Annotated in this window: 91 protein-coding genes and 8 pseudogenes (2 of these 99 cut by a window edge); 15 read left to right on the top strand and 84 right to left on the bottom strand. The window is 51.5% G+C overall.

The window, feature by feature from the left end; genetic code table 11:
- The 21 genes and pseudogenes from D3H35_RS29010 to D3H35_RS28925 all read right to left on the bottom strand — a co-directional run.
- A protein-coding gene (locus D3H35_RS29010) for a glycoside hydrolase family 3 protein (protein WP_119152562.1) crosses the window boundary here: on the bottom strand, positions 1–372 show its beginning. It extends 1,884 nt beyond the left edge of the window; the window shows 372 of its 2,256 coding nt (coding positions 1–372); it begins with the start codon at positions 370–372; the stop codon falls past the left edge of the window.
- A 136-nt stretch (positions 373–508) separates the two neighbouring features.
- Positions 509–3,404, bottom strand: a pseudogene (locus D3H35_RS29005) (family 78 glycoside hydrolase catalytic domain).
- 247 nt (positions 3,405–3,651) lie between these two features.
- Positions 3,652–3,945, bottom strand: a complete 294-nt coding sequence (locus tag D3H35_RS33215) for a substrate-binding domain-containing protein (RefSeq protein WP_233568229.1) — start codon at positions 3,943–3,945, stop codon at positions 3,652–3,654.
- A gap of 59 nt (positions 3,946–4,004) precedes the next feature.
- Positions 4,005–4,181 (bottom strand): annotated as a pseudogene (locus D3H35_RS35220) (aliphatic sulfonate ABC transporter substrate-binding protein); the annotation flags it as partial.
- Positions 4,160–4,702, bottom strand: coding sequence for a PhnD/SsuA/transferrin family substrate-binding protein (locus D3H35_RS28995; RefSeq protein ID WP_119152560.1), 543 nt, complete (start codon positions 4,700–4,702; stop codon positions 4,160–4,162). The gene D3H35_RS28995 and the pseudogene D3H35_RS35220, both read right to left, overlap by 22 nt.
- Before the next feature lie 58 nt (positions 4,703–4,760).
- The gene (locus tag D3H35_RS28990) at positions 4,761–5,564 is read right to left on the bottom strand and encodes an ABC transporter permease (RefSeq protein ID WP_119152559.1); all 804 of its coding nucleotides are present in this window, start codon (positions 5,562–5,564) and stop codon (positions 4,761–4,763) included.
- Positions 5,548–6,318: an ABC transporter ATP-binding protein gene (locus D3H35_RS28985; protein WP_119152558.1), complete on the bottom strand. Its 771-nt coding sequence runs from the start codon at positions 6,316–6,318 to the stop codon at positions 5,548–5,550. Before D3H35_RS28985 ends, D3H35_RS28990 begins: the two co-directional genes overlap by 17 nt.
- Before the next feature lie 447 nt (positions 6,319–6,765).
- On the bottom strand, positions 6,766–7,188 hold the full coding sequence (locus D3H35_RS28980; protein WP_119152557.1) for a hypothetical protein: 423 nt from the start codon (positions 7,186–7,188) through the stop codon (positions 6,766–6,768).
- Between the two features lie 406 nt (positions 7,189–7,594).
- Positions 7,595–8,422, bottom strand: coding sequence for an extracellular solute-binding protein (locus D3H35_RS28975; RefSeq protein WP_325050185.1), 828 nt, complete (start codon positions 8,420–8,422; stop codon positions 7,595–7,597).
- Positions 8,423–8,463: 41 nt separating this feature from the next.
- The gene (locus tag D3H35_RS33210; RefSeq protein WP_233568228.1) at positions 8,464–8,679 is read right to left on the bottom strand and encodes a hypothetical protein; all 216 of its coding nucleotides are present in this window, start codon (positions 8,677–8,679) and stop codon (positions 8,464–8,466) included.
- A gap of 18 nt (positions 8,680–8,697) precedes the next feature.
- Entirely contained in the window at positions 8,698–10,113 is a 1,416-nt protein-coding gene (locus D3H35_RS28970; protein WP_119152556.1) for a sensor histidine kinase, read from the bottom strand.
- Between the two features lie 2 nt (positions 10,114–10,115).
- Positions 10,116–10,793: a response regulator transcription factor gene (locus D3H35_RS28965; RefSeq protein WP_119152555.1), complete on the bottom strand. Its 678-nt coding sequence runs from the start codon at positions 10,791–10,793 to the stop codon at positions 10,116–10,118.
- 62 nt (positions 10,794–10,855) lie between these two features.
- Positions 10,856–11,002, bottom strand: coding sequence for a hypothetical protein (locus D3H35_RS31060; RefSeq protein WP_158594346.1), 147 nt, complete (start codon positions 11,000–11,002; stop codon positions 10,856–10,858).
- Positions 11,003–11,008: 6 nt separating this feature from the next.
- Entirely contained in the window at positions 11,009–11,923 is a 915-nt protein-coding gene (locus D3H35_RS28960; protein WP_119152554.1) for an FTR1 family iron permease, read from the bottom strand.
- A 92-nt stretch (positions 11,924–12,015) separates the two neighbouring features.
- On the bottom strand, positions 12,016–13,497 hold the full coding sequence (locus tag D3H35_RS28955) for a stalk domain-containing protein (protein ID WP_119152553.1): 1,482 nt from the start codon (positions 13,495–13,497) through the stop codon (positions 12,016–12,018).
- Between the two features lie 36 nt (positions 13,498–13,533).
- Positions 13,534–14,580, bottom strand: coding sequence for a hypothetical protein (locus tag D3H35_RS28950; RefSeq protein WP_119152552.1), 1,047 nt, complete (start codon positions 14,578–14,580; stop codon positions 13,534–13,536).
- A 42-nt stretch (positions 14,581–14,622) separates the two neighbouring features.
- The gene (locus D3H35_RS28945; protein WP_119152551.1) at positions 14,623–16,164 is read right to left on the bottom strand and encodes a nucleoporin-interacting protein; all 1,542 of its coding nucleotides are present in this window, start codon (positions 16,162–16,164) and stop codon (positions 14,623–14,625) included.
- Positions 16,165–16,206: 42 nt separating this feature from the next.
- Positions 16,207–16,965 carry a glycosyltransferase family 2 protein gene (locus D3H35_RS28940; protein WP_119152550.1) on the bottom strand — a complete coding sequence of 253 codons (759 nt, stop codon included), beginning with the start codon at positions 16,963–16,965 and terminating at the stop codon, positions 16,207–16,209.
- Entirely contained in the window at positions 16,916–18,472 is a 1,557-nt protein-coding gene (locus D3H35_RS28935) for an alkaline phosphatase family protein (RefSeq protein ID WP_119152549.1), read from the bottom strand. The genes D3H35_RS28940 and D3H35_RS28935 overlap by 50 nt, the downstream gene beginning before the upstream one ends.
- A complete protein-coding gene (locus tag D3H35_RS28930; protein ID WP_119152548.1) occupies positions 18,469–19,425 on the bottom strand; it encodes a lysylphosphatidylglycerol synthase transmembrane domain-containing protein in 957 nt (318 codons plus the stop codon). The genes D3H35_RS28935 and D3H35_RS28930 overlap by 4 nt, the downstream gene beginning before the upstream one ends.
- Entirely contained in the window at positions 19,422–19,793 is a 372-nt protein-coding gene (locus tag D3H35_RS28925) for a hypothetical protein (RefSeq protein ID WP_119152547.1), read from the bottom strand. The genes D3H35_RS28930 and D3H35_RS28925 overlap by 4 nt, the downstream gene beginning before the upstream one ends.
- A 465-nt stretch (positions 19,794–20,258) precedes the next feature.
- Between D3H35_RS28925 and D3H35_RS28920 the strand changes: the two genes are divergently transcribed.
- The gene (locus D3H35_RS28920) at positions 20,259–21,386 is read left to right on the top strand and encodes a hypothetical protein (RefSeq protein WP_119152546.1); all 1,128 of its coding nucleotides are present in this window, start codon (positions 20,259–20,261) and stop codon (positions 21,384–21,386) included.
- A 197-nt stretch (positions 21,387–21,583) separates the two neighbouring features.
- Here D3H35_RS28920 and araA read toward each other — a convergent pair whose 3' ends face one another.
- The 3 genes from araA to D3H35_RS28905 are packed head-to-tail and all read right to left on the bottom strand — an operon-like array spanning position 21,584 to position 25,362.
- Complete coding sequence (gene araA, locus D3H35_RS28915; RefSeq protein ID WP_119152545.1) at positions 21,584–23,008, bottom strand: L-arabinose isomerase; 1,425 nt, start codon at positions 23,006–23,008, stop codon at positions 21,584–21,586.
- Positions 23,009–23,047: 39 nt separating this feature from the next.
- Entirely contained in the window at positions 23,048–23,743 is a 696-nt protein-coding gene (locus D3H35_RS28910) for an L-ribulose-5-phosphate 4-epimerase (RefSeq protein WP_119152544.1), read from the bottom strand.
- Between the two features lie 2 nt (positions 23,744–23,745).
- Complete coding sequence (locus D3H35_RS28905) at positions 23,746–25,362, bottom strand: xylulokinase (protein ID WP_119152581.1); 1,617 nt, start codon at positions 25,360–25,362, stop codon at positions 23,746–23,748.
- 287 nt (positions 25,363–25,649) lie between these two features.
- Here D3H35_RS28905 and D3H35_RS28900 point away from each other — a divergent pair.
- Positions 25,650–26,512: pseudogene (locus D3H35_RS28900) on the top strand (GntR family transcriptional regulator).
- Between the two features lie 143 nt (positions 26,513–26,655).
- On the opposite strand, the gene D3H35_RS28895 reads toward D3H35_RS28900, so the two are convergent.
- From D3H35_RS28895 to D3H35_RS28880, 4 genes are all read right to left on the bottom strand, one after another.
- A complete protein-coding gene (locus D3H35_RS28895) occupies positions 26,656–29,241 on the bottom strand; it encodes an FtsX-like permease family protein (protein WP_147355980.1) in 2,586 nt (861 codons plus the stop codon).
- 62 nt (positions 29,242–29,303) lie between these two features.
- Positions 29,304–29,984, bottom strand: a complete 681-nt coding sequence (locus D3H35_RS28890; protein WP_119152542.1) for an ABC transporter ATP-binding protein — start codon at positions 29,982–29,984, stop codon at positions 29,304–29,306.
- A gap of 165 nt (positions 29,985–30,149) precedes the next feature.
- Positions 30,150–31,325, bottom strand: coding sequence for a HAMP domain-containing sensor histidine kinase (locus D3H35_RS28885; protein ID WP_119152541.1), 1,176 nt, complete (start codon positions 31,323–31,325; stop codon positions 30,150–30,152).
- Positions 31,326–31,328: 3 nt separating this feature from the next.
- Positions 31,329–32,024: a response regulator transcription factor gene (locus D3H35_RS28880; RefSeq protein ID WP_119152540.1), complete on the bottom strand. Its 696-nt coding sequence runs from the start codon at positions 32,022–32,024 to the stop codon at positions 31,329–31,331.
- A gap of 495 nt (positions 32,025–32,519) precedes the next feature.
- On the opposite strand from D3H35_RS28880, the gene D3H35_RS28875 reads away from it, so the two are divergent.
- Genes D3H35_RS28875 through D3H35_RS28860 form a run of 4 tightly spaced genes read left to right on the top strand, consistent with a single transcriptional unit; the run spans position 32,520 to position 36,360 of the window.
- Entirely contained in the window at positions 32,520–33,776 is a 1,257-nt protein-coding gene (locus D3H35_RS28875) for a spore germination protein (RefSeq protein WP_233568227.1), read from the top strand.
- A gap of 3 nt (positions 33,777–33,779) precedes the next feature.
- Complete coding sequence (locus tag D3H35_RS28870) at positions 33,780–34,955, top strand: Ger(x)C family spore germination protein (protein WP_119152539.1); 1,176 nt, start codon at positions 33,780–33,782, stop codon at positions 34,953–34,955.
- A gap of 27 nt (positions 34,956–34,982) precedes the next feature.
- Entirely contained in the window at positions 34,983–35,225 is a 243-nt protein-coding gene (locus tag D3H35_RS31055; protein WP_158594345.1) for a hypothetical protein, read from the top strand.
- A 25-nt stretch (positions 35,226–35,250) separates the two neighbouring features.
- Positions 35,251–36,360 carry a GerAB/ArcD/ProY family transporter gene (locus D3H35_RS28860; protein WP_158594344.1) on the top strand — a complete coding sequence of 370 codons (1,110 nt, stop codon included), beginning with the start codon at positions 35,251–35,253 and terminating at the stop codon, positions 36,358–36,360.
- Positions 36,361–36,364: 4 nt separating this feature from the next.
- On the opposite strand, the gene D3H35_RS34390 is transcribed toward D3H35_RS28860, so the two are convergent.
- The 32 genes and pseudogenes from D3H35_RS34390 to D3H35_RS31050 form a co-directional block, all read right to left on the bottom strand.
- Complete coding sequence (locus D3H35_RS34390; protein ID WP_119152536.1) at positions 36,365–36,865, bottom strand: HAD-IIB family hydrolase; 501 nt, start codon at positions 36,863–36,865, stop codon at positions 36,365–36,367.
- Between the two features lie 64 nt (positions 36,866–36,929).
- Complete coding sequence (locus D3H35_RS28850; RefSeq protein ID WP_119152535.1) at positions 36,930–37,811, bottom strand: creatininase family protein; 882 nt, start codon at positions 37,809–37,811, stop codon at positions 36,930–36,932.
- Positions 37,789–38,769 (bottom strand): aldo/keto reductase, encoded by a 981-nt coding sequence (locus D3H35_RS28845; RefSeq protein WP_119152534.1) that lies wholly within the window; start codon positions 38,767–38,769, stop codon positions 37,789–37,791. The genes D3H35_RS28850 and D3H35_RS28845 overlap by 23 nt, the downstream gene beginning before the upstream one ends.
- A gap of 20 nt (positions 38,770–38,789) precedes the next feature.
- On the bottom strand, positions 38,790–40,031 hold the full coding sequence (locus tag D3H35_RS28840; protein WP_199728643.1) for an NAD(P)/FAD-dependent oxidoreductase: 1,242 nt from the start codon (positions 40,029–40,031) through the stop codon (positions 38,790–38,792).
- Positions 40,032–40,049: 18 nt separating this feature from the next.
- Complete coding sequence (locus D3H35_RS28835; protein ID WP_119152532.1) at positions 40,050–40,370, bottom strand: MocE family 2Fe-2S type ferredoxin; 321 nt, start codon at positions 40,368–40,370, stop codon at positions 40,050–40,052.
- Positions 40,367–41,461 carry a fatty acid desaturase family protein gene (locus D3H35_RS28830; RefSeq protein WP_119152531.1) on the bottom strand — a complete coding sequence of 365 codons (1,095 nt, stop codon included), beginning with the start codon at positions 41,459–41,461 and terminating at the stop codon, positions 40,367–40,369. The genes D3H35_RS28835 and D3H35_RS28830 overlap by 4 nt, the downstream gene beginning before the upstream one ends.
- A 175-nt stretch (positions 41,462–41,636) precedes the next feature.
- Positions 41,637–42,665 carry a LacI family DNA-binding transcriptional regulator gene (locus D3H35_RS28825; protein WP_158594343.1) on the bottom strand — a complete coding sequence of 343 codons (1,029 nt, stop codon included), beginning with the start codon at positions 42,663–42,665 and terminating at the stop codon, positions 41,637–41,639.
- 63 nt (positions 42,666–42,728) lie between these two features.
- On the bottom strand, positions 42,729–43,541 hold the full coding sequence (locus D3H35_RS28820) for a sugar phosphate isomerase/epimerase family protein (protein WP_119152529.1): 813 nt from the start codon (positions 43,539–43,541) through the stop codon (positions 42,729–42,731).
- A gap of 19 nt (positions 43,542–43,560) precedes the next feature.
- Positions 43,561–44,664, bottom strand: coding sequence for a Gfo/Idh/MocA family protein (locus D3H35_RS28815; protein WP_147355978.1), 1,104 nt, complete (start codon positions 44,662–44,664; stop codon positions 43,561–43,563).
- 43 nt (positions 44,665–44,707) lie between these two features.
- Positions 44,708–45,610 (bottom strand): sugar phosphate isomerase/epimerase family protein, encoded by a 903-nt coding sequence (locus tag D3H35_RS28810; RefSeq protein WP_119152527.1) that lies wholly within the window; start codon positions 45,608–45,610, stop codon positions 44,708–44,710.
- Between the two features lie 38 nt (positions 45,611–45,648).
- On the bottom strand, positions 45,649–46,755 hold the full coding sequence (locus tag D3H35_RS28805; protein ID WP_119152526.1) for a Gfo/Idh/MocA family protein: 1,107 nt from the start codon (positions 46,753–46,755) through the stop codon (positions 45,649–45,651).
- A gap of 33 nt (positions 46,756–46,788) precedes the next feature.
- Positions 46,789–47,769, bottom strand: a complete 981-nt coding sequence (locus tag D3H35_RS28800) for an aldose 1-epimerase (RefSeq protein ID WP_119152525.1) — start codon at positions 47,767–47,769, stop codon at positions 46,789–46,791.
- A 42-nt stretch (positions 47,770–47,811) separates the two neighbouring features.
- Positions 47,812–48,702 (bottom strand): carbohydrate ABC transporter permease, encoded by an 891-nt coding sequence (locus tag D3H35_RS28795; protein ID WP_119152524.1) that lies wholly within the window; start codon positions 48,700–48,702, stop codon positions 47,812–47,814.
- Positions 48,703–48,722: 20 nt separating this feature from the next.
- On the bottom strand, positions 48,723–49,652 hold the full coding sequence (locus D3H35_RS28790) for an ABC transporter permease (RefSeq protein ID WP_119152523.1): 930 nt from the start codon (positions 49,650–49,652) through the stop codon (positions 48,723–48,725).
- Positions 49,653–49,736: 84 nt separating this feature from the next.
- Positions 49,737–51,233, bottom strand: coding sequence for an ABC transporter substrate-binding protein (locus D3H35_RS28785; protein ID WP_199728642.1), 1,497 nt, complete (start codon positions 51,231–51,233; stop codon positions 49,737–49,739).
- A 145-nt stretch (positions 51,234–51,378) separates the two neighbouring features.
- Positions 51,379–52,971, bottom strand: coding sequence for a helix-turn-helix domain-containing protein (locus D3H35_RS28780; protein WP_119152521.1), 1,593 nt, complete (start codon positions 52,969–52,971; stop codon positions 51,379–51,381).
- Positions 52,972–52,975: 4 nt separating this feature from the next.
- A complete protein-coding gene (locus D3H35_RS28775) occupies positions 52,976–54,730 on the bottom strand; it encodes a sensor histidine kinase (RefSeq protein WP_119152520.1) in 1,755 nt (584 codons plus the stop codon).
- Positions 54,731–55,090: 360 nt separating this feature from the next.
- Entirely contained in the window at positions 55,091–58,711 is a 3,621-nt protein-coding gene (locus tag D3H35_RS28770) for a starch-binding protein (RefSeq protein ID WP_119152519.1), read from the bottom strand.
- Positions 58,712–59,056: 345 nt separating this feature from the next.
- Positions 59,057–59,989 (bottom strand): shikimate dehydrogenase, encoded by a 933-nt coding sequence (locus D3H35_RS28765; protein WP_119152518.1) that lies wholly within the window; start codon positions 59,987–59,989, stop codon positions 59,057–59,059.
- Between the two features lie 105 nt (positions 59,990–60,094).
- Positions 60,095–60,946, bottom strand: coding sequence for a phosphotriesterase family protein (locus D3H35_RS28760; protein WP_119152517.1), 852 nt, complete (start codon positions 60,944–60,946; stop codon positions 60,095–60,097).
- Positions 60,943–62,469: a xylulokinase gene (locus D3H35_RS28755; protein WP_119152516.1), complete on the bottom strand. Its 1,527-nt coding sequence runs from the start codon at positions 62,467–62,469 to the stop codon at positions 60,943–60,945. The genes D3H35_RS28760 and D3H35_RS28755 overlap by 4 nt, the downstream gene beginning before the upstream one ends.
- Before the next feature lie 27 nt (positions 62,470–62,496).
- Positions 62,497–63,456, bottom strand: a complete 960-nt coding sequence (locus tag D3H35_RS28750) for an ABC transporter permease (RefSeq protein WP_119152515.1) — start codon at positions 63,454–63,456, stop codon at positions 62,497–62,499.
- Positions 63,457–63,474: 18 nt separating this feature from the next.
- Positions 63,475–64,404 carry an ABC transporter permease gene (locus D3H35_RS28745; RefSeq protein ID WP_158594342.1) on the bottom strand — a complete coding sequence of 310 codons (930 nt, stop codon included), beginning with the start codon at positions 64,402–64,404 and terminating at the stop codon, positions 63,475–63,477.
- Positions 64,391–65,932, bottom strand: coding sequence for a sugar ABC transporter ATP-binding protein (locus tag D3H35_RS28740; protein WP_147355977.1), 1,542 nt, complete (start codon positions 65,930–65,932; stop codon positions 64,391–64,393). Before D3H35_RS28740 ends, D3H35_RS28745 begins: the two co-directional genes overlap by 14 nt.
- Positions 65,933–66,018: 86 nt before the next feature.
- The gene (locus D3H35_RS28735; protein WP_158594341.1) at positions 66,019–67,074 is read right to left on the bottom strand and encodes an ABC transporter substrate-binding protein; all 1,056 of its coding nucleotides are present in this window, start codon (positions 67,072–67,074) and stop codon (positions 66,019–66,021) included.
- 22 nt (positions 67,075–67,096) lie between these two features.
- Positions 67,097–68,380 carry an FAD-dependent oxidoreductase gene (locus D3H35_RS28730; protein WP_119152511.1) on the bottom strand — a complete coding sequence of 428 codons (1,284 nt, stop codon included), beginning with the start codon at positions 68,378–68,380 and terminating at the stop codon, positions 67,097–67,099.
- Positions 68,381–68,503: 123 nt separating this feature from the next.
- Complete coding sequence (locus tag D3H35_RS28725) at positions 68,504–69,211, bottom strand: YhfZ family protein (protein ID WP_158594340.1); 708 nt, start codon at positions 69,209–69,211, stop codon at positions 68,504–68,506.
- Positions 69,212–69,598: 387 nt separating this feature from the next.
- A pseudogene (locus tag D3H35_RS28720) lies at positions 69,599–70,569 on the bottom strand (sugar ABC transporter permease).
- Between the two features lie 196 nt (positions 70,570–70,765).
- Positions 70,766–72,291: pseudogene (locus D3H35_RS28715) on the bottom strand (xylose ABC transporter ATP-binding protein).
- 81 nt (positions 72,292–72,372) lie between these two features.
- Positions 72,373–73,430: pseudogene (xylF, locus tag D3H35_RS28710) on the bottom strand (D-xylose ABC transporter substrate-binding protein).
- Positions 73,431–74,162: 732 nt separating this feature from the next.
- Positions 74,163–74,615 (bottom strand): alpha-L-arabinofuranosidase C-terminal domain-containing protein, encoded by a 453-nt coding sequence (locus tag D3H35_RS28705; RefSeq protein ID WP_158594339.1) that lies wholly within the window; start codon positions 74,613–74,615, stop codon positions 74,163–74,165.
- Positions 74,555–76,108 carry an alpha-L-arabinofuranosidase gene (locus tag D3H35_RS31050; RefSeq protein ID WP_158594338.1) on the bottom strand — a complete coding sequence of 518 codons (1,554 nt, stop codon included), beginning with the start codon at positions 76,106–76,108 and terminating at the stop codon, positions 74,555–74,557. Before D3H35_RS31050 ends, D3H35_RS28705 begins: the two co-directional genes overlap by 61 nt.
- A gap of 315 nt (positions 76,109–76,423) precedes the next feature.
- Between D3H35_RS31050 and D3H35_RS28700 the strand changes: the two genes are divergently transcribed.
- Positions 76,424–77,089 (top strand): helix-turn-helix transcriptional regulator, encoded by a 666-nt coding sequence (locus D3H35_RS28700; RefSeq protein WP_119152508.1) that lies wholly within the window; start codon positions 76,424–76,426, stop codon positions 77,087–77,089.
- Between the two features lie 257 nt (positions 77,090–77,346).
- Here the strand turns inward: D3H35_RS28700 and D3H35_RS28695 are convergent, their stop codons facing one another.
- A complete protein-coding gene (locus D3H35_RS28695; RefSeq protein ID WP_378125474.1) occupies positions 77,347–79,971 on the bottom strand; it encodes an adenosylcobalamin-dependent ribonucleoside-diphosphate reductase in 2,625 nt (874 codons plus the stop codon).
- A 295-nt stretch (positions 79,972–80,266) separates the two neighbouring features.
- Between D3H35_RS28695 and D3H35_RS28690 the strand changes: the two genes are divergently transcribed.
- The 4 genes from D3H35_RS28690 (at position 80,267) to D3H35_RS28680 (ending at position 84,095) form a co-directional block, all read left to right on the top strand.
- Positions 80,267–82,150 carry a DEAD/DEAH box helicase gene (locus tag D3H35_RS28690; RefSeq protein WP_233568226.1) on the top strand — a complete coding sequence of 628 codons (1,884 nt, stop codon included), beginning with the start codon at positions 80,267–80,269 and terminating at the stop codon, positions 82,148–82,150.
- Positions 82,147–82,269: a hypothetical protein gene (locus D3H35_RS33845; RefSeq protein ID WP_267901477.1), complete on the top strand. Its 123-nt coding sequence runs from the start codon at positions 82,147–82,149 to the stop codon at positions 82,267–82,269. The genes D3H35_RS28690 and D3H35_RS33845 overlap by 4 nt, the downstream gene beginning before the upstream one ends.
- Positions 82,266–83,030, top strand: a complete 765-nt coding sequence (locus D3H35_RS28685; RefSeq protein WP_233568225.1) for a YqhG family protein — start codon at positions 82,266–82,268, stop codon at positions 83,028–83,030. The genes D3H35_RS33845 and D3H35_RS28685 overlap by 4 nt, the downstream gene beginning before the upstream one ends.
- A gap of 177 nt (positions 83,031–83,207) precedes the next feature.
- Positions 83,208–84,095, top strand: coding sequence for a hypothetical protein (locus D3H35_RS28680; RefSeq protein ID WP_119152506.1), 888 nt, complete (start codon positions 83,208–83,210; stop codon positions 84,093–84,095).
- A 7-nt stretch (positions 84,096–84,102) separates the two neighbouring features.
- Here D3H35_RS28680 and D3H35_RS28675 read toward each other — a convergent pair whose 3' ends face one another.
- The gene (locus tag D3H35_RS28675) at positions 84,103–84,330 is read right to left on the bottom strand and encodes a YqzE family protein (protein WP_119152505.1); all 228 of its coding nucleotides are present in this window, start codon (positions 84,328–84,330) and stop codon (positions 84,103–84,105) included.
- A 142-nt stretch (positions 84,331–84,472) separates the two neighbouring features.
- Here D3H35_RS28675 and D3H35_RS28670 point away from each other — a divergent pair, with 142 nt between their 5' ends.
- Positions 84,473–85,267, top strand: a complete 795-nt coding sequence (locus D3H35_RS28670) for an N-acetylmuramoyl-L-alanine amidase family protein (RefSeq protein WP_233568224.1) — start codon at positions 84,473–84,475, stop codon at positions 85,265–85,267.
- Here D3H35_RS28670 and D3H35_RS28665 read toward each other — a convergent pair.
- A complete protein-coding gene (locus D3H35_RS28665; protein WP_119152578.1) occupies positions 85,239–86,063 on the bottom strand; it encodes a divergent polysaccharide deacetylase family protein in 825 nt (274 codons plus the stop codon). The two genes, D3H35_RS28670 and D3H35_RS28665, sit on opposite strands and share 29 nt — an antisense overlap.
- Before the next feature lie 195 nt (positions 86,064–86,258).
- Here D3H35_RS28665 and D3H35_RS28660 point away from each other — a divergent pair, with 195 nt between their 5' ends.
- Positions 86,259–86,792 carry a type 1 glutamine amidotransferase domain-containing protein gene (locus tag D3H35_RS28660; RefSeq protein WP_119152577.1) on the top strand — a complete coding sequence of 178 codons (534 nt, stop codon included), beginning with the start codon at positions 86,259–86,261 and terminating at the stop codon, positions 86,790–86,792.
- A 1,159-nt stretch (positions 86,793–87,951) separates the two neighbouring features.
- On the opposite strand, the gene D3H35_RS28650 is transcribed toward D3H35_RS28660, so the two are convergent.
- The 15 genes and pseudogenes from D3H35_RS28650 to D3H35_RS28580 all read right to left on the bottom strand — a co-directional run bounded on the left by D3H35_RS28650 (position 87,952) and on the right by D3H35_RS28580 (position 107,435).
- The gene (locus D3H35_RS28650; RefSeq protein WP_119152503.1) at positions 87,952–89,400 is read right to left on the bottom strand and encodes a M14 family metallopeptidase; all 1,449 of its coding nucleotides are present in this window, start codon (positions 89,398–89,400) and stop codon (positions 87,952–87,954) included.
- 112 nt (positions 89,401–89,512) lie between these two features.
- A pseudogene (locus D3H35_RS35215) lies at positions 89,513–92,011 on the bottom strand (glycoside hydrolase family 2 TIM barrel-domain containing protein); the annotation flags it as partial.
- Between the two features lie 11 nt (positions 92,012–92,022).
- Positions 92,023–92,607: pseudogene (locus D3H35_RS35210) on the bottom strand (sugar-binding domain-containing protein); the annotation flags it as partial.
- A 79-nt stretch (positions 92,608–92,686) separates the two neighbouring features.
- Positions 92,687–94,135: a four-carbon acid sugar kinase family protein gene (locus tag D3H35_RS28635; RefSeq protein WP_119152500.1), complete on the bottom strand. Its 1,449-nt coding sequence runs from the start codon at positions 94,133–94,135 to the stop codon at positions 92,687–92,689.
- A gap of 6 nt (positions 94,136–94,141) precedes the next feature.
- Positions 94,142–95,407, bottom strand: coding sequence for a ribulose-bisphosphate carboxylase large subunit family protein (locus tag D3H35_RS28630; protein ID WP_119152499.1), 1,266 nt, complete (start codon positions 95,405–95,407; stop codon positions 94,142–94,144).
- Between the two features lie 15 nt (positions 95,408–95,422).
- Positions 95,423–96,112 (bottom strand): aspartate/glutamate racemase family protein, encoded by a 690-nt coding sequence (locus D3H35_RS28625; RefSeq protein WP_119152498.1) that lies wholly within the window; start codon positions 96,110–96,112, stop codon positions 95,423–95,425.
- A 33-nt stretch (positions 96,113–96,145) separates the two neighbouring features.
- Positions 96,146–97,870 carry a glycoside hydrolase family protein gene (locus tag D3H35_RS28620; protein WP_119152497.1) on the bottom strand — a complete coding sequence of 575 codons (1,725 nt, stop codon included), beginning with the start codon at positions 97,868–97,870 and terminating at the stop codon, positions 96,146–96,148.
- Between the two features lie 18 nt (positions 97,871–97,888).
- The gene (locus tag D3H35_RS28615) at positions 97,889–99,481 is read right to left on the bottom strand and encodes a response regulator (protein WP_119152496.1); all 1,593 of its coding nucleotides are present in this window, start codon (positions 99,479–99,481) and stop codon (positions 97,889–97,891) included.
- A gap of 37 nt (positions 99,482–99,518) precedes the next feature.
- Positions 99,519–100,337 carry a carbohydrate ABC transporter permease gene (locus D3H35_RS28610; protein WP_119152495.1) on the bottom strand — a complete coding sequence of 273 codons (819 nt, stop codon included), beginning with the start codon at positions 100,335–100,337 and terminating at the stop codon, positions 99,519–99,521.
- The gene (locus D3H35_RS28605) at positions 100,337–100,783 is read right to left on the bottom strand and encodes a carbohydrate ABC transporter permease (protein ID WP_158594336.1); all 447 of its coding nucleotides are present in this window, start codon (positions 100,781–100,783) and stop codon (positions 100,337–100,339) included. The genes D3H35_RS28610 and D3H35_RS28605 overlap by 1 nt, the downstream gene beginning before the upstream one ends.
- Positions 100,780–101,205 carry a carbohydrate ABC transporter permease gene (locus D3H35_RS28600; protein ID WP_119152493.1) on the bottom strand — a complete coding sequence of 142 codons (426 nt, stop codon included), beginning with the start codon at positions 101,203–101,205 and terminating at the stop codon, positions 100,780–100,782. Before D3H35_RS28600 ends, D3H35_RS28605 begins: the two co-directional genes overlap by 4 nt.
- 98 nt (positions 101,206–101,303) lie before the next feature.
- A complete protein-coding gene (locus tag D3H35_RS28595) occupies positions 101,304–102,668 on the bottom strand; it encodes an ABC transporter substrate-binding protein (RefSeq protein ID WP_119152492.1) in 1,365 nt (454 codons plus the stop codon).
- A gap of 84 nt (positions 102,669–102,752) precedes the next feature.
- Positions 102,753–104,534, bottom strand: a complete 1,782-nt coding sequence (locus D3H35_RS28590) for a sensor histidine kinase (protein ID WP_119152491.1) — start codon at positions 104,532–104,534, stop codon at positions 102,753–102,755.
- A gap of 152 nt (positions 104,535–104,686) precedes the next feature.
- On the bottom strand, positions 104,687–106,006 hold the full coding sequence (locus tag D3H35_RS28585) for a (Fe-S)-binding protein (protein WP_119152576.1): 1,320 nt from the start codon (positions 106,004–106,006) through the stop codon (positions 104,687–104,689).
- A gap of 13 nt (positions 106,007–106,019) precedes the next feature.
- Entirely contained in the window at positions 106,020–107,435 is a 1,416-nt protein-coding gene (locus D3H35_RS28580; protein WP_119152490.1) for an FAD-linked oxidase C-terminal domain-containing protein, read from the bottom strand.
- 121 nt (positions 107,436–107,556) lie between these two features.
- On the opposite strand from D3H35_RS28580, the gene D3H35_RS28575 reads away from it, so the two are divergent.
- Entirely contained in the window at positions 107,557–108,267 is a 711-nt protein-coding gene (locus tag D3H35_RS28575) for a FadR/GntR family transcriptional regulator (RefSeq protein ID WP_233568223.1), read from the top strand.
- 9 nt (positions 108,268–108,276) lie between these two features.
- On the opposite strand, the gene D3H35_RS28570 is transcribed toward D3H35_RS28575, so the two are convergent.
- Positions 108,277–108,999 (bottom strand): adenosylcobinamide amidohydrolase, encoded by a 723-nt coding sequence (locus D3H35_RS28570; protein WP_119152489.1) that lies wholly within the window; start codon positions 108,997–108,999, stop codon positions 108,277–108,279.
- Between the two features lie 323 nt (positions 109,000–109,322).
- On the opposite strand from D3H35_RS28570, the gene D3H35_RS28565 reads away from it, so the two are divergent.
- Complete coding sequence (locus D3H35_RS28565) at positions 109,323–109,436, top strand: sporulation protein YjcZ (RefSeq protein ID WP_119152488.1); 114 nt, start codon at positions 109,323–109,325, stop codon at positions 109,434–109,436.
- Between the two features lie 100 nt (positions 109,437–109,536).
- On the opposite strand, the gene D3H35_RS28560 is transcribed toward D3H35_RS28565, so the two are convergent.
- From D3H35_RS28560 to D3H35_RS28540, 5 genes are all read right to left on the bottom strand, one after another.
- Positions 109,537–110,292 carry an SDR family NAD(P)-dependent oxidoreductase gene (locus D3H35_RS28560; protein WP_119152487.1) on the bottom strand — a complete coding sequence of 252 codons (756 nt, stop codon included), beginning with the start codon at positions 110,290–110,292 and terminating at the stop codon, positions 109,537–109,539.
- Positions 110,293–110,312: 20 nt separating this feature from the next.
- The gene (locus D3H35_RS28555; protein WP_158594335.1) at positions 110,313–112,316 is read right to left on the bottom strand and encodes a GNAT family N-acetyltransferase; all 2,004 of its coding nucleotides are present in this window, start codon (positions 112,314–112,316) and stop codon (positions 110,313–110,315) included.
- Positions 112,317–112,338: 22 nt separating this feature from the next.
- The gene (locus D3H35_RS28550) at positions 112,339–114,099 is read right to left on the bottom strand and encodes an IlvD/Edd family dehydratase (protein ID WP_233568222.1); all 1,761 of its coding nucleotides are present in this window, start codon (positions 114,097–114,099) and stop codon (positions 112,339–112,341) included.
- A gap of 12 nt (positions 114,100–114,111) precedes the next feature.
- Positions 114,112–114,768 carry an RraA family protein gene (locus tag D3H35_RS28545; RefSeq protein WP_119152485.1) on the bottom strand — a complete coding sequence of 219 codons (657 nt, stop codon included), beginning with the start codon at positions 114,766–114,768 and terminating at the stop codon, positions 114,112–114,114.
- Positions 114,769–114,850: 82 nt separating this feature from the next.
- On the bottom strand, positions 114,851–115,343 hold the 3' portion of the coding sequence (locus tag D3H35_RS28540) for a Gfo/Idh/MocA family protein (protein WP_119152484.1). 512 nt of this gene lie beyond the right edge of the window; only the last 493 of its 1,005 coding nucleotides appear in the window; its start codon lies beyond the right edge, outside the window; its stop codon occupies positions 114,851–114,853.

The following is a 115,343-nucleotide window of genomic DNA, read 5'->3' as shown; positions in this document are numbered from 1 at the left end:
ATGGTCGTTCGCCACGAATGACAGCTGCTGGTCGGACAAGTCGCCCGGCGCCGCGCCGCTAGCCTCGAAAAACTGACCGCCGTAAGTGGCCGGAAACCAATTCAAATTGCCGGGAATCGCTTGGTGGCTGCTGTACAGCATCAGACCGGCGATCTGCTCGATCGTCATTTTGGACGCGAGATCCTTGGCCCTCTCCTCCGGAGACAATCGCCAATCCTCGTAACGATCAAGCTTGCCGTCCTTGTTCAAATCCTTGAATGCCAAGCCGTCTTCGTATAGAAGGCGAACGCCCGACGCTTCGGAATACCCCAGCGTCGGCCCTCGCTCGTTGCGTGCGTATCGAATGGCCGCTTTTTTGCCCATTGTCTTCATCCGTTTCCCCTCCGCAAGTCATGAAGGGAGACCGTCTCGAACGGCTCCCCGCAGCTCTTTTAATGCCAGACCGTTCAGAACGCGAAGATGCCTTCCGCACAGCGCCGATTTACGCTGTGGCGGTCGAACAATTCGGCTATTCGCGAAGAGAAGAGAGCTCTCCGGCAATCGCCTCGTATTGCTCCTTCGAGAGAGCGCTGCCCATCGGGCCGTTCGCAGCCATGCCGAGCGGCATATTGCGCAGGTGGCCCAATTGCTCCGAGAAGCCGGGAGCATGGCGATCCAATACCCGCTTGGCCGCGTCCCACTGCACGAGCTCGCCCAGACGCATGTCGGCCGAGTACGTGCGATAGGACGACTTCGGTCGGGCGAACGCGAAAACGTAATGCCCCGATCCCACCTCGATCAGGACTCCTTCCGGCTGTTGCCGATAAGACAAAATGCCTTGCGCGCCCGCGAGATCGATTCCGTCGACCGCAACTCCGTCTATAACCGCCCCTCGCAGAAGAATGGTGGCCGAAGCGTTCGCTGGCACTGTCGCATAAACCTCCGCCTGTCCGTCTTTGAATCCCCATCCGGCTTCAACCTTGCCGTACATCGATTCATAGGCTGCGCGGGCATAGCTCAATCGTCCTCCCGTGAAGTCAGGCTCTATCCGAATTCGCTTATAGCCCGGCTTCGCGCCGTCCGGAGACAGTCCCGCTATTCGGCGGTACATCCATTCTCCTACAGCGCCGTAAGCGTAATGATTGAACGAATTCATATCGTCGCTCCAGAACGAGCCGTCCGGCTTGATGCCGTCCCAATGCTCCCAGATCGTCGTCGCGCCCTTGGACACCGAATACAGCCAGGACGGATACGTCTTCTGCAGCAGCAGCTTGACGGCCGTCTCGTGATAGCCGTTGTCCGACAGCGCGAAGCAAAGGTACGGCGTACCTACGAACCCGGTCGTCAGGTGGTAATCGTTGTCGACGATGAGCTCGTTCAAATCCTTCGCTATTCTAGCGCGATCTTTCGTGTCGACCAAGTCGAACACAAGTGCGAGAATGTGCGCGGTTTGCGTCTGGGCGGCCACCCGGCCGTTCGGCGTAATGAATTCGTCGCGGAACGCCGCCGCTACTCGCTCGGCAAGCTCTCCGTAATATGCCTCATCGTCCGCATAGCCGAGCACACCCGCCGTATCCCTTACGATCCGGGAGGAAAGCGCGAAGTAAGCCGCCGTCACCATATGGTTAGGCGTCGCGCCCATATAGCTGCCTTCCTTCGCATCCAAAGCGAGCCAATCGCCAAAATGAAAGCCGGTGTTCCAAATATGCTCGCGCTCGCCCTGAGAACGAATATAGTCGACCCAGCCCTTCATGCTGCCGTATTGCTCGGCCAGCAGGCGCTTGTCCCCGAGGCTGGCGTACACCGCCCACGGAATGACCGTCGCCGCGTCGCCCCAGGCTGCGGAGGAATAGCCTTGAATGATGTTCGGAACGACGAACGGCACACCGCCGTCTGGGAGTTGATCGGCTTGCAGGTCGCGCAGCCACTTGGTAAAGAAAGCTCCGCCGTTATAGTTGAACAAGGCCGTACCCGCGAACACCTGGGCATCCCCCGTCCAGCCGAGACGCTCATCCCGTTGCGGGCAGTCGGTTGGCACGTCGAGGAAATTGCCTCTCTGTCCCCAGACGATGTTCCGTTGCAGACGGTTGACCATTTCGTCGGAGCATTCGAACGCTCCGGTCGGCTCCATGTCCGAATGAAGAACTTCGCCGACAAACGCGTCCAGCGGCAATTCGCCCGGCTGTTCAGGGAACCCTTCCACCTTCACGTACCGGAAGCCCTGAAAAGTAAAATGCGGGCATACGTTTCCGTTCCTTCACCTTTGGCTATATAGACAACCGTCTGTTTGGCCGTCCGAATGTTGCCTCTGTAGAAATTTCCATCTTTGTCGAGCACTTCGGCATGCGTCAGCTTGATCTCGGTACCTGCCGGCGCCGTGACCGAAAAAACGAATGCGCCCGACCATATTTTGCCCCATATCGAGAACCGCGTCCCCTTCGGGAGTTGCGATGGCGGCGATCGGCTTCACGAGCTCCGTCACCCGCGTCGGCACGTTCTCTTGGGCGACCAGATTGGCGAATGGAAGCTCGATCGCGACTGCCGGAATCCAAGACGAGTCGTCAAAACCCGCGTCGCTCCAGCCGCGCTGCTCAAGACGGGCGTCGTAAATTTCTCCGTCGTAAATTTCAGATAACCGAATAGGTCCCGTCGAAGCCTTCCAGGACGAATCGCTTGCGATGACCGTCTCCGTTCCATCGCCGCAGCGAATATGCAATTGAACAAGAACGGCTCTTCGGTCGCCGTAGTGATTGGATTTGTTTTCCCAGCCCAGCCGTCCCTTGTACCAGCCGTTCGCCACCGAGACCGCCAGCGCGTTTTCCCCTTCTCGAAGCTGCTCGGTCACGTCGTATGTTTGATATTGAAGCCGCTTGCGGTAGCTGGTCCAGCCCGGGGCCATTTCCTCATCGCCGACTTTTCTCCCGTTCAAGTAAAGCTCGTACACGCCAGCCGCCGTGGCGTATACTCGCGCGAAACGATATCCCCTCGGCTCAGATCGAACGGCTTGCGCAGCAGGAACGCCGGCTCCGAATCGGGGGCGATCGCCTCCGGGTCCGGTGAGATCCATTCGGCCTTCCACTCGTCCGACTCCAGAAAAGCGGTCTCCCACCACGCCGACTCGCTCCACTCGGACTCGCGTCCGAAGCCGTCCCAAGCTTTGATTCGATAATAATAGCGCGTCCGGACGCCAGCGCAGGCCCGCCATAAGGGATATGCAAGCTTTCGTCCGACGTTACGCGCCTGCTGTCCCACACCGGATTTGCAAAATCCTCCCGGCCTTCGGCCACTTGAATGCGATACGATTCTTGAACCGTCGAACGAAAGTCCGATTCAAGCTTCCAGCTCATTCTTGGACATGGGACGTCCGTCCCGAGCAAGTCCTTCCGATATTCCGCAGTCAAGCTATAGATGCGCAGTGCCGCCATGCGTGCGTCCCCTCCAAGTTGCGATAATAACCTCTACCCTCATTTTAGCGAAGCTCTCCGAGCGCCACTTCCACTATGACGACCTCTTTTTTTCGTTTTGCCGACTATATTGAATGTGCAGGCGATGATGGACCCACGGCTGATCTGCATAGTTTACGCAAAAAAATCCACCCTTCCGCCCGAATGGCGAAAGGATGGATCGGCACCGCATTATGCAAATCGTTACTAACGGGCTCAAGTTAGACGGCTACTTGCCGCTTCCTATGCCGCTTTTCTCAAAATACGAGTTGTCCACGATTTTCGAGACATCGACCTTCTGCTTGATGACCTGATGCTCGAACAGGAAATCGGCAATCGTCTGATGGGCTTGAATATATTTGGCGTCCACCGGCTGATTGATCCGATTGATATGATTCATTACTTCGCTGACAAACGGCTTTTCCATTTTTTTGAATGTGGCCAAAATGTCGGCAGCTTCGTCATGATGATCGTAGTACCACTTCCGGCCCTTCTCGTACGTCTGCAAGAAAGCGACGACCAATTCGGATGCTTCTCCGCAAATTCCGATCTGGCCAGCGCAAAAATCGGACTGATCGCATTGACCTGCTTGTTGTCGATCAGCACGCGGGCTTCCTTCTGCTGAATCTCGCTCGTCAGAAGGGGGTCCCATATGGCCCAAGCGTCGACAGAGCCGCCATCGAAGGCGGGCTGAGCTTCGTTCGGCTCCAAATAGACGATTTCCAGATCGGACGGCTTTAAGGAAGCCGCATCGAGCACTTTATATAGAAAATACCAGGCGCTGCTTCCCGGGCTACCGCCACTTTTTTCCCTTTCAAATCCTGCAAGCTCTTGATGCTGCTATTTTTGGATACAAGGAGCGAGCTGTCGTTCAAGCCGTCCGTCGTCAATGCGATGATCTTGAAATCGATATTTGCCGCTTGTCCGACAACGACGGGCGCGCTCGCCGCCAGCCCCAAATCAAGCCGCTTGGCTGCCATCGCCTCAAAATAGAGAGCGCCGCTTTGAAATTCCAGCCAGTTGACCTTGGCTCCCAGCTTAGCGAACTCCTCCTCGAAAAACCGTTTCTCTTTCGTTACGCGCATCGGATCGAGCGATTGCTGGAGACCGATGTTGACCGTTACTTTGTCGGCTTGCTGAGGGGTTTGGGAAGATTGGGCGGTATTGGTATTAGTATTTTTTGCGCTATTTGCGCTATTCGACTCTTTCTCGGAGCATGCGGCCAGAAAAACCGTTATTGCCAGCATTACGCTCACTATCCATCCGATTCTGCTTTTCATTCTTGTTTGGCCTCCATTAGATTAGCTTCCGTTGCTTTTTGCTTCCGTTCGGCAAGCTCTAGCCTTTATAGCTGTCCTGCCATTTCAACAGCCAATGCTCCAGCATGCGCACCAGCGAATCCGTGAGCTTGCCCGCTGCCGCAAATAAGAAAATACCGATAAATACGACATCCGTCCTAACGAAGGTCCGGGCATCTTGAATCAAAAAACCGACGCCGCGGCTCGCACCCATTAATTCCGCCACGACCAGCAAGAGCCATGACACGCTGAGCGACAATCGCAGCCCAAGCAGCACGTTCGGCATGGCGGCCGGCAGCACAAGACGGGTTATTTGCCGAAACCGGTTGAACTCCAGCACCTTGGCGACGTCGAACAGCTTGGCGTCCACGTTGCGGACTCCGAGAAACGCGTTCACGTATAACGGGAAAAAAGCGCCGAACGCTATCAACAGCACTTTGGACGTTTCCCCCAAGCCGAACCATAGGATGAACAGCGGAGTAAGCGCCAGCAGCGGGATCGTCCGAAGCATTTGCATCGTCGGGTCAAGCAGCTCCTCGGCCCGGACGAACATCCCGACGACAAGACCGGCCAGCAGCCCGAGGCTTCCGCCAAGCAAAAACCCGAGCATCGCTCGAACGACGCTGATTTTCAAATGGTCGATCAATTCACCGGACACGATCATCTCGTAAAAGCTGTTCAATATCGTCGACGGGGCGGGAAACAGAATCGCGTCAACGATGCCGTTCGAGCTGAGATATTGCCAGACAGACACAATCAGTATCGGAATGACGCTTCCCAGCACTACCTTTTTGCCGACTGACGAACGCTTGCCGGATGCGAAAAGATTAAATTTCCCAATCATCTTCTTCCGGCTCCTTATGCTCCAAAGTTCGCAAAACATGCGTTCGCAGGTGTTGGAATGCGACGCTCGAACGGTCGCGCGGAATCAACAGCTCAACCGGAACGATTTGCTTGATGCGTCCGGGGCGCGAATCCATAATGACGACTCTGTTGGACAGAAACAGCGCTTCGTCAATATCGTGGGTAACGAACAGCATCGTCGTGCGATGCTCGCGCCAAATGTCCAGAAGAGCCTCCTGCAAATGGCTTCTTGTGAACGCATCCAGCGCGCCGAAAGGCTCGTCGAGAAGCAGCACCTTTGGGTTGCGCAGAAGAGCCCGGGCGATGGCTACTCGTTGCGACATCCCTCCGGACAGCTGCCTGGGGTACGCTTTCTCGAAGCCTTTTAGTTTCACTAGCTCGATCAATTCATTCACCCGCAAGCGGACATCCGGGTCCCGCAAAGACAGATCGGCCGCGATGTTGCCTTCCACCGTCAGCCAAGGGAACAATCGATGCTCCTGAAAAATAAACCCTTTTTCCCGGGACGCTCTCGTGATCCTCGTTCCTTCCAAAAGCACTTCCCCTTCGAAGTCGACGTCCAAGCCCGCGACTATTTTGAGCAGGGTGCTTTTGCCGCATCCGCTCGGTCCGATGACGGATACGATTTCTCCCCGGTTCACCGTCAATTGCAGACGCTCCAATACCGGCGCAGCTTTTCCCGCGGAACGAAACGATTTGCTTACGTTGTTTACTTGCAGCAAAGCTGTGGACATGTCGGTACATCCGCCGTGAATGAAGAGCTTGCGCCCATTCTCACGTTTTCGATTGTGACGGCATACGACGAGCGATCTTCTTTCATTTCAATGCACTTGTGCGCAAATGCTTCTCATCCTCCTGACATGACAATGAAGTCTGGAACAAAATAAAAGAGGCCTCTTCCTTGGCAGGAAAGAAGACCTCCATTCATCTGGTCGGCACGCTCTCTTTTATTCTTGGGATTTATAATACTATTCAAGTATACATGAGTCAACAAATATATTTGTTATTCGATTTAATTAGACTAATCCAATAGTTTAATCGAAGTCTTAATAAACTATATCCGCTATTTATTATGAAATTACGACGAAGATCGACAACTACATCCTAAATAATTAATCTAATAAAATAGTACTTTAGTTCACTAAAAATTCGAGTTGTTATTGCCCCTTTAAGCGACTAAGCTACTGTTTCTGAATTTCAAATACGAATTTCCAATTTGCCGTATTCCCCGAATAACGCCCCCTATTTTCGGTGACGGTAACGGTTAACGCTTTGCTTATCTTTTTTGAAATGGACGATGCCTTTATCGAAGAGTCGGACGACCCCGAATCGGGTATTTTGTCCTGTTCTTCGGCATAGGCCCTCAACTTGACGCTTTCAGCAGGCTTTAACTTTAGAATCACCGAAGAGCCTTCCACAATTTCTTTTCCATTGACAGAGCCGCTTGTATACCACTCGTTGCCGACATGATTATTCTCAATCAGTTCGACGCTTACAAGACTGACCTTTACCTTAATCGTCTTAACGGCAGCCGTTGCAGGCTGATTTACAAAAGAAAATACGAGCGTAAGAATTGCAAAAATCTTCAATAGCCCCTTGTTCATAGAGAGTGCCTCCCTCTTAAATATGGTTTCATGCACGCTTGATATATTCTATTAAATCCTTTTTTTCCTTTTTTATCTACAGATTTTAGCGATCCTCTAGCTAAAAAGATAGGACTTGCTAGCCACGCCTTCAATGAAGGTAATGGATAACAAGCCCTGATTTTAAGGATTTACACTTGCATCTGTTGCATACCAAAGAAGATCCTGACGAGTCATCTCTCAGCCATTCGTGCCGCTTTCGACGAAGATGAGGATGGTTTGTACGATTATTCATACAAAATGTCCGCTCGCGGAGTCAAATCTGTCCCTTTTGTATGATTTTTCATACAAACGTTCGCTTCTCAAGCCGTTCATGCGAGTGGAGTTCCATAATCTCGTCACGAACATAATGAAAACTCCCCAACAATCACTTCCACCCGGCCTGCCCAAATAAAGCAATCGCCTTCTCCCGATTGTTGGCAAGCTTGGCAAAATCGAGCGACTGAGCCTTGAATGTCCCCCACGAACGAAGCAGGTCGGGAATGGCGGCCTTCGGGTTGACCGGGTATTCGAAGCTTTCGCTCGACAGTAACGTCTGTCCTTCGGTGCCGGTCATGAACTCCACGAGCTTGCGCGCGTTGTCTTCGTTCTTTGCGTGAAGCGCCAGGCCGATTCCGCTAATATTGACGTGCGTCCCGCCGGTCTCCTGATCGGGAAAAAAGACGCCCAAGCCATCCGGAATGCGCGCTTCTTGCGAATCTTCGGATACGGACAGCTGCCCGACATAATAGGTATTCATAATGGCGATGTCTCCAATCCCTTCCGCAATCGCCATCGCTTGCTCCCGGTCGCCGCCCTTGGGAGCCCGAGCCATGTTTTCTGCAATGCCCCGCGCCCAGCTTGCCGCACGCCCCTCTCCGTTCAAGGCGATGAAGGAAGCGAGCAAAGATTGGTTGTACAGGCTTGACGAGGAACGAACGAGAATTCGGCCCTTCCATTTCGCGTCCGTCAAGCTTTCGTAAGTCGAAAGCTCCTCGCGCTTCACCCGATCCTTGGCGTAGACGATGACTCGCGCGCGGGTCGCCACGCCGATCCAGTAATGCTCCGGATCGCGCCACCTGGCGGGGACGTTGTCATCCAATACGGCCGATTGCATAGGCTTCAATACCTGTTGCCGCTTCGCCTCGTTCAGAACGCCTCCGTCCACCGTAAAGAACAAATCCGCTTCCGAAACCGCGCCTTCCCGCTTCATCAATCCGATCAGTTCCTCCGCCGTCCCTTTTACCTCGTTGACCTTTATCCCGGTTTTTTCGTGAATGCTTCGAATACCGCTTCATCCGCCGTGTAATGACGTGCCGTAAATACCGTTACCGATTTGCCTGCGGCCGCTATTTCCCGCTCTGCGATCGCGCGGCTCTCAGGCGCATTCCGCTGCGGTTCGCGTTCGGACCCGCCGCTATCGCAACCTGCTAAGATTAGCAATATTGCGGCGATCAACATCATCCGTCTCAAAACAAATCCCTCCCGGTATTAAGCGTCATTAGGCAACAAAGGCAGTATAATAGTTACCGTCGTTCCAACCGATTCCTGACTTCGGATAGCAAGCGTCCCTTGATAGCGTTCGACCAGCCGCATCGCAATCGCGAGACCGAGCCCATTGCCGCCCAACTCTCTGCTTCTTGCTTTGTCCACCCGATAGAACCGATTCGTTACCAAGGGCAAATCCTTGGCCGGAATGCCGATGCCGTAATCCGTCACATGAATATGAACCCGATCGTCCCGCAGGTCCGCCCCGATTAGAATTTCGTTGCTCCGATAAGAATATTTCACGGCGTTATCGAGCACGATGAGCAATATTTGCTCCAAATGCGCGCCGGACATCGCAAGTCTCGCATTCGAGACCGCCTCCAGATCCGTCAACAGCTTGAATGCCGGAAAAATAAGAGCGACCCTCTTCACGATAGCCTGAATTTCGTCCTTCGGCCTCATCGGCGCCGAATCTTGAACGAGCGTCATCTTCTCGGCGCGGGAAAGGGCAAGCAGCTCCTGAACAAGTCCCTTCAGTCTTGCGAACTCCTGCTGCGAAGCCTCAAGCGATTCTTCCAATACTTCAGGGTTTTCTTTACCCCAACGTTGCAGCAGGCCTAGATGGCCTTCAATGATGGCGATAGGAGTTCGCAGCTCATGGGAAGCGTCTTCCACGAACCGGCTTTGTTGGCGGAACGACTCTTCCACCTTGTCCATCATTTCATTGAATAAGTGCATGAGCGTTGCGATTTCATCGCCGTTGGAGGCCGGAACCATCCGCTCTTGCAGCCCTTTGTCTCTCACTCCGCGCAGCGTGAGGGCCATCGCTTGCAGCGGCTTCAGCAGTCTCCAGGATAACAGCCACCCGACCAGAACGCTCAGGCCGACGGCAGCTATTGCGAACAAGTACATAACCTTGGATATCGCCGCCGTCAGTTCCTCGAACTCATCCATGCTTTTCACGATTTCGACGGTGCCTTCGAATTCGAATATCGTTAGCGGGCTTCTCAGTATTAACGCGGAATGCTCGTTGTCCCGGGCGATCGCCAACTGCTCGTGAGCGGAGGATACGGGTTCCAGCCATGTCTCGGACAACTGATCGGTAACGGTTAGAATCGGAACGCCGCTTGCGTCGATAATCCGAATCCGTTGATCGTCGCGGTTCACTTTCTCCAAGTAGTGCCGGATGTCGGGAAGCTCGTCGGCCGTGAAGCCCGATTCCCGTTCGAGAAAATAATTGAGAATGCCGTTCATGCTCCGATGAGCCGCGTCCTTCTCGCGATTTATGATCCATTTCTCCATGATCAAATATTGAAGCGCATTGTAGCCCGCGAACAGAAGCGCCAGCAATACCGCCGACCCCAGCGTCAGCTTGATTTTAATGGGCATTCGCGAGAAGACGCTCGTCCATCGCCGCATTCTCATTTTCTCATCACGTATCCAATGCCCCTTAACGTCTGAATGTAGCTAGGCTGACCCGCCAAATCGATCTTCCGTCGCAAATACCGGACGTACGTATCCACGACGTTCGTGTCGACGGCCGTCTCGAAGCCCCATACTTTATCGAGCAGCGTCTCGCGATCGAGCACCCGGTTAACGTTGCCAAGGAAAACCTCCAGCAGGTGGTATTCTCGTTTGGTCAAATCGATAGACTCCCCTTCACGGAGGACGAGACGGGTGTTCGGGTCCAGACTCAGTCCCTGGAACGAAAGGACGGGCAGTCGCTCGCCTTGAATTTCGCGCTGTCTTCGGAATACGACTCTCATGCGCGCCAGCAGCTCGCCGATGGCGAAGGGCTTGGGCAAGTAGTCGTCCGCTCCGCAGTCGAGTCCCGTTATCCGGTCGGTTACGCTGTCTTTGGCGCTAAGCATAATGATCGGAGTGTATTTGATCGAGCGAACTCTGCGGCATATTTCAAGACCGTCGATTCCGGGAAGCATGAGATCGAGAAGGATGATGTCCCAATCTTCCGCCAGCGCGAACTGAAGCCCTGCGTTTCCTTCGGATGCGGTCGTTACCGCGAAGGATTCGTAGCGAAGCTCTAGCTCGATGAACCGCGACATATTTTTTTCATCTTCGATGAGCAGTATCTTTTTCATCGGAACCCTCAATATTGAGAATGATTATCATTTTTAAGTTCATTTTAATCGAGAATGACGCCCTATTCAATACTTGTTTTCGACAAAACGATCGTTGTGTTGCGAAACGGCGTTAAGCAGCCCGACGGTTCGTCGCAGATCGCCGCCTCCGGGAACAATTGGTTCATCGCTTTTCCGACATGGCCGAAGCCTACAATTCCAACCTTCATCGTTGCTCACGCTCCTCGTGATGTTTGCCGTTTCTCATCCTTTTTCTTTTGCACGCCCAGCAAAATAAAGAGAACCAGATAAAAACCCCAATAAAGGGCAAATTCCTCCACCGACGGATTCTGAGTATAGCCGAGGAACGCCTTGAAAAAGATGCCGACCTGACCGTTAATAAGCGGATGCTCGCCGGTATCCCGAATATATTGCGTCTCGTCCAGCGGATGCTCGGGCATAAACGCCGTTATATTGTATAGTTCCCCGATCTCGCCGCCCGGAGTCCGGTACAACGTGCCCATCATTCCGATATCCTGCATAATGCCGACCGCCTGAACGATCAAGCCTCCGGCAATCATTAACAGGAAAACGCTTGTGATCCGAAAGAACGCTTTTAACGGAATTCTTCTCGTCCCCTTGAAGAAAAAATAGCCTATGATCAACGCAAGCAGGAGCCCGTACAACGCCCCCTTGCTTTGCAGCGCCCGCTGGATATCCCCTCCCGTTATGGCCGCGAAAAAAAACACGGTCTCGACGCCTTCCCGCACAACGACGAGAAACGAATGGAGGATCATGTTAAGCGCGCCGCCAACGGTCAAAATCGCCGCGACCTTGTTCTCGACCTCCCCTTGCATATCGCGGCTCTGCCGGCTCATGAACAGCACCATATGCGAAAGCAGAACGCTGGATACGAGCATGATTCCGATCTTCAAGTAGTTCTGGCTGCCCATCGTCGAGAAGCCGGTCAATACCGTTTGGAACAGCAAAGCGACGCCGTAGCTGGCCACGATTGCGAGCAGGACGCCGACCCACACCCATTTGTTCCATTTCGTTTGGCCGATTTTCTTTAAGTAAGTCAAGATGACGCCCACGATCAGAATTGCTTCGAACGCCTCGCGGAACGTAATAAGAAAGGATTGCAAGCCCATGCGATTTTCTCATCCTTCACTTGGAAAATAAGGGCGGAAAACACCTGCGCGGTTAGGCGCAGGCGTCCCCTGTGGCTTCGTTATGCGTTGCGTTATCGAAGAATGATAATCGACTGCTTGTCGTTGAACACGCCTTTGCCGAACAGCTCGGCGACAGCGCGCAGCGGGATGAACGAGCTGCCTTTTTCCAGCACGACCGGCTGATCCAGCTTAACCGTCTCATTAACTTTGCCGTCCTGTACGATCGTATCGGAACCGACCTTCAGTTCGGTCGTTTTTCCGTCCTTGACGATTTTGACCGTTTTCGTTGTGTTGTCGTAGGAAACTTCAGCGTTGATTGCATCGGCTATCAAGCGTACCGGAACGAGCGTGCGATACGTCTTTTTATTGATGTATGGCGCGCTTGCAGCCGTGCGGGTTTGACCGTCGACCGTATAGTTTTTGTCGCCGAGCGTAAGCTGAATGCCGTCTTTTGGAGCGAGATATTTCAGCATTTGGAACGAAGCGGCTTTTGCGGCATTCAAGTCCGAACGGTCGACCGCGTCCGCGAATTGCTGCGCGAAGCCGGAAGCCGCCGCATACTCATCTTTAGTCATGAATGCTTCTTGCGTAGACAAGAACATGTTCCCTTCCATCGCATAGCCGCGGGCTCCTTGCAAGTCTCCTGCAGCCAATTTGACGTATGCGTTCGTTACGTATTCGGACACTTTGCCGATCATCGTGCGTTGCAGAGCGGCTTTGATTTTGGCCGTATCGACTTTGGAAGCGTCGCCGGAAGCGAACGCGTTCAGCACATAGTTCGCGTCTTCCACGCTGCCGCCTCTCAAGTACGTATAGACGGGCAGGAAGAGGAAGTAGCCTTCTGTGACGGCAGCCGGCTGATCCGCGGCAGGCTTCGTCGGAATGTTCGTCGCGTAAGTGAACGTAGCAAGCGCATACGTCTTGATAATCGTTTTGTCCAGTACTTGGCGATGTACGTTGAAGTCGTTCACGTTCTTATCGTCGATATCCTTGAGCAGCTGCTCGATCGTTCCTTTGAGAATGCCAACCATATCGAGGCCGTAGGAAGCGTCGCGCTTGGAAACCGTGCTTTGGATGACACCTTCGTAGATTTGCACGACTTTGCCGAACTCCGTCTTGGCGGTCGCGTAGTCTTCCTTCGCCAGAGCGGGTCTTACTTTGTTGCTGATCAGATCGCGCAAGGCGAAGTAGAAGTACCATTGCAAGCCTTTGTCTACCGCTTGCTTGGCTTGGTTCACATTCAGCGAGCCTTTGATCGCGTTATCCAGCACGAAGACGACGTTCTCGTCGATTTTCGGATCGTCGGCTTTGATCGTAGCGTCGATCCGTTTCGTTTCGGTCTGAAATTGGCTGACGTACGCGGCTTTAACCGCCGCCAAGTCCGTCTTGTCGGTGAAGAGCGCCTTAATGCTCGTAAACGCTTGAATCCGCGCGGCGATATCCGCATCCTCGGTAATCTTGAATTTGGATTCGGCGCTGACGACGGAAGCCAGCATGAAGACGGAAGAGAAAACGAGGGTCAAGCTCAGAACCATGGATAATAACTTGCGCATGAAAAATAACTCTCCTTTTTTGATCAATCTCGATTTTTAGATCCAACCTTTTTTGCGAATGAACCATAGGATGCCGCCGCCTACAATTACGACGCCTCCGATAACGAATACGGTAACCTTGCCGTTCGTCTTGTTCGATCTTTCCATCGGCGCATGCCCGGCGCTTGCCTCTTGAGAGGGCTGGTCTTCGGTTGCCGCTTCGGCCGTTGCGGCTCCGGCGTCCTCCGACGGAGCAAGCGACTCGGAAGCTTCCGGTTCGGAAGCCTCCTGCGAAGGTTCCGCGCTCGCCGAAGCCGACGGGGAAGGCTGAGCTTCGGCCGATTCACTCGGACTCGGACTCGGGCTTGGGCTCACGCTTGGGCTCGCGGACGGTGTCGCGGTCGCGGCCGCTTCGTTAGTAGCCGCGGCTGGCTTCTTGTCCGGCTTAACCTCCGGAGAAGCGACGGACGGCTCTTTGCTCGGCGAAGGCTTCGCTTCCTCTTTTACTACTGGCTTGACATAAGCTTTATAAGGGAAGCTCGGCTTGACCTTCGCGTAAACAAAATCAACCTTCTTCTTGAAAACGTCCGGATCGGCCTCTTTCTTGCCAACTCCGAACAAGCCGGGATTTCCGAGCGCTTCCAAAGCGTCATCGAAAGCTTGATTGATTTCGTCCGTTCCTGACGACAAATAAGGAGCGAGGACGTCGTAGGTCGCTTTGGCTTTCGCCAGCAGCAGCTTCGCTCCCGCATAGTCTCCCAGATCTTTCTTCGCATACGTAAACCGGCGATCCAGATTCATGACGAGAACGGCTTTGAAATTCGCGATCAGAAGCTTGGCGTCCTTCGCTTCCGCGTTCTTGTCGAGCGTGACCGCGACCGCTTCGCCAAAATGAGATTTGATTTCCGATCGTCTTGTTTGCAGCGCGGCTGCCGCGGCGCTCCAATCCGCCGATGCTCCGCCAAGCGACGATTCGATCAGCTTGAACGTTTCCGCTACGTCCTCCGTGTTGGCATCCCCGTAGGAATACGCCGATACTTGAGCGGGCGCGAGCCATACGAGAAACAGAATCGCGGCCAGCCCGCTTCGAAGCCATCTGGGCACTTCAACACTCTCCTTTTCGTTATCTTGAATGACCATGCATCCTTAAACGGGTTTTTTCCATTCATACAATGTGATTTCCGCGTATACCGGCTCGAACAACGACTCCGAACGAAAATGGGCAATCGGTCTTACGTAAGCGCCTGCCTCTGGATTTTGCGACAGAAAGCCCTTCAGCACGTGATCGGTGAGCAGCACGCGGCTGCCGGGAGCTGCGCCCGACAGTGCGCGAAAATAATCGAAGGTGACGATTCGCCGATGCTCGTAGCTTGCGCCCAAATATCCGAGAACCCTCGTTTCTTCCCATGTGTACACAACGAACGGTTGCTCCATGGATGACAGGTAATCGTGCAGTTGATAGACGGCCGGCTTCTGTGCCGCTTGCCTCTCCAGCAGTTGGAAGCCGTGAATCGCTTCTGTCGCATACACTCCTGCGAGCGTCATTCCGATTGCTGCCGCGACGACCCGCAGGCTCCCCCGCCTGTCCGCTGACGCCCGCCATAACCTGCCGATTAAACGAACAGCCACTATGTAGATTGCCAGAAGAATCGGCCCCGCGACCGGCGCGATATGTCTCGGCTTCTCGACGTTCTGACCGAGAAGCGCCCAGATTGCATAGGCTGCCAAGCCTACTCCCAGCCACATCGCGTATGTCATTTCGGGATGGCGAGCCGCGCGCTCACCTCGCAGCGTCCACACTCCCCATACGATCGCGGCCAACAAGATCAGATAGAAGATGCCAAGATCTACCGAGCGGCTAAGCAGCACATCGCCAATGAGGTGATCGCCGAAAATCGTTGCCATTCGCTCAAGAATCGGCATCCGTGTCGCTGCGACGCCGCCGCCCCATTCCGAGAAATGGCCGGCTACGAACGCCTTGGACAGCTTCCAGAAGCCGGCCGGCGTCCCTTCGGACATGATCAATCCGCCGATCCAGACCGCCTGCGCGGCCGATGCGGCGACGACCCATGCCCCCAATCGGACGAATCGGTTTTCGTGCGATCCGTAACTCCGGAACCGAAGAGCCCAGAGCAATACCAGCCCGACTCCGAACGGGAAGAACGAGAGCCGTATCCCCATCAGCAAGCCGAACAGAGAAACCGCAACGATATGTTTCCAAGCCGATCTCGGCTTATCCGCGGACTCCCGAACGCTCCAGAGGTACCACCATAGAACCGCGATCCCCGCGCATTCCGACATCGCCCTTGAGCCCATAAGCCATAAGTAAGGCGACATTGCGACCCAGACGGTGGCCCACCAGGCAGGGATCGCTCCGACCCATCTCCTCGCCAGCAGAGCGATTGGGAAGGACGAGCTAAGCGCAAGCATCGCATTAAATACGGTCAGCGAGCGTACGGGATCGGCGATCCAGCGATGAATCGCCGCAGCTCCGGCAATAAAGTAGGGGTACCCGGGAAAATGCGGCTGCATCGCGAGCAGATCGTAGCGATCCAGCGCATACGCGAAATCGACTTCATCCCAGGAATGAACGAACGGACTCCCGAATGCCAGATTGATGCCGCAAAGTCCGATGAGGACGACTGCGGCAGCGGATAATGCGATCGTCCGAACGGTTCGAACCGGCATTTCCTGCCCCTCCCGTTGTTAGGTACATCGTTCCAACACCCCTTAAGACAACGTTTCCTGGATTTTCCCGCTTCGATTCGGCACTTTCCGGCTTCCTGCCGGTCGCCTCATCTCTCTACAAATGGCAGGCAGAACAGCCGACAGGTAGGCTCTCATCTTAATAAAGGATTGACCGCGCGTTCTTACGCGGTAATCGATAGGAACCTCGCGCAGCCGGAAGCCCTTCCTTACCAGATTGAGGGTAAGCACTTGGGCGTAGTTGTAGTCGTGAATAATTTCCGCCCGCTCCATCGCTTCTCTGGAGAATCCCCTCATGCCGGATTGTCCGTCATAAATCCACTTTCGGAGCAGAATGGACTGCAGCAGCGTGAACGCATAATTGCCGAGGCGGCGATGCAATCTCATGCCGTGGATTCGCCCCTTGAACCGGGACCCGAACGTATAGTCCGCCTCTCCCTCCCGAATCGGCGCGACGACATCGGGAATTTGCTCCGGCGGATATTCGTTGTCCGCGTCGATCATGAGGCCGATGTCCGCTCCGAGCGAGCAGCTTTGCGCCAAGCCTTCGCGGACGGCGGCGCCCAGCCCCCGATTCGTCCCGAAGGATACGACCAGATCCGCTCCGGCCTTCTTGGCGACGGCAACGGTACCGTCCGTGGAGCCGTCGTCGATGACGACGACCTGGACGGCGTATTCCGGATGAAAATCGCGCGGAATGCGGGAGATGACGTCTCCGATATCTCCTTCTTCGTTATGCGCCGGGATAAAGACGACCAGCTTCTTGCTTCTGACTGCGTTCATGCGAATTCTCCCTTATGTCCGTATCGATGGTTTGGCTCGATTTAAGCGCATCCGTCAGAACCGGGCCCCGGCTTCGGTTCGGATAGGGCGCTCCCAGCAGTCGGGCGATCGTTGGCGCCATCGAAATGAGCGAATGCCGCTCATCGATCCGGCACCCTTGACGAATGGCCGGGCCGTGCATGAAAAAGGGTACGAACCGCTCGCCTTCGTCCAAATGGCCGTGTCCGCCGATTCCGTCCGCTTGGCCGTGGTCCGCGCATATGATCAGCGTCGTGTTGTTCATCATTCCTCGGTCGGTCAGCCATCCTACATATTCCTCGATCAGCTTGTCGGCCTCGGCAATTTTTTGAATGTATTCGTCGTAAAGCACGCCTCGGCTATGTCCCGTCTGGTCGACGCCGATCAGTTGAACGACGAACAAGTCCGGGTTTTGCTCAGCCATGATTCGCTTCGCCCGTTCGATGATCTGACGGTCGGCCAAATCGTTGTGCATGACCGCCGTCACGCTCTCTACGTCGTCTCCCATCGAGTCGATCAAATGGGCGATGCCGAGGAGATTTCCTTTTTTCCCTACCTTGCGCAGCGAATCGAAGATGCTCTCGACCTTGATGCCCAGCTTCCATACCATGTTGGAGCGAATGCCGTGATCCTTCGGATAAGCTCCCGTGAACATGGAGGAGAAGCACACAACCGTCCGCGCCGGATACACCGTCTCCATCTGCGCGTACTCCGTTCCTTCCGCCCGCAGCTTTTTCAGAAACGGAGCTTCCGCTTCCTCGAATCTTTCCTTGCGCATACCGTCGACGACGATAACGATAACCTTCTCGTTCAGCCCTCTTCCCGTCGCATCCGGATCTTCAGTCAGCCCTTCCTTTTCCTTCGGCTTCCAGTCGAACAGATTGGCGTGCAAAATCCAGCTGTATAACCACAGTCCGGCTGTGAATAAACCTAACGGTACGAGTCCTTCGGAAAGGTCGGCCGTCTGCCATAGCTGCGACTCACCCGAACCGATCGCGCGGTAGTAATGGTTCCAGAGGAACAGCACGAGCAGCAGCTTCGGAAGCTGCTCCTGCGCGTTGCCGCTCGTCGAATCGCTGTTCTTGAGCACCAGCTTCCAGAAGCGGCTGAAGTTCCACCATGTCGTGCCGATGCGCATTCGGTAGTAGAAGGTGCCCCAGAAAAAGACGGTGAAAAAGAAATACAGCCCGATTGCCGAGGCGTAGAGAGACAAATCGGCAGGCTCCCATACGAGCAGCGCTCCCACGACAGGCAGCCACAAATAGTTGCGAAGAAACAGCGGGTAATCGTAGCGATAATAGATAGCCAGCAGCGGAACGACGAGCAGCAGGCTTTGAAAAGCCGCCAGCCAGAAACCGCTGTCCAGCCATTGATCGGCCCTGTACAGCGCGAACGCTCCGACCACGAAGATCGGCAGGAACGGCTTGCCCTCGTTGAGCAAATTCCAGCATCTTGCCGCCACGATTTCAAAAGAAGAAGCTTTTTTCATTGAGATGTCCTTTCGTCGGGTCTCATCGTCCTACCCGGTTGTCGCCGAATCCAGCTTGCGGCCTCCCGCAAGCCAATCGGCATTCGTACGCAGGAATAGCCTCCGAGCAAAAAAGCGGCCGCGAACTTGATGCCATGCGTCAGTAATGCCGCGCCGTACGCGTTCTCCCAGCTTGCTCCCAATAACGACAAGGTGCCGCTTAACGTGGTCTCGTAAGTTCCGAGGCCGCCGGGCGTAATGTGGAACACCTGGCCTCCGACCGTCATGCTGTTCGCCCAAACGAGCGATAACGCGCCAAAATGGAACCCGCTCAAACGGATGACACCGAACAGGATGACGGCTTCGAGCACCCAGCTCAACGTTGTCAAGGCGACAATGTACGGTCCGTCCCGCGACAGCGCAACGGCTTTCACCGTTCGGGCGTGCTTTCGCAAAAATGCCGTCTTCCGTTCCGGCAGCAGCTTCACCGTCACGATGGCGGCAAGTATTAGAACCGCTGCCGCTATCATCGCCGTCCATGATACGGTTAAGCCGAGAAGCAGCATTCCCGCTGACGAAATCGTGCCAAGCACGAGCAAATCCAACAGTCTCATAACAGCGACGGAATGGAGAGCTTCGTCCCATTTTTTTCGGGATGCCTTCATTAGCACGCCGACGCGAGCGAGATCGCCAAGCTTCACCGGAAGCAGATGATTGACCAGCAAGCTGTAATGAATGCCGTGCAAATAAACGGCGAGACGCTGCTCTCTCTTCTCGTATGCGCGCCACGCCTCCGCTTTAAGCACGAACGAGAGCGCATAGGCGGCGAACATGGCCAGAAGCCATCCCGGATGGTCGAGCAGTGTCCGAAGCTGCCGCTGCATCGCGGTATGATCGAACAGCTGCCAGCTCATCAGCACGAACGCAAGGAAGAGCAGCGCCGCAGTCGCGACAACGAACGGTTTGACTCTCACGGAGCCGGGTTGCGTCGAGACGGCTCTTTGTCCATTGCGGCGGTCGCTCCGCTATTCCGTTCGAGCCGCTTTCTTCTTTCTTTTCGCGCCGACTCGGCTACGAGCTTACCGTTCGGCGTAATGACCAACCGGTCATCTACAGCGTCGCCCGATAGACGAACGAGGCCGCTGACGATGAGCCGCTGCGACACTTTGCGAACCGACTGGACCGGCACGTTCAACGATTCCGCCAGCACCGCCGGCTCAGCATCGCCCAGCTCGCTTAACGCCTCGAGCATCGCATACTTGATCCTTGCAGCAGGCGGCTTCCGTCTCGCAGCCCGTTGACGCGGATGCTGCTTCATAGGTCGAAGAGATTGAGCGTTCATCTCCATGCTCCTCTCGAAATGGACATCGTTATCACTGAGATTGATTATCATTCCAAATGTCTTTCGCCATTATAGCGAACGAAAATGAGAGAATGATGTGAAAATGAAATTTGTTTTCGCAAGCTAACATCAATAAGGCAACCCTTTTGTCCGTTGAGAAGAATCATGCTTCATTCTTCTACTCTACAGGGCCTCTAAAACATAAACGGTTTGTCTTATTTTAGGGGTGAGGTGAAATATTCCATTTGGAGGGGCAAAGCGAAGTCAGTAAAGACTGATCAGTGGTATCTATTTTTGGAAATATATTTTTCGACACAAAACGCTATTTACATATTTTAAATTATTTGGTTAAATTTTATTGTACCAGGAATTTACAATTTTGAAATTTCAAAGGAGGATAGGGAAACTTACTACTGGTGTTGGGGTATACAGCAACATGAATATAATAAGTTGGGAGTTGTAACTATGAAGAAAATTAAATTGACACTATTTGTGGCACTATGTGTTAGTTTGCTGCCAGCCGTCGGAGTTTCTGCTGAAAAAAAATCGGCAAATGAAATTGAACGTGGTCTAGCAGAGATTATCAACGAGGAATTGAACTATAACGGTTATTCCTCTCTATCAACAAGTGACTTTAATAAAAGTGATGCCGATTTTGATCAATTGATTACTGAAAAAAAAGTTGACTCTAAGATAAAAGATAGAATAAAAAAATTAAAAAATGCTGAATACGTTAGTTTGACTTTCGATGAAGACGGCATTCTTACTGAAGCGCAAAGTAACAAAAGCGGAAATGTTGTTGAAAGATTTAAACATGAAAATCCAAATAAAAATAAAGTTTCAAATAAAAACGAGGTTCGCATTTCTTCTCTGCTAACGGATACTTCCCCAAAACCAGTCGGAGCTAGCAGTGGTGCATTCCATCGAATAAAAACGCCTGAAAGCACTAGCTTGTCCGCAAGCTTCACCGGGGCAGTTGCAGATGGAATTGTATTGCCTACTGTAGATATTAATAATTCTTATCTTACAGGCGAATCTTCTAACTTGTATATCGGGATTGACAGCGCAACAAATGGCTATGCAGAAGTAGGTCTTGTAACTGCAAAGTCACTGAGTTTGGCAGCTGGGTGGTATCCTGGATTTCATGCTAAAGGGACTCATACTCTAAATAGTGGGCATAATTCCAATTCCGGCGGCGGTTATTATTATGATGTTAACCGGCCAATGACGCCTGGAACTGATATCGGCTTCTTTAAAGTGTATTATAAATATGATGAAGCCACATTGAGAGTACGTTATCTATTAGGGGCAACTACTGTATACGATGTGTCTTTCACTGGAGTAAACAGCACAGGGAAATCTGTAAAACGCTTGACTACGATTGCAATGAACAGTTCTGCTACAGACACCACAAAATTCAGCAATTCATGGACCTCCTATGCTTCTTGGAAAAACTTCCGTTTCCTCACCAATAACGGATCTTCAACGACCTATTGGGAAACCGTAACAGGAATAAAAAGTGAAACTTGGTCTCATGGCGGATCAATCGATTATACTAAATCAGGTACAACAGAGAGTTATAAAATCTATTAAGGTTGAATATAATAGTAGGGCTGGCATTAATTATGCCGGCCCTACTGTTAGTTTATTTTTGTACCTTCGATCTAGAAGCTTTCGTGGATTCGCGAATGAGTTCTGCCCATAACTCGTCACCTTGTTCTGGCAACCCTGCGGAGGACAGGCACAACTCCGTTTTAATGTGGTGGGACCCCTGTCTGTACAATTGATAGTCACTTTATGACGGCGTATTCCAAGTTAACCAGCTTCGCATAGGTTACGAGTTGATCCGTTGTCAGATTGAAGGAAACGACGGTATGATGGCCTCCCCCATTCTCGATCCAAGCTTTTACCCCTTCTTGGAAGTTCGGCTTCACGTTCCACAGTACACGGGCCACGGGCAGCTTAGGAGCAGGAACCGTCGGCTCGAACGCAGAAACCTCGTTAATGAGTAATTTATAGTGAGTACCGAAGTCAATGATGGATGCGACGACGCCTTCGCCAGATTTACCGTCGAATACCAGGCGCGCCGGAGCTTCACGGCCTCCAATTCCGAGCGGGGAGACCATAATTTTGGGCTGGGTGCTTGCCAAGGTAGGATCTACCTCTAGCATATGGGATTGAAGGATCGATTCTTGACCGACCGCCATCTCGTAAGTGTAATCTTCCATAAAACCAGTATTTTGATTGCGACTCATCACCTTCAGCAGACGATCGAGCGCGGCCGTCTTCCAGTCGCCCTCGCCGGCAAAACCATAGCCTTGAGCCATCAGACGCTGCACGGCAAGACCGGGAAGCTGTTTCATCCCGTGCAAATCTTCGAAATTCGTAGTAAAGGCATTGTAGCCTTTCTCATCCAAGAAACGTTTGATGGCGATTTCATAGCTTGCTTGCACTCTGACGCTGGCTTCCCAAGCTTCTTTGCTGTTTGCGCCATAATCAGATTCATACAAATTCGCATATTGTGCCATCAACTCATCGATTTCCTGCTCGGTGACGGCATTCACGTATTGCACGAGATCTCCGATGCCATAGTAGTCCACGGTCCACCCGAATTGAATCTGAGCTTCCACTTTGTCCCCTTCCGTTACCCCGACGTGGCGCATGTTGTCACCGAAACGTGCGACCTTGATGTGGAAGCTTTCATTATAAGCAACTGCTACGTCCATCCACTCCGCAATTTGCCGTTGCACATCCAGGGATCCCCAATAACCAACAACAATTTTATTTTGTTTTTTCAGACGAGCATTGATGAAGCCGTATTCGCGGTCACCATGTGCGGCCTGGTTCAGATTCATGAAGTCCATATCGATCGTTGCCCAAGGGATGCTTTCATTGAATTGAGTTGCCAGGTGAAGCAAAGGCTTTTGCAGCAGCTTCGTTCCGCGAATCCACATTTTTGCAGGCGAGAACGTATGCATCCACGTGATGACTCCCGCTACTTTATCTCGATAATTGATTTCTTTCATGATACTTGTAATTTTATCCGCGCTGACAGCTAGCTCTTGCAATACAAGAGGATAAGGCAGCAAACCGCTATTATTCAAAGCATCTGTCATCAATTGAGCGTTCGCTTTGACTTCAGCTAACGCGTCTTCACCATACAGATTTTGCGAACCTACTACGAACCAAAACTCTTTAGCTGCTGTTGTTGACATCCAGAACATCCTCTTTTCTTTATTTATTGGATAAGGTAGTTACTTCTGCCCGTAATAGGCATCATTCCCGTGTTTACGAAGATAGTGTTTATCCAGAATGCCCGGCGGCAGTTCTTTTGCAAAATGATTTAATTGCCGTGCGTATAAATTCATTTTACAAACCTCTTCCAGTACGACGCTGTTCACAATCGCTGATTTCACGTCTTCACCCCAGGTAAACGGCGCATGGCCTTGAAGCAGAATGGCGGGGATTGCCATGACATTCAGTCCGCGTTCCTTGAACGTTTCGATAATGACACGGCCCGTTTCCGCTTCGTAACCGCGATCAATCTCTTTTTGGTTCAAGAACCGCGCACAGGGGACAGCACCGTAGAAGGTGTCCGCATGCGTTGTTCCCATAACGGGAACATCCAATCCCGCTTGCGCCCAAATGGTTGCCCAGGTAGAGTGAGTATGCACAATGCCGCCGATTTCCGGGAAATGCTTGTACAGTACAGCGTGAGTTGCAGTGTCTGAAGAGGGTCTTAACACTCCTTCGACCACATTGCCATCAAGATCCACGACCACCATGTCGCCGGGCTTCATATTTTCATAGCTGACTCCGCTCGGCTTGATCACGAATAGGCCGCTTTCTCGATCGATTGCACTCGCATTACCCCAAGTGAATTTCACGAGGCCGTGCTTCGGCAACTCCAAATTCGCTTGATATACCTCATCTTTTAGCTGTTCTAACAACGCTAACCCCTCCCATTCTCCAGTAAATGGTCTACGGCAGCCTGTTCGATAGCCAGTCCTCTTCTATAGCGTTCTATGAATACTTCAAATCCACACACATCTGCTCTATCCGGAGCCATCTCTTGTCCTTCGACATTTTGAAAAACCTTATCTTCGAGAAAGTGCTCCAAGCTCTCATCTTCATCCTTGTTGACCATGAAAGAGGCCAGCAGCGCAATGCCCCAAGCCCCGCCTTCACTGGCTGTGGACATTACAGAGATAGGCACGTTCAGCGCCGCAGCTACTATTTTTTGCCCTACACCAGCAGTCTTGAATAAGCCGCCATGAGCCATAATGCTGTCAATAGCTACAGCTTCGTTGTCGGTCAAAATGTCCATGCCAAGCTTCAACGCTCCGAATGCAGCGAATAAATGCGTTCGCATGAAATTGGCCAAATTGAAGTTACTTTCGGGCGAGCGAACGAACAACGGCCGACCTCTCTCCATTCCCGTAATATTCTCGCCCGAGAGATAACCATAACTGAGCAATCCGCCGCAATCCGGGTCGGCTTCCAACGCCTTATTCAGCAGCACACTGAACAATTTTCCGAAATTCGTTTCGTATCCCATAGCCTCGGAAAACTCGCGGAACAATCCCACCCAGGCGTTGAGATCGCTGGAGCAGTTGTTGGCATGTACCATGCCGACCGGACTGCCATTCGGAGTCGTAACGATATCGATCTCGGGATAAACCTTTGATAATTGTTTCTCCAATACAATCATTGCAAAAGCGGAAGTACCCACGGAAATGTTACCCGTACGTTTTCTTACGCTATTCGTAGCAACCATGCCTGTTCCGGCATCTCCTTCCGGAGGGCAAAGCATAATGCCCGATTGCAAATCCCCCACGGGGTCCAGAATACGGGCCCCCGCCTCCGTCAATTCGCCGACTTGCTCGCCAGAGAGATAGACTTTAGGAAGAATATCCTCAAGCCTCCACGGATAATGGTTGGCTGCGATTCGCTCATTGAATTGCTCGGTCATCAACGAATTGTAATGATAGGTCGCTTCCTCAATGGGGAACATACCGGAAGCATCCCCGATGCCAATCGCTTTATTACCAGTCAGCAGCCAGTGAATGTATCCGGCCAGTGTCGTCAAAAAATCAATATGAGGTACATGCTCCTCTTGATTTAGAATGGCTTGGTACAAGTGCGCAATACTCCAGCGCTCGGGTATATTGAATTGGAATAAGTCCGTTAGTTCCCTTGCTGCCGCGCCAGTTGTTGCATTACGCCATGTTCGAAACGGGACCAGCAGTTTGCCGGTGCTGTCGAATGCCATATACCCGTGCATCATAGCAGAAAACCCTATCGCCCCCGCGGTCCTGAGGGTAATACCATAATTTCTTTCCACTTCCTGTTTTAGTTCACGATAAGCCAGTTGGAGGCCTGTAATAATATCCTCCTGGTTGTACGTCCAGTATCCGTCTTTTAATCGATTTTCCCATTCGCAGCTTCCTGATGCGATGACCCTGAAACGATGATCGATCAGCACTGCTTTTATCCGCGTAGAACCTAATTCGATACCTAGCGAAGTTTCTCCCTTGGTTATCGCTTTCTTCAAATCTATATGATCCATGTTCACCTATGCCCCCTCCCTGTTCGCGCAAAACATTCAAACGAAATTGATTTGCAAAATGATTACTTCCGCCATAAGGAAGTAGATATTCCCGTTTAGTTCTAGCCTAAGTATATTTACATGTACGTACATGTGTCAAATAAAAATAAATTAGTACGTACATAAAATCGTATTTCCAAAGAGAAAAGGTTAAGTTTGCAAGCTATTACGTTGCTTTTCGCTCTACACCGTTCATGTTAGAACATGTACGTACAACTCTTCAAAAGACGATGAAAGAAGTGAACTTCGTGCAGCCAAAATACCAAGCTATCATTGATGATATTAAAAGCAATATTCTTTCTGGAACCTATAAATCTGGAGATCAAATCCCAACGGAGTCCGCCTTGCAGATCAGCTACAACGTTAGCCGGCAGACGGTACGGAAGGCGATTCTGGAATTGTCGAACGAGGGGTTTCTAAGAAGCGAAAAAGGATCCGGCACCTACGTAAGCAAGCAGTACCGAACCAGGTCAAACGGAAGGCCCGCAAAAAAAACGATCGGCGTCGAACAGGATGTTCCACTTGTGATGATCAATGCCTACTATGAGGAGCTGGAGGTTCCTTTCTTCTGTCTCGATGACGTTCAGTCCAGCTACATCGCAACCCGGGAGCTGATCGCTAAAGGACATACCCAGATTGGTATCATCGCGAAAATGGATGATTTGCAAGGTAAATATAGAATGAAAGGCTTCATTAAAGCTCTAGGGGAAGCCAAATTACGGTTCCATCCTGAGCTAGTGCTTTCTTTCGATACGACGACGAAGTCAGATCTCCATGCCAGCTTGGAAAAGTTCCTGATTGACTACCGGGGCGGATTGACTGCGCTAGTATGTTATAACGACGAGGTAGGCTTGGAGGTCATAAATGCCTGTAAAAGACTGGGGATTTCGATTCCGGACGAGTTATCCCTTATTGGCCAGGACAATTCGTATATCGCAAAAAACGCCAGCATCAAGCTAACGACGCTGACACACCACCAAGAACAAATGGGACGCGACGCAGCAGACTGGGTGATTAAACTATTACAAGGTAAAAAAAATTGGCTACAACTAATTATTACTCCCCCGTATTAATTGCGGGAGAAACAGTAAAAGCAATCGAAGAGGAATAATCAATGAAGATCCTGCTTAAAAAGGCCTGTGATCTGCCGCTCCAGTATGGAACATGCAGATTCACAGGCCAAGTCATCATCGTTCCCGATGGTCGCCGTCAGGCCATGAAGGCTGGCGACCTCCTCCACCTGCTCTTTTCCGTCTATCCTCTTCGGAGTGCATCGACAATATTGACTTTCTTTAATGTACGCATCGGCCATATCGTTGCAACAAGAATTGTAATCATTGCACCTGCGAATGCGATGCCCATATTTCTCCACGGAATTGTCCAGGCCATTTCCACAACGTCCGAGAAGAGGCGTTGTATTGAAAAATCTAGCGCAACCCCGATCAAAATTCCGTTTAATGCGGCAAAAACCCCAAGCAGTGCCCCCTCTAATAAAATCATTTTGTTCAATTGCTTTTGCGTCATACCGATTGCCTTCAGCACAGCAAACTCTTTGGTTCGAAGAATCAGATTCGTACTCACGGTGTTCAAAATATTTATGAACGCAATCAAGTCAATAACACCGATAAAACCGTATAGCAAAATGCGGGATGTCATTTCGTCATTTTTGGCTTGTTCAGACTCCGCCACTTTATCCATATAGCTGTACCCGGCGTCTTGCTTGATTAAAGCTTGAAGGTAATCGGTTATAGGGGCGTTAGGTGCATCAGGGTTCGCAATGATCAATATTCTCGAGAAAGCATCATTCCCCGTAATTTTTGCAATTACTTTTGGCGTAGTGATGAACCCAACCGTATGACTTTCGCTATACCCGCTCGACAGTAATTCCTGATCGGCAACACCGACCACGGTTACCGTTGTGTACTCCTTCTTGCCTTCTTCCGGCGAACGAATTTGGATTTGATCTCCTACCTTAAAGTTGGTCTGATCGATAATGAGCTTCTTGCCCTTCTCCGTTATCATCGCTATTTTTTGAAGAACGATCACGCCATTCTCCCGGTTCATTTTCTCCCTGTCGATCGTCCCTTCAATGAGCTTGGATTTTAAATCATCCAAGCCGTTATCTCCTAAGGAGTTAAGGTAATTATTACCTGTTCGATATCCCTCTCCAACATCAACGGAATACATACTTTTCATTACCTCATAATAGTTGGGATTGATCTTATTCTTTGGAATGATAGCCTCCACTTGATGATTATAAAACTTATAGGCTTTTTGCACAGCTTCAAGCTTGAGAACATCCTGATAAACGGAATCGGGGATCCGCTTCGAAGGACCTTCATAATTAATAGAATAGGAATAGTGCATACCCGATGACGACGTCTGCTTCAAGAAATCGACTATTCCGCTGAAGACGATAAACAAAATGACGCTGATTATCATGGAGAAAGCCGTAATTCGGAAACGTCTCTTGTTCCGTTGTAAGTTCCGTCGGGCAAACTGCCCCTCCAGGCCAAGCAGCTTCTTCATGAATGCGGATTTCTTGATTCTCGTTATTTTCTCCGCATTCGTGTTCCCCGAGCTTTTTACAGCTTCAAGCGGAGAGACACGGGCTGCTTGTTTCGCTGGTCCGATAGCGGAGATATATACCGTCAGAAGCCCCAGTAATCCAGCAAAAGCTAATATCGGAATGGAAACGACCATTTTCATATCATTTAGAAACCCTAACGAAATAAAACTAATGCTGTAAAACAAAATCTTCATAAATAGAGTTCCGGTAAACAAACCAATTGGAATGCTAACCAAGCTCAATATTGCAGCTTCTTTTAAAACGATATTGCGAATTTGTGAAGGCGTAGCTCCGATACATCTTAATATTCCAAACTGCGCTATTCGCTCCAAGACGGAAATGTGGAAAGCGTTATAAATTACCGCAAAGGTACAAATGAGAATAATAGCGATAATAGCTGCTAATGCTAGTATCGAACTTTTGTTCACACCGTCGTAGGTGCTTTTTCCATATAGCTTAAGCAATTCATTATTGAATTCGATTCTTACATTTTTGATACTGTTGTCCCGATTTAGCTGCAAAGCGGAGCCTTGATCGGTATCGTTTATTTTCAACGAAGACACAATAGATTCCGTCTTCTTTTTTATTTGATCCATCGATTTCATCTTGGCGTAAATGAAGTATGGTCTGTCTGGATCAATGGCCTTGTTATCGTTGAAGGTAATGGCTGGTATGATGAAGGCGGATGACCAAGCACTGTTGCTCGGCGGCTTCATTATGCCGACTACCTTGAATTCTTTTTGAGTTCGGGCTTGAAAGGCTTCATCCAGATCCCAACCAAAATCGCCCATCCCGTTAATCGCTTTCTCTTTGCCGGTCGATGCTACCGTTCGAACTCCAAGGTTTAGTTTTATATGATCTCCAAGTTTAGGTTTATTCGGAAATAGATTCAGTCCCCATGAAGAAAGGATAATTTCATTCGCGTTTTCCGGCAGCCTGCCCGATTCTAACCGTACTTGCAGCATGTTCATTGCGTTTGCGTCATATCTCTTTACATTCAGGTAACGAAATGGCGCGGTAACCGGATTTTCTTTCTTTTCTTTTTCATCCGTTTCACTGATGACGGCATATCCTTCTCTGCTGATAATCCCGGCGCTTCCAACCGTTGCATAATTGCTCACTTTCGATACAGCTTCTCCAGGAATACCGTTGAACGAGACATGGTAATCGCCGTAGCTTTGCATCGTTTGTCTAATTAACTTATCCTTGTAGCTTGTTGCAATCGTTCCAATCGACGTGAGCAGCGTTACCGACAATACTATGCCGATCATCGTTAGAATGGATCTCTTTTTTTGACCCCACAAATATTTCTCGGTAAGCCCGGTATAGTTTCTCAATGTGTACTCACCTCATTTTGCTTGAGAAAACCGTCTTGAATGTAGACGACTCGATCCGCTCTTTGAGCGATATTCAAATCATGCGTAATCATAATTAACGTTTGATTATATTTTTTTACGGAGAAAGTAAGAAGATCGACAATTTCCTTGCTGTGCTTGCTGTCCAGATTGCCCGTCGGCTCATCTGCCAAAATGATGGAGGGTTTGTTGATTAGAGCTCGTCCAATGGCGGCTCTTTGCTGTTGTCCACCTGATAATTCGGAAGGAAGATGATGCCTTCTGTCCATCAGACCTAATATTCCCAGCAGCTCATCTACATATCCTTCATCTGTTTTTCTTTCAAGCAGCATGGGCAACTTGATATTTTCTTCTGTCGTAAGCACCGGAATCAGATTGTACGATTGAAAAATAAATCCGATTTTACGCCTTCTAAACAAAGCAAGCTCCTTTTCATTTTTGCTATAAATGTCAACGCCATCTATGATGACCTGTCCGCTTGTCGGTCGGTCCACTCCTCCGATCAGATGCAGCAAAGAGCTTTTTCCAGAGCCGCTTGCGCCTACAATCGCCACGAATTCGCCTTGCTTGACGGATAAATTGACATGATTCAATGCCTTGACTTGAGCTTCTGTATATCCGTAGGTTTTGCATAAATTGATGATTTTAAGGATTTCCACTGATGTCCCTCCAGAAGTGATATGACTTTGATTTTAATAATAAGCGTCCTTGCTTACGATAAAGTGAAGAGGAAGCTTACGTTTTCGTAAGCTTCCTCTCGCCTGTTTCCTTTAAGAATGAAATGCTGAACACGGTTCCCTCTCTTAGGTTGCTTGCAACGGTTATCATTCCCCTTGTCCTTCGATAATGGACTTGGCCAGAGACAAGCCGATTCCAACACTTTGCGGTTTTGCGGTACTCCTCCCGCTATAGAAACGTTTGAATATATGAGGGAGCTCCTCGGGGGGAATGCCTTCTCCATAATCTTGAATATGCACGGTATTGAATAATGAAGTTTGCTCCAATACAATCTGGATATCTCCTTCTTTGGGAGAGTGTTCCATCGCGTTTTTAATCAAATTAAGGAATGCTTCGGTTAGCCATTCTTCATCGGCCTCCACGAGCATTTCTTCGCCACCCGAGATGCACACCTTCAGCAACTTTTGCTCCGATAACGCTCTCAATGAATGGACGGCCTTGTTAACTAGCTTCCTTAATTGAACCTCTTTGTTGTGAAATAGGATTGTACCGGTTTCGACCCGTGCCATCTTCAATAAACTGACGATGAGCCATTCCATTCGTGCAAGCTGCTGCCGGCTTCGTTCCAGAAAAGCGTTCTTCGTCTCTTCCTTCATTTTGGGGTCGTTCAACAAATTATCATTGAACACAATTAAGGATGCCAGTGGTGTTTTAAGCTGGTGAGAAATATCGGAGAGCAGGTTTCGAAGGAAGGTTTTTTCATGTTTGAGCTGCTCCAGGCTGTTATTAAGTCTTTCGGCCATCGCATTGAAGCTTCGCCCTAAAGATCCAAAATCCCCTTCCTCGTTCTCCGGCAGCGGTTTGTCGAATTGGCGCTCCACGACCTGCGCAGCAGCAACCGCTATGGTTCTTATTTTGCTAAATATTTTGCGGTATTCCCATAACAACAAGAGCAAGAGCGGAATGGCAAAAAACAAAACCTGAATGGACGCCTTCAAGGGCAAGGCTTGATCTGAAAGCGCCGGTTGATCCGCAACAGACATATTCGCTTTGTATCCATACTGCGCCAAAATTTGTTTGCCTTCTGCGATTTCATTTTCTTGCGGGCCTTGGGTAATGTAGCGAATAATTTCACTTTCAAATTGAGGCTCTTGCTTCAATATATGCCCAATCAGCGCTGCATTCTGGTCAACAATAGTATGGTTAATCCGTTCGACCTGGTTGTTCATATAAAAGAACATCATGACGGAAAACAACAGTTGCAAGACAAGCGCCTTCAAGGCGATCGACTTCCATTCTGGATTTCTCAGCACTTCAACCATGATTCATCTCCCTGACACTTCGGCATTCCATTTGTATCCGACTCCTCGAACCGTAATGATATATTGGGGTGCAGCAGGTTCATCCTCCACTTTCTCTCTGAGCCTTCTAATGTGTACCGAAAGAGTGTTATCGTCGACAAATTCGCCCGACATATCCCATAAATGATGAAGAAGCGCTCCTCTGCTGCAAACTTGGTTCGAATGAGTGATCAACATCAACATCAGTCGATATTCCAGCGCTGTCAGGATGACTTCTGAATTGTTTTTAAATACGGTTCCTTCGAGAACGCGCACTTGAATGTCGCCTGATTTCCATAACTTTACTTCTTCGATGCTTTTATTGTTTCGTCTCCATACGGCATTCATTCTAGATAGAAGTTCTTTGATTCGAATAGGCTTGGTCATATAATCATCAGCACCCAGATCAAGTCCTGCGACGACATGGATCTCCTCATCCAATGCCGTTAAAAATATGATGGGAACCTGAGACGATACCCGTATTTCCTTGCACAGCTCGTAACCAGACCCATCAGGCAAATTAACGTCTAACAAAATGAGATCGATGGAGCCGTTAGCAAATACCTTTCTGGCCTCTTCTAAGCTGCCGGCCAATGTAACCGTATATCCTTCACTTGATAGGGTATATTCAATTCCGAAAACGAAGTTGACGTCATCTTCAACAAGTAAAATATGATTCATGGTATACCTCATTTCACGATAATTCAGGTAAAAATGATTTTTCTTAGTATAGTATAAGGCACACCGGGTTGCGATATCCAAGTTAGTCGAAGATGCATGCACAGGCGGTATGAAACCCCGTGATGAATAATTTTCCATACGTACGGAAACATTAGCTTTAACCCTTTAATAATTCCGCTGTCTGTTCAGGAAAAGGAGTGAACTCCCCCAAGACATGTTTCACGAATTCCAGAAGACAAAAAGCGACGATGACGAGAATAAAGAGCCGATTCACCCGAGCTTGATTGATAGCGTTAAGCGGTTAGAAGAAATTTTTTCAGGATGCAAGGACTTCATCTTCCTCCATTGGAATTATGGAGATAACCTTCAATATTCGGCCAAAGCCATCTATTGCTATTCGCTGGTTCAGGAAAAAAAAGAAAATTACTTTAAAGCGGCCATGCAGGATTTGGTTCCCCATCATGTCGGACAGGCCGCCAATGTGACCCCGATATCGTGTTCAACTACTTCGAAAATCACGGAGCTTCTGCAGAAACCGCGCACATCATTGGGGATTTGGATACAGCGGTTCGTGATATTTTGGGAGGCAATGTCGTTGTCCTCTTTGACAAATGGGACAAAGCACTGAGCTTCAAAGCATTATCGATACAAGAAAGACAAGTGACAGAAACTTTGACGGAGCCGGTTGTGAGAGGCCCGCACGAAAGCACTGTCGAAAATCTGATGAAAAATATCGGTCTGCTGCGAATCCGGCTGAAGACCCCTGACTTTAAACTAAATTTATTGACAGCAGGGGGAAAAACTCACTCTGAAATGGCTTACGGTTATATCGAAGGAGCCGCCAACCCGGAAACTTTGGCCGAGTTTGAAAAGCGAATCGAACGGACTAAAGAGATGGAAATATTGGAAACTTCCTATATCGAGGAACTGCTTGAAGATTCGTTGTATTCCCCTTTCCCGCAAGTCCGAATCACCGAACGGCCGGATACGGCTGTCGCTGCCCTACTGGATGGGAAGATTATTGTGATGGTCTCAGGCAGTCCTAGTATTCTTATTTGCCCGGGTCTTTTCACGGAGTTCTTACAGTCTCCCGAGGACTATTACCAAAGAACGGGTTTTTCAAGCATGATCCGGCTTTTGCGGTTTATTTCATTTTTTTTGACGATCGTGCTGCCGGCTATTTACATAGCATTGACAACTTTTCATCCCGAGTTGATTCCCACTGTGCTATTGCTCGCTATCCTTAACACTCGGGAAGGAATTCCCTTCCCGGCTTTGTTGGAGGCGCTTATTATGATCTTTTTTTTGGAAATTCTGACCGAAGCGGGGGTTCGGCTACCTCGTCCCGTTGGCTCAGCCGTCAGTATCGTCGGAGCGCTCGTTATCGGCGAGGCGGCTATCAACGCAGGAATAGCATCCCCAATCATGGTGGTTGTAGTATCGCTAACGGCGATCGCAAGCTTCTCGCTTCCTCAGTACAATCTCTCCATGACCGTCCGAATATTACGTATTCCGCTTATGCTCCTTGCTTCTATATTAGGGGGATTCGGGCTAATGATTGGATTCTTGTGGATAACGCTGCATTTGATGAGTTTGCGTTCATTGGGGCAGCCCTATTTGGCGCCCATTGGTCCAGCTCGGTTCCGTCAATTGCGCGATGTGTTTGTCCGTATGCCTCTGGAAATATTGCATCGTTACCCGCGCAATAAGCAACGGCATCATTCGACCTCCTCAACGAAGAAAGAAGGTTGAACGATGAGAGCATACGGATTCGCGACTTTATCCGTGTTAGTTCTATTTCTACTTACCGGTTGCTGGAGTCGAGTGGAATTAGATGAGCTCGCATTTGTTCAAGGAGTTGCTATTGACCTAACGGAAGATGGATCGGAAATTGATCTAACCGTACAATTCTATAAACCGACGAGCGGAGGAAAGGATTCTTCGGGAAACAGCGGTAATTCTGGCGAAAGATTCATCAATCTTAAAACAAAAGGAGCAAGCATATTTGAAGCCGTCCGTGACGTCGCGATTCATTTGGGCAGAAAAGCGTCATGGACCCACATGCGGATTCTTGTTATTGGGGAAAAGCTGGCCCAAGAAAGGGATATTGGAGAAATCCTCGATTTTTTTGCGCGGGATCACGAACCGCGTCTGTCTATGTCCGTAATGATCGGCAAAGACAGAGCCGACGCTTATTTGAAAACTAAACCATTCATTGAAGCGAGCACGAGCCAGCAACTGCGGGAGGTTGGCCGATTTTCATATAAATATGCCGGAAAAACGATGAGAATTTCACTTCGGGATCTGATGTTGGATCTCAAAAGCCAAACAGAAGTTTCATCGGTACCGTACATTTATTTTGACCGGGAGAATGGGGCATCAATCACTACTGTTACGGGCCTGCAAATATTGAGGAAAGGAAAATGGGTGAGCGATATACCCACCGAAAGAATCGAAAGCTTGCTCATGCTGATTGGTAAATATAAAGGAGGGGTTCTCCAAGCACCTTGCGCTGACCACAAAGCCCCGGAAATCAGGAAGATGGAATCGGTCGAAGTGGAATCCATCAAAACGGTGACCGAAGTTAAGATCACAAACGATAGGGCTAAGGCCCGCATCTCGATCAAAGCTCGGGGCTACGCTGGCGAGTTGATTTGCTCTTCCATCAAATCGCCGGAGGAAGCGGCAAAGTTTAATCAAAAAATAAAAAAATCGCTTGAACAGGATTTGGATCTCACATTGCAGTTTTTACAGGAGCGTAAGCTGGATGCGTTGGGAATCGGAAATCGGATATTTCGACAGGATCCCGCATTGTGGGCAAGATGGAAACCGGAATGGGAAGAACGCTTTTCCAAGCTTCCGATTACAGTTGAAGTTGAGGTTAACGTGTTCAATACCGGCGCAAACATAGGTCAGCATCTTGCCAACTAACTTTGAATGGATATTGAGGTTATAACGATGTTCGAAAAAAGCGTGCTTCTATTCATTTTATATGCCGCTCTTTTTATTTACGACGGTCCGAAATTGAAAATGAGAAGCCTTCGGTTGAAGCTTGGCTACGGGCTGTTAATGACAGCCTCCGTATATCTTAGCGTCGATTATTTGTTATCCCTGCACGCTCCGAACTTGGATGACTTCTTTGATTTCATCTTTAAAGATGCGGCAAAGCACATCGTGGAAGCGATCAAAATCCCTTCTTAACGAGGATTTCAAAAAAGGGGGATCGATGATGCAAAAGCGGTACACGGTTAGTTCTTGGCAAATGGCGGCACTCTTTCTAGCCTACATTACCGGATCAGCGATCGTCTGGATTCCAGCGCCTTTAACCGGTGCTGCAAAAAACGCCGCCTGGATTTCGCTGTGGCTTGCGTTTGGACTTGGGACGTTAGTGCTTGCTTGTATCCTCTATTTGCACCGAAGATACCCTGATCTGACTTTTGTCGAGTATAGCGAGCTAACGCTTGGCCGGATAGCGACCACAATCATAGCTATTCCTTTTTTAGGCATGCTGCTTCTTATGCTATCCAATATAACAATCGGTATAAGTCAATTTTTTAACAGCACAATGATGAGGGAAACGCCTTCCTATGTCTTTCACTTGCTAATCCTGTTTACAGCAGCCATTACCGTTCGTGCGGGAATTGAAGTGATGGCCCGAATGTTTATGCTGCTTCTCATCGCCCTATTTATATTCGTGTTCTCTGTTCTGCTGCTTAATCTTTCTTCCTACCGTCCCGAGCTTCTTACCCCCGTTTTTGAGCAAGGTTTCAAGCAAACCTTTTTCGGCATTTATCAAACTTGGGGCTTTCCTTATGGGGAGATTATTCTATTCTCAACGGTATTACCGTTTATTCGAAGGGATCGGCAACATCTCGGCAAATTGATGTTCTCCGCGCTGCTAATCAACGCGATCTCTTTATCGCTGTCCATTTTATGCACCATCATGGCTTTAGGTCCGATGGCCGCAACTGTTAAATTTTCCTTGTTCGAGCTTGCACGATTGGTCGAAGTCGCTGATATTATTGAACGGATCGAGTCGGTCATCGGCATGACCTTGATCGCTGCGTCCTATATGAAGGCAACGATTGTGCTGTTTATTTTTAATGCGACCCTATCCAGATTGCTTCGGCTGCAGGACGAGAAGATTCTAATCTTTCCGACAGCATTCCTGACTTTTCTTCTTACAATGACCATGTATCGAAACGAATTGGAATTTAACGAAAATGTAACGGCAGAGTGGCCGTTAATTATTACTTTTTTCGGTGTTGTTCCCAATCTTATCATTATACTGGTAACCGTGCTGAATGACTGGCGCGCAAAGATTCACAAGGGGTAAGCTGCTACAACAGCCCGGCAATTCGCACGCCATGCCAAATTCCGTCGTCATCCACATTGCGGGTTACATGTGTTGCGGCGCTTTTTACAATATCGGGTGCATTCCCCATGGCAACGCTTGTACCCGCAAATTTGAGCATTTCAATGTCATTCAAATAATCGCCGAAAGCGACGACGTCTTCTCGAAGGATACCCCGTTCGGCAATTATGGCCTCAATGCCCTTCGCCTTTGAACCTCCATGCGGAAGCACGTCCATCGATACGGAGTGCCAGCGAACGAATTCCAACTCCGGGAAACTTTTCCGATAGCGCTCCTCCTCTTCCACTGTGCAAAATAACAGGATTTGATAAATATTCCTGCCGAGGAAATAGGCTGAATCATGAAGGGGATGCTGCATTTGAATGGTAGCGATGCTTTCCTCGATGTGAGCATGATATTCGCAGTTGCTCGAACTTGGATTAGATCCTGACGGATCGGATTTTGATAAATGGGCCGGCCTTGCCATACGACATACTGTCCGTTATAACTCACATAGGATTCGATGCCTAATCGTGCCCGGAGCTCTATAGTTAAAAGGGGCTATAATATTCGAACGGCTTCCACTGGGACTCCTTGCCGACTGCCTGTTGTTCGGGCCAAGGTTTTGTAGTTACCCACTTTGAGACGCTGGCTAATACCTCACCGCGTATCACTTCCATCTGCGCCGGAGTTATTTTTTTGGCGGCCTGGTCCAAGCACGCTGCTTGTAGCCGGGAAATTTCATCGCAAAGTCGAGCCAGGCAAGCTTCCATGATTTCTTTTCCTAACGCTTCGTTCGCTTCACTTGCGTCAAGTCCCAATGCGAGACGCCCTCCAGATCCGGGGGCTTTTTCTAACCTTTGAAGGGCCATGTCAATGAATGGAGGTTTGATGTACATCAACTGAGAGATTTCATATTTGCCGGCATGGTCTCCTTCAAATAAATCCTCGACCAGTTCCGGATCACTGCATACCCACACCTGAACCGGTACGTATTTCATGAAAATATCGGCTGCCAGCCGAAGATCTCGCTGATTTCCCCCGCTATGGCCAGACACCACCACGATGGTTCGAAACCCGGAATTCACAAACGCTCTTAGCTGGTAAAGAAAGAACAGGAGAAATACATCGGGCGGCATCGCCGTCATAGGCGCTTTTTCTTCGCCGATCTCATCCTGCAGCCAACGGGCGTGATAGCCCGTTTCGTGAATGTGATACCCCAAAGAGGGGGCGACGATTCCGCCCATCCTCTTCGCAGCTTCCGTACAAAGCCATTCCGCTTTGAATGTATCAAGGCCAAAGGCGCTCACCTGACCGTGCGGTTCGCAAATACCCAGCGGCAAATAGACGACAGGATTTTCGGCCAGACGCCTATTGAACTCAAAAGGCAGCAGCTCCGCCCATAAGGTCTTATCTCCAATATTTGGTTTCATAAAAATTCCTCACCCATCGATGATAACGTCGGATTTCCAGGAAAATTTCGTCGGTCAACGGCGTAAGATCAGCGGCCGCAATATTCTCTTCCGCATACTTGGTAACATGCATCGAGCTCAAAGCCGTCGTTACCGCCGGATGATGAAGAACGAATTTGATTGCAAGCTCGGCCAACGTTTCGGCATATTTCGGTATATAGGCCTCTCGCAGTCGTTCCACGCGTTCGATATAAATTTCGCGCGGCAAATACTCGAAATAGGTTTTTCTGAAATCTCCCTCCCCGAACTCGGTATCGGGTTTCAAAAAGCCGGTCAGTCCGCCTTCGTCCAATATACAACGAGCGATGACGGCAACATTGTTCGCTTGGCATATAGGAATAAGGCAATCTAGCGCCAGTGGATCAAAAATATGAAAGATGGTTTGCACCGAATCAATCGCTCCGCTTTTGACAAGAGAGAGTGCCATATCATGACGATGGTCCGGGATGGAAATACCGATGCCCCTGATTTTTCCCTCTTGCTTTAGTTGGAGCAGTTCTTCCATCCAATAGTCCACGTCATCCCAATGGGGCCAATATTGATGAAGCTGCATCAAATCGATGGTTTCAACACCCAGTTGACGAAGCGAAATTTCAGTGCTCTCTCTCAGCCATCCCTTGGGGAATGCGGACTCGACAGGCACCGGTCCTCCCCAGCCATTCTGGTCTTTGGACTGAACCTTGGAAGCGATAAATGGCTTTTCGCCCTTCCACTCTCGTAAAGCAAGACCGAGAATGCGTTCCGAATCCCCATAATTTCGTGCGGTATCCATGAGATTAACGCCTTTGTCCAAGCTCGTTAACACCGAACGAATGAGATCGTTCTCACTGAAATTGCCGAACTCGCCTCCCAAGCCCATGGCCCCATATCCAAGTCTGGAAACCCGGTCTCCAAGCTTGCCGAATGTGTTATATTGCAAGTCTATCTCCACCTTCTAATTTATGAATTTTTAAGAAGCCCCTTCAGGCTCACCGCGTTATCGGCCAAGCTTGCAGGATCCGGCTTCGCCTGTTTTTCCGCCAGCATCTCGGCAAAGCGAAAATTTTTGGACAGGCCGCCCTCAGGCCCTATGCCGCTTACGGATACCAGTCGGCCATCCTGCGCCAAGTGGAAGTACAATTTGCCGGCGTCACCCATATCACGGAACACTATTTGTTCGGTACCGTCTGTCAGCCCGGCAACCTGAAGCGTCTGATCGTATTGATCCGACCAAAACCAAGGGACCGATGCATAGGGCTCAAGCGAGCCTAACATGGACGCAGCTGCATGAGCTCCCTGATTTTGCGCGTTTCGCCAGGATTCAAGTCTGATTCTCCGTCCCCCGTACAACGGATGAGGGAAGGAACAGCAATCTCCGGCCGCCCATATATCGGGATCGCTCGTCACCAGATACTCGTTCACTTTGATGCCGTTTTCAATTTCCAGTCCGCAATCTTCCGCCAGTGTTGTCTCCGGAATGGCCCCAACGCCCGCAAGTACGACATCGCAGGCGACGTCACTGCCGTCAGCCAGAACAACACGATACCCGCTCTCGGTCTTATCTACACTGTCAATCATCTTGCCGACGATGAATTCCACGCCGTTATGCCGATGAAGCTGTTCGACCTCATCTGCGATCTCCTTCGGAACGCCCCGCATCAAAATTCTCGGAGCGACTTCGATCAGAGTGACGCGGCACCCTTTAGCAATCGCGCTTGCAGCGACCTCAAGACCAATGAAACCGCCGCCAATAATGGCAATATGCTTCCTTGGCTGGAGTCTGCCGCGAAGCCGCAAGGCGTCGGCAAAGTTACGAAGGTAAAGGATTTCTTGAGCTCCTGCGCCCGGTACGTTCAGTTGTCTTGATCTGGCGCCGATAGCCAGCAATAAACGCTCGTAAGGTACGCTAAGTCCGCTCTTCAATTCCACAACATGATTAACAGGATCGATTTTTATCGCCGGATCGTCCGAGATCAATTGAATTCGGTTGTCGCTTATTTGTTGGCGAGTAACGATGGCAGTCGGTATAGGTTCTTCATCCTGATACAATTGGTGCTTGGAAAGAGGCGGCCTTTCGTAAGGAAGCTGGTCTTCATTGCCGATCAAGGTAATGGAGCCTGCCCAGCCTTTTGCACGGAGCTCGACGGCAGCTCTTGCGCCCGATTCTCCAGCTCCGATAATTACCATTCCAATATCCTTCATCCTCATACACCTCGGAAGTCAAATATAGATATACACCTTATCTTGTTCGATTTTTACAGGATAGGTTTTCAAATCTACGCACACTGGAGCACGCTTGGCGGCGCCCGTCGGGATATCGAATCTTCCATTGTGCTTCGGGCACTCGATCATTTTTCCCATCACAAGTCCATTGGAAAGATGGAATTTCTCATGGGTGCAATAACCGTCGGAGGCATAAAAATCGCCGGTATCCGTGCGGTAAATCGCAAATGTCAGATCATCGTGGTCAAACCGAATGACGTCTTCCTCTTCGATTTCATCTACGCCGCAAACCTCTATCCATTGCTGGCCGATTGTCATGACATATCGCTCCTCAAGTTTGACTTGTGTTCAATGCCGTACATATAAGGCCGGGCTGTACTAGGCAGTGGCTTTACGACCACATAATGCGGGTCAAGCTTTTGCTTTTTCAACGCCATAACTACTTCTTTCAGTGCTGCTGAAAAACTTGGCCGAGCGGGCGGGCAATCGGCTTTCATTTCTTCATGGAGTTTGGACAAAGCGTGATAAGGAACCATAGGGAACATATGATGTTCCACATGATAGTTCATATTCCAATAAAGATAACGAAGGACGGGGTTCATATAAATCGTACGCGAATTAAGCCGATGATCGAGAACATCCTCATAAAGCCCAAGGTGCTGCGTCATTCCAAATCCAAGTACAAGGATAAAGCCGTAAAACGATGGCAAGATGATGAACATAGCCGGAAGAATACTGCCGAAATAGATGCATGCTGCGATAACGGCCAAGATGATCAGCATATATACGCGAGCTTCGCGGAACACCTTCTTATGCTCGGATTGCGGAATATATTCCTTCTCCTGAGCTTCCAGCTTCCCGAACGCATGCATGACAAATCGCTTAATTTCGACCGGCCCGCCATACAGATCGAACATCTGCATCCAGAGAATTTTCCAAAGCGGGGGTCTTTCCGTAACAATTTCCGGGTCTCTGCCTACAATTATCGTATCCGTATGATGTCTTGCATGACTCCACCGCCACGGCGTAGCGGAACGAAGCACCATAAACGAAGCGATCTGATAGATGACCTCGTTCATCCAGGGAGTCTTAAATGCCGTGCCGTGACCGCATTCATGCCATCTCGAATCCGCAGGCGTCGCATATAACATTCCATAAGCCAAAAAGGCCGGGATTGACCACCACGTTCCCCAAGAAAGATAAGCGATGTACCCAAGAACCACCAGACCGAAAAACCAAATGATCGTATCCCGAATGGCCGGTCCGTCCTTTCGCTTCATTAATTCCTTCATTTTGGCGCGGGGAATCGGCGATGTGTACCACTCGGCAGCTACAAGCCCTTTTTCTTCAGCCCGCCTGCTTTCCTCCCCAAGGATACTGTAGTCGCGTTTTTGAACGACTATTGCCATGATGAAACCACCCTTCGTTTCTGAATAATCGTTTTGTGTGCCCGGGCACACATATTGCTAAAAAAAATCACGCTTTTGCTGTCTTAACAATAGCGTGCCCGGGCACATTTTCATTTTGATAGTTTTATGACCATTTGTCAAGTATGGATAAGTCAGGCTGGTCAGAGCCTGCAAATCAAGTCAAGCTTTCAGGAATATAAATGTGAGTGTCCGTATAATAGTACTCTTGCTCAGGACGTTTGCCGATAAAAATGAGATCGTAAAGGATGCGCAGGGAACGATACCCTTGTTGCTTCGGATCCTGCACGATTGTAAAATCGATGAAACGATTTCGCAAGCCCTCTTCCGTTTCCGGAATAAGGTCATTGCTAACGACTTTTATTTTCCCAGCTTTGCCGTGTTCTTGGAGCACGTCCAGAGCAGCTTTAATGGGGCCGGTAGCCAAATAAATCCCCGCGATGTCATCATGCTCTCTCAACGCTTGATCCAACTTATAACGGGTTTCGTCATACCGGTCGAAGCCTTCGATAATTTGTACGACTTCAATTTTATTTTCGTTAACTTCGCACGCTTCGTGAAATCCCTTTACGCGAGCGCGATGCGCCTGGAAATTCAAGTTTCCGCTCAGAATAAGGACTTTTGATCGGCTTGGAAGTATTCTTTCCATGAGTCCTGCTGCTACTTTACCGCTTTTATAAAGATCCTGCCCGACAAAACAGACTCGTTTGCTCTGTTCCACATCGGAATTGAAGGTTATAACGGGGACGCCTCGCTCCGCGGCTTCATTAATGCAACCGCGAATCCGTTCGTCATCCATAACGGAAAACATAATCCCGTTCGCACCAGCCTCGACCAGCTCCTTGATGGCAGCCGCTCCCTCTTCCGAATTTTTATTATCGACGTAGCGATATTCAAGTCGGATGCCAAGGTTTTTCAATTCATCCGCTGCAATGTCGATTCCGGCCCGAATTTCATCAAAAAACGGGATCTCTTTGGGCGGCATTACGATGCCGAATAACGCCGGTTTTTTATTATAGGCAAGCGCTTTCCCAGCTGCATTAGGAACATAATTAAGCTCTTGAGCGATCGCCTCGATCCGTTCTCTGACTTCCGGTTTAACCCGTTGTCTGCCGTTCAGAACACGGTCGACCGTTCCTCTTGAAACCCCGGCTTTTTCGGCAATCTGGCGTATGGTAACGTTCAAATCAGCTCTCTCCTTGCATTGTGTGCTCGAACACATTAATAATCGCACACATTGCGGGCTTCTTCAAGCGTGATGATTCCGATAAAAGTTTTCGACAAAAGCAGCCGACCGTTTGGTCGCTTCCGCTACGCTCAAGGCGGACATTGTCTCAGCCATATGGTACAGTTCAAACGTCAACCAGCCGGAATAACCGATTTCACGCAACGCCGACAGCAGCTGAGCGGCATTCAGTTCCCCTTCATCGAACTGGACCGAAGGAACAGGACCTCGTTGATTACGCAGATGAACGGCGCTTACTCGGTCTGAATAAGTGCGGATCCACTCTATCGGATCATACCCTGCGACATGGGCCCATCCCGTATCTATGCACAGCTTGACCTCTTTTCCGTCGAATTCCGTTACCGATCGCAGATCGCCTTCGGCGAGCGGTTTGGTTGCGCCGTGATTGTGAAAGCAGCATTCGATGCCATGCGCCTTGGCTATTTGATCGACCCGAGCAATATTTTCCCCTTGTTGCTTTAACTCGTCCTCCGTCTTTACTTCCGGCGAAGACCATCCCCCTTTGGGATCGGCGTTCAGCAGAAGGGTAGGAACTTCATGACGAGCCATGCGCTCAAGCAGCGGCAGCAGCTTATTGTCCAGTTGGAGCGAATCGGCGGTTTCATGGAGATTCAAGCCGATGTACGCGGCAGATATGTGAAGGCCATGTTCCTTTGCCAAGGAAACAAGCTCATCCGTAGGATCGCTCTCGAACGCTCTTACCCCCGATTCCGCGATTTTTCTCACCAATACCTCCATCGGAATAGAGGTGCCGTTCAAACGCTCGTATTCATGCAAGAAGCCGTAATGAGCCGATGAGTATCCTTTACTGTTCATTGATTATCTCCCTCAGTCCTTAGTTGTTTGTCGAATCCAAGTCGATTGTCTGGGCAGCTCCCGTTCGGATGCAAGCGTAAATAGCATCAATGATCGCGAAGTTGAATAAAGCTTTGCGGTTCACGACAGATGGCGCGTCCTGGCCCCTGATCGTCCGATCGAAGAACACGAGAGGCTTGTCCATCAATGTCAACATCGAGGGCGAAGCCGAGTAGGAAGTCGTCTCCTCTTTCGCCTTTCCATCCTCGTCATAGACGCGCGTAATGTTGCCATCGCCCGAATAACAGAGCCAGTCCCAGTAAGCAGCGCCTTGCGTACCTTCCAGTTGAACGTTGGCATATTCTTTTCCGTGCGTGCAGGCTGCTCGCTCATATTCGACAATTACGGTGCTGCCGTCCTTTCTATGATAGCGAAGGGCGGCCCCTACATGCTCTTCTATATCAAACACTTTTATGTCTTCTGCAAGCGCCGTCTCCGGATTGGCCATCCAGGCAGACAGCACGTCAATACGGGTAGGTTCGAGAACTTCATTCAAGGTTGTAAAATCATAGGGGCCCCAGTCCATTAGGCAACCGCCCCCGCTGACAGCCCGGTTCAGGAACCATCTTAGGGCAGGCAAATGCTCAACCCCAGGCCGGGATCTTCTCGCTTTGTGAACAAACTCTACACGGTACACATTCCCAAGCGCTCCGTTCCGAAGCAGTTGGATAGCGTGCCCCGTCGTTTCCACATCGAGAAAACGCGCACTGCAGCAAGCGATAAGAAGGCCGAGCTCTTCAGCCGTCCGCACCATGTCCTCCGCTTCTTCGCGATTCATGGCAAACGGCTTCTCGCAAAGCACATGCCTGCCCGAACGGAGCGCCTTTACGGCTAAATCATGATGAGTGCGAGGCGGCGTTGCCACTATTACGATATCCTTATCGTCAACGGGAAGCGCCAGCATTTCGTCGACATCCTTGCATGGCCGAGCCTTCGGATATTGAGTGCAGAAATCCTGGAGCGCTTGTTCGTTCAGATCCGTTACGTATAGTTCGGCCTCTTCGGGCTTGGAAAGCTTTTTGAATGCTTCCGCATGATGCCTGGAAATCGTGCCGGCCCCAATAATCATTATTTTTTGTGTCACAGCTGCTCACTCCTATTGTTATTTATCATTTGGGCTTGAACGTTTAGCAGCCGATTTCCTTAAGCTTGCCGTCAAGGAAACGCTTGGCGCGCGGAATGTCCGTCTCGTCCAGATGTTCAATAATGATCGGGACGTTAGGATGAAGCTTGTACAGGCGCTGCAAGTACAGGTCATAGTTCAGTATGCCGAGCCCTGGCGCCGGAAGCTCTACAGCACCGGCACCGCGGAACGAATGCGCTTCGGTAGCGTCGATATCCGCATGCTTCTCCGAAGTGTCTTCCGCAGGCTTGCAGTCCTTCGCATGGGCAAGCTTGATTCTCGGTCCCAGCGTGTCAAAGATGCGGTTGATCTCCTTATCCACGCTTCCAATGTTGCTATCCGTGAAGTAGTTAGTAGGATCCATCAGCAAGCCGAGACCGGGGTGGTTGATGTCTCCAAACAGTCTGGTCAGCCGTTCCACCGAGCCGATCACATTATTGACATAGTTTTCAACCAGAAATACGGAGCCGTGGTCGTATGCGAATTTTGCCAAATCCTCGATGATCCCCGCTGTTTCTTCGTAGGCTTCCTCCGTTCCGTTCCGCTCGTCCCACACCCAGTCGCTATCCATGTTGTATGTGCCCGTTTCGCTGACAACGTAAGGCGAACCCAGTTCGCGAGCGAATTTCAGAACGGTTTTGAGACCGTGTAAGTTCTGCTCTCGCTTCTTCTTATCCGGATGAATGATATTGGTATAGCCGGAGACGGCTACAATCGGAAGATTGGCATCGCGGAACGCGTCCCGGATTTGCCGGCACTTCTCTATGGTGATCGCCTCCGGAGACAAATCCATCCCTTTGAACGTAAGATCGAGCTGCACGCAGCTGAACCCGTCTTTTTTGATGCGTGCGATGGACTCTTCCAACGAATAGGGGTAATATCCGTTAAATATACCTACAGAAAGCATGTGTCGATTCCTCCTTTATTGTGGGCTGTCTCGATGAATCAAGTGCCGATAAGCGCAAGCTCATATGCAAATTCGACTGTACGTTGTTCCCGCAGCGATCGATAACATGCGTCGACGAGAGCCATCGTTCGCAGATTGTCCCGTCCCCCGATTTCCGGCTCGGCATCCGTTTCCACCGCCCGCAGAAGTTGGGCCATCGTCCCCTGGAACGCATCCGGAAACCATACGGCATCCCACGCAGGACGAATCCATTCGCCTGGCGCGTGTTTGGTCGTGAACGCCAGCGTACTCGGAGTGCGGTTCGGATAATCGGGCCACCCGATCGTTCCTTGCGCCATCCCGTCCAAGCCTTCGACTCGCCACTTGATATAGATGTCTTTCTCGGTACCTTCCCCTGGCCATGCCCAGACATCGTCAAGGCTTGTCGCCATCAGCTCATTCGCGTACTGAAAGGTGTACTGGGTGATCCCGTCCAGATGCGGGAAGGTCGTGTGCGGATCGCGTCTGGCCAGCGCCGTAACCCGTTCCGGATCGCCAAACAGATAACGGAAGATGTCGATATGATGAATGCCCATATTCAGCATCTCCAGTTGGTCGTACTTGCGCAGAAACTCCTGCCAGTGCGGAATGGCGCGCATTTCAATCGTGGCTAATACCGGCTCCCCAAGATAGCCTCTCTCCAAAATCGTCTTGAGCGCACGCATCGACTGGTCGTAGCGCATATTGGAGTTGACGGCAAGCTTGACGCCCGCTTCTTCGCAAAGAGTGACGATTTGGCGTGCTTCCTTGCTGTTCATCGCTAGCGGCTTTTGGCACAGAATACCCTTGATATGCTTCTGCGTTACTGCTGCTCTCACAATCTCGAGCTGCCGATCCGGAGGGATGGCGATATCCAGAATTTCCACTTGCGGGTCGGCCACGAGCTCTTGCCACGTGTCGTACACACGGGAGATTCCCCGCTGCTCGGCGACTTCGCGCGCGTTAGCCGGCGTGCGAGAACTGATGGCGTACGGATTGAATCCGGCGTCGCGGTATGCGACAAGGTGACAATCCCTCATAATGAAGCCCGAGCCGATACAACCAATCCGGAAGTCTTTGCGATTAGGCAGCTCGGGCTCGATGTTATAATCCAGGCTCACATTCACGTTTCTCTTACCTCCTTCTCATCTGGTCTAGTTTCACTCCACCCATAGGCTTGTCGCAAACGAAATGGTTTCGGCTGATCGTATTCCCCTTGCCCCCGTACGTTCATACGCATAATCCAAATTAAACGCGTCCGTTACATAGGTGTAAGGCTCCAGCGAAAATGCGTCGGACCAATCCGGTCGGAATAAGACGACATACGGAAAGCTTTCGTCCATTCGGTAGGCAATCGTGTATCTTTTTGCCTCATCGTTTACGACAATTTTACACGTCCGGTCTCCGGCGGGATCCAGCTCCACCAGCGCTACGCCAAGCTGCGGAAAATCATTGAGAGTAATTCCGTTCCGCAACTCGCGGCATAATGCCGTTATCGACGGCTCGCCGATGACGAACGCTTGATTCGACACGGGCCATTCCACGGAAGCCGGCACTTGAAGCGAAATGGCGCTGTGGGAGCGGAACGGGAGATTAAAGTAAGGATGAAGCCCAAATGCAAACGGGGCTTCGTCCGGTCCCTCGTTGGCGATTGCTCCTTCAACAAACATTTTCCCATCCGATAGTTTATAGGTCATCGTAAAAACCAACGAATGCGGAAAATAGTTCATAATGTCCGGATGATCGGCAAAACGGAAACGTGTGATTGCAAATGCGCCGTCCTTATCCGACACTCCCGTTGCAATAATTTCCCATGGGCGCGATGACAGCTCGCCGTGAAGGTGATACTCCGGCGGTTCGTTCAGCGGAAGCTTGTATTCTCTCCCCTTGAACTTGATAATCCCTTTCTTGACGCGATTGGGCGGAAACAGAATCGGAGTTCCGTACTTGGAACGCCCGTTGCCCTTAAGTTCGGCGAGTGAATCCGGATGAGAAAGCACCTCGCAGCCTTGTTGCCGGAAGCGGATCAGATTGGATCCTGCGTCCGCAACGATGGTCGCTTCGGCATCCGCACCGGAATCCATTAACGAGACTATTTTAAATCCATCGTGCTCGCGTATTGTGGCCGAATATCGGCTCATTGTACATCCTCCCCTCGCAACCGATACGGCTCGAACCGACGGTTACTTTACGGCACCGATGGTGATCCCTTTTACGAAATATTTTTGAAAGAACGGATAAGCGATCAGAATCGGCAATACGCCGATCGCCGCAATCGCCATACGCACGGAGGTGCCTGGAATTTCGGCAACCGCTTGCCCGGCCCCCGAACCGGCAGCGTTGCTGTTGCTGGTCAAAAACTGGATGTCCATAATCATCTTCGTCAGAATCGTCTGAATGCCGAACAACCGGGAATCGGTCAAATAGATCAAGCCGTTAAACCAATCGTTCCAATAACCGATCGCCTGAAACAATCCTATGGTCGCCATAATAGGCAACGATAAAGGAAGTACGATTCGATAGAAAATTCTGATTTCTCCCGCCCCATCGATGCTCGCCGCCTCGATTAATGCTGGGGGAATGGAAGTCAGAAAGAAGGTTCGGACAAGAAGCACATTAAAGCCATTCATTAGCAGCCCGGGCACGAGCAGCCCGAAAATCGTATTCTTGATATCAAAAATTTGCGTATAAACCAAGTACGTCGGAACAAGTCCGCCGTTAAACAGCAAGGTAAAGAATACAAGGAAGGTCCAAAAATTTCGAAGCGGCATATCCCTCCGCGACAAGGGGTAGGCCAACATCGATGTTATAGCCAAGCTTACCACCGTGCCGACAACCGTAATCAACACCGTAATGCCGTATGCACGTCCGAGCTCCAAATGATGCAGCCACAAATAATCGTAGGCTTTCAAACTGAAGGCTTCGGGAAAAAACGTATAGCCCTTCTGAATGATGCTCGCTTCGCTGCTGAGTGAGGAAACAATCAGCAAAACAAAGGGCACGATGCATGCCAGAGAAAAAGAACCAAGTACGAAATAAGCAAGCCATTTCAACGATTTGTTTTCGAGTGCCATTTTGACCACCTCTTTCGATCTTAGAACAACGCGTTCTCCCGATTGATTTTACGCACCACGTAATTGGCAACAAGGACGAGAATGAAGCCTACGATGGACTGATAGACACCTGCGGCCGACGCCATGCCCATATCTCCAGTTACCATCAAGCCCCTGTACACATACGTGTCAATGACATTGGTCGTGTCCGAGATCGCACCGCTGCTCATGGGAACCTGGAAGAACAGTCCGAAATCGGAATAAAACATGCGTCCGATTCCAAGGAGTGTCAGCATCGTGATAACCGGCGTTATGAGCGGGATCGTAATTTTGCGGATTTGCGCCCATTTGGACGCGCCGTCCAGTGTTGCGGCCTCGTAATATTCCGAATCAATGCTTATAATCGATGCGAGGTATATGATGCAGGAAAATCCAATCGATTTCCACAGATGGACCAAGGTCAAAATATAAGGCCAATATTTGGGCTCTGTATACCAGGAAATTTCGTCAATCCCGAACATGGGAAGGATCGTTTTATTCATAAAGCCCGTGTCCATGCTGAAAGCGGCATAGGCCAGATAGCCAACGACAACGAATGAAATCAGGTGCGGCAGCACGATAACGCTTTGAAAAAACCGGGAGGCGATTTTCTTGGTAATTTCGTTCAGCAGAATCGCAAAAGCAATCGCCAGTATCGTTCCGACAATCATAAAGACCGCATTGTACAAAATGGTATTTCTCGTAATGAGGTACGCATCGCTAGTCTTGAAGAGATACTCGAAATTTTTGAAACCCGCCCAATCGCTTCCTAGAATCCCCTTGGTAAAATTGATGTTTTTGAATGCAATAAAGATTCCGAGCATAGGCAAGTAATTATTAATCAGCAGATAGGCCAGACCGGGTAGCATCAGCACCGTAAGCGGAGCATATTTAGTGAACGGTTTCCTCGCTCTGCCGATGAGAAGTCTCATGCAACGACACGTCCTTTCCGTTATTCATTCGGGCTGAAGTTGCGATCCAATCGACCGGTTTGGCCGATTGGATCGCGACTCACCCTATTTTTTTCCGTTAGCGGCGGCCCATGCATCGAGTTGTTTTTGCTTCTCCGCGATGATTTTATCGATCCCCGCGTCACTCAGCTTCTTAAGAAAATCGGGAAGCACTTTATCGACATCGACCGCGCCGCTCTGCAACACTCTTTGGTATTGAGTGAGCACTGCGGTACAAGCGGCAATTTCCGTCTTGACCGATTCTCCGTTGAAGGTAAAGCCGAGCGCTTTGGACTTGTTGGCAGATTTATTAAAGGCGTCGAGCTCTTTATAAACGTCCGGGTCGTCTCCTTCAAATACATAGGACAGGAACTGATTTCCATGCATCCAGCTATAGTTTTTGTAGCCTACGTTTTGGGCGGTAATGCCGTCCGGATATTTGATTACGTTGTCTTGGCCTTCTACTTTTACATAATGTTTGCCTTCGATTCCCCAATCCAACAAGTTGACGATATCTTTATCCGTGTACATTAAATTCAGGAACTGCAGCGTTTTTTCCGGATTTTTCGACTGGGCGGAAATTCCGATGGTGACGTTCGTCACGGTATCCGTCTTGGCCACTGGCGGAAGCGTTCGAACGGCAACCATCTCCGCACCGTTCACACGGCTTTCCTGAGCTTCAAAACCGGGCTTCATCTGAGAGAAATACCCTGCAGCTTTGCCTGATTTGACAACCGCCGCGTTCGATTCCGGATTCGTTGCCGCATCCTTAAGCAAGTAGCCTGCCAAGTACCACTCGCGGAGCTTGCGGAGCATATGCTCATACTCTTCCGAAGCGAACCAGTTAACCACTTTCAAGTCATCCTGACCGTTGTTGAGCAAAGATCCCAAATCGTTTCCGAGAGGATCATCCAGCTCGTAGGACCCGAGAATCGAATCGTTGGTTTGGTTTGTGGCAGCTACCATGCCAGGCTCGTTCTCTTTGATAACCTTAAATACGTTCCCCAAATCATCGAACGTTTTAATCTGGCTGAGGTCGATTTTATATTTGTCGACCAAATCTTTGCGCACTACAAACCCGTAGTCCTGCGCCAAGTCGCGGATGCTCGGCACCCCATAGCTTATACCGTTGACTTTGGTCGCATTGTAGTAGTCCGGACCGAGCGCGTCGATAATGCCCTGCGCGTTCTGTTCCATGATGTTACCCATCGGGTACAGCACGCCTTTGGAAACCTGTGTGCTGTAATTAAACATCGCCATCATGTCCAATTTCTCGCCGCCGGACATCATCAGGTTGATCTGGTTCAGAAAAGCGCTGCTGCTGATCGGCATCAATTTAACCGTAACATTAATTTTTGCTTTGGATATTTTATTGATTTCATCTTGCACCTGTTGAATATCCGGCGGCACATTGTCGAATGTCGGATATGCATACACGACTTCGTAAGGCTTTTCGCCGGAAGCGCTTCCATTTTCTGCGTTTTCCGTTTTGCCGCTTGAGCACGCACTGAGCGCGAGCGTTAAAGCAAGCATCAGACTAGTCCAACCCGCTTTTCTTTTCACCCTTATTCCCCCTGTATTCCTTTTGATTAGATTCAAATCCGGCTTGAATCTGATTTTATTTTACTAAGGGGCAAAACGGTCCACTACTCCATTTTCGACATTCGACTTGGACGAAATCGACTCCTGATCTTCCGTTCGCGATCTTTCAAGTCAAAAGCTTGCGAAAAGCATTTGGATTTGTTCCCTCAAACCGCTTGAACTTCCGTGAGAAATGAGCCAAGTTGGAATACCCGACTTGCGCGGCAATCGTTCCTACCGGCATATTCGTCTTGAGAAGCAGCTCTTTGGCCAGTTGCATTCGCATCCTCGCGATATACTCGGTTACCGAGCACCCGGTCTCTTTTTTGCAAAGCCGATCCAAATAATCCGGGTTCAGAAAAACATGGCTGGCCACATCCTCCCGAGTCAAGCCGTCGTTCTCCAAATTCTGTGTCACGTATGCGTTCACACGTACCATGAACGATTCCGATTGCTGAACGGTGCCGGCATATTCCAACGACTTGCTTATCGTATGCTTCATCCAGTCGATCATATCGGTCACGGAACGAACCGCATGCTGGAACAAATCTGCGGACGCATGGTTATCAAAAAGCAAATGCGCGTCGATGCCGTTAAGCTTCAACACATAAAACACCATCTGCAGAAAATTATGATGGAACCGGTACAGGATCTCTGCGTTAATATGAGCCGAGCCGATCAAACTATTCAGGAATGTTTCCGCTTGCGCCATCACATCGTTTCCGCGCCCCTCTTTCAGCATGACGGACCAAAGGTTCATGTCTGGAAAGTCGACAAGCTCCTGTCTATAGTTTCTGTCGACCCAAATAAATACTTTATTGGTTACGGCGACATTGCTCTTGTCCCAATCCGTGAGCCAGCGAACCGCTTCGCTAAGTTCATGACTGTACACCTCGTTGCCTACGTAAATCGATACGTCGCAGTAAAAGTAATCGGCCACCGAAGAAATCAAAACGCTCCCGCGTTCCCTTAACGCTTCCCGAAGCTCCGGAGCGTCTTGTTCAATCGGGATTAGCGCCAACAGCTTTCTGTCTTCCAGCCGGAACAGCAGTCCATTGCCTTGGAGGCCGAGCAGCTCCTCGCTGCTGTTTTTAAGAGCATATTCGATGATCTTCTCATCGCGCGGCGAAAAGGTTTTGTGATATCGTTTGATGACTATTAAAAGCGGAACAATACGCAAGTTAACGTCAAACGTAATGCTCCGTTCCGAGGCCTCTTTCTGGATCAGGTCCAGGCTGGAAGGAATCGTATGGTTAATGATGTCCATCCAGAATCGTTCCGCAAGCAAAGGCTGATGGCGGGACCAGTATTGACCGATCCGGCTGTATTGCTTGATTTCGTTATCCTTTTTGATTTTATTGGCTATTTTGCCTACCACCTGACATAACTCATCCGCTGGTACCGGCTTGAGCAAATAGTCAAAGCTGCCGAGCTGCATCGCGCGTTGCGCCAGTTTAAACTCGGCATGGCAGGTCATGAACACCGATTCCGTCAACGGGTAATGCTCTTTCACCCATGCAAGAAGCTCAAGTCCGTTCCCCTGCGGCATCTCGATATCGCATAGCATCAGATCAATGGAAGCCCGCTCGAACATTTGCTTCGCCTGATGCGAGTTATAGGCTGTATAGACCGATCCGATTCCAAGCTTCGCCCAGTCGATATCCTCTTTCAGCGATTCGGTGAGCAGCTTTTCATCATCCACGATTAGTAGGCTCAACATTGGATTAACCCCTCCCTCCACTCGAATTCGTCCTTGAAGATGGCGAGAATGGGAGCGTGATTTCAACGCTGGCTCCATTCGGCTGCAAGTTCTTGAGCACGACAACGGCTTGATCTTCGTAAAGCAGCTTTAGACGCTGCTTCAAATTCCAAATGCCGATATGCTCCCCTTCTTCATCGAAGATCCGCTGGTTATTAACAACCTGCTGGATCACGCCCTCCCTGAAACCAGGGCCGGTATCCCGAACCTGAATCAGCAAGCCGGAATCTGGCGGCTCCATCATCTCCAAATCAATGTATATCCAGACCGGATCGTTAAGGGTAACGGCATGCTTGATTGCGTTTTCTACAAGAGTGTGAACGACAAGGGGTGGAACAGGTGTGCCCATTAGAAAGTCAGGCGCCTGGATCTCATACTTCAACAAATCGGGATAGCGCATTTCCTGAATGCGCAAATAATTTCTGACATGCTGCAACTCTTCCTTTAAGGAAACAAAACTCAGATTGCTTTGGAACATATAGCGAAAGTATCGGATCAAGCAGAGCGACATCTCCTCCATACGCACCACATCTTTCATTCGGGCCATCACATGCATCATATTGAGTGTATTAATGAAGAAATGAGGCTTGATTTGCAGTTGCAAATGTTGGAGCTCCGCTTTCTGCTTATTCAACTGTTCTTCATATACGCTTATCCGTAAATTTTTAATTTGTTCCATCATGTTATTGAACGTATCGTTGACCATTTGGAATTCCATGGACGTAGCTTCCTGTTTAATTTGCATATCCAAATTGCCCTGCTTAATCCGGTTCATAGCTTTGAGCAACCGATTCAACGGAACCAACAGACTGTTCCGTAGGAAAAGCAAGCCAAGCAGAAGAATGACGATCGAAGCAAAAGGAAGAAAGTAAGAAATCATTTTTAGCGTTGGCAAATGCTGCAGAATTCTGTTTTCCGGAATAAAAGCATACAGGCTGAAATCGCCCTCATGCGAACGTTCACCGACAGCTATAAACCGTCGCTTCGTTCCCGTCAAATAGTAGGATGATGCCTCAGGTCTGATCACGACGCCATTTTCACGGATAAATTCCGAGTCAGTGATTGCGCTTCCGTGATCATCGCCAAGCAGGGTCGCTCCCTGCTCTCCAATGCCCAGCAAATCGAGCGGCGTTTGTAAGGAACGGGCATTGAACCACGCCCCGACGATGGAAGTATTATTCAACATCAAATAACGTACAATATACACCTGATCGCCGTTTTTCTGAATAAACCAGTCTTTTTGGTTCCCGCTGACTCGGTTTTGGCTTACGGTCTCCGATATTAATGATTTCATATACATGCGGTCGTTCATGGTGGACTGACTTGTGAATGAATATAGAAAATGATCATCGGAAGGGATGTAAACAAATAGCCCGTCCAGCAGCGGATACCGAAATATGGCGTTGGAAAGGTTTGTGTAAATCTGCTGCTTCGATATAAGACGCTGGTCCGGGCTTGACACAAATTCCAGATTTGACAAGTCCGGATCAAGCATAATGCCAGTGAGATAATTGTCGACTTCCTTTAACCGGGCATCGAGTTGGTCTCGGTACAGGGACAGGAGGTCTTTGCTGGACTTGGCGACCTGATTGCGTACGACTTCGATCGCATATACATTCGAGTAAATGATAAAACCGATGAGCGGTATGACGATCAAGAACAAGCCAGCCAGCATCTTCATCCGGATGGATGATCGTCGAATGTCCTGCAAATGGAGCATATCGATACAACCCCTTTCCTATCCGAAGCCTCGTTCCACCAGATCTTTTACGTTCACCAGTGTGCTCGGGCACACGTTTATTCTATTATGTGTGAATGACTAATACAAGTCATAAATTGTTCACCTTATTAGTTAAGTTTTTCTACCATTGAGTCATCAAGTCAACATAAAACGATGCAAGCTCTTGTCTCGATAAAAGGACAAGAACTCGCATCGAATTAGGTTGTTCAAGATCATGTGAGGTTCTACTTTGGAGATAAAAATACTCCCCTTACAGTAACAGGCTTTTATTATTTCACCTGTCTACCGTATGGGGAGCACATCACTTTTGAGACAGCTTTGTCTTGCGGTCTCTATGACTTAGTTGTTGAAGTTAAACTCTACATTCGGATTGCTGGATGATACGGTGTAGCTGTGATTTTGACCGCTTTCCCACACCACGTTGTTGCTTGCGTTTTTCTTAATCGCTTTGAACTCGATCTTCGTACCTTCAACCAGGTTGACGGTAACCTTCCAAGTCGGATAAGTCGAGATCGTAGTCGCGACTGCACTAGCTGGAGCCCAGTTGCCGAGTTCCGCAACGTTGCCTGCCAGGTAGATGTTTTGTCCAGAAACAGTCGTGGCGTTCTTAATAGTAAACGTGACGGCGACCGTTTTTTGAACAGGCTCTTGATCGGTGATCACGCCATTTTTGATCCAGACGCTCTTCGTTACCAGATAGCCCGGTTGTTTGGAAGCAGGAATTTGTTGTCCGTTGCTGTTGAAAATAACGTTGGCTTTGCTCCAGCCGGTCAACGTGTAAGAATACCAGCCGTTGCCTTCGTTCTTCATAGCGACTCCAGGCCAAGCACCGCCTTCTTTCTTAGGCGATACGGATTCATCGTAATAGTAAATGTTAGGCGTGCCCCATCCGTCCGGTTTGTAGTAATGAACCGTAATGGCTTGTTCTTCTTCTTTCTTAAACGTGTACGTTTTCGTCGCGGTTTTGTCAATGTTGATTGCCGTCACAGACAACGTATAAGTGGTTCCATACGCATCGCCTGCGCCGAATGCAACTTGTTGACCAGACGTGAACGATACCGGTGCGCCGCCGTTAAGCGAGTAAGTTGCAGACGTTGCATCCTTCAAGGTGATCGCGACGTTCAAGCTGTCGCTGTTGAATGCGCCTTCCGCTTTGTCAATCGTTATTGTCGGAGTTTTGTTCTCCGGAATGACGATATCAGGGTTGGATTGGTAGATAACGCCGTTCTTGATCCATTTTTCGCCCGTTACCGCATAGCCAGGCTGGCTTGCGCCCGGAATTTGGTTGCTTCCGGAGTTGAAAATCACTTTGCCTTGCGTCCAGCCGGTTACACGGAATACGTACCAGCCGTTGCCTTCATCCGTCATTGCTACTCCAGGCCATGCAACGCCGATTTTCAGCGGTGTAACGGAGTCGTCGTAGTAATAGATGTTAGGCGTACCCCATCCGGATGGCTTGTAGTAATGGATGCTCAAGCCAGCGTTCGGATCTTCTTTGGTGAACGTGAACGTTTTGGTCGTCGATTTGTCTTCATTGGATGCAGTGACGATCAGCGTATACTTCGTGCCGAACGCGCCGTCTGCGCCGATCGTAATCTTCTGACCGGAAGCAACATTCGTTTGCGCTCCGCCATTCAACGTGTAGGTCGCACCGTCGGCATTCGCGTAGCTAACGGTAACTTCCAGGCTGTTGCCGTAGAAAGTGCCTTCGGCTTTGTCGATGGAAATCGTCGGAGCCGGAAGAGCCGCTTTCGTTTTGGTGAACGAGTACGATTTCGTTGTCGTTTTGTCCGCATTGGAAGCGGTTACGTTCAACGTGTACGTTGTGCCGTATGCGGCTCCTGCGCCGAAGGTGACTTTTTGACCGGAAGCAATGCTTACCTGAGCGCTGCCATTCAACGAATAAGCTGCTGCAGTCGCATCGTTGTAGCTGATCGTGACGTCCAGACTATCCGTGTAGAAAGCGCCTTCAGACTTGTCGATCGATACGGTCGGAGTCTTGATTACAACGTCGGGATTCGAAGTGTGAATGACGCCGTCCTTGATCCACTTCTCTCCTGTTACGTCATAACCCGGCTGGCTTGCGCCAGGAATCTGGTTAGAACCTGAGGTGAAAATGACTTTTGCTTTTTTCCAGCCAGCAACTTGAGTGCTGTACCAGCCGCCGCCTTCATCCGTCATCGCCGTTCCCGGCCATGCTACGCCAATTTTGGTCGGCGTTACGGAATCGTCGTAATAGTACATGCCAGGAGTGCCCCAGCCGGATGGCTTGTAATAATGAACTTTCAGCGCTGCATTCGGATCTTCTTTCGTAAATGTATACGTTTGCGTCGTTTGACCAGCTGCGTTGTTCGCTACGATTTTTAACGTGTACGTCGTACCGAATGCTGCACCTGCGCCGAAAGTTACCGTGTTGCCCGAATTAAACGGCGTTTGTGTGCCATTGTTAAGCGAGTAAGAAGCGCTTACCGCATCCGAGTAGGTCATCTTAACCGTCAAGGAATCGGTGAAAAATCCGCCTTCTTGAACATCGATCGAAACTTTAGGGGTAGGCTTCGCTGCTTCGTAGAGAACAGCGATTTTGCCGCCGCCGATGTTGCCGGTAATTCTGCCGTTCGCTACGGTGAACGTACCGCCGCCCGTGGCTTGGTTGACGTAAGTGCCGCTTGCGAGATTCGTTACGGAATTGATAGAAGCGTCGCCGCCAAGGTTGACGATCGTCATCCCTTTCGTTCCGCGCTCGACCAACATTAGCTCGCTGCTGATCGTTCTCAAATATTCGCCTTGGCCAACCATCGCATTGTGGAATTTGTTGACTGCGGCAACGTCCGCGTCTTTCCATAAATCTTTGCCCGCTTGGCCGAGTGCGGTTCCAAACTTGCCGCTTCCGCCTGGACGGCCGAAGAACAGCGAAGTTGTCTCGGCGCGGGATGCAATCAGAGCCCATCCCATTTTGATTTGCCAGTCGTTCATCGCCGTCGTTTCGCTTGCGTCGTTGGCATAGGTATCATGCGATTCAACCCATGTTACGAGCTTGGAAGAGCTGACGCCTGCCGAGTTGTAGGATCTGGCTTTGTCGACGTTTTTGCTTGCGCCGTAGCCAACCGCTTTAATGATGTCGTGTCCGAAAGCGGAAGCGGTCAAATTGATGTAATTCGAATAGCCGGCAAAGTTGTCCGCTCCGCCTTGGAGCACTTCACCGTAAATGTACAGGTTCTGCTTGCTCAAGCTGCCGAGCACGCGAGTCCAGAAGTTCGAGCCGCCGTCTTCGTTAGGAAGCTCGATATGTTTGGCGGCGTCAAACCGGAAGCCGTCCGCTCCGAGCGCGATCGCGTCGTTCAAGAACGCGATGATTATGTTTTGCAGCTCTTGGTTGGAGGTGTTCAGATCGGGAAGACCGATGCCCCAGTGGGTAACTTGCCATCTGTTGTTCCAGTCTTCGACACCTCTTGCATCATGCCAGAAATATTGATTGTTTTTAATAGCCGAATCGACGTTGGATGCCGGGGTGTATGTCAAGCTGCCTCCGCCGGCGTTCCCCGTATGGTTGGCAACTACGTCGACGATGATGTCGATGCCGTACTTCTCGGCTTCGTCGCACATTGCTTTGAATTGATCTCTGTTGCCTAACTGCGCGTTGCCGATTTTGAAGTTGGTAGGCTGGTACAAAATCCACCATTTGCTTCCTTCCATCAAATTTTCTTTGTTGCCTTGAATCGGAGAAGTTTGAACGGATTTGTAGCCTGCCGCCGCAATAGCCGGCAAATTTGCCTTGATCGTGTCAAACGACCAGTTCCAAGCGTGGAAGATAACGCCGTCTTTCGTTTTGGCCGGAAGTCCGTATTCCTCGGACGCAGCCGCGGAGGCGCTTCCATGAGTGATCGGAGTAAAGTTCAACGCTTGCAGCACTAAAGCTAGAAACAGAACGATGCTCCATATCGATCTTCCTTTTTTCTTCATACCTAACACTCCTTTACAAAAATAAATTAATTTTTGCTGCCAATTAAGTAGTGAATTGACTGTAAAAAACTAAACTATCTTTCCAAGAAGCCATAAAAAATGTGATGTATCCGCTTTCATATTAAATCTAAAAAAAAATTCCAGCTTTCTCTTAAACGTATACAGATCACCTTCCCATGCAATTGTGCAACTTGGTAAAACGCTCGCACAATTGGAATGATGAAATTAATGTCATTTTCTCATTGATAGGAATATGTTGTCAACAATTAATAAACAATTTGACCTATGACTTATGCACTATTTTTATTGAATTTCGACAAATTAATCGGAAATGTCTTTTCAATTTCACACGGATTTACGCTCCAATGCGATTTTCTCCAGCCGTTCAAACATTCCGTCGTCGATTTCCAACGCACCTATTTTTGCTATGCACATTATCCATCCGTAGACGAAATAAACCCATCCGTCTTCAATGTGTAACGCACGTAAATGTTGTTGATTCATCGCTTGCCGGCGGAAAGTTAAATCACCGCGGTAATTCAACTCCCACACAAAACTATTTTCGGGAAAGATAGCTCTGTCGGAAATCGGTGAGCCTGGAATATCCTTCCCCATACCAGTCGCGTTAACGATAAGAGAATAGGGCTTAAGCTTGCCTAGGCATTCCTCATTATGCAGCGTACTTTTACTGACACTCAGTTCGATCTGCACGTTAGGGTTAAGTCCGGCCAACTTTTGCCTGGCTTGTATGAGCCTGTTCTCATTGATGTCGGTTAAGATGATTTTGGAAGGAACATTATGCCCGTTATCTTTATTCAACAAAGCTGCGCCGACGGCTAACGCGCTCCCTCCGGCACCGAAAAGGAGCGCTTCCCCTCTCTTTTCCGCCCACAAATCGTCAGGTAAAAACCGTCGCATCGCCAACTTGCTACTGACTGGGTCCAAGGCGTAGCCGAATAACCTCCCCGCCGATTTCGCGATACAAGACAGCTCCCCAAACATTCGGGCATAAGTATCGAAATCATCGAATATTTCCTTAGCTGCGTTAAATAGGTTGATCTTGTGAGTCGTTATAATCGCGCCTAGTGAATTCGGATCTTCTTTAATCAATTTGACCCATTTCAGATAGTCGGCAGGCGGCGAATCGATAGGGAGATCCACTCCTTGCATAGTCATGCCGCTTAATCCCAATTGTTGCGCCCATTTCGGGAAAAGTTGAAGACCAGACGAAGCGGAAGTCGTTACACCGATAAAGTATATTGTTGAATGGTTCGCCATTTTATCGCTCGAACGAGAAAGCCTTAGCCGGATTGCTAACGAAAAATTTGGAAATGATTTCAGGCTGGACTCCTCTACGCTCCAGCTTCGGCACGAAAGACTCCATCAAATAGGCCATACCCGGTCCTCCTCCATACGCTCGCTGATAAGAACGAAGGGCGCTGTCCGTCCCAAGAGAATCTGGTCTTCAAATCCGTATTCGATCATTTTTTCGATTAAATCGATGATGACGCTGTCCGGCCAATATTTGATGCGCCCAATGTTGTCATATTCCAAATAAACGCCGGATTCCGCGACAGACCGATGATATTCAAAGTCGGGATTTCTGTCCAAATGGCAAATGATCACTTTGCTTGGCGCTACACCGTCGCCGAGTAACAATTCCACCTGTTCCAACCCACAAGTCCCGTGCTCGGTATGCGTCGAGATAGGGGCTCCTGTCATCAATTGAGCGGCGGCAGCCGCATGAAACAACTTTTGAGACAATTTGTCGATTCTGTTGTAATCGCTGGCTCCTTTGATCAATCCGGCCTTGGCAGTCAGCCTCTCGGTGACAGGACCGCTGTAGCTGTGCCGGTCCATACCTTCCTCTACTTCCGCTACGAGCAGCTCCGCAATTTGTTGCTCATTGTAACGATGAACCCAATGAATATCCGAGTAATACATAGGTTTATGGAATCCCGTGGCCGCAATAATATGCGAACCTGTTTGACTTGCGATTTCCATCAAATCCGCAGGCTCTCTTCCGCAATCGAGCGGCATCATATCCACAAATGTACTTATTCCGTGTTTTTTGACATCGTTCACTTCTTCGCAGGCTTTCTCCACGCTGTTTAAACGTAAATCCGGATTTTTCTGAACGCCGAGTCCTCCTGAAATGATCAAGTGTTCGTGGGAATACACCATGCCAAGTCGATCGGAATCAACATCTCCCAACACCGTTCTTACAAAGCTCATATCGTTCCCTCCATATCGTAAATCTGCTCAAATGTAGTTTTCAAAGTGGGGTAAAGACCCTCATAGATTCGATATAACTTGGAGTATGACTCCGCCATCGCCAAGTCATTAGGAACTGTCTCCACTTGACTAAGTTTGTTCACAGCATCGTTCCAATCGTGGTACAAGCCTGTCCCCATCCCGGCAATGATTGCGGCGCCGAGCGGCGCGCTGTCTTTGTCTTTCATGAGAAAAGCGTTCCCCCGGTTCATGACAGAGGTCAAAATACGCGTCCAAATCTGGCTGTTCATGCCGCCTTCCCCAAAGAACAGTTGGTGTGCCGGAATATTGCATAAGTCAAGCAATTCGACTATCTGTCGAAAGTTGTAGGCTACTCCCTCCATAACGGCTCTCGCCATATCCCCATAAGAATGCCGGATACTTAATCCGATAAACGTTCCCTTCGCTTTCGGATCTGCATAAGGAACAACGCTACCGGCCAAATAAGGCAGGAAGAACAGCCCTTTTGAGCCGATGGTCGATTCTTCTGCCATGCGGTTCATTTTTTCGTACGTGAGCTTTCGATTGTTGCCGGGCTCATCGTTCAGTAACGGATTCAACAGATCAATGAGCCAGCTCAAGGAAAGCCCTCCTGCCGGAATAGAACCGAAAGCGTAATACATATCGGGCACCGCGTGGCAAAACTGATACAGCCTGCCGGCATAGGCGGGGTCAGGCGCCGCGATTGGCGCAATTAAATGCCCGGCTGTACCGATCGTCACACTAATATTCCCCTCGCTGACAGCTCGAGTGCCCAATGCGGTGCATGCCATGTCAGCCGCACCGGCTGCCAACGGGGTGCCCGGTGCCAAGCCGGTTTCCTCGGCGGCGCTCTTGGTTACCGAACCTACCAGTTCGTAAGGCAGATTCACCTCGGGAAATTTTGTAATATCAAGCCCAAAATGCTCGATCAAGGGGTCCCATGTTTTCTTATTGAAATCCATGAACAACGTGGCCGATGCGTCCGTGCTGTCGGTTCCAAAAGTGCCCGTGAGCTTCAGCCGTATATAATCCTTTGGCATCAGCCATTTGTGCGCTTGATCCCAGACATCTTTTCGGTTGTTCTTCAACCACATTAATTTCGGCGCGGACATCAAGTTAGTGATCGGGTTCATTCCGATTCGCAGAACGTCTTCCTGCCTCTCTCTGAGCGACGCGATTTCCTCTACGCAACGAGTATCCAGGTGCGTAATGCAGTTGTACAAGGGCTGTCCGCTTTTCGTCACAGGGACGACACCGCACATTTGACCGGACAGACCGATCCCCTTAATGGATTTCGGCGAAATCTTCGCACGGTGCAAACATTCCTGAATGGCGTACTTGGTTTGCGTCCACCACTCTTCGGGATTCTGCTCCGCATACCCCTGTTTTTCGGAATACAGACGGTAATGACCTCTGCCAGTAGACAATATTTCTCCCGTTTCGTGGTCGTATAAAGCAACTTTGACACTGGACGTGCCCAAATCAATCACGATCAACGCCATAAATATTCTCCTTCTATAGTGCGTTTGTTAAGTCTGCTTGGGTGATTGCAAGCTATAAATAATGACCAATGCAAGAATAATGGCCCCTTGAGCAGCCAATTGTCCGCCGTAAGGAATTTTGAAAAGAATTAGCAAGCTTTGAATAAGAGTGAGCAGCAGAGCTCCTGCGATCGTTCCGAGGTAGCTTCCTTTACCGCCAAGTATTGACGTTCCTCCGACAACAACAGCGGCAATGGACATGAACTGATAAGTATTCCCCATAGTAAAATAACTTCTTGCAGTAAAACCAACCAATAATATGCCGACTATCGCATACAGAAAACCTGCCGACGTGAAAACGAAAAGACTGACTGATTTCGGATTGATGCCCGAATGTACAGCGGCCGTCATATTTGAGCCGGAATAGTAGATTTTTTTTCCGATTTTCGTATTGGTCAATAGAAAAACGACAACGAGAATAACGACCAGCCAAGTGAAAACCACGCCGTTAAATCCGAAAAACCATTTGTCGTTCACCCAGCCTTGGAATCCTTCAGCGGTAATGGAGCTCGTCCGCCCATTCGTCATCACCATTGAAATACCTTGATAAACACTTGCAGTGGCAAGCGTCATTACCAATGCCGGCACCTTAAGAAAGCTGACACCCAAACCGTTTGCCAACCCGAGTAAAGAGCCGCAAAGAAGGGTCAAAAGGATGCCGCCTAAAAATCCGTAGCCTGAATTGATCAGTTGAGCGAATACAATTCCACAGAACGAAATAATCATCCCGCACGACAAATCGATCCCGCCTGTGAGCATGATCATGTTCTGTCCGGCGGCAACAATGCCCAAGAAGCCCGCAATTTGAATGAGATAGGAAAGATGCGACAAACCGCCAAATCCTTCGACAAAAAAGCCAACTACGAGGAAGGAAACGGCAAAAATAAGATAAAGTATCCCTGTCTTCAAGCCGCCTCTAACTAACTGGGTATATGGCATGGAAATCATTCACCTTCCCTCGGCAAATTAATGTCGATTATTCTGGTTACGCAGCGTAACGACCACGGAGACCAATAAAATAACGCCCTGAAAAATATACTGATAGAACGAAGAAATTCCTATAAAAAACAGGATATTGACCAGCAATACAATTACAACGGCTCCGGCGATTGCTTTCCTCATGGAGCCCACTCCGCCTAGAAAGCTAACTCCTCCAAGAACTGCACCCGCGATGGAAGTCAGCGTGTAGGACGTTCCGATATTCGCATCCCCGGACATTGTTTTAGCTGCCAACACCATTCCTGCAATCGCAGCAAGCACCGAGCTTAAGGTAAACGCAAGAATCTTAGACCTTTGAACTTTCAATCCCGATGCATAAGCACTGTACTCATTCCCTCCTGTTGCCAATAAGGAATGGCCCCAAGGATGCATCCTCAAGTATTTCCAGCACAATAAGACGGCTGCAAGAATAAAGAGCGTATTCGGGACAAACAAATGATGCCCGAGCACAAACCTTGCATAATCAAGCGACACGTAGCCGCCCGGAGTTGGCAGAATCAACAAGGCACCACCCGTAACAATCATGGAGGTCGCCAATGTAATCACAATCCCGGGCACTTTAAAATAGACGGCTAACGCCCCGTTTAACATGCCGATCAGTATGGATATGACCAACACTATTACAATTGAGAACAAACCCCATTTTTCCATTGTCGCCGACATCAGCACTGTAGACAGCCCGACGTTGCTTCCAACGCTAAGGTCCAGTTCTCTGGCGAGCAGTACGCAAGTTTGTGCCATTACTGCAATTAGCGTCGGTACCATTTGGATCGCAAGATTGTTAATACCGTTCTCGGATAGAATTCTATGATTCATCATCATATTCACAACAACAACGAGCAGCAGCGTCACATATACTGCCGGGATATTTCGCAATCCTAGTTTAACGCTGTTCATAGGCCATCCCTCGTTTTCCGAAAGCTGCATTCAAAATATTTTGCTCGGTGATGTCCCCGTCCTTTAGTTCATTTACGGTTTGTTTCTCAAACATGATCAATACCCGATCGCTTAAACCGATGAGCTCGTTCATTTCATTCGTGGAAACGATTACCCCATACCCTTCTGACGCCAGCTTTCTCAGCAAAGCCGAAATTTCCATTTTTGTTTTGATATCGATCCCGCGTGTAGGCTCGATTAACATGAGCACTTTAGCGTCCTTAAGGAGCCACTTGCCTAAAGCAATCTTCTGTTGATTGCCGCCGCTCAGCAACTTGACGACTTGCGTCTCGGAAGCGACTTTAATGCTTAATTTTTCTATCATGGCCTTAACCGCTTGCGTCTTGGCACGGCGATTAAGAACCGGCCCCTTTGATATCCGATCCAGTGAGCAAGGGATCAAATTCTCCGCCACATCCAATTCGACGAACAAACCTTCGGTCTTTCGGTCCTGCGGTACGAGTTGAATTCCTTCTCGAATCGCCGACAACGGTTTATTTAATTTCACACTGCGTCCATTCACGGCAATACTGCCCTCTGTAATCTGTTCGAGACCGAATAAAGCTTGAATCAGCTCGCTTTGTCCGTGCCCTTGCAGCCCCCCTATCCCAACAATTTCCCCGGGATACAGAGATAAATTTACATTCTGTAAACCCGATCGGGTGAACAGTCCCTTAACTTCCAATATAGGCCCCGTATTGAAACGTTCTTTGTTTACCGGGTCCATGTCTTTCAATTTGGGCGGATAAGTTTGAGAAATGTCCCTTCCCGTCATATATTCGATGATTCTCGACGAGGTCAAGTCGCCTATAAGGCCGTCCGTGACATGCATACCATCTTTAAAGATCGAGCATGTATCGCAAAACTGGAAAATCTCTTTCATTCTGTGGGACACGAAAAGAACAGATTTACCTTGTTGCTTAAACTTCAATACAACCTGATATATCTTGTCTACTTCCTTTTCACCTAACGTGGAAGTAGCTTCATCCAAAATTAATAATTGGGGATCGTGAGCGATAGCCTTGATCAGTTCGACGAGTTGTTTGTCGGCGATGCTTAAGTGTTTGACCTTTTCGCCAGTGGGAATATGGATATCCAATTCCTGCATGAGGCGCTTTGATTCGCGTTCCATAGCTGCAAAGTCAATCGTTCCCAGTCTCGTTCGGGGTTCGCGTCCAAGCCAAATATTTTCGCATACGGTCAGCGTATCAACGAGCGTAAGCTCTTGATGCACTGCGACGATGCCCTCCTGGATGGCAGACTGTGGACTTTTAAAGATAACCTCTTTCTCTTTCCACACGATTGTCCCTGCGCTGGGACGAACGAGGCCGGTCAGCAATTTGATTAATGTGCTTTTGCCCGCGCCGTTCTCACCAATGAGAGCGTGTACAATTCCTTTCGGCAAACGAAGATTAATATTTTCAATCGCACGGTTTCCATTGTAGTGCTTTCCGAGTCCTTCGACATGAAGAAGTAAGGTGTCGGACAAGTGTGTCACCTTCCCTGGGCTGTGTATATGCGGATTCGAGAGTACTTCTCTGCAGGATGCCGAAGAAGTACTCTCTCAAGCCGCTATTATTTGTTATCGGTAATGATTTTGTCGATTTCTTCAGCGGCCAATTTATCGAATACCCAATAATCGTCGGCTTTATCCGGCTGCACATAATTGCTCAAAGTTTCGTCGGTAACCATCGGCAGCGGAACAAGCACATTTTTCGGCACTTCTTTACCTTCCAGCGCTCTCAGGGCGACTTCCAGCGAAATGAGTACGTTGTAGTTCGGCAGCGCCGGAGCGATCGAAGAGAAGCCCTTATCCTTATGTTTGGCCCACAATTTCAAAAATCCGTTATAGGCTTCCCCTACCATTGGAACCATAGGACGATTCGCTTTTTCAAACTCCAAAATGGCACCCGAAGTCATTTCTCCGCCTTGCGACCAAACTCCATCGATTTGCGGATAGGCCGCCAACCAGCTGGCGACTGCGGATTGCGCCTTCGCTTGTGCCCAATCGGCATTCGTTTCCGCCAAAACCTCAATTCCTTCCGTTCCCTTCAATACCTTCTCGGCATTTTCCCAACGGTCGCGGTTCGTAGTGTTGCCCGCCAGTCCGTTCAGAACGACGACTTTCCCTTTTTTGCCCAGCTTATCGACCAGCCATTCGCCGGTAATTCGGCTCCATTCCGTGTCATCGACATAAACTTTGGAGGTCATCTTGTCAGACTTAATCAGGCTGTCCTGGTTAATGACAACGACGCCCGCCTCAACGGCCTCCTCCAATACCGGTACCAGCGCTGTCTCGGATACGGCCTGGATAATGATTGCATCCGCCTTTTTGTCAATGGCATTGCGGATTAGATTAATTTGTGTCTCTACGTTTCCGTCGGGATTAGCAACTATCAATTCCTTAATCTTGGGGTTGTTCTTTACCGCTTCCTGAATGTTGGCCAATGATTGAGCTTGATGCGAATTGCCTTGGTATAACGGCGACCATACAATTACATAGCCATCCGATTTTGTTTCGCCGCTCGCGGTACTGCTTTCGTTGCCTTGCGTGTCTTTACCGCAAGCAGCCAGAAATAGAAGGACAACTACTAATAACGAAGCTGTAAACCAAACTCTTTTTTTTGACATAGCCATACCCCTCCGCTTGTTTTTATATAATAGCTTTTTGAGCTATTAAACGGGTTTGAAGTTCTTTAATGTTTAATTCGGGGAAGTACTCTCCCCTGCCGATACTTAGTGCGGCAGCGGTTCCCGCCGCTTGACCAAGAGCCATCGCTTGTGCGGAATTGCGCACCGAAGCTTGAGCTCCATGTGTTGCCGAGATGCAGCGACCGGCGACAATGACGTTGTTCAAATTAGAAGGAACCAAGGAGCGGTATGGGATGTTGTATATCTCATCGTTCTTCACATAGACCCAACGAGTGCCGCTGCTGGAGTTATGGTCTTCAATAGGAGCAGCGCAGCAAGCGACTGAGTCGACGAATTTCTTCCCCTCCACCACATCTTCCTCTGTCAAGATGTAATGGCCTTTGATTTTTCGGGTTTCTCGAACGCCTATATGTTGGCCGGTACTCATTAAAAAAGCGTTTTCAAATCCTGGTACTTTGTCTTTTAGAAATCTCGCATACTGCCTTACCTGCTTTCTGCCTTCAACTTCCGCTAAAGTGAGAAGGTACGGATCCGTTGCATCCACATCGGGCACCCTCACCATATTCGCTTGGATGACGCCGGCATTTGGCGTGTTGTGGTAAGATCCATCCAGTCTAGGCAGCTCGTATCCGCCTTCTTCAACGGCCGATTTCATCATTTCAACAAGTTCCGAGTGTTTTACGTTGCCCGCACGTTCAGTATCCACGTTGGCCATAAAAAAGATAGTGCTTAATGATTGAAGCGTTTCATTCTCTTGCAAGGGTATAAATTGACCATTCGCGCGATATACGATATCCGCATCTCCGGTCGTATCTACATAGCGTTTGGCTTTGATCTCCGTGAGCCCCTGTTTATTGGCCAAAATAACGCTTTCAATTGTTCCGTTGGAACTATTAACGTAACAAGCGCTAGTATGATAAAGAAGCTTTACATCCGAGCCAAGCACGAGATCTTCATAAACAAGCTTTAATACTTCCACATCGTAAGTGAGTCCGGTTCCTGCCCCGTATGTATTGGGGCGTTCAAACACTGCATTTTCCTTACGAAGCCTCTCGATGACTTCATCCGGAATTCCCCCGACGATTTTTTTCTTAACATTACCCGGCGTATAGAAGCCGTAAAAAGTATCGACCCCGACTGCAGTTCGCGAGCCCCCCAAGCACCCTTGATTTTCAACGAGCAATACTTTCATTCCGTGTCTGGCTGCCGACGTCGCTGCCATGATCCCCGCCGCGCCTCCTCCTAAAACGGCGACGTCTACCTCTTGCGAATGATGAATTTTCAAAACCAGCTCCCCTTTCCCTCGTGCTTTAGACTTAATATCAATTTACAGAAAACTGATATTTATAGTTATAGTTGAGGATGCCTCCGTATTGCTAAGGAAGCACCGCAACCGGGTTACCCTGTTCTAGAATGTCGGTACGACTCTTCTCTCCATTACATCTCTTTGGACATTTTCTATCAATTCCAAGTCAACCATTTCTTTAAACAAAATTCCGATCATGCCCAAATCCTTTTTAGTGACAATAGTTGCGGAAGACCGGTTTCTTAAGTAATCTGTCGTCTCTAAAGATTCAATGGTTAAATACTCCATTAAATCAATGGCGATGTGCGTTCTATTCAGAATAATCGCCGCATCAATGGTTCCATTCGCTATGAAGTAAGGAATATTTACATAGTGCACATTAACTTTCGAATTTTCCGGAAATTCGTTATCCGAGAAAGTAATGTGATCATATGAAGTCCTGTCTATCCCTATTCTCCACTTGGTCTTATCGATGTCGAGATCTTTTCTTTTAATCAAATACACACCCGAATAATAAGTGAGAGCGCTTAAATGTTGTAACGCATAAAGATCTGTATACTGTTCAAGAACGGTTTCGGCAGCACTATTCGACAAGACGATAAAGTCGCATCGATTATCGATCAAGTTTTTAACCCTTTCAACAGCTCCATGTTTGTAGTTCAAGCTGAACTTTACCCCTGATCGAAGCAGGGACTCCGTAAATCCGGTTGCCAATCCCTCGTATTCGATTGCATTGGGCAAGGGGAGCAGACCCACGATGATTCCGAAATCGGCGATTTGCCAAAGTTTGGCATCATCTTTACTCAGCAAGTATGTCCCCATCTGGCCTCTCGCTTGCAGTTTGATGCCCCTTGGGTCTTAAAACTGGTCAATACCTTCTCAATCGTGCCAAAACCGGCGCTGAACTTTTCGCTAAAGTAAGGAGTGGTCGGGATCCGTTCCCCCACTTCGCATCTAATGAGCTCTTTAGCGATTTGTGTTGCTAAATGGGCAGATTTACTGTTTAGGTTATTCATAATTTCAGTTTACTGAAAATTGATTAAGTGTCAATACATTTCGGCTAATTGGCTAAAATAATTTTTAAAAAGTTCAAAAATTCAATTATTGCGGTTAACGGGGCTCCATATATCCTCTGTTGGAAATGAAAGGAACCATTCTATGAATGGCTCCCTTGGTCTTGATATGAAATTACGGCTTTTACTTTGATGCTTGTTTTTTCCGGCTGTAAATATCGACCCACACAGCGAGAACGAGAATGCTTCCTTTTACTATTGACTGCCAATAAGAATCCAAATTGATGATACTCATACCATTATCCAGACTAGCCATAATTAAGGCACCCAGCAGCGCTCCGGGTATAGTTCCCACACCGCCTATTAGGCTTGTACCGCCTATTACGCAAGCTGCAATTGCATCGAGCTCGTACATGGTTCCGGCGCTTGTTGTGGCCGCATCCAGTCGGGCGGTTAAAATTAACCCGCTATAGCGGCCAAAGTGTTGCATAGAATAAAAACAGACAAAATTCGTTTTTTAATATTAATACCGGAAAGCCTCGCAGCCTCAGCATTTCCACCGACAGCAAAAACTTGGCGCCCGAAAATGGTTTTTCTAGCAATGAAGGCAAATAGCAGCGCGAGAAAGATAACAATAACAAATGGGATCGGAACTCCGCGATATTGATTCATCGCAAATACAAAACCAACGATTAATATGGCCATTCCTAGCATTTGTAATGCAAAGACGATATTCTTGGTTAATTCGAAGCCATATTTTGCACGATTAATTCGTTTGCGAATCATAAAAAATACAGTGGCCGCAATAGCCAATAATCCCGCAATGATACTTATAAACGGTTCCACATACCCCTTACCTAAAAACTTGATGCCAGGTGATAAGGAAGAAATCGTAGCCCCGCCTGTCAAACCCAACAATATTCCTCTAAAGACTAGCATTCCACCTAGCGTAACAATAAAGGCTGGAATTGCTTTATAAGCTACAAGCCATCCTTGAAAGAAACCGATTACAACGCCAACAAGAATGGTGACAATAATAACGGGGGTTGTGTCCCATTCCAACCAGACATTGAGTATAGCTGCTATAGCGCCGGTAAGCCCAACTATGGATCCAACCGACAAATCGATTTGCCCCGCGACGATAACCAATACCATGCCAATAGCCAAAACAGAGGTTACAGACATTTGAACGAACAAGTTAGATAAATTACGCGGGGTTAGAAACGTTTCGTTCAGAAAGCTAAATAGAAGCCAGATGCCTACTAAAGAAACAATCATTGTATAAGCTCGAACATCAAGCTTAAAAAGTTTGGTTTTGGGCTGTGCGTTTTCCCGTGGAGTAGAGTTAATTTCAGTATTCATGTTCGTGACCATACATCTTACCTCCAGTTGCTGCTAACATGATCTTCTCTTGTGTGGCTTCATTACGATCGAATTCGGCCGTAAATCTCCCTTCATTCATAACTAAAATCCGGTTACTCATGCCCAGCACCTCCGGTAATTCAGAGGAGATCATGATGATCGCCGTACCACTTTCAGCCAACTGTTTAATAATCATATATATTTCATATTTTGCTCCAACATCAATACCTCGCGTAGGTTCATCCAAAATTAATATTTTGGGATTCGTGAGAAGCCATTTACCTAAGACTACCTTCTGTTGATTGCCTCCACTGAGTGTACCGACCACAGTTTCTGCAGAATTGGCTTTAATTTTCAGCGCATTCATGAATTGATTTGTATAACGAGCTTCTTCATTTTCATCTATAATTCCTACGCTCGAAACCTTGGGGAGACTAGATAACGTAATATTTTTCAAAATGCTTTCACTTAACACAAGCCCATATTTTTTTCGATCCTCGGACACAAGCGCTAATCCGTTCTTAATGGCATGTTCAGCATTTTTAATAGTTGTCGGTTTGCCATCGATCATTACTGTGCCTTTTGCTTCTCCATGGAACGAACCGAACAAACTCATTACAAGCTCACTTCTACCCGACCCTACCAGACCGGCGATTCCCAACACCTCTCCTTTTCGAATATCTAACGAAATATTATCGATTATTTTACGATTCTGCTGATGATGGTCCCATACCGAGTATTGTGAAACTGACATTGCAACGTCAGTGGGATTAAAGGTGATTGAAGGATATCGCTCATTCAATTCACGTCCAACCATCAGGGATATTACCTTATCCTGTGTCAGCTCACTTGCCGGATGGCTAGCCACAGTTGCGCCATCACGTAGAACGGTAATCGTATCGGCAATGTCAAAAACTTCATTCAATTTATGAGAAATATAAATGCATGTGACACCATCTTTACGCAACTCCCTCAGCAAATTAAGCAATATTCCAACCTCATGCTCGGCAAGAGCGGCGGTCGGTTCATCTAATATTAAAATTTTCGTATTTTTAGACAATGCCTTTGCAATTTCAATTAGCTGTTGTTGACCGATTCCAAGCGTGCCTGTAAGTCTCTCGGGGCTAATACTTTGAAGACCTACCTTGTGCAACCAAACTTCGCTCTCCATATTCAGCCGATCCCAATCAAACGTACCCAAAAGCCTTTTGGCTCGTTTCCAAGAAAAATATTCTCCCCAACAGACAACTCTTTAACCAAAGTTAATTCCTGGTAGATAATCGAGATGCCCGCTGCCTCTGCATCTTTAATTCTGTTAAATTGTTTCGTAATTCCATCGACGATTATGTCACCGCTGTATGAACCATAGGAGTAGACTCCTCCAAGAACCTTCATGAGAGTGGATTTACCGGCACCATTCTCACCGCAAAGGGCATGTATCTCGCCCCTTTTCACATGAAAAGTTACGTCCTTGAGCGCCTTCACTCCAGGAAACTCTTTCGTTATGTTTTTCATTTCCAAAGCATTACTCAAGCCAATACCTCCCCTTTTCAGTCGGGCAAGAATTCTCGCCGACCGACTTAAGGTACGAATGAATTATTTTCCGTAAACTTGCTCTTTGGTGTAAAAACCGCTCTCTATAATCTCTTTATCGATATTATCTTTAGTGATTGCGATTGGCTCAACCAAAACTGTAGGGACATCGTTTTTTCCGTTATTCGTTACAGAATCCGTCTTTACTGTTTCTTTCTTTGCCATTTGGATAGCTACCTCCATGGCTTTTTTTGCCAACGGTTGAATCGGTTTATATACTGTCATCGTTTGTGTTCCTTCAATAATTCTCTTCATTGCAGCCAGTTCAGCATCTTGACCTGTGACAGGTACTTTACCGGCAAGACCTTGAGCCTCCAGAGCTTGAATAGCTCCCCTGCCGTGCCATCATTAGCGGCCAATACAGCATCAACTTTATTGTTATTGGAGGTCAGAGCGTTTTCCATATTGGCTAACGCATTGGCGGGATCCCATTCCTCTGTCCATTGGTCATACACAATTTTAATGTCGCCCTTATCAACAAATGGTTTCAGAATGTTCATTTGCCCCTGCTTGAACAAATGAGCACTGTTATCTGTGTCAGCACCTTCGATAAGAACATAATTACCTTTTGGCACTAGTTTGGTAAGAGCTTCAGCTTGAATTTCGCCTACCCGCTCACCATCAACCTGAATGTAAAAATCTACGTCTGCATTTTTTATAAGTCGCTCGTATGATAAAACAGGTATATTTGCATCATGCGCAATTTCTACGATTGCTGAAGCTGCTTCCGCATTATGCGGAACCGCCACAAGCACATCGATACCTTGGTTAATAAGGTTTTCCGCTTGAGAAATTTGCTTTGCATCATCGCCATTTGCTACTTGAATTTTGATTTCTACATTGTTGGCTTCTGCCTCAGCGGTCATATACTGTTTGTCCCGCTGCCATCTTTCTTCTTCCAAAGTATCCATAAGGAAGCCAACTACAATCTTCTCATCACCGGATGCTGCTGCCTCGCTGCTGCTTTCTTGCTGCCCTCCGTTATTTGAAGAACATGCAGGTAGAATAACCAACATTGCAGCCAAGCTTAAAATCAGCGCCTTTTTTGAAACTGTTCTCATACATCTTTTCCCCTTTATTATTTTATTTTATAGATTGAGCGCCAAATGAAAGCGCTTTAATCTCAAACCAAAGTCAATCCAGTTCCGGCTTGGGGCGACGATTCCGCCGATTTGATAGCTAACTTAGCCAATGTATCTGCATAGTTAGGAATGTGCATCACGGAGACAGTCTAGCGATATGAATCTCACGCGGCAGATACACAAAATATGTTTTTCTGAAGTCGCCATCCTCAAACTCTGTATCCGGTTTCAAAAATCCTGTTATATCGCCTTCGTCTAAAATGCAACGTGCGATTAAGGCAACATTGTTCTCTTGGCAAGTGGAATCAGACAATCTAACGCTGTTCCACCCGTTTGCAATTTGTGTGCCCGGGCACACAAATGAACAAAAAAATATCCTATCACATTATGCTATTCCACAATCCAAAGCTTTGTAAAAAATGAAGGCTGCAGAAAAATTTCATAGTGTGCCCGGACACACTTAGATATTACGGGTGATTCTTAGCTTTGTCAAGTGGGAAGAAGTCATACTATGCTTTTTGTGGACAACTCTAAATCACTCGTTCGACACCAGTTATATTAGCGTTGACTGCTTTGCAATAAAACTTGAATTTCTATTAGCTGCTCTATCGAAACCATGCTGCTCAACTTCGGAGTTTCGGGCGATAGAGCTTCCAACACAAACAACTCACAAGCGTCGTGCTTGTGAGTTGTTCTGTCGATTCGAGCGAATTATTTATCTTTGCGGAATATTTTCAGTACATGAAACGATTTGGCGCCGACCTCGTACTCCATCCCGTCAAAACATGCGAACGCGGAAGTTATCGGCGCAACGCGGCGCGGCGATTCGATGGAGTTCACTTCCTCCTCGTCGGCTTGTATAACCTGGACTTCTCCTTGATCGGCTAACGAGAAATCGGATTCGATCTTCACACTGACGTTTCGATCGAGTGGATTCGCGAGCTTGATGAAGAGCGCTCCGGCCTCGCGATCGTAAGAAACAACGAACGGAATCTCTTCTGTGTCGGCGATCGTCTGCAAGAGATGCGTTCCGATCTGTGTGCTATATAACTTCTGAATATAATAACTGGGACTTGCATAGGATCGCTCGCCGTCGAACCAGATCATATTCGGGGACCATTGCGCATACCGAAGCCGCGCGAAAAGCGGGGCGTACGAGGCCAATACGATAACGTCCGCATTCCTCTCGAGGCCGTCATGAAGGCGGCTTCCGCCAGAGCCGCACCCCAGTTGTTCAATTCCGGCATATTCATGCCGTTGCTGTGATGTGCCGCAAACTCGCCTGCGAACACCTTGATATTCCTGGGGTACTGATCGTAAAAATTTACGTTTTCGAACATCCATTCGGGCTTCACGTAATAGTGCTCGTCCACTGCATATACAAAATCCGGATTTTCCTCCGACTTTTCACGATAATAACGCCACGCAGCCTCATATTTGTCCGAGTTAACGTCCGGTCCTGCTGATCCGATAATCTTTATGGACGGGTACCGTTGATGAATCGCCTTCTGAAATAGCTCGTATCTTCGAAAGAAATCGACCTTCTCCGTCTCCCACTGTTCGTTGCCGATTCCGATCATCTCCAGATCGAACGGCTCGGGATGACCCATCTCCGCTCGGACGCTCCCCCATATCGAATCAACCGGCCCGTTTGCAAACTCAATCAAGTCGAGTACGTCGTCAATATAGGTTTGGAATGCCGGGTCTTCTACGGAAACCATCTCCGTAGATTGAAATTGACAAGCTACGCCCACGCTTACAACGGGGATTGCCTTTGCACCCAGGTATTCGCATAAGAGGAAATATTCATAATAGCTGATGCCCAGCGTTTGATTATACCGGCTATACGGACCCGTATATTCGTTCTCTTCCGCACAGCCTCGAAGCGCCCAACGGTTGCCAAGCGGCTTCCGTTCTTCTGCTTGCCCGACACTATGCTTCCATTGGTATCGATTCGCGAGCGAATGTCCTTCAACCACGCATCCGCCCGGGAAACGCAAGAAGCCGGGCTTCATCTCCTTGAGCCATTGAACCAAATCCCGACGGAACAATCCTAAGACCGCGTCGGAAGGCATCATTGAAATAAAATCGAAGTGAACCGTACCCTGTCTCTCCAATTTGAGCATGAAAGTCCCGTGCGTAACTCCGTGCCTAGCGATTAAATTCGCTTCATACAGCACCCAGTCTTTGCTCACCGATGGTGTTGCGACGACACAGGCCGCAACATGGCCGTCCTTGATTACAAGAGCTTCGATGCTGCCGGCATAGTCTTCGGTTCGGGCGTAGAAGCGAACACGGTAGGTCGAATTGTTGTTCAAGCATACGCCTTCAAACGCTTTGTTGGCGACTGCGAGCTGCGCCATCGATGCCGTAAACGCCAGATAATGCGAATTGACCTCGTTCTGGGGTCTATCGGAGCGAATCGCGAGTGTCGCACCGTTCCCTTGCTCCGGATAAGCACTCCATCCGTATAGCCCGTCGAACATTTCCTCGTATTTATGATGGCTGCCCCTCGTTTGGACGAACTCAAAAGAACGATTCTCGATCATTTCCGCGTGAAGGCCGCCATCCAATCCGTAATTGATGTCCTCAAAGAAGAGACCGAACATCCCCTTGTTGATCGGCGCGCCAAGCTGTTTCGTCAACCGCAATTTCATGAAGTCACCTTCCTTATCGTGATTGCCCTTCGTTAGTGCCTTTTTTCATTTGGGTACAATCTAAGCTTAAGGAAGAGACGCTGTATAAACAATCACGCATACTCCACATATACTAACTTATTGTGCAAATTAATTTACAGAAAAGGGGCCTGATTTTATAATTAAACCAATTAATTACGCGGAGGTATTCATGCATATCGTCAATATTGGATACAACCACAGCCACGATGCCGACTTTCATATTGACCGACCATTTGGATCCGGAGACTGCTTGCTTCTTTTGTTGAAAACCCTGCTCTATTTACAATCGGCGCTGTGGACGAAATCGCGGAACCCGGTTCCTTCATCCTTTATGACGAATCGTTCCCCCAATCGTATCGATCGTATAACTCTGTATTCACGAATGACTGGTTCCACTTTAAACCGGACAAGGATGATCAGGCATTCCTCAACGGTCTGGAAATCCCCCGGAACCGTCCCGTTCCCATAGGTGACTTGCACGAATTGTCTCTGATGGTCAACCAGTTAAGCTATGAAACCTATGCCTCGAACCGATTTAAATCCGAAACGATCGGGTTATTGCTTAAGCTGTTCTTCATAAAACTGAGCAACAAAATTCATGACTGCAGCCTCGATATCGCCAACGGCAATTACAACAAAATGTCCATCATACGTTCCAAAATTTATAATCAACCTTTCAAGCCTTGGACGATCGCGGAGATGTCGCACGAACTAACGATGAGCAGGTCGAATCTTCAGCATCTGTACAAGCGATTCTTTGGGGTCAGCCCCATAGACGATGTCATTGCGAGTCGCATGGAGCATGCAAAATACTTACTCTCGACCACGAATATCGCTGTCAAAAAAATTGCGGAAATGTGCGGGTACAATAACGAGATTCACTTCATGCGTCAGTTCAAGAAGGCGACGGCCGTTACGCCAAGCGAGTATAGAGCTAACAAAGGGGGACAGAATCCATAAGGCGGATGGAACAATGAGCTGAGTCTCAGTGCCTCAGCCTTCTTAAGACAACATAGGAGAGGAGCTTGACGATCATTTGACTAACTGAATCAAGTAGTTGGACAACAAAAAGCTCTTAAGATTGTTTAATCTTAAGAGCTCGTTCGTTACCCCACGATTACCCGCTAGATCCTAAGTCTGGTGCGTTTGCCAATTCCGCCACACGCGCGAATTTATAAGCGATGACACAACACACAATTTCTAAAAAACAAACCACTCTAAGAACACTTACTATACCCGCAACTGGAGCACGTCTTGCATCCTTCCACGTTGATCAACGAGGCCGAGCCGCAGGACGGACATAGATCCGTCGACGTGTAAGGCTTCGACAGTTTGTCGATGGTCGCGCTAATCAACGGTGTCGCCGACTCAACCGCTGCTGCATGCTCATGAGGAGCGTCGCCAATCCCCGCATGCTGCTCAAGCGCCTGAGCGACCGCATCCGCGATCGATTCGACGCGGTTCGGGCCGAAGCCGACGGCTCCGGAGCCTCCGATCCCTTTCAAGTGCTTGATCAGCAACTGCACTTTGTTGCCGTGATCGCCGTATCGAAGGAACAGCGAGCAGACGCGGCCGAGCGCTTCCGCCATCGCGAACACGTCGGAGCCCGCCTTACCCACGTTGAGGAAAATTTCACCGGGCGTGCCGTCGATGTCGTTAACGGTAATGTAGGCCATGCCGAACGGCGTGTTGAACTTGTACGTCGCTCCGCGCAGCACTTTCGGGCGGCTTCTATACTGCTTGTCGAACACTTGAGCTTGCTGTGGCGTAACGCTCGCGTTCAACGTCCGATCCAGCGTTGCAACGGCAGACTCGCCAGCGGCCGGAACGGCTTCGGTGGCCAGCTCCGCCTTAACAGCCTCATCTTTCGACGACTCTCCCTTCGCCGTCTCTTCCTTCTTCTCATCCTTCGCCGTGCTAAGCACCTGAACGTCCCGGCTGCCGTCGCGATAGATCGTGACGCCTTTGCAGCCGAGCTCGAACGCTTTCTCGTACAGCTCCTTCGTTTCTTCGACCGTGAAGTCGGCCGGGCAGTTCGCCGTCTTCGAAATCGAGGAGTCGACCCAGCGCTGGATAGCCGCTTGCGCGCGAATATGATCCATCGCAGACAAGCTCATCGACGTGACGAACCACTCCGGCAGCTCCTCGCCCGGATGAGCGTCCTGCCATTCCTGAGCGATCGGCACAAGCTGCTTGTCAAATCCAAGCCGGCTCTGACGGTAATATTCGAACGCGAAGTACGGTTCGATGCCCGTCGACGTGCCGACCATCGTACCGGTCGAACCGGTCGGAGCTTGCGTGATGACGGTGACGTTGCGCATGCCGCGTTTCCGAACCGCTTCTCCGACTTCCGGGAATGCCTTCGTCATATTTTTCATGAAGCCGCTTTGCAAAAATTTATTCGCATCGAACGCGGGGAACGAGCCTTTCTCGGCCGCGATTTCAGTCGAAGCGAGATACGCTTCGTGCGCCATGAACCCGTACAGCTTGTCGAGGAACTCCATGCTTTCCGGCGAGCCGTAACGGATTTCCAGACGGATCATCAGCTCGGCCAATCCCATCGTGCCAAGCCCGACGCGGCGCTCCTTCTTCTGGTTCGCTTCGTTTTCCGGAAAATGATACGGCGTCTTGTCAATGACATTGTCGAGGAACCGGGTCGAATATCGAACGACCTTGCCAAGCTCCTCCCAAGCGACATCGTGCCGATCGGCGTCGTAGAACCGCGACAGGTTGATCGCCGACAGGTTGCAGACGCCCCAGCCGGGAAGTCCTTGTTCTCCGCACGGATTCGTACAAATAATCGGATTAAAATACCAGCTGTTCGACATCTGGTTGTAATATTCCATGAAAACGACGCCCGGCTCGGCCGATTTCCAGGCGGACTCGATAATCGTATGCCACACTTCTCGGGCGCGAACGGTGCGATAGGGAATAACGTTCTTACCGAGCTTTTTCCATTTGTCCAGATCGCCGTCCCAAAGCTCGTTGTATTCCGGATCCGAAGTGTCCGGGAACACGAGCTCCCAGTCCAAATCCTCCTTGACGGCTTTCATGAACCCGTTGCTTACGCATACCGACAGGTTCGCGTTCGTCACTTGGCCCATCGTCTGCTTGACGGTAATGAAATCGACGACGTCGGGATGCCAGTCGTTGATCATGAGCATAAGCGCGCCGCGCCGCGAGCCGCCTTGCTCGATCAGCCCGGTCGTGTAGCTGAACAAGCCGCCCCAGGATACCGCCCCGCTGGACGATCCGTTGACGCCTCGAACGATCGAGCGCCGTGGACGGAGCGAGCTCAAGTTAATTCCGACTCCGCCGCCGCGCGACATAATTTCCGTCATCTCGGACAAAGTCTCCATAATGCCCCCGCGGCTGTCATGAGGCGACGGGATAACGTAACAGTTGAACAGAGTAAGCTCTTCGCTGGCTCCCGCACCCGCCGCGATTCTGCCTCCGGGAACAAGCTTCCAGTCGTCGAGCAGCCAACGGAACTTCTCCGACCATTCCGCCTGCTTCTCCGGGGACGCTTCGACGGACGCCATAGCTCCGGCCAGACGCGTCCACATTTCCTCTGGGGTCTTCTCTATCGTTAAGGTCAGCTTCTCGACCGTCGATTCCACGAGCTCGCCGCTGCGCGTCTTCACGGTTACGTGCCGCCCTTCGCGCTTCACTACTTCTCCGACTTCCTTGGCCGGAAATTTCGGGTCGTCCTTCGTCAGAACGAGGACAACGTCGCCTACCTTCGTAGCGTCCGTATCCGCGTTCTTCCAGGCGTATCGATCCAAAAATATTTTTTCGCTAAGTCCCGTCAAGCGCTGCCCTTGCACCGTCTTCGTATCCAACCGAAACAACCTCCCGAATAGTCAAGAATGAGTCCCAACGAGCGCTCTTAAGTCCTTGCGCTTCTCTTCAAGCAACCAGAAAATCACAAGATATAGTTTAACCATCATTATACTATACGAAATATTGATCTTCTACAGGACTATTCGGTCATTTCCGAGCATGATCCGGGCGATGCTCCGCTTACGCACGGAATGCTCATCCTGTCTCCTATTTTCCCCTTCGATTGGAATGCCGACCGAATGCCCATACTAAGAGAAAATGGCAAACGAACCAACGAGGAGGAACATAGCCTTTATGACGCGCCCGCCCTTCTTCCAATCCGCCGGCATGCCGTCCGGCGCGGCTTCCGCCGCATCCGAGCGACTCTCCCAAGCCGCCGAGCAGCCGATAGCCGGCGACATTCCCGAGACCGGAACCGGCTTCGAGCAGAAGCCTCCCCCCGACTTCACCTTCACGCCTGCCGCTTCCGACTACCCGCCGCGGCTGATCCATCCGCTGGTGGAGCTTCGCGTAGATCGCGGCGCTTTCGACGATCTCGAACGGCGGGTGGAGCGCAACGGACCTTGGGACGATTGGACGATGTACAAGCTGGCGTGGGAGGCGGAGGAAGCGAGCAAAGTGAGCGATTTTCACGAGCTGCAATGCTTGCGTCTGCTTCCTCATTTCACCCCGCTTCCTCACCAAACGGAGACGGCTCGCAAAGTTCTTCACGATATGCGCGGACGAGCCATACTCGCCGACGAGGTTGGCCTTGGCAAGACGATTGAAGCCGGGCTCGTGCTGAAGGAATATCTCGTTCGCGGACTCGTCCGGAAGGTGCTCATCCTCGTGCCCGCCTCTTTGGTGCTGCAATGGGTGAGAGAGCTGAACGGAAAATTCGACATCCCGGCGATCGCGCAAAAAAAAGAATACCAATGGGCGAGCGACATCGTCGTCGCATCGATGGATACCGCCAAGCGGGACCCACACCGCTCGCTGCTGCTGGACGGCGAATACGACATGCTCATCGTCGACGAAGCCCACAAGCTTAAGAACAAGCGGACGGGCAATTATCAATTCATCAGCGACCTGCGCAAAAAATATTGCCTGCTTCTTACGGCGACTCCCGTCCAGAACGATTTGAGCGAGCTATATAATCTCATAACGCTGCTCAAGCCGGGCCAGCTTGGCGGAGAAGGAGATTTCGCCGCCAATTACGTCGCGGATCGCCGCGTCGCCAAGAACGAGGACAAGCTGCAGGAAACGCTCAGTCAGGTGATGATCCGCAACCGGCGGAGCGACGGAGGCGTCGAGTTCACGAAGCGGTTCGTCACCAACGTCCCGCTGCGGCTTTCTCCCGAAGAGATGGCGCTGTACGACGGTGTCACCAACTACGTCCGCCAGCATGCGCAGACGGAAAGAGGCGATTTGTCCAGCATGCTGTCGCTCGTAACGCTCCAGCGCGAAGTATGCTCAAGCAGGGACGCCGTCTTTTTGACTCTTATCAATCTGTTCAAGAAGACCGAAGAGGATTCCCCTCTTCGCGCCCGCATCTGGGAGCTTGTCGAGCTCATCAAGAACATCAAAGCGAACACGAAAGCGCAGAAAACGATGGAGCTCATCGAGCAAATCGGCGACAAAACGATCGTATTCACGGAATACCGTCAGACGCAGGAATATTTGCTTCGTTTTTTCAAAGAGCGCGGCTTGCAGGCCGTCACCTACCGAGGCGGCATGAACCGCGGCAAAAAGGACTGGATGATGGATTTATTCCGCCGCCGCGCCCAGGTCATGATCGCTACCGAAGCCGGGGGCGAAGGGATCAACCTGCAATTTTGCCACCATATTATCAATTTCGATCTGCCTTGGAACCCGATGAGGGTCGAGCAGCGGATCGGACGCGTGCACCGGCTCGGACAGAAGGAGGATGTGCGAATTTTCAATCTGTGTACGAGCGGTACGATCGAAGAGCATATCGTCCACCTTCTTCACGAGAAGATCAATATGTTCGAGATGGTCATCGGCGAGCTGGACGAAATCGTGGAACGGATGGAAAAAGAAGAAGCTCTCGAAAAGAGACTCGCCAAAATGGTGCTGGAATCGGCCGACGAAAACGACCTGCGAAAAAAAATCGATGGGCTCGGCGACAAGCTTCTGGAAACCCGCAATCAGCTGCATCAGGAGACGAACCCGACATGAACACGAAGCAGGTTCAAAAATTCGTGCTTTCCTTTCTTGAATCGACCGGCTGCCGCATTATCGAAAAAAGTCCGACGCACGTGACGGTGAAGCTGTCCCGGACGCGGACCGAACATTGACCAATCGGCCCTATTATTGGAGCTTCGTCGATCGCACCGGCGCCGAGCCGGAGACGATGACGTACACATGGATGTTCGAGAAGTCCCCTCCTCCGGATGCGGGAGCTCCATCGACGCCGCTGCAATATTTTATGACGCCGACGGGCAGAATCGTCCGCGAGGAAGCCTACTTCGGCTCTCGCCGAATGCTGTCCCTGTTCGATGCCGTCCGGCAGTACGGACGATGTCTGACTCTGTTCGAGGAGCCGCCGCGCGGGGAACGGCCTGGCGCTCTCGGCTCTATTCCGTATACGGCATGGCTCGGGGCCAACTTCAAGGTCGGGTATGAGTGCGATATGAAACGGGAAGAACTGTACGGCTGGGGCATCTCGCTCGCAACCGGGATCATCGACGAGAGATTTCTCGAACGGCTCGGAGAAAAGCGGCTTACTCCCCGTCTGCCTTCCAATATTCATCTGCTTAAGAACGGCCTTTCCTTGCGCAAAGGAATGACCCAGCTTGAGCAATCGCTGGAAAGAAGGCTAAAGTCGAGTGACTTCTCCTGGGCGAAGGAAGCCGAGGATCGGCGTCAGGACGAGCTTCATCGCATTCGGCAATTTTACGAGCCGATGATCGAGCGCTCCAAGGACGACGAGGAGCAGAAAGCTTTGCTTGAAGGCCGTTTCCGCCATCGCGAAGCGGAGATCGATTGGCAATACCGTCCGCGCGTGACCGTATCCGTCATGAATTGCGGTATCTTTCATCTCCCCGGCATCGATTAGCGTCCTGCCGAGTCCGTTCGCGTCCGGTCGGCAAAAAAAGAACCGGCGAGGCGCCCGCCCGACTGACACGTTCCAACACCCTTTACGACGACCGTCCGTCACAATGGAAGGAGCTTGTTCAGGCTTGTCCAGCGTCCTTGCAACGAACCTAATCCATATCGAAGAAGGTGATGCGCCATGGCTCAACCGAGCACTCGCCGTCTGCGCGCCTTTGCGGCGGCGGCTTTCCTCTCCCTTGTCGTCTCCCTGCTTCCCTTGTCGGCCGTCCATGCCGGTTCCGACGGGCATGCCGGCAAGCTTGACGCTCAAGTCAAACAGTGGGTAGCCGAGCTGTCCCGGCAATCCGCCTTTGCGGCATGGGAAAAAGCGGTGCCCGAAATACAGCCGATCGGTCCCGGAACGCACGGCTGGCTCGTTACGCTGAGCGCAAACGGAAAGCCTGTCGGCTATTTGGTCGTGAACGCCGCCGAAGACGGCACGTTCCAGCTTGGCGAATACGGCGCCGGTCCTGACGTGCTGTTCTCCGAATCGCTGCTCCGTCAGGCATTGAAGGAGAACGGTTTGCTGCTGGAGGACGCCGGGCGCGCCGTTCCGGTAACCGTCGCGCGCCACTACGCTCATCCCCTCGCGGCCGTATGGGAAGTTACCGCCGGCGAAGATACGTATTGGCTCGACGCAAAGACAGGCGAACTCATCCCTATCGACGGCAAAGCTTGGAATTCAAAATTCGGCACGGCAACCTATAAGCCGCCAACGGTCTCCAACGCAGTCAAAGTCGCAAGCCTGACGATTCGTGAAACGTTCGATCCTTACGAAAGGCTTCCTTGGCTGCTCGGCGACAAGCCTTTTTCCGTTCGGGAAAGCGAAAAGGTGCAGAACCGCATTCGCAGTAATCTGCACCTTCGATATGTATCGGAGCCGTTTGGAGACGCCATGCTGTATGCGTTGCCTGTCGTCGGCTTTCAACGATGGACAAGCGGCCGTCTCGATCTGGCTCTCGATATGCAAGGAACGAGATTCATTCCCATGGATACGCTGTCCCGGTTCGGTCTCTTTTACCGCTAATCACGCCTTAATCCAATTCTCGCTCCACGAGCCGTGCCGGCGGGTATGGCTTGTTTCTTTTGCGTCCGTTCCACCACAGGCTGATGCCGAGCGGCAGCAGCTGCCCGAACCATCTCGTCGCCCACGGCTCCTTGCGCTTGCGCCGTTCCTTCCGCGATTGCCCTTCCGCCGGCGTGTCCATGTAGGTGACTACCCTCTGCGTAACGTATTTCAGCAGATCCGATCCGTCGCTCATTTTCGATCGCCTCCCGGTTTCGGTATAAGGATAGCATGCCCCATTCCTTCGGCGGTCAAACTCCATTCCCTTCGCTTGCATGAGAAAAGCGATTATGTGCCACGATAAACCGGTGAGGAACGGAAAGACGGAGGGATCAACCATGGGGGAAAAACGAATAAAAAGCGGATGCGCCTGCACTCGCGGAATAGCGGTGTTATTGGCTGTGGCGACGATTATCGTCATCGGGGGCTTACCGGCAGGAACAGCCTCCGGCGCCGCGTCGGCATCGGTTCGTTTGGAACGAGCCGGGTCCTTCAAAACACCGGCACACAAGGCAAACTCCGCGCCTCCCGACATTCGCAGAGCGATGCCGTCGGCCGACGTGCTGATCGACGCGGGACATGGAGGAATCGACGGAGGCACGCATTACGGAACGATTTTGGAAAAAGATATTAATCTGGCCATTTCGCGCAAGCTCTATCTGCTCCTCTGCAGCAAAGGGATCGCCGCGGTGCTGAACCGGACCGGAGATTATGCGCTTAGCGAGGAGAACCGCTGGCACGCTACGAGATCCCGCCATCGCCGCGATTTGTCGCAGCGGAGCGCGCTGCCGAACGACATCGCCGCCTCCATTTTCGTCAGCGTTCACGTCAATTGGTCCAAGCGCGGCAATAACAGGGGCCCGTTAGTACTGCACCGGAAGGACGGACGCAGCTCCTTGCTTGCATCCTTCCTTCAGGACAGCCTCAACAAGCAGCAAAAAGCGCGGGGAGCAGCGCGGGACGAAGGGCGATTCTACGTTCTGAACGCCGTAAAAGCGCCGTCCGTCATCATCGAGACGGGATTCTTAAGCGATGCGAGAGATCGCGAGATGCTCACGAACCCGCGCGGCCAGACGCGAATCGCCGAAGCGATTGCGAACGGCATTATCGCGTATCGTTCTTTCGCTCCGTAGGCAAGACTGGCGTCGGGAGAAGCTGCGACACCTTTACGAATTCGGCCTCCGATTTCAAGGCCGGAATAGCCGATTTGAGCGCTCCCGAAGTGACAAGGCCCGGAGAGCCGACATGGCCGATTACGACGCACGTAGGATGGCTTTGCAGAAATTTGCGAATGATCGCGATTTGCTTCGCCACATGACGGCTCGAATACACGTCGTCGAGAAATACGTCGTTGCCGAGCACCTGCAACCCAACCTCCTTGGCGACCTTCGGCACGACCGTTCGGAACGAAGTGCGGCTGTCGAGAAAAAATAACCCGTGCTCCTTGCACACTTCCAGTACGATCCTCATAACCCGCGCGTCCGCCGTCACTCTGGAGCCCATATGATTATTCATGCCGACCGCATGCGGCACTTCCTTGATCGCGGCCTCGACGCGCCTGCGGATTTCCGCGTCGGGCAAGTCGGTCAAGATCGCCCCCGGCCCCAGCCAGCTCTTCTTCCCGCTAATCGGCTCCATAGGCATATGAACGATAACGTCATGGCCTTTGGCGAAAGCCGCCTCGGCGTCTTGCTTCGTCGTCGGCAGGAAGGGCATAACCGCTACCGTCAGCTTGATCGGCAAGTCCAGCATTTCCTGCGTTCCCTTCATGTTGTTGCCGAAATCGTCGATGACGACGGCGATTTGCCGACGCGCTTCCGATTGCTGACCGGAATGGTTCTGCGGCCGCTCCGACGGTTCCGCAAAAGCTTGAGCCGCCAAGGCGAATGCTCCGACCAGCGCTATCGAAATCGGTTGCCATTTTTTCATTCTCATCCGGATCATCCTTCTCTCTGCATTAGCCGCAATGTTACTAGTTTGGCTAAAGAAGGAAAAAATATGTGCCGAAGAGCGCCGCTGCCGAAAATCGATTTTCCGGCGTTACTGGAGTCGACGGTTTGTCGACGATTGACGGCCGCTCCGTTCGGGTATGTTATCGGTAGAGCTAGAAAGGATGTGCATCCGATGAAACAAATGACAAAAAAAGTAGCGTTCCTGCTCGCCAACGGCTTCGAGGATTCCGAGATGAAAAACCCTTACGACGCCATGACGGAAAATGGCACCGAAGCGGTTATTATCGGCCTTGAAAGAGGCGCTTCTCTCAGCGGCAAGCAAGGAACGATCACGTACACCTCGCATCTGGCCGCGCACGAGGCGAAAGCGAGCGACTACGTCGCGATCGTCATTCCCGGCGGCCAGTCTCCGGCCATTCTCAGGGATAACAAATCGATCATCGATTTCGTTCGCGAAGCCGACTCGCTCGGAATACCGATTGCGGCGATTTGCCATGGTCCTCAGGTGCTGGCCGCTGCCGGACTAACGAAGGGCAAGACGCTGACCGGCTATCCCGGCATTGCCGGGGAGCTCACGCAAGCGGGCGCCTCGTTCGTCGATCGGGAAGTCGCGGAAGACGGCAACCTCATTACGTCCCGCAAGCCGGAGGACGAGCCCGCCTTCATCGACGCCATCATCCGCAGAATCGGCGTCGCGGCCTATTAATTTGCCATAGCTTGAGTGTATGGGATCTCGTACCACTGTTGCGCGTCCGCACGCTTTCTCTGGCGAATGTATGGGATCTCGTACCACTGTTGCCCGCCCGCACACCTTTTCCGCCGAATTTGTGGGGTCTCGTACCACTGTTGCCCGCCCGCACACCTTTTCCGCCGAATGTGTGGGATCTCGTACCACTATTGCCCGCCCGCACACACTTTTCGCCGAATGTGTGGGATCTCGTACCACTGTTGCCCGCCCGCACACCTTTTCCGCCGAATGTATGGGATCTCGTACCACTGTTGCCCGCCCGCACACCTTTTCCGCCGAATTTGTGGGATCTCGTACCACTGTTGCCCGCCCGCACACACTTTTCGCCGAATGTATGGGATCTCGTACCACTGTTGCCCGCCCGCACACACTTTTCGCCGAATGTGTGGGATCTCGTACCACTGTTGCCAGCCCGCACACACTTTTCGCCGAATGTGTGGGATCTCGTACCATTGTTGCCAGCCCGCACACACTTTCCGCCGAATGTGTGGGATCTCGTACCACTGTTGCCCGCCCGCACACCTTTTCCGCCGAATGTGTGGGATCTCGTACCACTGTTGCCCGCCCGCACATACTTTCCGCCGATTGTGTGGGATCTCGTACCGCTGTTGCCAGCCCGCACACACTTTTCGCCGAATGTGTGGGATCTCGTACCATTGTTGCCCGCCCGCACACACTTTCCGCCGATTGTGTGGGATCTCGTACCGCTGTTGCCCGCCCGCACATACTTTCCGCCGATTGTGTGGGATCTCGTACCGCTGTTGCCAGCCCGCACACACTTTTCGCCGAATGTGTGGGATCTCGTACCATTGTTGCCCGCCCGCACACACTTTCCGCCGAATGTGTGGGATCTCGTACCACTGTTGCCCGCCCGCACACACTTTCCGCCGAATGTGTGGGATCTCGTACCACTGTTGCCCGCCCGCACACACTTTCCGCCGAATGTGTGGGATCTCGTACCACTGTTGCCCGCCCGCACACACTTTCCGCCGAATGTGTGGGATCTCGTACCACTGTTGCCCGCCCGCACACACTTTCGACTAAAGTCACGAGGCTATCCCTAAGGTCTTTACAGACCTTTCGGGATAGCCTCGTTGTTAACTTTCATTTACACCGATTACGGCGTTATTGCCGACGGCTCCGCGTTTTCCTTCGTCTCCGGGCTTGCCGACGAAGCCGGAGTCGCTCCAGACTCGCTGCTCGCCGACGGCTCCGGCGAGGTCGTCGGACTTGGCTCGACCGAACCGCCAGGCTCTTCCGCAGCTTCCGGCTCCTCCCGCTCCTTCAGCAGCGCCGCTATCTCGTCGGCTGACAGCTTCCGGTTGTTCCGGTCCGAAATCCAGCGAAGACCCGCTTCGGTCTTAATTTCGATCCAATCGCCTTTCGTACGAGTCACTTCGTAATAGTCAGGCGCCAGTAAGCCGAACGTTGCGGAATTCAACATCGGCCATTGGTATGCCGTCGCCTCCTTCTTCAGCTCGATCCAGCCTGCCGTCTCGGTCGCACGCTTCTTATCCATCGATAGCTTGACAGCAGTCGTTCCTACAAGCCAGACTGCGTTCTTGTTCTTCTTCCAGATCGAGTCCCAATTCGCCAACGGCACACTCGTTTCCCCGACGGACGGGCTTAGCTCGGGCGTTAAGCCGGGTTGGGCAAAATGCTGGATAAACCAGTCGTTGAAGCCTCCGCCCGAAGGCTTAGCGACGGGCTTGACTAATTTGTAGCCGGTCATAGCGGAAAAGTCAGTCGCCAGCTCCAGATCCCGCTTAACGTTAGCCGCCGGAGTCTTGTAATTCCAGTACAAAATTTCCCCTGACGAATGATACGAAACGGCGACTGTTGGCTTAGTATCATTCGCCAGCTTGAACATGGCTTGCGCTTCTTTCGCCTCAAGAGGCTTCTTGCCCTTGTAATTCATATAATGCGGCCCGGGAGCCGGATTATTAATTTGCTCCCAATTGGCGGGATATTGACGGTTCAGGTCGACTCCTTTGGCGTTCGCTTTCCAGCGCTTGAAGTTGCGGCTTCCCCCGTTCATTTTCAGCAAAGCCGCGTGATCCTTCTTCGGAAAAGCGTCCAGCCCTTTTTGCTGGAGCGTGACTCCATCCGGATTAACCATCGGAACGATTTGGAACGTCACATGATCCAGCAAATCCCGTATCCGATAGTTGCCCCATTTCGAGTCGTTCTTGTCGCTTAAAGCGATATTTTCCGTCATCTCCATCAGCAAAATGGTAGAAATCCACTCTCTGGCATGATGGGAGCCGTTAAGCAGCACCGTTGCCTCTCCGCGACCGACCTCCATCACCCACAGATCGCGGTTGTATTCGCTTTTTCCCGCTGAGCGGTATCGGATTAGTTCGGGGTATTGCTTGGCCAGCGCCTTAATATCCCGAGTCATTATTTCGTAGGTATACGTCTGCTTGGGCTCTACGATATTAATGGGAGATTCGGCTGCCGATGCGGCGAAAGACGTCGGAAGCAACGTTGTTGCCAAAAAGCATAGTACGAGAATGACAGCATGAAGACGAGTACGGCGATCGGCGGAACGAATAAGGGAAAACATGCAAACTCTCCTGTCTTTTTCGAAGTCGAAAAACTACATTCGACCCGATTTGACGAAATCCCTTCTTTTCCCCTAAATTTTTCCTATCCGCCGCGCACAAGGAAAGCGCCTATCGAGAAACAGCTATCGACTCCAGCCTCATTTTGAAATAGGCCTTTGCCGAAGGCAGAAGATACTTATCCAATGTCGGAGCATATCCGCAGCTATGGTTGCCGATTCCGCTCTGTCCCGCGTCCAGCTTGACGATTGTCTCGTCAAGCGCGGTAAGCAGATGGACATGGTCGGTAAGCGTCATATCCTCCGTCGAAAAACGGTGAACGCTCAGCTCGAACGGAGCAGCCCCAGCGAAGCGCAAGCCCGCTCCGGATGAATCCGTGACCGACGACCATCTTACCTCCGACTTATTGCCGTTCTCCTGAGGCTTGACGTACGGTACGAATTGCTCCATGACCGTTCCTTCATACAACCCGAGCTTGCCGCTTTCCTTGCGGTCCGGGTAACATTCGTGAGGGCCCTTGCCGAACCACGACAACCGATCGTACCCGGCCGGCATCCTTAATTCCAAGCCGAATCTCGGCAATGAAGGCAGATCCTTCAGCGACTCCATGGAAGCTTCGATTTCTACCCATCCTTCAGACGACACGGTATAGCTCAATTCGGCCCGGAAGGCGATGCCTTCTCCACTCGCTCCCAGAACAAGCTCGACCCGAATGCGACAGCGGCGAGTTTCCTCTCGTTCCAGCGAAAAGCTTTTCACCAATTGTACCAGCCGATCATAACCCGCTTTTTTCCACTCTTTGGCCAAGTGAACGTCGTTATCGACCGGCGCGCGCCATACATTAAGCTTGGGACCCGCGAGCAGCAACGACTTCCCTTCGCGAGTCCATTCGGTTATCCGGCCGGTCAATTTGTCGAAGACGATTCGAAAGTCGGCTCCGGCTGCAACAGCCGTCTTCCCGTTCTCCGTAACCGTCAGAGCCGGGCTTTGTTCCTTCGTTCGGTGCGGCTCCTTGACAGCGGCCTGCACCAGACGCTCTGTTCCCGTCTCCTGCTCCATTGCAGGCAAAAGCAAATCGGCCCAGGCAACCTCATGCCCCGCGTTCGCCCATAGCGTATCGTCGCTAAGCGCGAACCGGAGGTGTATCCAATGCTCGCCCTCAGCAGCTATCGTCTCCCGTACCAGCGGCAGCGTCACCGTCTCGGATGCTCCCGGCTCCGTATTCAATTGCTCCAGAATGCCTCCATCGACTCTCACTCCTTCGCGCATCAGCGCCCATTCGGCAGTAAGATGTCCGAGCGTCAAGAAGTGATAGCGGTTGCGAATGCGCACCAAGCCCGATGCCATATCGACCGCTTCCGCAACGACAGGCTCGATCGCTTTTTTGTACTCCAGAATCGACGCCTTGAGGCTGCGATCCGGAAACAGCAGTCCGTCCATGCAAAAAGGACCGCTGTGAGGCTCGTCGCCGAAATCTCCTCCATAGGCGTACCATGGCTTCCCGTCTTCCGCATACCGAACGATGCCCATATCCGACCATTCCCAGATCAGCCCGCCGAGCAGCCGGGGTATTGATGAACCGCTTCCCAATATTCCTTCTGGTTGCCGACCGAATTGCCCATCGCATGGCCGAATTCGACCATCAGGTAAGGGCGGGGATCGCTCTTCTTCCCTTCCGCGACGAGCATGTCGACGGAAGGATACATCGTGCTTACAACATCGACGACGGCCGCTTCGTATGCGCGCTCGTAGTGAATCGGGCGCGTCGGATCGGCTTCCCGAATCCACTCCGCCATCGCGTCGTGATTCGGACCGTAGCCCGACTCGTTGCCAAGCGACCACATAATGACGGACGGATGGTTTTTGTCTCTCTCTACCATTTTCCGCGCCCGCTGCACGTAAGCTTCCTTCCAGTCCGGGTGTTTGCTCAAATAGCTTTCATCCTCGATAAAATGAAACCCGTGCGTCTCCAAATCCGCTTCGTCGATGGCGAACAGCCCGTATCGGTCGCACAAATCGAGCCATCTCGTATCGTTCGGATAATGGGACAGTCTGACAGTGTTGATGTTATGCCGCTTCATCAGCTTAATGTCGGCGACCATCTCCTCCAAAGTCGTTACATAGCCGTTCACCGGATGAAACTCGTTGCGGTTGACGCCTTTGATTATAATAGGAACGCCGTTCACGAGCAGTTGGCCTTCCCGAATGACGATATCCCGGAAGCCGACCGCGATCTCCTTCACTTCTTGAATCTTTTCTTCCGCATCGTAGAGCGTAAGCAGCAGCGTATACAAATACGGGTCTTCTGCCGACCAAGTGCGGGGAGACAGGATCGTCTCCGACATCGCCAGCCGGAGCCCATCTTCCTCCGCTGGTTGAATCGAGCCGTCATAATAACGGTCGAACACCGGCGCTCGTTCGGCATCGAGCACAACCGTTCGCAGCCTCCACGACGAATAATCGCCCGCTATTCCTTGCGTCAGAAGAAGCTTCCATTCCAGCTCGGCGCTCGCGCCCCCCTCGGCCAGAATCGTCCGCACGGCAGCGTCTTCAATGGTAATGGCCGGCAGCGACAGCAAATACACATCCCGAAAAATTCCGCTGAGTCGCCATTTGTCCTGGGATTCCAAATAGCTGCCGTCGCACCATTGGTACACGCGAACCGCAAGCAGGTTGTCCTCTCCGACTCGAACGTAAGAGGTAATATCGAATTCCGATTGATTGTGGCTCCCTTGGCTGTACCCGACGGGCAGTCCGTTCACCCACACGTGAAAGGAAGAATCGACCCCGTCGAAAACAAGGCGTATACGCCGGGCATCCCAACCGTCCTTCAAGCGAAAAGCGGTTCGGTAGCAGCCGACCGGATTAAGTGCCGGAACGTTAGGCGGATCGATTGGAAAAGGATAAGGACAGCTGCTGTAATGGGGGCGTCCGTATCCATGCATTTGCCAATTGCCGGGAACGGGCAGGAGCGCCCATTCCGCGTCCTCGCAGCCGGGCTCGTAAAAATCGGCCGGGGCGAGTTCAGGTGCCTCTGCGTATTGAAACCGCCATATGCCGTTCAACGATTCGTAATGAGGCGACGCCGCTCTGTCTTGCGCGAGGGCGGACTCCCAATCCCCGTAGGGCAGCAAATCCGCGCGAGGAGCGACCGTGTTCTTCTCCAGCACGTTCAAATTCGACCAATCCGGCCTGTTATCGTCCTGCATCATCCTAAGCATCCTCCCGTCTCCTCTAAAGCGAACATCCCTCCCCTCAATAGGGAAGGGATGCCGTTGTGATTGCTTGTTAGCTGCCTCTTCTGACTCTTTCGAAAAAATCGACTCCGCCCACTTGTCCGCCCTTCAGCACAAGCTCCAAACCTTCCAGCCGGGCATCGTCGGACGAAGCGCGGCAAAGCGGTCCTCCCGGCGTCAACGCAGCCGCGCATTCCAGCGCGTAAAGGCCCAATTCTCGGGTAACATAGCCTGATGTGTCTCCCCCGGCAACGACCAAGCGGGTCAATCCCGAGCCGACGATAAGCTCTCGGGCAAGCGAACCGAGAATCGAGCCCAGCAGCCTGCTGCTGTCGTCGGCGCGGAAGCCCCCGGCAGTGAGTGCCGCCCGGAATAGCTCAATGCTGGAATCGCCGGGACCTGCCGCCGAGTAGAGCAGGACGCTTTTTCCTTCGTCGAGCCTTGCCTTCGCCTCTTCCAGCAAGCGCATGCGCGCTTGCGCTGCTTGCTCCTCGCCAAGCAATTCGTCGACGGGTACGCGAATGCCCGCAAAGCCTGCTCGCAAGGCAGAGTCAATCTGCGACTCCGTTATCGGCGAGCAGCTGCCGGACACGACGAGCAGCCGATCGACGGAAGGAACGCTTGTCGGCACTTCCGTCCCGCTCCCCGTCAGCCCTTCCGATTTCCAGCAAGCGCCCAGAGCGTATTCGATGCCGGAAGAGCCGATGACGAACCTTCCACGGCCTTCGACACGGCAAGCTTCCTCCCAGATCAACCGGCCAACGGTCTCAAGCCGCGCTTCGTCGAGCACGTCGAACAGCATCATGTCCGGTTTTTCCAATTCGAGACGCCGACGCATCCTTTCCCTAACTTCGGGCAGCGGTCCGTCGAGCGCCAATATGTCCATGAGCGACACGCTGTGCTCGCCCTGCTCCGCCAGATGCTTGCGCAAATCCGCTTCCTTCATCGGAGTGATCGGATGGCGCGACATCGTCGGATGGCGATCCAGCCGATGAACCTCGCCCCCCGCCGCCGCAAAATGATTGCCGAACAACGTATAGCGGCCCAAGTAAGGAACTCCCGCGAGAAGCGGAATGTATTCGTCTCCGAACACGTCGCGTCCGACCTCTGCGGCCGCGGCGATATTGCCGATTCCGGGAGAGGAATCGAAGGTGGAGCAAATTTTGTAGTGAACGACCGCCGCCCCCGCCTTCTTCAACGTCTCGAAGATGGGCCGCAGTTCGCGCTTTGCCTCCTCCGGCGTCAATGAACGCCCGACTCCCGCCACGCCGAACGCGTCCATCGACGCAAAGCGTCCCCGCAGCCGATCGTCGCTAGGCGGCTCCAGAAACAAGGCGGTCTTCACGCCCGCGCGGAACAGCGACTCCAGCACGTCCGTCGAGCCGGTGAAATCGTCGCCGTAATAGCAAAGCAGCTTGGCCGGACGGCAGCCGGAGAAGGCGGCTTCCGCCGTCGCTTCGCCGCGATCGGCCTGCGGCTCGTTCGTCAACCTGGTCCGCATCGCCCATCAGCCCTTTCCGTTGCCGTACTTCGCAATCGCTTGCTTCAGCGAGGGATGAAGCTCGGCGTATTCCTCCAGCGGAATGCCTTTGACTGCCGCTTCCCAGCCCAGCTTCATGCTCTCGAAGCCGGCGGCCGGACCGGCCGGATGAGCGAGAATGCCTCCGCCGGCCAAGTGCATAACGTCGACCGTCTTCGTCGCGGCGTAGGTCGCGGGAGCCGTTCCCGCCCACTGCGCGGAAGACACGACCGGCATTGCCGCGTACCCGCCGTACATGGGAGCGGTGCACGCCTCGATAGAACGAACGACGGATTCGTTGCTTTCATAAAATTTGCTGTTCAAGCCGTTCACATGGAGATGATCGGCTCCGGCCAATCGGCACAGCTTCTGATAAGCGGCGAACTCGATGCCGAGCATCGGACAGCGGGTCAGCATTCCCCACTGGTTGCGGTGTCCGTGAATCGGAACCTCGCTGTACGAATTGAGATGCGCAAGTCCCGCCAATCCGACGCTCAGGATGCTGACCATGACGCAGTTGCCGCTCGCCTTCACAACCAAGTCGTGATTGCGCTTCATCTCTTCGATGTCGCCTGTAATATTGAAGGCGTACATGATTTTTTTGCCTGTGGCGTCGGCAGCGCGTTCGACCGCCTCCATGACGGACTTCACCTTCAGCTCCAGCGGAGCGTAAGGCGGGTTGGCGTTCAATTCATCGTCCTTGATGAAATCCAGACCCGCTGCGGAGACGTCCGTAATCATTCTCTGCAAATCCTCCATCGCAAGACCGATGCTCGGCTTTACGATCGTCCCTAGAATGGGACGGCCGTATACGCCGGTCAGCCTGCGAGTGCCTTCAATGCCGAATTTCGGCCCCGGATAACGGGCAGCGAAATCGTCAGGAAGCTCCAGATCGACGAGTCTGATGCCCGACAGCTCTTGCAGCTCGTACAAATTGCCCGCAACGGCGGACATTAGATTCGGGATGGACGGACCGAAATTATGCAGCGGGAACGATACCGTCACCAAGCCGCGCCGATACCGCCCGTCATGCCCTTGCGGCGTCTTGGAGCCCGGCAGCGTCGGAACGCCAGCCGCTTCCAGCTCTTCGATGCTCTCGACGCGCGCCGCGTGCTTTTCCTTCAACAAATCGGTTTCTCCCGGCACAGCTGTAAACGTGCCTGTCGATTGCTCTCCCGCAATAACTTCCGCCGCCCGTTCCAACGTATAGGGCGTCTCTATGAGATACACTGCTTTTACTCTATTTGCGCTCACTGGAACCCCTCCGTTCTAAGCGTCGTTCGTTCCGGCTTGCTCGCGGTCGAGCCGCGCCAGCACCTCTTTGACCTGCTCGACTCCGAGCCGCGGGCTGGACAATACCGGCTTGCCCGTCGCTTCGCGGAGCGTCTTCTCCATACGGGCCATCGAGCCTTGCGCGAGAACGAGCACGTCCGCTTCCTCGCATACCCGTCTTGCCGTCTCCAGCAAAATGCGGTCATGCTCCTCGGGACTGCCGCCGACCAGCGCATCGAACGCGCCTTCCGCCAGCCCTTTGACCAAGGAAACCTCTTTGCCGAGCAAGCCTGCTTCCTTCGCAATTAAACGAACCGTTGGCTCCAGTGTCGAAGGCAGCGTCGCGAGCACGCCGATCCGGCCGTATTCGGCGGCGGCTTTCGCCGCCATCGCTTGGTCGATCTTGACGATCGGCACGCCGATGTACGCTCCGGCGCCGTCGGCCAATTCTCCGACGGAAGAGCAGGTGTTCAGAATGACGTCCGCGCCCAGCTCTTCGCCGTTATGGTAATATTGAACAAGCCTTCTGGCGACTCCGGCGGGAATATGTCCCGCGCGGACGACGTCTCCGATGAGGCTATCGTCGATGATATTGACGAGCCGAACTTCGGGAAGCACTTCCTTGAATACCGCCTTAAGCGGATCGGCCAGCCCTTGGCCGGTATAAATCGCCACAACCGTTCTCATCTCTCGCATCCTCCCTTAATCGCCGCGCTTTTGTTACCAGACGAACTCGTTCTCGACTTTTCGAAGCTCTCCTTCGCGCATCGGCGCTTTGTCGTACACTTTGCGGCCGCTATAGAACGGATGCTCCGTGCCGGCCGGCGAAATGCCCACAACGTCGTCGCCGCGCCATTCGGTCTCGAACGTCTGGCCGACAGCCGTCTCTATCGTTTTGCGAAGCGACAGCGGGAATTCGATCGTAATGACTTCCCCCGCTTTAGCGCCGCCAAGCAGCAGGAAATGCTCGCCGACCCACGTGCTCGGATCGCTGCCTTTTCCATTCGTCGTCTCCCCGTTAAGCTCGCGGGCGAACTTCACTTTCGCATAGCCCGCCCATTCCGGTATGCGAACCTGCAATCTATGAATATCCTTGTGAATGCGCAGAACGATCTTGCCCTCATGAGGCAAGCAGCTTTCCACGTCAAGCCATGCGGAACCCCGATTCAAGAGGAAGTTGACGCTGACCGTGCCTTTCTTCTCCGTAACGGTGTTGCTCCAGCCCATATACAAGCCGCGCGTTCCCGAGCCCAGGCAGCAAATTTGCAAATCGTTCGTATGGCCGCGCCCGTGATTGACATTGCAGCAGAAATCGTTCGGAGCGGAGTAGCCGGCGAAAGCGCCGCGCGTTCTTTGTCCGATGTTATGGTACGTAATGAGTCCCGGAACGTCCTTCGACCGGTCGCTCGTCTCCTTCACCCAATCCATCTCCAGCAGCTGCGATTCGGCCAGATGGTTGCGAATATATTTCTCCACGACGCTCCAATATTTCGTATAACCGCTCTGGGCAAGCGTAATTCCGGTTGCGATCAGATCGACGAGCGAGCACGTCTCGTGCTCGTACGCCTGCTCCTTCATATCTCCCGGCGTCCAGCCGAACGTCGTGCACTGGGTAATCGCCCAAGCGTAGCTCTTCTCCACGAAGGCTATCAGCGCGGCGTCGCCCTTGAACGCCCCGAACCGGGCGAGCGCGTCCAACGTTCCGAGCCGGGTATGGAAATGGCCGCTGCGGTAAGCGAGCGCATCGTTGAAGCTGCCGTCCGCGTTGAACACCCCGCTGCGCTGCACGATGAGCGCGGAGAAAAACTCGCAAAGCTCCAAAGCGTCCTCGTTGCCCGTCAATTGATGGTATTTCAAGAGCGGCATGACCAATCTTCCGCAGAAGGCGGCCGGGTCCGGCGCCAGACGCAGCAAAATCGCATTCGAAGACGGCCAGCCGCCTTCCTTGTATTCCGAAGCCGGATAGTACCAGACGTCCTTCTCTTTGACCGCTACTCTCTTAAGAGCGGCAACATGCTTGTCGGCGGCTTCCTTCGCTTTCGGATCGCCCGTCGCCATGAACCAGGTCGTCAACGACAGAATGACCGCCCGTTGATCGATAAAGTTCGCGTTCGGCTCCCAATTGTGATGAGGGTTCGTCTGACGGTAGCTGAGACCGTCCTCTTTGAAAAAGGACAGCAGATTGGAGCGGTATTTTTCTTCGATATCGGTACCGAACGTTTCGCCGGACATATGGCGGGCGAGAATCATCGCGTCGACCATCCGTCCGTGAGAGGAGCCGTAATCCCAGTCGCCGTGAGTCAGGTTGGCGGGATCGTTCATCAGGTTGGCGGCAAAAAAGGGAATGTCTCCGTAATCCCTGTCAGCCATGCCGACAATCGCGTTCATCGCGTGTCCGGCTCTCTCTTCCAGCGTCAGCGTATCGGGTATTAGTCGTTTTTGCATATCGGAATCTCTCCTTGTCTAATTCTCTGTCGGTGGGCGGGAGCTCCGGAACTCTCCTATCGTCATTCCGGTTTTCTTCTTGAATATTTGACTGAAATACCGGTAATCCTCGTAGCCGACTTTTTTGGCGATCTCATAGTTTTTGTGCTTCGAATCCTTCAAAAATTCAATGGATTTCGCAATTCGAAAATCGGCGAGATAGTCGACGAAATTGCGTCCCGTCGTCTTCTTGAACAACCGGCTCAAATAGTCCGGGTTCACGAACCGGCTCTCCGCGATTTGGTGCAAGGACAGCGGCTGCGCGTAATGAATCTCGATCAGCTTCTGAATTTCCCTTACGATTTTTTCGCCTTGATTCGCGACAGTCGCGCCGTAATAGGCGCTTGCCGCCGGAATAATGCGGCATTCGAATAACGTTCGAATCGATGCGGCGTCGTTGCGCGCCTTAATTATCTCAGCGTAGCCGAGCGGTCCGGTTCCGCTAATTTCCTCCAGGCTCGCCTGCGAGGCGTGAAGCTGCTTTTCGATCGCATGAACGAGCAAGGAGGCGCTCCTCTGCAAATCGTCGACGGTCATGCCGTCTTCGGCGACCGCCGCATAGAAGCGGCCAAATTCCGACTTCGCCGCTTCTTCGCTGCCCATCTGAAGCGTCAGCAGCAGCTTTGTTTCAAGCTCGCGCGGATATTGGCCCGCTCCGCTGGCGGTCTCGCGCTTCGGATACAGAATGGCACAGGCGATTCCGAGCTTTTTGGCGGACAGGCTCGTCTTCGCTTGCTTGTACGCTTGGGGAAGCTCCGAGACATGGCCGACAGGATCGCTGATTCCGATGCTGTAGCTGGAATTGCCCGACTGCTTCAGCAGCGCCTGCACATCGGCGACCAGACTCCTATGCTCGCGAAGCTCCGGCTGCCCGCTTCTAATCGAAAGCACGATCTCTCCGGCGTCCCCGGGAGCCGCCGTCAAGGCGAAATCCCACGCACCGCCCATATAGAACGCTTTGTCCCGCATAAGCTTGCTCTGCAATTCATCCGTCAACAGCTGCGTTTCATAACGATCGCAAAACCGATCCGGCTGCGCTACCATAACGACGGCCTCTTCACCCGGCTTCCACCGTTCTGCCGCTCCGTCGTCCGCCGCTTCCCGCTCCGCATCGTTCGACCGCTCGCGTTGAAACAGCGCGCTCCAAAGTCCGTTCTTTCGATTGTCGACGGCTGTCTTCCGCTTGAGCGACTCTTGCTCGTTCAGCCGGACCAAAGCTTTTTCAAGAACCGATGCCAGCTCTTCCTTCTTCACCGGCTTGAGCAAATAATCGAACGCGTTATGAAGAATCGCTTCTTTCGTATACTCGAAATCGGAATAGCCGCTTACGACGATTGTCAGCAGCTCGGGCAAATCTCTGCGCAGAAGCGCCAGCAGCTGCTTGCCATCAAGGCCCGGCATCCGCATGTCGAGAAACATTAGGTCCGGCTTCTTCTCCAGCGCCATATCGTAGGCGTCCTTGCCGTCCTCCGCCTCGCCCGCCAGCTCAAGTCCCAGCTCGTCCCAAGGGATCGACTGAATAAGCCCTCTGCGAATCCAGCGCTCGTCGTCGACGATCATCACTTGTCTCATGGCGGCAGCCTCCCTTGCATCCGAGCGGTTTTCGGTCTTAGCCTTTCATCGATCCCGCGGTCAGCCCGTCGATAATGTAACGTTGCAGGAATAAGTAGATGACGAGAACGGGCGTTATGACGATGATCATGAAGGCGAATACGATGCCCCAGTTCGTGCTGTAGAGCGTAACGAAATTGAACACTTGCAGAACGATCGTCCACTTCGTGCTGTCGGTCACCAAGTAGAACGGTCCGAAGAAATCGTTCCATACCGACACGATGACGACGATGGATACCGTGACCAGCACCGTGCTGATCAGCGGAAGGATCATTCGGAAAAACAATCGGAAGTAGCCACACCCTTCGAGCAGCGCCGCCTCGTCCAATTCGCGCGGAATGGACTTCATGAAGCCGACAAGCAGGAACACCGCGAACGGGAGCAGCACCGCCGAATAATACATGATGATGCTGAAATACGTTCCCTTGATGTGCAGCGCATCCATCATCTTGATTGTCGGAACGATCGACACCGGCACGATAAGGCCCATGATGAACGCCAGATATACACCCTGCAAAAATTTGCCGCCGCGCCGCTGAATGACGAATGCGCACATCGCGGCGAATACGTTGACGCAGACGACGACCAGACCGGATATAAGAAAGCTGTTCTTGAAGCCGCGAAGAATGTTGTCCTGCTTGAGCACGTCCTTGTAATTGCCGAACTCCCAGGTCGAAGGCAGCGAGAGGCCGAACAATGCCGACTCCCTTATTCCTTTGAAGGAATTGACCAGGATCATGAAGAACGGGATGAGAATGAGAAGAGCCAAAGCGATCGCTACGATCTCAAGCGCGATGACGGAGCTTCGTCTGGTCATCACATTTCGACCTCCCTTTTCTTCATTTTTAGCAGTACAGGCACGCCGACAAGGGTGACGAAGAAGAACAGCAGCATGTTGACCGCCGTCGCATAGCCCATTTCGCCCGAGCTGAACGTTGTGCGGATGAGCGTATAGAACACTTCGGTCGTATAGCCCGGACCGCCCTCGGTCAGAACCATGACGATCTCGAATACTTTCATCGAGCCGATCATCGCAAGCAAGACGTTTACGGTGAAAGCGGGAGCGAGCAGCGGAAATACGATGTGCTTGAACCGGCTCCAGTAGTTTGCTCCGTCGATGTTCGAGCTTTCGATCAGATCCTTCGGAATGAATTGCAAACCCGCCAAGTAGACGACCATCGAGAATCCGGCGACGCGCCAGATGTCCGTCATAATAATCGTGAACAGCGCATACTTCGGATCGTTCAGCCAGTCCTGCATCATGAAATCCAGCCCGACCATGTCGAGGAATTTATTGACAACCCCATGCTCGGATGATAGATCGCACGGAAAATGTAGCCGATAACCAACGGAGCGATAACATAAGGCAAGAAAAAGATCGTGCGCAAAATGTTCCGGGTTTTCAGCTTTTCGTTCAGAATGAGCGCTAGCGCGAGTCCGGCTCCGTTCTGGAGCACCGTTACGGCTGCGGCGAATATAAGCGTATTAATGAAAGCCTGCTTCAGACGGGGCTCATGAAAGAGCTCCGCGTAGTTGTCAAAGCCGATAAATTTAACCGTATCGGCGTTGATGTTCCAGTCGGTGAAGCTGTAGTAAATGCCGATAATCGTCGGAGCGATAAAGAACAGCATGAAGACGACGATGGCGGGATATGAGAAGTACAGCGGGTATTTGAGCCTCTTCACGCGTTTTCCTCCTTATCCGAAAAGGAAGGGACCGCTGCGCCCAGAATGAAACTCCGTTGCGCCGCTGTCCCCCCGTTCTTTTTCTTTAGCGATATGCGTTATTCAAAGCCTTCCAGACGTTTGGAATTGCCGTCCTTCATGTAGTTTGCGGACATCTCGTTAAGAGCGGCGTCCACGTCGCCTTTAATATGGAACGTCTGCAGCGTTTTACCCAAATCGAGGAACGATGCGGTCAGACGGTTTTGAACGTTGACGGTCGATTTGCCCGCGTCGATATACTCCTGAACGGTTTTTTGAACCGGGTAAAGCTCGCTCGTAGCGCTTTTGAAAATCGGAATTCCCGGTTGGCTGGCGTAGAACGTGTTTACGCTGTCTTTGGAAATCATAAATTTCACGAGCTCCTTCGCCTGCTCCAGATGCTTGGCTTTGGAAGGAACCATCAATTGGTTCGGAGGAGTAATCATCGCGGTTCCGGTATCGGCAGCCGATGGGAACGGGAAGAAGCCGACCTTGTCCGTCAAGAAATCTTTGCCGAATTTCTTCTCCAGCTGAGGCAGAATGCCGTCGAGCATGAATATCATGCCGACTTTGCCGTCGCCGAATTCGTTCTGAAGCTCATCGTAAGTACCGGACAGCGCGTTCTTCTGGTACAATCCGAGATCCTTTAGTTGCTTCGCTTTCGCGAACAGGTCTTTCAGCTCGGGAATATCGGCCAGCTTCGCTTGGTTCACGTTCAGCTTTTGAACGCCTTCCGCTCCGATCGCCTGATCGACCTGCGATACCCAGCCGGTCAAATAGAATACTTGCGTAGGCCAGCCTTCTTTGACGGCTTCGTAGAACGGCGTAACGCCGGCGGCTTTTATTTTTTTCGCGATTTCGATCAAGTCCGCGTAGTTTTTCGGCGGCTCCACGTTCGCTTTCGCGAAGACGTCCTTGTTGTAGAAGACGCCCATTTGGCCGGTTTTGCCGAACGGTACTCCATACGCTTTTCCTTCGGTATTCTTCTGGAAATCCTTGATCGAATCGATGATGTCGTCCCATACGCCGGCTTCTCCAGACCAGTCGACGAGCGTTTCGTCCGCTCTAAGCTTCACATATTGCTTCGTGCCCGGCTGCATCAGGAATACGTCCGGGAAATCGCCTGTAGAAAACCGTGTTTTCAGCATATTGTCGTAGTCTCCGCCAGGAAGCGCCTGCACTTCGACTTTGTTGCCGGTTTGTTTTTCGAACTCGGCGAAAATCGAGTTGTAAGGCGTAACGTCGTCCGTATTCGGAATGAGGAAGGTCAAAGTGACAGGGTCTTTTTTCGGTTCGGCCGAAGGGCTGGAGGATGCGCTCGCGGGAGCGCTTTCAGAGCTGCCGGCGGAAGGCGAAGCTTTCTCGTTGTTGCTCCCGCATGCGGTTAAAGCAGCCGCAGCCAATACAACGGACATTACCGGGTAAATCGCTTTCATCTTTTTCATTCGACGACTCCCTCTCGTTAGTAATCGCTTACAACCTGATTATAAGCAAGCGCTTTCTTTCGTCCCATTCACGATTTTGACTTGCTATGTTGAAGATTCCGACTTCGCGTCGGATTCGGTCTCGAAAGGAGGGAAAACGAGCGTAATTTCCGTACCCGATCCTTTTTTGCTATCGATAGTGAAATCGAACCGATCTCCGAAGCGAATCGCATACCTTGAATACACGTTCACGATACCGATGCCGATTTCCCGTTCGGCAGAGGGCTCGATTAGCTGCTGCGCGGGCGGCTTCAGCTTGTCCCGAATTTCGGCAAGCCGCTTTTCGGATATGCCGACGCCGTCGTCCTTAATCGATAGACGAATGCGCGAGCGCTCCTTGGACGCGGAGATCGTAATCATTCCTTTGCCTCGCTTGCGCTCGATTCCGTGAAATACGGCGTTTTCGACCAGCGGCTGAAGCGTCATTTTCAACAAAGGGGTGCCGTACAGCGCTTCGTCGATTTGAATGCCGCACTCGATTTTGCCTTCAAACCGGATGCTCTGAATTTTGATGTAGGAGTCGATCTGGTCGAGCTCCTCCTGGAGGGTAACGATCTCGTCCTTATTCTTCGTGTTATAGCGGAACATATCCGCGAGCGACTGCGCCATGACGCTAATTTCCTCGACCTTGTAGTAGTCCGACATCGCGCGGATGCTGTCCAGCGTATTGTACAGAAAATGCGGGTTGATCTGGGAGTAGAGCATCGCAAGCTCGACTTCCTGCAGCTTGATCTGATTCAAATATTTCGTCTCGATCAGAGTTTGCAGCTCGTCCTGCATCGCATTGAAGTTCATGCCGATTCGGCCGATTTCGTCGTTGCGGTCGATCTTGACCCGCAAGGAGAAGTCTCCCCTCTTGATCCGGTTGACAGTCTTGTACAAATTCAAGATCGGCCGCGTAATTCGTTGGCCGAACAGGACGGAAATCATGAACGTGAAGACGAAGGCAATAATCGCGGTAAATATAACGGTCGTCTTGATCTTGTCGAGCGCGCCGAATATTTCCACTCTCGGCGTGACGAGAACGGCCTTCCAATTCGAATAGCCGGAGCTTGTGAAGGAAGCGAGCATTTCCTCGCCTCCGACGTTGATCCAGAACTTGCCTTCCCGTCCGACCGCGCGCTCCAGCAGCTCCGACTCCGCAATCGATTTCGATTCGTTCCCCGATTCGTACACGAGCCGGTTGTCCTCGTCCAAAATAACGATGCGGCTATTGAGCGACAAATCGTCGTTCTGGCCGATGCTGCGGAACAGGCTCGAACGGTACTCCGTACGGACGACGATGAACCGGTCCGGATTCGAGAAGTCCCGAATCATGATGGAAGAGGCGTAAGCCGCCACCTCCGACGGTTCGTTCGCTTCCTGCGGAATGAAGCCGCTGAAGAAAGCCTCTCCGTCCTTGGCGACCGTCGAGCGGAACCATTCCGAATTCCGGACCTGGCTCGGCGTCCACGGCTTGCGGGCGTCGGAGGAGCTTAACAGCTCGCCGTCGCCGTAATAAATTTGGAACCGGAGAAAATCCCGGATCGGCGTCACGTTAAAGCTCTTCAAATACAAATCTCCGATTCGTTGCCGAAACAGGAACTTCTCTTGATCGCTCATATCGGCGTACCGGTTAATGCCGTCGATATAAGCTTGATCGTTATAGGGAGCAAGCAGCAAATTGCGCTTGCTGTGAAAGTCGTTGTCCATGTTGTTCTCGATTTGCCTCACGAGCTGCAAGCCGGCGGATTCGGCCCTATCGGCCATCGTCTTGTATGAAATATAGAAGGACACCGTTCCTACGAGCGCGATACTGAGAAGAATGACGACGAAGTAGCTTAGCAATAACGCCGTGCGGATGCGGATGGCCTTGACCCCCTTCGTGGTAACGCTTACATAAGATGGTAAAAAACCAACCTCCCTATTCGTACGGGGGTTGGTTACTGATTTTAACACTTTGGAGCGCTTGAAGAAAGGGGATCGGCGGTAGGATAAAATTACCTTTTGACCATCCGATCGTATAGAAAATCGATAACATGCGTCGCTTGCACATGCTCTCTGTCCGCGTGCTTCTCGATGCCCAGCTTCATCTGAAGCAGACAGCCCGGATTGCTTGTGACGATATAACTCGCTTGAGTTGCATTGGCATGCTGCATCTTATGGTCGAGTATTTGATTCGCCATTTGCGGCTGCGTAATGTTGTAAATTCCCGCCGAGCCGCAACAGGAGCCGGCGTCCTGCATCTCGACGAGTTCCACGCCCGGCAGATCGGACAGCAGCTTCCTTGGCGCGCCCCCGCCCTTCATGACGTTCTTCAGATGGCAGGAATCCTGATACGTAATGCGCACGGGAGCTTCTCCGGCCTCCTCCTTGCGAAAATGCAGCTTGCGGCCGTTTTCAGCAAGAAGCGTGCTGACGTCTTTCACTCTGCCGGCGAACCAAACCGCCTGCTCGCTCCAATCGGGAACGTCGTGCAGGAGATGGTCGTACTCGACCAGAATCGCTCCGCAGCCGCCTGCATTGGAGACGATGTAATCGACTCCGGCCGCCTGAAACGCGAGAATGTTGTTCATCGCAAGCTGCCTCGCCTGATCGATTTCCCCGCTGTGCGCATGCAGCGCCCCGCAGCAATTCTGAGTATCGGGGATAACGATCTCGAAGCCGGCTTCGGACAGCATTTCTACCGTCTTGCGATTCGTCTCGGCGAACATGACGTCCATCAGGCAGCCCCGGAACATACCGACCGTTCCGAGCTTCTCGCCTTTGGCCGCCACCCGCGTTCCGAACCGTTGGACGACTCCTTGTCCGCCGGCCTCCGGCAAAATCCGCTCCATGTCGGAAAGCTGCTTGGAGAATACGCCGACGGCGCCCGTCTTCCTTGCGACAGCCTGAAGCCCCGATTTCTGATACAAGCGCAGCCCTTTGCCGAGCAGACTCATCCGGTTCTGATGCGGGAACAGCCCTTTGAAGACGAGCTTCCGGACTCCTCTTACCCAACCGCGATGCTGCCGCGTATGCGTCTCGATCGCGTCCCTCGCTTGCTCGATCAACTGCCCGTATTTCACGTCGGCGGGACAGGCCGGCTCGCACGCACGGCACCCCAGACAATGACTCATCTGCTCCTCGAAGGGAACGTCCGGGTCCATCACTCCGTCTACGGTCGCTTTCATGAGAGCGATGCGGCCGCGCGGCGATTCCGCTTCCAGTCCCGTTTCCTTGAACGTCGGACAAGCCGGGAGGCAAAAGCCGCAGCGCATGCAATTCGTCAATTGGTCGTAATCGAGCTTTAATTTCAACGTCTGTCTCATTGAATCCATCGTCGCCGCGTCGTTAGCCACGTTCAAGCACCACCCTGCGTCTGGATTGCTTGGCGAACATTTTTCCCGGATTGAGAAGGCTGAGCGGATCGAAGGCGAGCTTGATGTTCTTCATAATCTCGACTCCCGCGCTTCCTACCTTCCACTCCAGAAAAGGAGCTTTGACCAAGCCGACGCCGTGCTCGCCGGTAATCGTGCCGCCAAGCGCGATCGCCGCCTCGAAAATTTCCTCGAACGCCGCCTCGACCCTGTGAATTTCCTCTTGATCCCTCGCGTCCGTAGTCGCGGTCGGATGAAGATTGCCGTCCCCCGCATGGCCGAACGTGCAAATGGTAACGTCGTGCTTCTGCGCGATTCGGTTGATTTCGAGCACCATATCGGCGATTTTGGATCGAGGCACAGTCGCGTCCTCCAATATGGTCGTCGGACGAAGCCTCGCCAGCGCGGTGAATGCGCTGCGTCTTGCGGTCAACAGCTTCAGCGCTTCCTCCTGCGTATGGGCGATGCTGATTTGAGTCGCATTCTCGTCGCGGCAAATGCCGGAAATGCGCTCGATGTCCCGCTCGACCGTCTCCGTATCTCCGTCCTGCTCGATAAGCAGAATGGCGGCCATGTCGAGCGGCAGTCCAAGCTTCGCATAGTCGTCGACGACGCGGATCGTCGGGTTGTCCATAAATTCGAGCGTAGCCGGAATAATGCGATTCTCGATAATTTTGGACACGGTGCGGGCAGCGTCGTACAAATCCGAGAACATCGCGAGCATCGTCTTCTTGTATTTCGGCGGCGGAACGAGCTTGAGCGTAGCCTCCGTGACGATGGCGAGCGTCCCTTCGGAGCCGATCAGAAGCTTCGTCAGATCGTATCCGGCGACGTCCTTCACGAGCTTGCCGCCCGTGCGGATAATTTCGCCCGAGGCTAGCACGCATTCGAGACCAAGCACGTAATCCTTGGTCGTACCGTACTTCAATCCTCGAAGCCCTCCCGAGCATTCCGCGATATTGCCTCCGATTGTCGAGATGGACATGCTGCTCGGGTCCGGCGGGTAGAAGAGCCCCAGGCTTTCGACATGCTCGATGAATTTTTTCGTAATAATGCCGGGCTGAACCGTTGCGGTCAAGTTTTGCATATCCACTTCCAATATGGCGTTCATTCGGTGCATGACCATGACAACGCCTCCAAGAACGGGGACCGTGCCGCCGCACAGGTTCGTTCCGGAGCCGCGGCTGACGAGCGGAATCCGGTGCCGATTCAATATTTTCATAATCGCCGCTACCTCTTGCGTGCTTCCCGGATAGATGACGGCGTCGGGCAAAGCTTGCAGCATCGGCGTTCCGTCATAAGAATGCGCCACCAGCGTTTGCTTGTCGTCTTTCAGGAAGGATGAGCCTACGACTGCCGCCAGCTCTTGTTTGATTCCGTTTTCCAGCATGGAATCGGATTCCTCCTCGTGATGGTGAATAGTTTTTCATATTGATCATGTGATCTGATGACTTTTCTTATAGCTTAGCGTATGATTGAATAGATGTATATATATTTGTGGAGGTTTTTTTGTGGCGTTTCAAAAAATCCAGACGCGCAAAGGCTCGGAAATCGTATTTGAGCAAATCAAACGGCAAATCGAGACGGAGCAATTTGCGCCGGGCGCGAAGCTGCCTACCGTCGTGGAGCTGGCGGAAAGCTTCGAGGTTGGGCGATCTACCGTAAGGGAAGCGCTGAGCGCATTGAAAGCGATGGGCTGGATTACGATAAGACACGGAGGAGGAAGCTTCGTCAGCGCGCAGCTGCCGACCGGAGAAGAAGGCGCGGGGCTTGCGTTCAATACCGAGCTTCTTCAAGAGGTGCTTGAAGTGCGCAAGTTCATCGAGGTCGGCTGCGCGACGCTGGCCGCGAAGCGCCGGACGGAGCAAAATCTGGCGGAGCTGAGAGCGACGCTGGAGGAAATGGCCGCCTCCCTCGATCGCGAAGAGGAAAGCGATCGGGCGGATATCCGGTTTCACCTGCTTATTGCCGAGGCGTCGCATAATTCCTTGTTCGGCTCCATGATGGAATCGATGACGGAGAGAATGCGGGAGAGCATGAAGGAATCCCGCCGACTATGGTTTTTCGCCGAGCGCGCTTCCACCGAGCAGCTTCTGCAGGAGCATAAGGATATTTACGCCGCAATCGAAGCCGGGGACGAGCAGTTGGCCGCGGATCGAATGATGCACCATTTGCAAAAGGTAGAGAATGTCATCGGGAGGCTGCGCCAACCGACCGAGTAGCTCTGCGTTCTAGCCGAATCGGGCTTCCCCTTGCGTCCGCACCGCTTCGTGAACGGTATCGTACACAAGCCGGCCGATCGCGTTGCCGATCGTCGTCGCCGCGCCCGCATACCTATGAACGGGCCCGTAAGCGGAGGACTGGCTGGCCGCGATCAGCGCCGCATCGGTCGAAGTTCCCGTTGCGATGCGATCGTGACGACAATCTTTAATTTGCAAATCCGCGAATGCCGCGCTCTTCGCTTCCGTCGCGCTTATGACCGCATTTACCATCGCGCTCGGCGTCATTTTGCCATCGATCAGAACGATAATGTTGACGGTACCCGGCTCGTACGCGGAGAACGTCTCCCGCGCAAGCCCGGCGCGAGCCGCGTTTCCGGTTCCCGCGGTTGCGCATGCGAGCAGCTTGAACTCATCCCCCGCTTCCTCGGCGAACGAAGCATGCGTAAGATGCGCCGCAGTCTGCAAGCCGACCGTCGCGGCACGGTCATACCCCCACTTCTCCAGCTCGGTCAGCATCATGGACTCCGGATCCGTGCAATCGTAGCTGAGCGGCACTTTCCAATTCACGAATCGATTGGCCCTCGCCCACCCTCCGTTGCAAGGAGCGTTGCTGAGCACATCATGAACGGCATTGCTATGAATTAGAATACGATCTGCCTCATATTGAACGAGCAGCTCCGGCAATAGCGGCGAACGGTAGCGGGAAACGGCTTGGCGAAAAGGTTGCGTCATGTGCGTCAACGGCTCCTAACTGGAAATAAACGAAAGAAGCCCCTTCTGCTCAGGCTTCTCGAATTTTGAACGAACGATCGGTGCGATCACAAAGCATACTCCCCAGTCTAACACGATCCGCAAGCGCACATAAGTACCATTATGGAATAGTTGATATCTACCGAAGTTCCAGGGCTTAGTGATTGGATGTTTATCCATTACGCAACAAGCGTTCGCTGAACATATGCGGATTAATAATTAATCTGTGCGAATACACTTCCGATGTTTTTATCCTCACATATGCTAACGAGGTAAATTAAATATACACTTAGGTGGTGAAAACGATGGGTTATCCAGTTGCTGGCGCAGGTTGTGGTACTGGCGGCGGTATGCAGGCAGCCGCATTTGTGCTCGTTCTTTTCGTTCTGTTGGTCATTATTTTGCGTACCTTCATATGATAAGCGTATTCTTCCCCTGATTATCTTCTTCCCCATCATGACTCCCGCATGATGGGGCTTTTCTTTGCTTTCGCTTGTCCGACAACAACCTGTCTGTCCGTTAAATAATTGACCAGCCATCGTCGACCATCAGCACGCTGCCGGTTATGAACGAGGCTTCGTCGCTCGCCAAAAACAGCGAAGCTGCCGCAACGTCCTCGGGCTGACCGATCCGGCCATTCAGGCATTTACTCATTAAATAGTTGGAATAGTCCGGGTCCTCCAGATCGCTCCGCGTCTGCGGCGTGTCGATGATTCCGGGGCAGACTGCGTTGCAGCGGATTCTTTCGGAACCGTAGTCGACCGCGATCGATTTGCACAATTGGATCACTCCCGCCTTCGCCGAAATATAATCGGCATGCTCGCGGAAGGCGACCACCCCTCCGACGGACGAAGTATGAATGATCGATCCGCCGCCTGAGGCGCTCATAAGCGGAATGGCATATTTGCTGCACAGGAACGGGGCCGTCAACGTGATCGACAGCGCCTTGTTCCATTCCTCCAGCGTAAGATCGGCGGCCTTCTTCTTGGCCGCCCACCAGGTGTTCGTATGCAAGACGTCCAGACGGCCATGCTTGCCGGCCACAATGGCGAAGGCTTCCTTGATCTGCTTCTCTTCGCCAACGTCGGTCAAGATTCCTTCGGCATCGAGTCCTAGATTCTTAAAGGCTCCAACCGTCGCCGACAGCTTTTCTTCGTTATAGTCAAGCAGGTAAACGACGGCGCCTTCCTCCGCGAACCTGCGGGCGACGCCTGCGCCGATTCCTCCGCCGGAGCCGGTGACTACGCAAACTTTGTTTTGCAGTCTTCCTCCCATCTTGCACGTCGCCTCCCTCGTTACTTCAAGCCCAGCAGATCAGGCGTATTGCGATGAATGATATCTTCGATGACCTGCTCCGGAATTCGCGGCAGCTTGGTCCCTTCGGTCAGATCGTTGATCGCCCGAAAACGCTCGATCGTCTGTGCGGTCGTGAAGAACGGATAATCGGAGCCGAACAGAATTTTGTGCGTCACGCCGTATTCCACCGCAAGCACCATCGCATTGTAGAACTGCCACGGACGGGTGCCTAGGGCGGATATATCCATGAACATCGCCGGATTTTTGCGGACGACGGCTATGCATTCGTCCGTCCAAGGGTGACCCATGTGGGCGATAATCATCTTCAGATTCGGGAATGCTCTTGCAATTGGATCGAGCATAGCCGGGCGCGATGCGTCGAGATATCCTTCCGGTACGAACGACGTGCCCTGATGCCATAAGATCGGCAGCTTCAGCTCATCCGCCTTCGCGTATAGCTCATAATGCTCCTTGCTGTCCGGGTAAAAATTTTGATAGATCGGCCCCAGCTTCAATCCGGACAAGCCGTACTCCTTGATCGCCGCTTCGAGAATGCCCGCTGCGTTATCGCGATTCGGGTCGACGCTGGCGAAGCCGAACAGCCTTCCGGGCTTCTTCGACACATAATCGGCGACGTATTCATTCGGCACGTTCATTCCCGTTGCCGGACCGTCGAAGGCGAGCACGATTGCGCCGTCGATATCCTTGATGTTCTCCTCGTGCTGCTCCGGCAAAGCCAGCATCTCGGTATGCTCGCCCCAGGCGCGCTTCGCTGCCGCCAAGGTGGGACCGCCGAAGTGGCCGGGTCCGAACAAATGCGTGTGGCAATCGAAAATCATGCGTAATCTCTCCTTCTCAGACGAAATGAATACCCGATGCGTATGGCATAGGCACGGGAACAGAGCTTGAACGATAGAGTTGCCTGCCAATTCGGCCGGCAGCTGCGGTTCCGGATCGAACAAGAGCGTCGTCAGCTCATCCGCATGAAGAGAATACGCGATGCCGTCAACCGTCAGTTCGACCGCTCCTTCCTCGCCGGTATTCGCATCGGCGAGGCTGATCCTTGACGCCAACTCTTTGTTCCGCTCGAATAAATAAGGTTGAAGCCGCTCCCACAGCCTCATCGGATTCACAATTTTGACCGTGCCGGAATTCGTCGTCGGCTCATACGATGCCGGTTCAAGCGCCGATTGCAGAGCCTTCTCCTGCCAAGGAACGAACAAGCCCAGCTCCGAGAGCGAATTCTCTCGAACGGCGCACGCGAGTATCAAGGCTGCGGCCTCCGCCTCGCCCGCCCACTCGATAACGCGCGGCTGAGACCCCGTCTCCCATTGCGCCTTCACGGCGACAATCGCAAAAGCAATCGCGGTGCCAGCTTCCTCGGCGACATAAATGCGATGCTTAAGCTTGTAAATGCTCGCAATAGCTTCCGCCCGGGTGAGCGTCGCCAGCTCGTACATGCTCCGGCGGTAACGAACGGGATTCGCCTCGTCCAGTTCATTCAGCATGAACCAGTCGCTCTCGCGAGCCTCCCGGACGATCAGCTTCCTGTTCGACGATTTATGTTCGATTCGAGCTGCGGTCTCGGGCTTAAGCGAGTATTCTCGCATAGCCCCGAATCTTCTGCAGCCGTTTCTAAGGTAAATGTCCAGTTCACCCGAAACTAGCAGCATAGTGCCGCCCGACTTTTCAATGTGGCTGAAAGCTTCGTTCTGCATCGCTCCCGCATAACCTCTGCCCCTGAAGTCGGGATGCGTGCAAACGGCACCAAGCGAGAATATAGGAACTCTTGACGGCCCGATCTGCAGCACGCTGGGAACGAGCCCTGCGAAGGCAACCAGCTTATCTTCCTCATACACTCCGATCGAGCTTTCGTAGCTCCCCGAGAAGATGGACGGAAACGCAACCGCCATCGAGGACTGCTCCTTGTCGCGAAATACGAAATCGGCCAAAGCAGCCGCTTCCTTGCAGTCGTCCTTGCTTACGAAACGAATCTCTGCCATACGCATATAGCCTCCACTAATGTCAGCTCTCAAGCAGCTCCTTGCGAAGCTCCTTCGGCAACAAAAAATCGAAATCACATCCGAGGTTCGCCTGAAGCACCCTCTCGTGGAACAGCAAGCCGTAGCCCCTATCGTAATGCGGCTCCGGCGCCACCCACGACTTGCGCCGTTCAGCGAGCTCCTCCGGAGAGACCTTAAGCTCCAGCTTCCGCGAGGCGATGTCCAGCTCAATCTCGTCCCCGTCCTTAACGAGCGCCAGATTGCCGCCGACCGCCGCTTCCGGCGCGGCGTGTACGATCAGCGCCCCGTACGATGTGCCGCTGATTCTCGCGTCGGAAATGCGCACCATATCCCGCACTCCTTTCACCAGCAGCTTCTGCGGAATCGGAATTTGCCCGATTTCCGGCATCGCCGGCGCTCCCTTCGGTCCCGCATTCTTCAACACGAGCACGCTGTTCTCGTCCACGTCCAGCTCCGGATCGTCGATCCGAGCGTTCAGATCCGCCGGGCTCTCGAACACGACCGCGCGTCCCGTATGCTTTTTCAGCTGCGGCGACACCGCCGTCTGCTTGATCAGCGCGCCGTCCGGCGCGAGATTGCCGCGCAGCACCGCGATGCCTCCCTGGCTGTCGAGCGGCTCCGCCATCGTGCGGATAACGTCGCGATCCAGTGTCCGCGCGTTCGCGAGGTTTTCCGTCACCGTCATGCCGGTAACAGTCAGACAGTCGCCGTGCAGCAGCGGCTCAAGCTCCTTCATGAGCGCGGGCACGCCGCCCGCCTCGAAATATTCTTCCATCTGGTACTTCCCGGACGGACGCAAGTTCAAGATAAACGGCGTCTCGGCGCTGATCGCATCGAACTTCTCCAGCGGCAGCTTCCTGCCGAGCCGTTGGGAAATCGCGACGAGATGGATGATAGCGTTCGTCGAACCGCCGCTCGCCATCGTGACGCGAATCGCGTTCTCCAGCGCTTCGGCGGTCATAATGTCGCGAGGGCGAATATCCCTCCGCACAAGCTCGACGATCTGCTTGCCGGTCCGCTCCGAGATGTGACGACGGCGGCTGTCCGGCGCGGGAATGGCCGCGCACCCCGGCAGCGCCATCCCGATCGCTTCCGCAATCGACGCCATCGTACTCGCCGTCCCCATCACCATGCAATGCCCGTCGCTGCGGCAGATGGCGTTCTCTGCCACAGCCAGCTCTTCATCGGTAATGTTGCCGGCCTTGTGCTCAAGCGTAAATCCGTAGCAATCGGTACATGCGCCGAGGCTGCGGCCGCCGAGACGGCCGTTCAGCATCGGGCCTCCCGTCAGCACGATTGCCGGAATGTTCGCGCTCGCCGCCGCCATCAGCTGGGCGGGAACCGTCTTGTCGCAGCCGCCGATCAGCACGACGCCGTCAATCGGGTGCGCCTTCATCATCTCCTCGGTGTCCATCGCCATCAAATTGCGGAGCAGCATCGTCGTCGGCTTGACGTAAGGCTCGCCAATAGAGATGGTCGGGAACTCCATCGGCACGCCGCCCGCCTGCCAGACGCCTCGCTTGACGTAGTCGACCAGCTCGTTAAAGTGCGAATGGCATTTGTTCAGCTCGCTGAACGTATTGCAAATGCCGATGACCGGCTTGCGGATATCTTCCTCTGTGTACCCCATCGATTTCGTGAACGAACGATGAATGAACCCCCACAAATCCTTCTCTTGAAAGTACGCCTCGCTTTTCAGCTTGGCTGCGCCTGTCTTGACTTCCTTGACCTCGCCCGCCTCTTCCCGCTTCGCGTCGCTCACGGTAAGCCCTCCTTACAGAACCCCGTATTTGTCGTACACTTGGCGAAGCGTCCGGCCCTCCAGAAGCTCGTCTCTCGTATGGTTCTCCCTCGTCGCCTTGTTCAAGGCCAGCGAGAACACCTCTTCGGCCAGCTCGCTAGGAATGACGACGATGCCGTCGCGATCGCCGAAGATGATGTCGCCCGGACGAACGAGCACGCCGCCGCATTTTACGGGAATATCGTAATCGATCACGAGACCTCGGCCTTGGGAATCGACCGGCTTCGTGCCTGTGGCGAATACAGGAAAGCCTAGCTCCAGAATCTTCTTCGTGTCCCGGATCAAGCCGTCCACGATCGCGCCGCGCGCGCCGCGCACCTTCGATGCCGTCGAGAGCAGCTCTCCCCACAGTCCGTTCTGCTTCGATTCGTTCGTACAGCCGATAACGACCTCGCCCGGCTTCACGCTGTCCACCGCCTCGATCTCTTTGGCATAAGGATCTTCGGGAAGATAATGAACGTCGACCGACAAAATCGTCTTCGCCCTGCCTGCCACCACCCAATTGGGATCGATCGGGTTGATCTTCTCGCTCATAACTTGATTGCGGTAGCCAAGCTCGTCCAGCGTATCCGAAATGACAGCCGTATAGAGAGTTTCGCACAGCCGGTCAAACCATTGTTGATCGTTCATAAGAAGATTCCTCCGTCTATAGTTAGTATGATTCGCAATGGAATGAATCAGAGAAAATTGAAATCGGACGGATCGGCTTCCATTAGTCTTTAACGAGCACGGGCATTCCGGCATACGCCGACTGATAGGCTTTAAGCGCGACCTCCGTCGATCGGAGGCCGTCTACTCCCGTCACCGGCACTTCCGTGCCTTCGAGCAGAGCGCGGACGAAGGCTTCCAGCATGAGCGCGTTCATGTCGTCTCCCCAGAAGGACCACTCGCCCTTGCCGGATTTCCGGCTATAAACGTTGTTCTTCTGGTTGAAGGCATCAATGGAGATAACTCCCCTCGTCCCGATAACTTCCATCGTTACATCCCCCCATGTAGGGAAGCCGGGATTGCGCGACCAGCTTGGATCGATCACTCCATATACTCCATTGGCGAACGTGATGTGCACCATTCCGGAATCGTCGATCGTCCGCGTCCCCTCCGGATCGAACATCGTATCCGCGTAAGCATATACCGTCTCGACAAGCGAGCCCGTGAACCAATTCATCAAATCCATCACATGGACGGTATGATCGAGAACGGCTCCG

It is taken from the genome of Cohnella faecalis, from assembly GCF_003570905.1.
Taxonomy (GTDB): domain Bacteria; phylum Bacillota; class Bacilli; order Paenibacillales; family Paenibacillaceae; genus Cohnella; species Cohnella faecalis.
Note: the sequence above shows the minus strand (reverse complement) of the source record. Positions and strands in the feature narration are given on the sequence as shown.

What these genes read in the sequence shown, in the direction of transcription:
- D3H35_RS28995 (WP_119152560.1), bottom strand. Translation starts at nt 4,702, where the DNA reads ATGAAAAGCAGAATCGGATGGATAGTGAGCGTAATGCTGGCAATAACG.
- D3H35_RS28990 (WP_119152559.1), bottom strand. Translation starts at nt 5,564, where the DNA reads ATGATTGGGAAATTTAATCTTTTCGCATCCGGCAAGCGTTCGTCAGTC.
- D3H35_RS28985 (WP_119152558.1), bottom strand. Translation starts at nt 6,318, where the DNA reads ATGTCCACAGCTTTGCTGCAAGTAAACAACGTAAGCAAATCGTTTCGT.
- D3H35_RS28980 (WP_119152557.1), bottom strand. Translation starts at nt 7,188, where the DNA reads ATGAACAAGGGGCTATTGAAGATTTTTGCAATTCTTACGCTCGTATTT.
- D3H35_RS28970 (WP_119152556.1), bottom strand. Translation starts at nt 10,113, where the DNA reads ATGCGGCGATGGACGAGCGTCTTCTCGCGAATGCCCATTAAAATCAAG.
- D3H35_RS28965 (WP_119152555.1), bottom strand. Translation starts at nt 10,793, where the DNA reads ATGAAAAAGATACTGCTCATCGAAGATGAAAAAAATATGTCGCGGTTC.
- D3H35_RS31060 (WP_158594346.1), bottom strand. Translation starts at nt 11,002, where the DNA reads ATGAAGGTTGGAATTGTAGGCTTCGGCCATGTCGGAAAAGCGATGAAC.
- D3H35_RS28960 (WP_119152554.1), bottom strand. Translation starts at nt 11,923, where the DNA reads ATGGGCTTGCAATCCTTTCTTATTACGTTCCGCGAGGCGTTCGAAGCA.
- D3H35_RS28955 (WP_119152553.1), bottom strand. Translation starts at nt 13,497, where the DNA reads ATGCGCAAGTTATTATCCATGGTTCTGAGCTTGACCCTCGTTTTCTCT.
- D3H35_RS28945 (WP_119152551.1), bottom strand. Translation starts at nt 16,164, where the DNA reads ATGCCGGTTCGAACCGTTCGGACGATCGCATTATCCGCTGCCGCAGTC.
- D3H35_RS28940 (WP_119152550.1), bottom strand. Translation starts at nt 16,965, where the DNA reads ATGAACGCAGTCAGAAGCAAGAAGCTGGTCGTCTTTATCCCGGCGCAT.
- D3H35_RS28935 (WP_119152549.1), bottom strand. Translation starts at nt 18,472, where the DNA reads ATGAAAAAAGCTTCTTCTTTTGAAATCGTGGCGGCAAGATGCTGGAAT.
- D3H35_RS28925 (WP_119152547.1), bottom strand. Translation starts at nt 19,793, where the DNA reads ATGAACGCTCAATCTCTTCGACCTATGAAGCAGCATCCGCGTCAACGG.
- D3H35_RS28920 (WP_119152546.1), top strand. Translation starts at nt 20,259, where the DNA reads ATGAAGAAAATTAAATTGACACTATTTGTGGCACTATGTGTTAGTTTG.
- araA (WP_119152545.1), bottom strand. Translation starts at nt 23,008, where the DNA reads ATGTCAACAACAGCAGCTAAAGAGTTTTGGTTCGTAGTAGGTTCGCAA.
- D3H35_RS28905 (WP_119152581.1), bottom strand. Translation starts at nt 25,362, where the DNA reads ATGGATCATATAGATTTGAAGAAAGCGATAACCAAGGGAGAAACTTCG.
- D3H35_RS28895 (WP_147355980.1), bottom strand. Translation starts at nt 29,241, where the DNA reads ATGATCGGCATAGTATTGTCGGTAACGCTGCTCACGTCGATTGGAACG.
- D3H35_RS28885 (WP_119152541.1), bottom strand. Translation starts at nt 31,325, where the DNA reads ATGGTTGAAGTGCTGAGAAATCCAGAATGGAAGTCGATCGCCTTGAAG.
- D3H35_RS28880 (WP_119152540.1), bottom strand. Translation starts at nt 32,024, where the DNA reads ATGAATCATATTTTACTTGTTGAAGATGACGTCAACTTCGTTTTCGGA.
- D3H35_RS28870 (WP_119152539.1), top strand. Translation starts at nt 33,780, where the DNA reads ATGAGAGCATACGGATTCGCGACTTTATCCGTGTTAGTTCTATTTCTA.
- D3H35_RS31055 (WP_158594345.1), top strand. Translation starts at nt 34,983, where the DNA reads ATGTTCGAAAAAAGCGTGCTTCTATTCATTTTATATGCCGCTCTTTTT.
- D3H35_RS28860 (WP_158594344.1), top strand. Translation starts at nt 35,251, where the DNA reads ATGATGCAAAAGCGGTACACGGTTAGTTCTTGGCAAATGGCGGCACTC.
- D3H35_RS34390 (WP_119152536.1), bottom strand. Translation starts at nt 36,865, where the DNA reads ATGGCAAGGCCGGCCCATTTATCAAAATCCGATCCGTCAGGATCTAAT.
- D3H35_RS28850 (WP_119152535.1), bottom strand. Translation starts at nt 37,811, where the DNA reads ATGAAACCAAATATTGGAGATAAGACCTTATGGGCGGAGCTGCTGCCT.
- D3H35_RS28840 (WP_199728643.1), bottom strand. Translation starts at nt 40,031, where the DNA reads ATGAAGGATATTGGAATGGTAATTATCGGAGCTGGAGAATCGGGCGCA.
- D3H35_RS28835 (WP_119152532.1), bottom strand. Translation starts at nt 40,370, where the DNA reads ATGACAATCGGCCAGCAATGGATAGAGGTTTGCGGCGTAGATGAAATC.
- D3H35_RS28830 (WP_119152531.1), bottom strand. Translation starts at nt 41,461, where the DNA reads ATGGCAATAGTCGTTCAAAAACGCGACTACAGTATCCTTGGGGAGGAA.
- D3H35_RS28820 (WP_119152529.1), bottom strand. Translation starts at nt 43,541, where the DNA reads ATGAACAGTAAAGGATACTCATCGGCTCATTACGGCTTCTTGCATGAA.
- D3H35_RS28810 (WP_119152527.1), bottom strand. Translation starts at nt 45,610, where the DNA reads ATGCTTTCTGTAGGTATATTTAACGGATATTACCCCTATTCGTTGGAA.
- D3H35_RS28800 (WP_119152525.1), bottom strand. Translation starts at nt 47,769, where the DNA reads ATGAGCCGATATTCGGCCACAATACGCGAGCACGATGGATTTAAAATA.
- D3H35_RS28795 (WP_119152524.1), bottom strand. Translation starts at nt 48,702, where the DNA reads ATGGCACTCGAAAACAAATCGTTGAAATGGCTTGCTTATTTCGTACTT.
- D3H35_RS28790 (WP_119152523.1), bottom strand. Translation starts at nt 49,652, where the DNA reads ATGAGACTTCTCATCGGCAGAGCGAGGAAACCGTTCACTAAATATGCT.
- D3H35_RS28780 (WP_119152521.1), bottom strand. Translation starts at nt 52,971, where the DNA reads ATGTTGAGCCTACTAATCGTGGATGATGAAAAGCTGCTCACCGAATCG.
- D3H35_RS28775 (WP_119152520.1), bottom strand. Translation starts at nt 54,730, where the DNA reads ATGCTCCATTTGCAGGACATTCGACGATCATCCATCCGGATGAAGATG.
- D3H35_RS28770 (WP_119152519.1), bottom strand. Translation starts at nt 58,711, where the DNA reads ATGAAGAAAAAAGGAAGATCGATATGGAGCATCGTTCTGTTTCTAGCT.
- D3H35_RS28765 (WP_119152518.1), bottom strand. Translation starts at nt 59,989, where the DNA reads ATGGCGAACCATTCAACAATATACTTTATCGGTGTAACGACTTCCGCT.
- D3H35_RS28760 (WP_119152517.1), bottom strand. Translation starts at nt 60,946, where the DNA reads ATGAGCTTTGTAAGAACGGTGTTGGGAGATGTTGATTCCGATCGACTT.
- D3H35_RS28755 (WP_119152516.1), bottom strand. Translation starts at nt 62,469, where the DNA reads ATGGCGTTGATCGTGATTGATTTGGGCACGTCCAGTGTCAAAGTTGCT.
- D3H35_RS28750 (WP_119152515.1), bottom strand. Translation starts at nt 63,456, where the DNA reads ATGATTTCCATGCCATATACCCAGTTAGTTAGAGGCGGCTTGAAGACA.
- D3H35_RS28745 (WP_158594342.1), bottom strand. Translation starts at nt 64,404, where the DNA reads ATGAACAGCGTTAAACTAGGATTGCGAAATATCCCGGCAGTATATGTG.
- D3H35_RS28735 (WP_158594341.1), bottom strand. Translation starts at nt 67,074, where the DNA reads ATGTCAAAAAAAAGAGTTTGGTTTACAGCTTCGTTATTAGTAGTTGTC.
- D3H35_RS31050 (WP_158594338.1), bottom strand. Translation starts at nt 76,108, where the DNA reads ATGAAATTGCGGTTGACGAAACAGCTTGGCGCGCCGATCAACAAGGGG.
- D3H35_RS28690 (WP_233568226.1), top strand. Translation starts at nt 80,267, where the DNA reads ATGACGCGCCCGCCCTTCTTCCAATCCGCCGGCATGCCGTCCGGCGCG.
- D3H35_RS33845 (WP_267901477.1), top strand. Translation starts at nt 82,147, where the DNA reads ATGAACACGAAGCAGGTTCAAAAATTCGTGCTTTCCTTTCTTGAATCG.
- D3H35_RS28680 (WP_119152506.1), top strand. Translation starts at nt 83,208, where the DNA reads ATGGCTCAACCGAGCACTCGCCGTCTGCGCGCCTTTGCGGCGGCGGCT.
- D3H35_RS28675 (WP_119152505.1), bottom strand. Translation starts at nt 84,330, where the DNA reads ATGAGCGACGGATCGGATCTGCTGAAATACGTTACGCAGAGGGTAGTC.
- D3H35_RS28670 (WP_233568224.1), top strand. Translation starts at nt 84,473, where the DNA reads ATGGGGGAAAAACGAATAAAAAGCGGATGCGCCTGCACTCGCGGAATA.
- D3H35_RS28665 (WP_119152578.1), bottom strand. Translation starts at nt 86,063, where the DNA reads ATGAAAAAATGGCAACCGATTTCGATAGCGCTGGTCGGAGCATTCGCC.
- D3H35_RS28660 (WP_119152577.1), top strand. Translation starts at nt 86,259, where the DNA reads ATGAAACAAATGACAAAAAAAGTAGCGTTCCTGCTCGCCAACGGCTTC.
- D3H35_RS28650 (WP_119152503.1), bottom strand. Translation starts at nt 89,400, where the DNA reads ATGTTTTCCCTTATTCGTTCCGCCGATCGCCGTACTCGTCTTCATGCT.
- D3H35_RS28635 (WP_119152500.1), bottom strand. Translation starts at nt 94,135, where the DNA reads ATGCGGACCAGGTTGACGAACGAGCCGCAGGCCGATCGCGGCGAAGCG.
- D3H35_RS28625 (WP_119152498.1), bottom strand. Translation starts at nt 96,112, where the DNA reads ATGAGAACGGTTGTGGCGATTTATACCGGCCAAGGGCTGGCCGATCCG.
- D3H35_RS28620 (WP_119152497.1), bottom strand. Translation starts at nt 97,870, where the DNA reads ATGCAAAAACGACTAATACCCGATACGCTGACGCTGGAAGAGAGAGCC.
- D3H35_RS28615 (WP_119152496.1), bottom strand. Translation starts at nt 99,481, where the DNA reads ATGAGACAAGTGATGATCGTCGACGACGAGCGCTGGATTCGCAGAGGG.
- D3H35_RS28610 (WP_119152495.1), bottom strand. Translation starts at nt 100,337, where the DNA reads ATGACCAGACGAAGCTCCGTCATCGCGCTTGAGATCGTAGCGATCGCT.
- D3H35_RS28605 (WP_158594336.1), bottom strand. Translation starts at nt 100,783, where the DNA reads ATGATGCAGGACTGGCTGAACGATCCGAAGTATGCGCTGTTCACGATT.
- D3H35_RS28595 (WP_119152492.1), bottom strand. Translation starts at nt 102,668, where the DNA reads ATGAAAAAGATGAAAGCGATTTACCCGGTAATGTCCGTTGTATTGGCT.
- D3H35_RS28585 (WP_119152576.1), bottom strand. Translation starts at nt 106,006, where the DNA reads ATGGATTCAATGAGACAGACGTTGAAATTAAAGCTCGATTACGACCAA.
- D3H35_RS28580 (WP_119152490.1), bottom strand. Translation starts at nt 107,435, where the DNA reads ATGCTGGAAAACGGAATCAAACAAGAGCTGGCGGCAGTCGTAGGCTCA.
- D3H35_RS28570 (WP_119152489.1), bottom strand. Translation starts at nt 108,999, where the DNA reads ATGACGCAACCTTTTCGCCAAGCCGTTTCCCGCTACCGTTCGCCGCTA.
- D3H35_RS28565 (WP_119152488.1), top strand. Translation starts at nt 109,323, where the DNA reads ATGGGTTATCCAGTTGCTGGCGCAGGTTGTGGTACTGGCGGCGGTATG.
- D3H35_RS28560 (WP_119152487.1), bottom strand. Translation starts at nt 110,292, where the DNA reads ATGGGAGGAAGACTGCAAAACAAAGTTTGCGTAGTCACCGGCTCCGGC.
- D3H35_RS28555 (WP_158594335.1), bottom strand. Translation starts at nt 112,316, where the DNA reads ATGGCAGAGATTCGTTTCGTAAGCAAGGACGACTGCAAGGAAGCGGCT.
- D3H35_RS28545 (WP_119152485.1), bottom strand. Translation starts at nt 114,768, where the DNA reads ATGAACGATCAACAATGGTTTGACCGGCTGTGCGAAACTCTCTATACG.